This is a genomic window from Acinetobacter sp. Root1280, from assembly GCF_001425285.1.
Lineage (GTDB): Bacteria > Pseudomonadota > Gammaproteobacteria > Pseudomonadales > Moraxellaceae > Acinetobacter > Acinetobacter guillouiae.
On sequence record NZ_LMED01000005.1, the window covers coordinates 1 to 115,343 of the forward strand.

Here is a 115,343-nt window from a genome sequence, read left to right on the forward strand (position 1 = left end):
AAGACTTTCAAAATCCTTGCAGAGCGTTATCGAAATAGAGGGAAAAGACTTGGCTTAAGGTTCAATTTGATTGCAGGTATTTATAATTTAGAACTGAGTAAAAAGTGAGTTATGAAAGAAGTCTATTCAAATATTTATTGGAATAACCACTAAAATTTTACAGCCCCGAGATTGAATTTCATCTTGTACCTATTTAGATTGAAAATGAATAAAAATATGGATCGCTAAAATGACAAACTACAGCGCTGAAAAACTTGAAACAATTGAATCTTATATTGAAAACCCTACACAAGACTTCTACTTTGATGTTTTTGATGGTCGTTATGACATTGTCATGGTGGTGGATTGGAGAGAAGAGGATGATGCAATTATTGGCTATTGTGAAAATATTTTAGAAACTGGACAATTGTCTGCTGAACTTGAAGATGCTGAAAATCAACAAGGTTTTAGCATCACAATTCATTATGGTGAAAAATCATTGTTGATTCCTTATCAAGGAGAAGGTGCTGATCGTGATACCACACTACGGTCACTCAATGAAATTTTACAACCTGAGTATGAAATCCGTTTCTGCAAAGCTTCTGATGGTTCAGACACATTAGAATTTATTCCACTTCCGAAAAAATTATGGCATCAACTGGATATGAAATATACAGGAAAAATGGATGCATTATTTGCTCGGTTTGAGCATGATTCAGTTTTTTTTGGAAGTTAATTGGGTTAATCAATTAGAAGTAAAATTGACTAAAATAAAAACGTGAATTTATTGATTGGATTAATTCATGATTTATTTTGTCGTAATAAAAACACCACAAAGCCCTTAAAGTTTGGATCAGTATCAAATTTAAGTTGCTGATCCCATTTACCATGTTGTACCAAGCCAATTTTATAAGGCAGTTTCAATGTTGAAGCCTTGGTTAAATAAGTCTGATAATTTGGAATAGTCGTAGAGCCTTGATAGGTTTGAATCACCATTTCATCAATATTTTCTCTAAATAGCCTAAGTGTAACTGGATCACGCAGATTGGCCCAATCCATCAAACTGGTGATGCTGAGTTGATAGTGCTGTGGTAACTGCTTTCTAAGCTGTTGTAGAAATAAGCCATACGCTTTTAAATTTTTAGTTGGCGCATCAAAGTCAATTTGAATACCTTGAATGTGATTGCCTGCGCTTTCCCACTGTCGGACGCGTTGTAAAATTTTTTCTATTTCAGTACCTTGCCAATTTAAATGATGATTTCGAAAAACCAACCATACCTTCTGATGTGAAATTTTAACCACAGAAATGCCTTGTTGGATCAAGATAGATTGGTTGGAATTTTTCTCCAGCCTAACTTCACCTTGTAAAATATAGATTTCCTTAGCTTTACTTAAATAAGGCGCAGACTTGATATTTCCCCAAATCCAAAAGGCATCATAGTCATTTGCATTGACCTGATCTGAGGCTGTTGCGGATTGACTCGGTTGACACGCCATTAATCCTAAACAACATTGGATTGTCAGTAGAACCGAGAAAATCTGTTTAAGCATGAATCAGCTACCAATAATATTTTAAAGATTTTGCCCATGTGGTATTTGGATAGTCACGTTTAATTTGTGCGTACCATTGTTTGCGTGTGGATTTTGTGGCCTCTTTTCCACCACAGACATTTATACTACTCGGCGAATAACACATAACAGCGCGATAAAGAGCATAAGCTTGTAATTCACTTTTAGAATTCGATTTAATAATTTCCTTATAGACCTCACCACGACTAAAAGTTTCACCTGTAAAGGCATTTTTCGGCTGGCTAAAACTTGGACCATAGTAATAGTCACCATAAAAATTTTCTAAAGCAGTGCCTTGATTACGCATATATTCGCCTAGGCATAAACGATAAGTTAAATTTTTCGGATTTTTTTCTAAGCCAGCTGTTAAGGTACTTAATTTAGGGCATTTGAGTGTTGGTGTAATTTCATGACCATTCCAAACAAAAACTTCGAAGTGGGGTTCTGACTTATAAGCTTTAATTTTACTGTTGTATGCTTTGTATTCTGAGGCATCTTGAGGTAACCAAGTGGTATAGGCTTTATTGAATACCGCATAGTTTTGATTCATAAAGCTTTTATCTAATAATGTATACAAAGCCAGATTTTTTTTATCAGCTGAACTGTCTTTGGCAGTAATGATACTTTCCAAAGCTTTGACATCGGCAATTTGAGTAATGAATGCTTTCTGTAAGCTTGCTTGTTTGATTTTTGAATGTTTTCCTAAAAAAGCATTTTGGTTATTGGTGTTTTTATAGTGAATCGCTAGGGCGACTTCTGCCAAAGTTTTTTGATAAGGATTAGCAGAAATTGCGAGTAAATGATCCCAATATTGTTCAACCAGATTTTTATCACTACTTTTTTCAAGAATGACCCCTTTAAGCGTATATTGGCTGAGTTCTAAATAATTTTGAATGGAATTGGGTTTTTGTTTTGGTAAATAATTTAACGCATCTTGCGGTTTTTTCTGAATAAAATATAAATGAACGGCTTGTAAATAACGGAACAACTCAGGTTGCTCCTTAAATACAGGTTTTTGTGCATTTAACTCGGACCAGCTAATTGGCCGGTACTGTGTAGAATCACTTTGACGCATATACATCAGATCATAGATGGCTAAAAAGAAAGGATCGTTGAGTGTTTTTGCGTTGAAGTTTTCTAAACCAAATACCTTGCGATCTATTTCGGCCGGCAATGTGGACATATCGAGATTGTAATAATCTGATGTGGGGTGATCCATCTGCCAAATCATCTCTTTGACTAGCGCATCTTGTTGATTGGCAATCCAGTAGCCTCGGCGTAAAAAGCCTCTGGCACTGGCTACGTATTGACCTTTAGGATAAAGCTTAAAATAATCAGTAATGCGATTAAAAAAAGTTTTAAGAAGTACTTGATCAACTTTCTGAGTATCTAAATCACCATAAGTTCCTAATGACTGGCTATACAGCTCATTTAATGTCGTACGGATGAGCATGTATTGAGCTGTTTCTTTTAACCAAGGGTCATCAATTTGGCTTATGGCTGTAAATATTTTAGTTGCTGAGGAATAGTTAGCTTTGTAAAATAAAATGATCCCATTTAAATAAGAAGCATACTGTTGAGCGGACTGTGTCCATTGTGCATTGACTTGAATCAGTGGAATGCTTTGTTGACAATTTTTGATCTGATTTCGTTGTTCTAACAAGCTGCTTTTTTCGTCTTGAGATATTTTCTTGTGATTTGAAACCTGTTGAAGAAAAACTTCAGCACCAGATTTGAGCGTTATACAGCGCTCATCATAGACGTGATCATTTGCATCATAAAAAGCACGTTTGTTTGGAATTTTATTTTCAGATGCTTGAGTTAATTCGGTAGGGTAAAAAGGGACTAAGCCACTAGACGTATCCCATAAACTCATTTTATCAACTTCAAATGCTTTGATACTTGCTAAACCTTTGTCACTTAGCAGTAGCATCATGTTGGTTCTATTGTCATTGGCTGGATAGAGTACGGGGAAGTTTAATATACGATATTGATTGTTGTTTAGGTCAAAAGTTGGTGATGCGATTTCTTCTGCAGCGCCAGCAAAGCTAGAACTAGGATGAACTACCAAAGGTAAACCGATAAGAAGGACATATTGCAGTGTTTTATTTTTAAAAAGCATAAAGTGCCTATCGTTATAATAAAAATTTTAATATTTTAATTTTATTTATGCAGATAAAAAAAAGATAGAGAGAACTCTATCTTTTTTTAAAACAGTGGCAAATGAGGTGCAGGGGAGACATAACTAAAACTAAAGCTCACACTGAGCGCTGTAATTAGAATGACGGAATACAAAAAATATTTTTTTGCCCAGACCTGATCATTTTCAGCTTTAAATCCAATAATCGATAAATATACCCAATAGACACATAAAGCATTAAAGGTAATAAGGAAGAAAATGTTGGTATAGCCAAAACAATACAATCCATTTAAAACTGCAGCAAACAGAATAACGTAAATTAAACTTTCAACTTTCGTGCGAAAAATTGAACGGGCTACAGGTAAAATTGGAATATTTGCATTTTTATAATCATCAAATCGATAGATTGCAATTCCCCAAGAATGTGGCATTTGCCAGAGTGCATAAGCTAAAAAAATCAGCAAAGCGGCAACATCAAATCCGTTGGAAACAGCAGTATATCCAATTACAGGAGGGCTTGCGCCAGAAATACTTCCAATCACAGTTTGGTGAATGGTAGTACGTTTACTCCAAAGACTATAAAAAATCACATACACAACAAAGCCAAGTACAGCAAAGCCAAATGCGTAGGCGTTGACAAAAAACCACAACAAAGCAAAGCCAATTAAACCGAGCACAGCAGAAAAAATTAAAGCAACTGTTGGGCTGATAGTTTTTTTGACGAGCGCACGATTCATTGTGCGTTGCATTTTTTGGTCAATGTCTTGGTCAATGACATTATTCACCACACAGCCAGAGGCAACGACAAGCGTAGTACCGAGTAATGTGATGAGAAGTAAAAGGAAATCTACAGAACCTTGAGCGGCTAAGAAAAAGCCGCCCAAAGTGGTAACGAAGTTACCAAAGAGAATTCCTGGCTTAGTCAGGAATAGATATTTTTTCAACATGACACCCTAGAGCATCATGTTTGAATGTAAGTAGTTCATGATCCATACAGAACCAATTAATAGAACTGCAATCGTCAGAATCGTATAGATGAATGCAATCACATTCCAGCGTTGTTCAGAAGATGAATTCATGTGCAAGAAGAAAACTAATTGTACAAGAACCTGAGCAATCGCAGTGATCGCAATCGTTGCAACAACTGCACCACCAGTCATTCCTTTCATCACCATCCCGAAAGGGATGATGGTCAATACGACAGAAAGAATGAAGCCGATAGAGTATTGTTTGATGTTTCCGTGCGAAGCACCAGCAGCATTATGATCATGACTCATTATAAAGCTCCCAGTAAATAAACTACGCTGAATACACAGATCCAAACGATGTCAAGGAAGTGCCAGAACAAACTTAGGCAAGCAAGACGACGTGTATTTGGAACAGTCAAACCATTTTTCTTGATTTGAACCATTAACACGATCATCCATACCAAACCAGATGTTACGTGGATACCGTGCGTACCTACAAGGGTAAAGAACGCAGACAAAAACGCACTGTGGCTAGGACCATGACCAGCGTGAACTAAATGATTAAATTCATAAAGTTCCATACCGATGAATGTTGCACCAAAGAGCCAAGTGATAATTAACCACATAAGCACTTGGTTGACATTTTTCTTGTAAGAAGCAAGTACCGCAAAACCGAAAGTCACAGAAGAAATCAAGAGAGCAAAGGTTTCAACAAGTACGAAACCTAAAGACTCACCAAATAACTCTTTTGGACTTGGAGTACCAGGCGGAATATGACTGCTTAATACAGCGAACGCGATGAAGAGTGTACCGAATAAAATCAAGTCACTCATCAAGTATGTCCAGAAACCAAAGACGGTGATGTCTGTATCATCGTGATGATGATGTTCATCGTGTCCGTGGTTGTCGTGATGAAGTACTTCAGCCATATCCTTAGTCCTTCTTCAAGTGTTTTTCAAGTAAAGCATAACGCTCGTTTTCGATACGTTCTACTTCAGCAGCTGGTACGTAGTAGTCCACTTTTTTAGTGAATGAACTTACGATGAAGCTGATAACAGCACCAAGGAAAGTTGCAACGACTAACCACCAGATATGCCAGATTAAAGCGAAGCCCATTGCTGTAATGAACAAGGCAATAACAAAACCAGCAGCCCGGTCAGTTGGCATATGAATATCTTCATATTTCTCAGGACGTGCATACGCTACACCATTCTCTTTGTCATTCCAGAAAGTATCAATACCATTGATTTTTGGAATTTCAGCAAAGTTATAGAACGGAGCAGGGGATGAAGTAGACCATTCAAGTACACGACCATCCCATGGATCGCCTGTGTTGTCCATGTTGTCGTGACGTTGTAAGAAACCAACAATAACTTGCATTAAGAAACAAGCAATACCGATTGCTACAAGCACAGCACCAAACAAAGCAATTGCTAAGTATGGGTCCCATTCAGGGTTGTCATATGTATTCAAACGACGTGTCATACCCATGAAACCAAGGATATAAAGTGGCATGAATGCAAAATAGAAACCAAAGAACCAGAACCAGAACGATGCTTTACCCCAAGTTTCATTTAACTTCCAACCAAACATTTTTGGCCAGTAGAAAGTGATACCTGCGAACATACCGAATACAACACCACCAATAATTACGTTATGGAAGTGAGCGATCAAGAATAAAGAGTTGTGTACCAAGAAGTCAGCTGGTGGAACAGCCATCAATACACCCGTTAAACCACCGATACCGAAAGTCACAAGGAAGCCAAGTGTCCAGTACATTGGTGATGTAAAGGTAATACGACCCTTATACATAGTGAATAACCATGAGAAGATTTTCACACCAGTAGGAATCGCAATAATCATGGTCATGATACCGAAGAACGCGTTAACGTTGGCACCAGCACCCATGGTAAAGAAGTGGTGTAACCATACCACGAAAGCAAGTACTGTAATCGCAATCGTTGCATACACCATAGACTTGTAACCGAACAACGTTTTACGAGAGAACGTTGAAACGATTTCAGAGTAAAGACCAAAAGCAGGTAATACTAAGATATATACTTCTGGGTGACCCCATGTCCAAATCAAGTTCACATAAAGCATTGGGCTACCGCCAAGCTCATTGGTGAAGAAGTGGAAACCGAAGTAACGGTCTAGCGTTAACATTGCAATTGTTGCAGTCAATACTGGGAAAGATGCAATGATCAATACTGCTGTACAAAGTGCAGTCCAAGTAAAGATCGGCATGTCCATAAGTTTCATACCAGGCGCACGCATTTTGATGATGGTAACAAAGAAGTTAACACCCGTTAAAAGCGTACCTAGACCAGAAACCTGGAGTGCCCAGATATAGTAGTCAACACCAACACCAGGAGAATATTGAATGCCAGAAAGAGGTGGATAAGCCATCCAACCTGTTGCAGCAAACTCACCTAATACTAATGAAACCATCATCAAACCAGCAGCACCAGCAAATAACCAGAAGCTCACAGAGTTTAATAATGGGAATGCAACGTCACGCGCACCAATTTGAAGAGGTACAGTGATGTTCATCATACCAACAACAAGACCCATTGCTACGAAGAAGATCATGATTACACCATGTGCGGTGAAGATCTGATCGTAATGGTCTGGATGTAAGTAACCTTCACCGCCACCTTTTGCAAGGAACAGTTGAAGACGCATCATGATTGCATCTGCGAAGCCACGAAGTAGCATCACAACAGACACAAGGATATACATAATACCAATTTTTTTATGGTCTACAGATTTAAACCATACATTCCAGAGGTAACCCCATTTTTTGAAATAGGTGATACCGCCGAAAACTGCAATTGCACCAAGAGCCATAATGACCATTGTTACAAGTACAATCGGCTCTTTAGGGATTGCATCCCAATTGAGTTTACCTAATAACAAAGACATGTCTTATTCCCCTACAGAAGCAGTTGCATGTTCAGCACCTGCATGTTCAGCGCCTGCATGGTCTGCACCATGGTAGTTGCTCATGTAAGTGTTGATAATGCTTTTGAACAAGTCAGGCGTAACTGAAGAATAATAAGTCACAGGATGAGGCTTAGTAGGGAATGGACCTTTACGTTCAGCTTCGTGTGCAGCTTTAAGTTCTTCTGGAGTATGCGCATTGTTCAGCATTGCTTCAATTTGGTGTTTAGAACGATCACCATCTTTGAGCGTAGCAAATTCAGTCGCATCAAGCGTGGTTTTTTGGATCGCTTCAGGATTAATTGAAGTACCTTTACCTGCTTTAATAGCGTCTACCCAAGTGTTGAAGTCAGCATCTGAAACAGCATGAGCTCTGAAACGCATTTGCGTAAAGCCATAGCCGCTATAGTTTGCTGAGAATCCACGGTAGCCATCTACTGGACTTGGATGTTCTGCAAGCATATGTAACTTAGTTTGCATACCTGCCATTGCATAAACCTGACCTGCTAACTTAGGAATGAAGAACGAGTTCATTGTAAAGTTAGAAGTGATTTGAAATTCAATTGGTTTATTGACTGGGAAACGAACTTCGTTAATTGTAGCTATTTGTTGTTCAGGATAGATAAATACCCATTTAAATTGTTCAGCGACTGCTTGAATTTTTAAATGTTCTTCCATCTGACCTTGAGTATTCGTTAATGGTCTGTAAGGGTCATATTTGTGTGAACCCCACCATGTTAAATACGCAAGAATAGCAATAATAATACACGGGATACCCCATACTACAATTTCAATCGCAGTAGAGTGTGCCCATGTAGGTTTATAGTCTGCATCTTTATTTGACGCGCGATATTTCCAACCAAACCACAATGCCATCAAGATCGAAGGAATTACGACCAATAGCATTAAGTAGATCGCAGTCATCATCAGGCTACTTTGACCTTCAGCGACTGGACCTTTAGAGTTTAGAAGTACTATATCACCACCACACCCAGTTAAGAGTGCGGCGATCGCAGATAAAGACAATACAGCTAAAGTCGTTTGTCTCATTTTACAACCTCGGTGAAGAGTCCCATTCCCTATATAAATATGGGATAGCGATTAAAGTGCCGCATGATTGAAAATGACTATTATTTCTAAATAGAAAACATTCTCAATGATCTGACACCGCTACGTTGTAGGGCATTATGCCTCATATCGTCAAACTTAGCTATACATAGAGGTTGAATATATTGATGTAAAAATACCTGATATTTTTAGTCGGAATTATAAGGAAAACAAAAACATAAATTATTATTTTGTGCTTGGCGAGCGATAAAAAATGGCGGTATAACCGCCATTTGAATTATTCTGAAAGATCAATAACTTTGGTTTTAGAAATACGATCATGTAATGCATAATTCTCTTTAGAGAAAAACATGAACAAATCAACAATGAAAATGATGGCAATCAGAGGTAATACGCTCATAACTTGAGACAGGATAAGAAATAAAAATGAACGAACAAAAAATCCTCTTAGCGACCCTGGCAATTGATTGGTATTGACATCAACAATTTGCAGTTTGAATATTTTTTTACCAATAGATTGTCCAAATTTGGTAATCATAAAGCATTGAGTGATCAAGAGAATAAGTACAAAGATCATCAGAGCAATATTCAGGTAGGCCGGCATACTTTGACTGATCATTTCCGCAATTTTAACTTGGTTATCTACTGAGAAACCATCTGAAGCAACTTTGATTGCATCTTCAGGCATAAAATAAGCAATAGCGATGAATTGGGGTAAAAACAAAAGGGCGAAGTCGATAAGTTTAGCTGAAATTCGTTTACCTACAGGTGCCGCTTTAATGATTTTTTTTGTACTTTTTTCAATTTTTATATTGGTGATAGCAGGATTTTCTTGACGATCAATTTGTTCGTTGTTTGATGACATTGGTGTGACATAACCAATAGGCTCATAAACAAGTTTACCTTGTGTAAGTTCACCAAGCGCTTTCCATTCCGTTAATCCTTGATGCCAAGCTAAATCTGTTAAAAGCACTTGCTGGCTTGCAAGCATTTGATTCAGTTGTTCAATTGAATACGGACCAGCTTGTTGGTTATTTCTCGCCAAGTAAATTTGCATAAAACTCAATTCTCAAAATAAATCTAAAAGTACAAAATTGGTAGATGAAAATGAACATAACCGCAACTTTGTTCACCTACTTTTTTAAACCACTATGTATACTAGATTTTTGAATGTATTAACATTAAATTTACACGAAATCTTAAAATATCAAGAAAAATTAACCTATTTAGCAGCAGACCGGTGACTGTGAAACTTGGTTTAACATTCAAACACAGATGTGAAAACTTAATATAGAAACTATATAAAATGTTTGTATCTACGTTAAAAACTACCAACCTTAAATCTGATATTTCATAGAATATTAAAATCAAAGTTTTAAAAAATATACATAAAAAAGACCCTGCTAGAGGGTCTTTTTAAACAGCTTTGATTAAGATTGTTTAATCTTTTCTTCTGCAAGGAAGAACCAAGTATCTAAAACTGAGTCTGGGTTTAATGAAACAGATTCAATACCTTGTTCCATTAACCATTTTGCAAGATCAGGGTGATCAGAAGGACCTTGACCACAGATACCTACATATTTACCCGCTTTACGGCAAGCATGAATTGCCATAGAAAGTAATGCTTTTACTGCTGGATCACGTTCGTCAAACAAGTGAGAAACGATACCAGAGTCACGGTCTAAACCAAGTGTTAGCTGAGTTAAGTCATTTGAACCGATAGAGAAACCATCGAAGTGTTCAAGGAATTGTTCAGCAAGTAATGCGTTTGTTGGTAACTCACACATCATGATCACTTTAAGACCGTTTTCACCACGTCTAAGACCGTTCTGAGCCAATAACTCAATAACACGTTTCGCTTCAGATACTGTACGTACAAAAGGAATCATGATTTGAATATTGGTTAAACCCATTTCATCACGTGCTTTTTTCAATGCACGGCATTCGAGTTCGAAGCAGTCACGGAAGTTATCAGATACATAACGGCTCGCACCACGGAAACCAAGCATTGGGTTTTCTTCTTCAGGCTCGTAAAGCTTACCACCAATCAAGTTCGCATATTCATTTGACTTAAAGTCAGACATACGAACAATCACTGGTTTGTCAGCAAATGCAGCTGCAAGGGTAGAAATACCTTCAACCAATTTTTCAACATAGAATTCAATCGGTGATGCATAACCAGCAGTACGTGCCAGAACTGCCGCACGTGTTTCGCGTGGTAGGCTGTCGATGTTTAACAAAGCTTTTGGATGCACACCAATCATACGGTTGATGATGAATTCTAAACGTGCAAGACCGATCCCTTCGTTTGGAATTTGAGCAAAGTCAAATGCACGGTCAGGGTTACCTACGTTCATCATAATTTTGAACGGAAGTTTTGGCATAGATTCGATCGAGTTACGTTGAATTTCGAAATCTAACGCACCTTCATAAATAAAGCCTGTATCACCTTCAGCACAAGAAACAGTGACTTCTTGACCATCAACAAGCACTTCTGTTGCATTACCACAACCTACGATGGCAGGAACACCAAGTTCACGGGCAATAATTGCCGCATGACAAGTACGACCACCACGGTTAGTTACAATTGCAGCAGCACGTTTCATCACTGGTTCCCAATCTGGGTCAGTCATGTCAGATACAAGAACATCACCTTCTTGTACTTTATCCATTTCTTTAATCGAGGTAACGATACGAACTTTACCAGAACCAATACGTTGACCAATTGAACGACCTTCACAAAGAACTGTACCTTTCTGTTTAAGCAGGTAACGTTCCATTGTGCCGACATTCTCACGGCTTTTTACCGTTTCAGGGCGTGCTTGAACGATATAGATTTGATCATCATCACCGTCTTTTGCCCATTCGATATCCATCGGCGCTTGATAATGTTCTTCAATAATCAAGGCTTGTTTAGCAAGTTCTTGAAGCTCTAAATCATTTAAAGCAAATTGTTGACGATCTGCTTTTTCGACATCAACAACGACAACAGATTTACCCGCAGCACCTTCTTCACCATAAATCATTTTTTGGTGTTTAGAACCAAGATTACGGCGAATGACGGCATGTTTGCCATTTCTTAGAAGTGGCTTAGAAACATAGAATTCGTCTGGGTTTACTGCACCTTGTACAACCATTTCCCCCAAACCGTAAGAAGCAGTAATAAATACTGCTTCACGGAAACCAGATTCTGTATCAAGTGTAAACATTACACCAGCAGCACCCGTTTCAGAGCGAACCATACGCTGAATACCAGCAGAAAGCGCAACAATATCATGTGCAAAATTTTGGTGTACACGGTAAGCAATGGCACGGTCATTATAAAGTGAAGCAAAAACTTCTTTAATTGCGATAAGAACGTTGTCGATCCCACGAATGTTTAAGAAAGTTTCTTGTTGACCCGCAAATGAAGCATCTGGTAAGTCTTCAGCAGTTGCAGAAGAACGTACTGCAACAGCAATGTCAGGATTACCGTTTGAAAGGGCAGCAAATGCTTCGCGAACTTCAGTCTCTAGACCTGTAGTAAGTGGAGTTTCTACAATCCATTGACGGATTTTTGCACCAGTTTCTGCAAGTGCGATTACATCATCAACATTTAATGCTGCAAGTTCTGCATTGATTTTAGCATTTAGGCCACTTTGCTCTAGGAATTCGCGATATGCATCAGCAGTCGTTGCAAATCCACCTGGAACCGATACGCCAGCATTTGCTAAATGACTGATCATTTCCCCAAGTGAAGAGTTTTTACCACCCACGATCTCAACGTCGTGTTTACCTAGTTTTTCCAGACCGATTACGCGTGCTTCCAAAGTTGTTACTCCACTTATGCAGTATTAATCACTATCTTGGCATGAAATTATAACAAAAAACTTAGCATTTTGATTCAACTAAGTGATAGTCATGTAAGATGGGCTTACTATAAAGATTATACATCGCTAAGACAAATGTTTGAGGAGATTTTTAATGTCAGAAAGTAACCAAATAAAGCGGAGCGTATTTTTTATTTCTGATGGTACAGCGATTACGGCTGAAACCCTTGGGCATTCATTATTAGCGCAATTTCCTCATGTAAAGTTTGATATCCATATTATTCCCTATATTACCTCTGAAGAAGCTGCAATGAATGTGGTCGAAGAAATCAATAAAAGGGCGGATAAAGATGGTCAACAACCTTTGGTATTCGATACTTTGGTTGACCCTTATGTTCGTGACATTATCAATACTGCAAATGCTGTAAATCTTGATGTTTTTGAAGGGCTTATTAGTAAGTTGTCGGACGTTTTAGGTACACCGCCTACAACTTTAGTCGGACAAACCCATGCTGTGACGGATTCTGAGTCGTATAAAGCACGTATTGATGCTGTTCATTTTGCTTTGGATAACGATGATGGGGCACGTACCCGTCATTATGACAAAGCAGATTTAATCCTGATCGGCGTATCGCGTTCTGGTAAAACCCCAACTTCAATTTATTTATCTTTGCAGTTTGGTATTCGAGTTGCAAACTACCCATTAACCGAAGAAGATTTAGACGATAATCGTTTACCTGCGGTACTGAAAGAACATAAAAATAAACTATTTGGTTTGATGATTGATGCTGAACGTCTCGTTGCCATTCGTTCTGAACGTAAAGCCAATAGTCGTTATGCGAGCTTTTCGCAGTGTCAGATGGAGCTACGTGCTGTTGAAGGGATCTATATTTCTGAAGGGATTAAATATTTAAATGTTTCAGAGATGTCGATTGAAGAAATTTCAACACGTGTTTTACAAATGACAGGGCTTAAACGTCGTATTGGATAATCCATCCTTATAATTTTTGATGTGTGATGTGGTGTAAGACTAGTATTGAGCTGAATCAAGATTTGGCTCTTTTTCTTTTATGTTTATTATTTTTTATAGTGTGATTTGTTATATGAATAAGATATTAAAAGTAAGTTCATTTTTCATGCTTGTAAGTGTACAAGGTATATTTGCACAACAAACCAATGCTGAATCATTGAGCAACTTTGAAAATGGTTTGGTTGAAAAATACTATCAAAAATCCTGTTCAGGGCGTGGTGAATGTGATCAGTACAATGAAAAAATTTCCAGTGAAATTGAAAATAAAATAAAAAATGATTCATCGAGTTTTGCATATTCGTTTGCAAAACTCACTGAAAAAAATATGCTGGATATCCATTACAGTCCTGATCGAAAAATCAAATTTTATACGATGGACGTTTCTGCTGGGGGAACGATGAGAGAACCATATAGTTTAATTCAAGTGAAGCCAAGCAATGGATTGGCGTCCCAAGAGTTAGCTCAAGTGGGATTTATCGATAAAATTGCGCAAGTCAAAATTAAAAATCAGGACGTTTATTTAGTCACCAGTCTATTTATTAATAGTACTTGTTCGAGGGGCTATCGCATTCACTCCTTTGTGTTGAATAACGACAAATTTGTCGCGCAACCCATTTTTGAAACTAAGACTCAAAAACTTGATTCAATTGGTGTTGAAAATGATTGTCAGGAATGGGAACGTTCTGCAGAAGATTTTATCCGTATCTCAAAAGACTTAAAAAATATCGATATATTAGTGGTGAATGCTTCAGGCAAACTGACCAATAACTATTTACGTTATCAAAAGACTCCACAGGGTTATCGTTACAGCGGTGTGGTCAAATAATTCAAAGAATAGTGAATTTAACAAGTTTAAGAGGCCTAGAAGCCTCTTAAACTCGAATCTTCTCAAGCTATTATTCGTAAGTGGTAATAATCACATCCACTAAATGTTCAATTCCTTCCATACTTTGTACAGCATTTTCAGTAATTTTAACGACTGGCCAAGTGATCAATTTACAGTTTTTACGTTGTAGCGCTGTATAGTAGGTGTCGGATTTTAAAAACACTTTACTCTTTAACGCAGAGTTTGGCATTAACTGACGTTTTAACCATTGTTCCTGAACTTGCGATTCTAGATAACGAATCGCTAACATCGATTTAACACGATGATTAAACAAACGACGGTTTTTGATAATCAAAGGGTGCGAGATTAAATTTTGAACCCCTTTTTCAGTTTGCGGTAAAATAAAAGCGGGTGTGATTTGAAACACTTTTACAAATTCAGCACTGTTTAAAACGTGGCCAAGATGGGTGACTGTAAGTTGGTTTGCACCAATAATTGCCACGTTTAAACCAGTAAAATCGGTGAGTTTAATTTCAGTAGATGCAATAATTTTACCTTTATAATGTTTTAAAAATTCAGGCTGATTTTGAAAAAAACCTTCATTTTGACTCTTTTTCCTATCGAGCATATTATTTCCTTTTTATACTAATTTGTCGCAGTGGGTTCTGACGTTAATTGATATATCCAACTTGGGACTTTAGGTAAAGACTTTTCAGGAATCTTGTCAGTCACGCTAACCATGGCATCAATCGGGATATGGAACCATTTTTTATTGCGATCTACTACATTTTTGCCATGAAATTGAATGATTTGGAACCATGGGTTACGGCGTCCTTCCGCTGTTCTTCCGCCAATTTTCGAAAATTTATTCATTGCTGCATATAATTTTTCTTCAGGAAGCCCGAGCTTAATGACGTTGTCACGCATTTTATTGATCAAGGGTAAGTAGGCTAAAATACCCAGCATCAAACGTGGGTCGATTACTCGTGCAGCCATTTGGGCAAGCTCAATGACGCTTTTATTGATCCCTTGTGCTTCCATCACACTGAAACCCACACCTAAATGCCGTGCTTCATCACCATTAATCAGTTCAAAGGCTTGGTGGCAAACAGGATCATCTACAGTATCCAATAAAAAGGTACATAAAGCGCCATCCAAAGCCACTTCAAGCATGGGAATCACTGCGCCTAAAATATAAAAAGGCATTTCATCGGCATAGGTATCTAGCCATTCAATAATCAAGCGTAAATTTTTATTTGGTTTAGGGATATCACCATCTAACATTCCCCAACGTTTCATGAGCGCCATTTCTGCATTGGCATGGCGTTGTTCTTCGGCATGGAAGATGGCGTACATCTCGCGTAAAGTTGCCGTTGGGGCTTTTTTTGACATTGCCGAAAATGCACGGGCACCTACATGCTCAATCCACATCAGATCTGCCATAAAGTCTTTAAGTTTTGGCCATTGTTCGGCTGTAACCAGCTCATGGCCTGGTGCATCCCAATCAATATCAGATAAAGTCCATTGTGTGTTTTTGACTTTATCTAACATTTTTTCTAAGTCAATTGAAGCCATAGCAAATCTATCAAAAATAAGGATTTCATTGCATTTTATTTAATATTTCTGTGAATCAATTGGCAAAGATATTCATTGTGGAATGATGAAAAATATCAACGCAGTAATGGTTTGATTTTGAATGTGAAAATTTAGCTAAGTGATTGAGATAAAAAGAAAGACTTGTCATAAAAGGACAAGTCTTATCATTTGGAGCAATAGATTGTTTAACAATTAAAATTTATCTTCTGGTGTTTCTAATTCTTTAACTTCAACTTGCTGAACAGGGTGGGGCTGAGGTAGTTCAGGCTGTGAATGTGTTCTGAGATATTCCAAGTCTCGAATATTCTTTTGTACAGCAACAGCACCGAAGAGACTAAGTAAAAAAGCCATGATATAAAAGCCTTTCTCACTGAATGCCATCGTCGCATTCCATAAACCCAATGCGAGCAGAACAATACAGATCACCACTGAAGCCCAGCACAGTCCATAATAAATTGCTGTGACTTGCTGACCTTCAAGTTTATCCCGAACAACTTTTTGCAGTGAAACAGCAGAAAATAAACCATAAAGGATCAGGATTAAATAATAGCCTTTTTCATTTAATAGAATTTGTGCATTGAATAAACCCACACAGTAGGCTGCCGCACCAGCAAGTAAAGCCACCCAACTGACTGCAATAAAAGCAGGGGTGGGTTTATTGATATATTGATTCATTGTTGTTCCTTATTACTATTTTACTGATTTTTATATGTTCTATTATGCTGATTTGAAATGAGATGGCAAATCTTTTCAATTTATGAGAGCTAATTCAAATAGAGTTTAATTACGAAGAATAATAAATAGTATTTTAAATCAATTGGATATTTAAGCTATAGAACAGTTAAATCAAAAAAAAACCAAAATGAAATTTGTCATTTCATTTTGGTAAAGAGGAAAACATGATTGATTTGTATTATTTTTTTAAATCCATCAACAAACTAAAGTTGTCTAGGCGCTTCTGTGTATCATAAATATCGCAAGTGAAAATAAATTCATCTACCTGATATTTTTCTAAAAGTTGCTTTAAACCGTTCTTTACTGTCTCTGGTGAGCCAATTTGCGCCATACCTAAGAAGTTTTGTACGGACATTTTCTCTGATGCAGACCATCGGCCTTCCATTGTTGCTACAGGCGGTTTCAGTTTTAAACTTTGTCCTGTCAGTAATGCAAGAATACGTTGATACACACTTGTGGCTAGATACTCCGCTTCCTCATCGGTTTGGGCAACCACAGTAGGCACACCCATAGATACAAACGGTTTATCTAAATAGGCGGATGGTTCAAAATTGTCACGATAGAGCTGAATGGCTTGTCCTAACATTCTCGGTGCAAAATGTGAGGCAAATGAATAAGGAAGTCCTAATTTAGCCGCCAGTTGTGCGCTAAAAAGACTCGACCCTAAAAGCCATACAGGCACATGCGTACCTTGCCCTGGTGTTGCTTTAATTCTTTGCTGAGGCACTGCGTCCGCGAAATAGCTTAAAATTTCTAAAACATCTTGTGGAAATTGCTCTTCAGTTTCTTGACGACCACGTCTTAATGCACGCATGGTGGTTGGATCTGTTCCGGGCGCACGACCTAAGCCGAGTTCAATACGATTTGGAAAGAGTGTTGCCAAGGTACCAAACTGTTCAGCAACCACTAAAGGTGCATGGTTGGGTAACATAATCCCTCCCGAGCCCACTTTAATATTTTTTGTATTGGCTAAGATGTAACCAAGCAATACAGCAGTTGCGGAGCTGGCGATACCGTCCATATTATGATGTTCAGCTAACCAAAGGCGATCAAAGCCCAACTGTTCTGCATGCTGAGCAAGTTGCAATGCATGCTTAAGTGAAAACTCAACTGTTTGATCTTCTCGAACAGGTGCGAGTTCTAGGATAGAGAACTTCGTATTCTTTAATGCGGTATCTGTTAAAGACGACATTTTTAAACTCGAAAATAATATATATCGAAATAATACGATATAAGTGTGCAAATGTATATCGAAAATTGTCGATATTTGGTGGTTTTGATGTTGATTTTATTATCCAAAAAAATTAAGCACCCGGAGGTGCTTGATTTAAATGATTGGATATTAATTTTGCAATGAAATTAATTTTTCCAGTTATTCCAACGGTTTTTGTTTTTGTAGTGACCATAATGATTGCCATTGTCTTTACGATAGCCACGGTCATTATAGCGATAATCAACATTACGATAACCGCTACGATCATAACGATCATTGTAACGTCCATAACGGCTGTCATAGCGGTCATCATAACGACGGTCGTCACTGACTTTTTGACCTAATGCAGAACCACCTGCAGCACCAAGACCTGCGCCAATATAGCCACCAGTTGAAGTACCCGTCACATTACGACCTACGGTATAACCACCAGCACTACCTAAAGCACCACCGATGATCGCACCATTACGGTCACGTTTATTTGATGAAGCGCCTGCGCCAACACCACCACCGATTGCAGAACCAATCATAGCGCCTGTTGAACCACCCATTTGTTGGCCAATCGCAGCACCCACCACACCACCAAGTGCAGATGTTAATGCTGTATTGGTTGAGTTGCCTGCATGTGCAGTCGTCATCATTGTTGCTGCAATTACAGTTGCACCAAGGATTGCTTGTAATTTCATTTTAAACTCCTGATTGAAGCTTCTTCGAATTCTTTAACTTGAGGCTAGAATAACGAAACATTTAGCAATAATTATGGATTTGAATGTAAGCAATTTCTGTGTTTTGTGTGTGGATTGTATTTCTTGCTCTTTAATTTATTCATATTACGTGAATGTTAAACTTAATTTTAAGTAAAACCTTATTTAGTACAATCAATATTAACCTATAAATCATTACTTGTAGTTCTACAGGATAGACAGTTTATCTAAGATGAAACGATACAAAAAAGCACCCGAAGGTGCTTGATATCGTTCAAGGATCAATTAGTGATGACGACGGTGTTTTTTGTAGTACTTTTTATTGTACTTACGTTGATCTGCATGGCGGTCTTGAGAAACTTTTTTACCAAGAACTGAACCACCCGCTGCACCAGCAGCAGCACCAATATAACCACCTGTGGTACCACCCATATTTTTACCTACGGTATAGCCACCAACACCACCTAAACCACCACCAATTGCAGCCGCAGTACGGTCTTTTCTATTGGTTGATGCAGCAGCACCACCTGCACCGCCCACTGCTGAACCAATCATTGCGCCAGTGTTACCACCAATTTGTTTACCTACAGCAGTACCAACGACACTACCTAAAGCAGAGGTTGCTGCGATACGTGTTGAGTTATCAGCATGAGCACTTACTGTAAATATTGAAGTTACTGCCAATACAGTACTAAATATGATCGTATTAAATTTCATGTGTTGCTCCATGTCCTTATCTGGACAGTTCTATCTCTATTCGATGTGGCAAATGTAACAAAAATTTTTCCAAAAAATGTGGAGAGGGATCTGAAAATTGATAGCGTTTGGTATCTGAATGTATGTTTTCTATTAAAAGTGATTTTAAAACACCCATATTAGTCAACAATTAGCATGAATAATGGAGAATAAAAGCATCTAATCAAAAATCATGCGGATCATCTTGTTATAAATTCTACAGCTTATCTTGATGGTGCTTATATAAATGTGTCATTTAAATGGCAGAATCGGTAAACTAGGCACAATTTTAGAATTTTCTTACCAATTTTAAATGGGCTGTTATAAAGCTCGATGTTTTTTGGTAAGGCTTAGCTTGAGAATGTATTTAAAATGAAAGAATCGTTACGTTTACGATTAGACCAACTTTGTGATCGACATGAAGAGTTAGAAGCATTATTGGCAGATGTCGAAGTCATTTCAGACAATAAGCGTTTTCGTAATTTGTCCCGTGAGCATAATGATTTATCAGAAATTACCGATGTTTGGAAAAAGTACAAGCAAGCTGAAGAAGATATTGAAACAGCAGAAGCAATGTTAACTGATCCAGATTTTAAGGATATGGCTGTTGAGGAAATCAAAGAGAACAAAGCTTTAATTGAACAACTTGAAGCTGAGTTAAATATTCTCATGATTCCTAAAGACCCAAATGATGCCAACTCGGCATATTTGGAAATCCGAGCTGGTACTGGTGGTGATGAAGCAGCGATTTTCTCAGGTGACTTATTCCGTATGTATAGTAAATATGCTGAAACTCAAAACTGGCGTATTGAAATCTTATCTGAAAATGAAGGCGAGCATGGCGGATATAAAGAGATTATCTGTCTAGTGAATGGTGAAGGTGTTTACGGTCGCTTGAAGTTTGAAAGTGGGGCGCATCGTGTACAACGTGTTCCAGCCACTGAGTCACAAGGTCGTGTACATACTTCGGCATGTACTGTGGCAATTCTTCCAGAAGTTGATGTAGACACCACAGTAGAGATTAATGCTGCGGATCTACGTATCGATACTTATCGTGCTTCTGGTGCGGGTGGTCAGCACATTAACAAAACTGATTCTGCTGTACGTATTACCCATCTTCCAACAGGTACTGTTGTGGAATGTCAGGATGAACGTTCACAGCATAAAAACAAAGCAAAAGCGATGGCGTTACTGGCTTCACGTTTAGAGAATGCGAAACGTGCTGCAGCCGATGCAGCAACATCTGAAATGCGCCGTGATTTGGTAGGTTCAGGGGATCGTTCGGAACGTATCCGCACATATAACTATCCACAAGGTCGTATGACAGATCACCGTATTAATTTAACTTTATATAAGTTAGATGCAGTAATGGAAGGTGATTTGACTGAGCTACTTGACAGCTTACATCGCGAATATCAAGCAGATCAGTTGGCGATGCTTGCACAACAAAATGGTGGTTAATGAATATTGCACAGGCTTTGGCCTTACGTGGAGAAGCTGAAAGTTATGAGCGTCAAGAAAATGCTTGGTTACTTGAGCATATTTTAAAAATTGATGCTTTTGATTTGTCACTTAAATCTACGCAAGAATTAACTGCTGAGCAAGAACAGCAATATGTTGAGGGTCTAGCGCGGATTGCTGCGGGTGAACCCTTGGCTTATGTAACTGGCTCACAACCATTTTGGACTTTGGATTTAACCGTTACCAGAGACACTTTAGTCCCTCGTCCAGATACTGAGGTATTGGTTGAAACGGTTTTAAATCTTGATTTGCCTGAAGATACTCGTATGGTTGATTTAGGTACGGGTACAGGTGCGATCGCATTATCGCTGGCAAGTGAGCGTCCAAATTGGTCTATTATTGCCACAGATATTTATGAACCGACTTTAGAAGTTGCTTTACATAATGCTGAAAAGCATGACTTGGGGCAGGTCAAGTTTTTTCTAGGAAGTTGGTTTAAAGCTTTGAATCGTCAATTTTTTGATGTGATAGTTTCTAATCCACCTTATATTGATGCTGATGATGAGCATATGCCGCATCTTGCTTCTGAGCCTGAACGAGCTTTGGTTGCTGAGCAGCATGGTTTGGCGGATATTGAACATATTGTTCAGCAAGGTAAAAAATGGTTGGCGACTCAAGGTTGGATCGTACTTGAGCATGGTTATGATCAAGCTGAAGCGGTACAAAACATTTTTAAAGGTGCTGGTTTTAAACAGGTCAGAACTGTTAAAGACTATGGCGGTAATGATCGTGTCACGTTAGGTCAGTGGCCAAATTAGTTTTGCATTGCTATATCTAAAAAGACTTTGTTCGATGGCGGTGGTTGCGCTTATCCAACAAAGTCTTTTTTATTGGCGAATAAATAGTATTAAAAGAATTTGACCTATTCAAAATTTTAAAGATTGGGTTGAAATATAGCCTTTAGAAAAACCAGCTAAGTCAAATTACTTTTCACCAATTGAATCGGCTCTAAGAGTTTTTCACCCAGAGAGCTGTGCATTTCTCTTTCAATTAAACGAGTAATTGAATCTAAAGGTAAATCATTTTCTTGTAGGCCAAATGGTTCTTCAAGCTGAGCACTCAAAGCATCTAGTCCCAAAAATAAATAAGCAATTAAACTGACGATGACGGGTGTCCAAATCCCTAAACTTGCTTCTAAACTAAACGGCAAAATCAAACAAAAGCAATATACTGTGCGATGTAATAAGACTGAATAAGAATAAGGCAATGGGGTGGTTAGAATGCGATCACAGCCAGCCTGAATATTACCCATTGCAACAATATGATGATTTAAACCTTGATAGATAATGTCAGAAATTTCACCTGATTTAAGTGATTGCACTAAAGATTTTTGGATTTCTTCTAAAACAAATTGTGTAGCATTCAGGTGGTTTGCCAGTTGGCTAAAGCTTAATTCATCTAAATCAACTTTATTTTTATAAAATTCAATGGACTGATTTTGATTACGTAAACGATTTCTTAATAAACGGGTAAATAGCATCACACGATACATTAAAACTTTACGCTGGTTTTCTTGCAAAACATGCGTGTCACGAGAAAGATGGCGTGAGGTTGCAATCAAAGCACCCCAGAGTTTACGACCCTCCCACCAACGATCATAACATGCAGTATTTCTAAAGCTTAAGAAAATAGAAAGGATAATCCCGAACACGGTAAACCCAATTGCAGGTACAGCAGGAATTGTAAAATAGTGATGTGATGATAGGTAAACCAGAACTGTCGAGATCAGCACAACAAAAGTTAATGCGGGTAAGACTTTGGGAAGAATGGTGCCGTGCCAAGCAAAGAGAAGTGCGAAGCTGTTACTTTTATCACGAATGATCATACTGTCTACCTTACTATTACTGTGACAGTGTTTCATAGAGAAAAGCAGAAATGCAAGTTGCAAATAAGCAATTTAAAAAATACGGCTGATCAAAAGCCGTATTTTGAGCGGTTTATGTTCTCCAACGTAAAAACCAGTTTTCAATCAATTTCATCAGATTGTCAGTGAGTTTACCAAGGACAGCCAGCAAGATAATCGCAATAATCACAATATCGGGCCGTGAGGTTTCTCGACCATCACTGAGTAGATAACCGATACCTTGTGTTGCTGCAATCAGTTCTGCTGCAATCATAAACATCCACGCTAGGCTTAAACTGTTTCTTAGTCCAACGAGAATTCCAGGAGATGCAGCAGGCAGAACAATTTGGAAGATACTTTGTAGATAGGTCAGACGGTATACTTTTGCCACTTCTAACAACTTTGAATCAACACCATGTATGGCAGATACGCTATTGGTATAGGTGGGAAAGAATGCACCAATCGCGATTAAGGTAATTTTTGAGGCTTCATCAATGCCTAACCACAAAAGCAATAACGGAATCCAAGCAAGGCTTGGAATAGACTTGATCGCTGAAAATGTGGGTTCTAAAAAATCTTCAATGTGTTTGTTTAAACCCACTGCAATTGCAAAAATGAGTCCCAATAGGCTACCAATAAAAAATCCTAAAAATACACGCCAAGTACTGGTATAGATATGGGTAAATAAATCACCTGCGGCAAGCTCCTTGAATGAGTCAACTAAGCTACTTGGGGCAGGGAGCAGATAAGACTCAATCCATCCAAAACGAACTAAATACTCACATAATAAAATGAGCAACAACGGAATCGTAATTCCTTTTATCCATTTTAAAACATTGGCCTTAAAGGCAGGTTTGTTTAAACCCTCCTGCGTTATACGTACATTTGATTCGCTTTGCGTCGATTGAGCATGTGTAGACTTTGTCATTACTTCTCAGCAACCTTGCCAATGACCTTTTGCGCATATTTGCTGTCAAATAGTTGATCCACAACTTGATTTACATTGGTGCCTTTTCGAACCAGTTCCTCTTCAGTCAAAATAGTGCCTGCTTTCTTTAGCGCATTAAGCTGTTTCGCGGTTGGAATGTTTTGATCTAGATTGGTTCGACTCAATTGCAACTTCGCCACTTCAAGTGGCAATTTTGCTTCACGTGCTAATAATTCTGCAAGTTTATCTGGATTGGCTTTTGCCCATCTACGTGCTTGTTCATAAGCTTTAATTACAGCCTCAACTGCTTCTGGGCTTTGGGTGCTAAATTGATCTTTTACACTTAACACACTGTAACTATTAAAAGCGATATTGCGATAGAGCAGTTTTGCACCTGATTGCAATTGTGCAGATGCCATCAGTGGGTCAAGCCCAGCCCAAGCATCTACCTGACCACGTTCTAAAGCTGTTTTTCCATCTGGATGTTGTAGATGTACCAATTGCACATCGCGTTTATTTAAGCCAACGGTTTCAAGTGCTTGAAGTGTAAATAAGAATGGGTCTGTCCCTTTGGTTGCAGCAATTTTTTTCCCTTTGAGATCTTTTAAGGATTTGATTGCTGAGTTTTTTGCAACGACTAATGCAGTCCATTCTGGCTGGCTTTGGATATAAACCGTTTTAATCGGACTGCCATTGGCACGACTTAATACTGCTGCTAAACCTGCGGTAGAGGCGAAATCGATACTGCCACTGTTTAAATATTCAAGTGAACGGTTACTGCCTTGGCTAAACACCCATTTGACCTCTGTTTTGGGTAATGCTTTTTCTAACAGCTTTTGTTCTTTAACCACTAAACTTGTTGGGGCGTAATAGGCATAGTCTAATTTCAATGTTGTTGGGATGGCTGCAAAAGAAGACATTGCGGTTAAGCTTAAGGCTAAGGTGGAAACTAAGCGCGTCTTTTTTTTGCTAAAAACTTTCATACATACCCCATAAAATTCAAAGAGAAACACAGAGCTAGATATGTATATTTTTTAGGGTGAAAGTACAAAAAAGAAAAACAGATATTCACTTCTTAAAATATGAAATGTAAAAAATATTAGTTTAACTATATGAATAAATTTATGTTTTTAAAGTATGCATATTTGCTTGTTGAATAGATGATTATTGAAATGAGTTATAAAAAAATATTCTAATTAAATTTTAGTCATTAGACATAAAAAATGCCTCTATACAGAGGCATTTTTGGATTGGGCAAATTAAACTGGATAATCTTCCAGACTGTCTGCAATTTCAACTTGGTCTAATGCATTGGTTTCAAGTGCCAGACAAAGCGCAACAATTTTTGCAGTATCAGCAATGTTTTCTTTTTTCATTGCTAAGCCTGATTGAATTGCATCTAATCGCTCTTGGTGAATATCAAGCGCTTGTGCGACTTCTGCAGCATCATTGGTTTTGAAAAAATCATTCATGGCATGTTCAAAGTCATGATCTGAAGCTTTTAAAATACCTTCGATAAGCTCATCTAAATGTTCAGTTTGAGCCGAAAGGGAATGGATAAAGTTTTGAACTAGATTTTGCTCTAGTACATCAATCATCTTAATCATGTTAGTGACCTAAAAGTGATTAAAGGGGAGGAGGGTACCACAGGAAATAAGCAGAAAACCTGCTTTAAATTGGGTAATAAATATACCATTATTGATTAATTTGCAACCTTATTCAGATAAGCTGTAAATATCGAGCTTGCATTTATATTGATATGTTTTTTATTATAATTTTGATTTTAAATAAATTTCCCTAAAGACTGAGATTTTGTTTAACGATGTTATCAAGGTTGTTTGGGTTCTCTATAAGCACCTGGACTTACCCCAGTCCACTTTTTAAATGCGCGATGAAATGCACTGGCATCCTGAAAGTTCAACAGCTCACTGATGTCTTGTAAGGTATGTGAGGTTTTGCCAAGCAGTTCAATCGCCATATCTCGCCGTATATCATTTTTGAGTTGTTGGTAACTGCTGCCTTCATTTTTTAAACGGCGTTGTAAGGTGGCTTCTGAAATATTGAGCTGTGCTGATAGTTCACCGAGTTCAAACCATTCAGCAGGAGCAATAGAAAGTAATTGCTTACGAATGATTGAACTTAAAGCCAAAGGATTCTTAAATCTTAATAGTAGATTTTCAGGGGTGTTTTTAATAAAACCATACCAAGACTTTTGATCGCGTTTGATTTGAATGTTTAAGTAGTTTGCATCGAATTGCAGATAATTTTCATCTGTTTGGTAAGTAATATTTTCACAGAATCGCACGCGATAATCGCTGTCATCTTCAGGGGGCGTGCATTTTAATTGTAATTGATTGAGTAAAATTCTTTGATCTGCTAACCAACAGATCAAACTGTGAATCAACATAATATAAGTGGCATAGCAGAACATACGCTTGGTTTGTAATTTGTCTGTAATGACAATGTATGCATAATTTTCATCTATAATTAGCTTGCTGGAGAAGTCATCCAAGACAAAATTAAAATATTGCAAAATTTGTTCAATTGCTGTGTGTAGCGTATCCGATTGCATGACCATTTTAGACAATAATTTATAACAACCGCGTCGCATCTGATGCGAGTCCATGCCAAAGAACTCATCATTCATATGGTCTGCGATTTTAGTCCACAGTTTTGCATAAGCTGAAACAGCAATACGTGATTTGGCTGCATGAAATATTTCCAGTGGTATTTCTGCATCATGCAAAATCTGCTGTATATCATAGCCCTTATCTTGGGCACGGCTCAGCGCTTCATGTACCAGCGCAATTGAAATTGTGCCTTTGCTTTCACTGAATTGTTGATTGTTCACAGTGTATTCCATTATCTTGTGATACGTGTTTTGTGACTAAAGTTTTCCAAAAAGATGTTTAAATTGTCCAAATACATCATACAGGATGCAACTTTTGGAAATTGTACTCAAGCTTGACTATGTTTACTCTGCATCTTAAGTCGAAAGTGGGTTTAATTCATCATTTAAACTGCTCTATTCAAACAATGAACTAGGAAAATAAAATGAAAATTGAAGGAAAAGTTTTTGTTGTGACTGGTGGTGCATCTGGATTAGGTGCCGCGACAGCCACACATTTGATTGGTCAAGGTGCGAAAGTGATCATGGTGGATATGAATCACCAGCTTGGCGAAGAAATGCAGAAGCGCTTAGGTGAAAAGTCCAAATTTGTTCAACTTGATGTGACCGATGAAGTTGCTGTTGAACAATTCTTTAAAAATGTGGAGCAGGATTATGCTCAATTAAATGGCTTAATTAATTGTGCAGGGATTGGCCCATCCGCCAAAGTACTAGGTAAAAATGGCATCCATGCTTTAGACGCATTTCAAAAAGTATTGAATATTAATGTCGCAGGAACATTTAACATGCTACGTTTTGCCGCAGATGTCATTTCTCGTTATGCGTTACCAGCAGGTGAAGAAGATCGTGGTGTGATTATTAACACTGCTTCAGTAGCTGCGTTTGATGGTCAAATTGGTCAATCTGCTTATGCTGCATCTAAAGGTGCTGTCGTTGCAATGACATTACCTTTGGCGAGAGAACTTGCGCAACATGCCATCCGTGTGATGACCATTGCACCTGGGATTATGGAAACCCCAATGTTGAAATCATTACCACAAAATGTTCAAGATGCGCTGGGTGAAATGGTGCCTTTTCCTAAACGCCTTGCGAAGCCTGAAGAGTTTGCACAGCTTGTTGGTCATATTTGTGAAAATAGCTATTTAAATGGTGAAACAATTCGATTAGACGGCGCAATCCGTATGCAGCCAAAGTAACCTGGTCTAATCCATCTGCTTATTTCTAACTTTGCTTTAACACAAGCAATAGCAAACTTTTAAAAAATTGAATACTGCCTGACATGATCTAAACCATCATGTTAGGCAGACTTTAGCCTAAATTTATACAGACAACGAGATTTTGATTGGTCGCTGATCATGATTGCAGTGATTTAAAATTTAAAAGTACTGAGAGGGATGCTCAAATGATTCTCAATGATGAACAAAAAATGGTTCAGGAAATGATGCGAAATTATTCGCAGAATAAACTTAAACCCACAGCTGCTGAACGTGATAAAACTGCAAAATTTCCTCAGCAAGAACTCAAAGAGTTGGGTGAACTGGGTGCATTAGGCATGACTGTGTCTGATCAATGGGGTGGCGCAGGTTTGGACTATATCTCCTTGGTGACGGCAATTGAAGAAATTGCTGCAGGAGATGGTGCAATTTCAACCATTGTCAGCGTACAAAATTCTTTGCCTTGTGGAATTATCCAAAAATATGGGACAGACCGACAAAAACAAGACTACTTAATGCCATTGGCAACAGGTCAATGGCTTGGCTGTTTCTGTTTAACGGAACCACAGGCGGGTTCAGACGCAGGTGCTTTGCTATGTAAAGCAGAACGTGATGGCGATTCGTGGGTGATTAATGGAACCAAACAATTCATAACTTCTGGACAGCACGCACAAGTGGCGATTGTGTTTGCAGTTACGGATAAATCCGTAGCAAAGAAAGGTATTTCTTGTTTTATCGTTCCAACCAATACAGAAGGTTATATCGTTTCTCGGATTGAAGACAAAATGGGACAACATTGCTCAGATACCGCAACAATTGTTTTTGAGAATTGTCGGATTCCTGCTGAGAACATATTAGGAAATGAGGGTGAAGGATATAAAATCGCCTTGTCGAATTTAGAGTCAGGTCGTATTGGTATTGCCGCTCAATGTGTGGGAATGGCACGAGCAGCATTGGATGCTGCGGTTGAATATGCCAATCAGCGTAAAGCTTTTGGAGTGGAGTTGGTACAACATCAGGCTGTGGCATTTCGCTTAGCCGATATGGCCACTCAAATCGAAGCAGCACGGCAGTTGATTTACCATGCCGCAAGTTTAAAGGATGCAGGTTTAGCTTGTCTAAAAGAAGCATCAATGGCGAAGTTATTTGCATCTGAAATTGCTGAAAAAGTCTGTTCAGATGCGATACAAATTCATGGTGGTTATGGCTATGTTGCTGATTTTCCAGTAGAGCGAATCTATCGAGACGTTCGCGTCAGTCAGATTTATGAAGGCGCTTCCGATATTCAACGTTTAGTTATCGCAAGAGCGGTGATTCAGTAAGTTCAATTGTAGATTTGCGCATCAAAATTCTATCTCAAGACCAGCTTCGCACTGGTCTTTTTTATTTTAAAGCCTTCCATCATGACAGGAAAAGCAGATGTTCAAAAACCGCAATACAATTGAGGTATTTGGAAATTGTGTGTGATTTCTAATCATGGTTATCTATAAGCATAGGAACACATGTTGAATGATTCAACATTTTTAGAAAAGCTAGAAAGCAAAATATGGAACCGCACATCGAGATGATTTGTGCTGAAAATACAAGGATATTGCCATGAAAACATTGGAACAAGCCTATCAAGAATTCGATTATGAAAAACTCATCAATGAGCAACTGGTTGGCAACCCACAGTCAATCAATGCCTATATCGAGTGCTGCGAGCGTTTTGTCGGTTTAAATAAAGTGGCTTTGATCTGGGAAGGCAAAAACGGTGAGTCTTCACAATGGACCTTTGAACAACTGGCACAAGCATCAGGAAAATTAGCCAATTATTTACAATCGCTAGGCATAAAAACAGGCGATTGTATTGCTGGCTTATTACCACGGACTCCAGAACTATTGATCACCATATTGGGAACTTGGCGTATCGGAGCAATTTATCAGCCCTTATTTACCGCCTTTGAATCAAAAGCGATTGAGCATCGCGTAGCAACAGCCAATACCCAACTGATCATCACCAACAGTGAACAACGTCCCAAACTAAACGGGATTGAACTTCCAAATATTCTGACTGTTCATCCACAAGATTTTGCAGCAACAAAAGTTGCAGATTTTTGGCAAGAACTAGCAGGTCAATCAGCTGAATGTGCACCCGTCATGTTGAGTTTTGCTGATGATTTTTTAATGATGTTTACCTCTGGAACAACAGGTTTGGCAAAATCGGTTCCAGTGCCATTAAAAGCGATTTTGGCCTTTAAGGAATATATGCGTCACGCTGTTGATTTACGTGAAGAAGATTCATTTTGGAACCTTGCGGATCCAGGTTGGGCATATGGTCTATATTATGGTATTGCTGGCCCATTGGGATTGGGACACAGTATTATCATGGATGAACGCGCATTTAGTGTCGACCATGCTTTGGAAATTATTCAAAAATACCAAATCAGTAATCTTACAGGTTCACCTACAGCATTTCGTATGTTCTTTGGCTTTAAAGAAAAATTTAGTACTTCGATCAAAGCTCATTTACGTGCAGTCAGCAGTGCTGGTGAACCTTTAACACCTGAAGTAATTCATTGGTTTAATCATGACTTGAATGTCAATATTTATGACCAATATGGGCAAACAGAATTAGGTATGGTGATTGGTAACCATCATGCTTTAGCACATGCAATAAAAGTCGGCTCAGCAGGTTTTGCTAATCCTGGTCATCGTTTTGCAGTGTTAAATCAAGACAACCAAGAAGTTGAACGAGGTGAGATTGGAACGCTAGCAATTGACTTCTCTCAATCGCCACTCACATGGTTTAAAGGTTATGGTGGAAATAATCGTAAATCCTTTGTTGGTCATTATTACTTAACTGGGGATACGGTTCGTTTGAATGAATTAGGTGGGGTTGATTTTATTGGTCGTGCAGACGATGTCATTACAACTTCAGGTTATCGTGTTGGGCCATTTGATGTAGAAAGTACACTTTTGGAGTGTGTTGAAGTTTTAGAATCTGCCGTTATTGGTAAACCTGATCCAGAAAGAACAGAGATCGTAAAAGCTTTTGTTGTGCTCAAGCCTCAGTTCACGGGTTGTCACCAATTGAATGCTAAATTACAAGAATATGTACGTTCACGATTATCTAAGCATTCTTACCCACGTGAAATTGAGTTTGTTGAAAGCTTACCCAAAACATCGAGTGGCAAAATTCAACGTAATTTATTGAAGCAACAAGAAGTGGCTAAATTACAGCAAATGCAATTGCAGGCTTAATATCTTTTAAAGTTCCATGTTTTGCACCCGAAAGGGTGCTTTTTTATGATCAGCATAAGATCTCGTATTTCTAAGGTCTTTATAACAATTTTAGTCCACTTTACCTGTGATATTTTTGTCTAAATAATAAATGGCTCAAATAGAATGATTCAAATTCACGATATTGTCATTAATAAAAATTAATCTGCTTTAAATTTCAACAAACGTTAAAAATTATGCAAAATTTAAAACCACATACACTTTGTTTAAGCCTTGCATTATTGGGCTGTTCATTTCCAAGCTATGCACAATTGATGTTTAGCCAGTACATCGATGGCACAGTAAATAGAAAAGGATTAGAAATTTATAATCCAGATGGCAGCACTGTAAATCTTGCAGATTATCAAATTGAACAATATACCAATGGGGCAACGAGTAAAACAGCAACTTACACCTTAGAGGGAAATTTAGCCAGTAAGGCAAAATTTATTATAGGTCGTACCGAATTACAGGCAGAACTTGGCACTAAAGTGAATCAGGTTGCTGGTTTGTCATTTAATGGCGATGATGCCTTGGTCCTTGTGTATAAAGGCACACCTGTAGACCGTTTTGGACGGATTGGGGACAAACCAGCAAATGGTGGCTGGGGAACAATAATCACCAGCTATCAAAATAGCCTAAGCAGAATAAAAAATAAAAATGATGTCAGCGCTGTAGATCCCAATAGTGCCTTTGATTTGGACAGTGAGTGGAGCAAATGGTCAGATCGTAATGCATTCAGTAGCTATTTAGGTACTGGTACAACGACACCGCCAATCACTGCAATCAGTTGTAGTACTGCTGATACTGCAATTGCAGATTTACAATCTGCGGCACAAAACCAGCAATATGTGGTTCGAGGTGTTATCACAGCGGATTATCGCTATCAAAATGGATTTTCAGGTTTCTATATTCAAACCCCTGACAGTAAAGCGAAAGCAAATTTAAGCAATGCGATCTTTGTCTATCTCCCTGCTGCAAGCACAATTACTGGCGGTAAAGTGGGTGAAGAAGTGATTCTGAAAGGGCGTTTAACCAATTATGAAAATCAATTGCAAATTGATCAACTGAGCAGCAATATTCAGACCTGTAATAATCAAGCCGCAAGTCTGGTAAGTTCTACACCGATTCAACTACCATTTTCAAGTTTAACCGATGCTACAGGCAATGCACCTAAGCGCTATCAAGGTATGTTGGTGAAAATTCCTCAAACCTTAACGGTTAGCGAGAATTATGATTATGGTCGATATGGTCAATTGTCTTTAAGTTTGGGACGCTTATATATCCCAACCAATTTATATCCTGCGAAATCCAATGAAGCGGTTGCTTTAGCAAAACAAAATTTATTGTCTAAGATTATCTTGGATGATGGTTATAACAATCAAAACAGAACACCATGGTTGCCACAAACATTTAATGCGGCAAACACTTTACGTACAGGCTATCAGCTTAAAAATGTTGAAGGGATTTTGGAATACCGTTTTAATGCTTGGCGTATTCAACCGATCCAAAACAAAGCTTTGCCTGAGGTTGTCAAAGACAGTAATCTGCGGAATTCAGCCGTCTTGGCAAAAGAGAGTAAACAGGTTCGTGTTGCCGCATTTAACGTCTTAAATTATGACAATTCGCCGCTAATTGGTGTTAAACCAGATCGTGGTGCAAACACCGAGACAGAATTTAATCGTCAACATGCCAAAATAGTCAGTGCGATTAAAACCATTGATGCAGATGTTTATGGCTTAATGGAAATTGCCAACAATGGTTATGGCGAAAAAAGTGCTGTGAATTACTTAACCAAAGCTTTGGGTGCAGATTGGAAATATGTCATCCCACCGAATATGGATAAGTTGGGTACTGATGTGATTGCAGTTGCGATTATTTATAATAGCAAACGTGTAAAAGCTGTTGGTAATCCTGTGGTATATGATGATTTAACACAGAAAAACCGGGTCACAATGGCACAAAGCTTCCAAGCGGTAACTGGAGGAAAAACCTTTACTGTTGTACCAAATCACTTAAAGTCTAAAGGTAGTTGTCCTGAGGATAAAACCTCACCAGAAGCTAACCAAGGTGATGGTCAAGGCTGTTGGAATCCGACTCGTGTCAATGCAGTACAAAAATTGATTCAGTGGATTGCAACCAACCCAACCAAAGCTGAAAAGCCAAATTATTTATTGGTCGGGGATATGAACAGTTATGCCAAAGAAGATCCAATCTTGGCATTTGAAAAAGCCAACTACAAAATATTGCTAAATGATGAAAAAGTAGGGCAAGGTAAATCTGCATATAGCTATGTGTTTGGTGTGGCCAGTGATGCAACCGGGAATGGTGGTGCGGGTAATTTAGATCATGCAATTGCAGATGCTAACTTATACCCAATGGTTAAACGTACTTTTGCATGGCATATCAATGCTGATGAACCAACAGCATTAGACTACAATGAAGAATATAAGACTGAGGAACAAATTGCTTCTTTCTATGCGCCAGATGCTTTCCGTTCTTCTGATCACGATCCGGTTATTGTTGATCTAGATTTAAATGAATCAAGTGCTACTACAGGCGGGGATAAGAGCAGTGGGGGCAGTACAGGACTGTGGTCTTTGTTTGGACTGATGTTGCTTACAGCGACCTCAGTATTAGCGCGTTCTAGAAAGAAATCGTAATACGCTGATATCCTTTTAAAGAGAAACTAGTGATCTAGTTTCTCTTTTTTATGCTTTCATAAAATTAAATCTGTATAACATAACCGTTTGTATAATATAGTAATTTTCACCAACTGATTTAAGACTGAATCTCTTCATAAATGAAGCGAATGATATTGGTCGAAATACTATTTCATTCATCTCAATTATTCAGTTTTATCTTTCAACGGTACTATGGCTCGGATCACGGTAAAACCCTGCTGAGAATGGATTTCAAAACTACCTCCAATTCTTTTTACTCGCACTTGCATACTCTGCAAACCCACATGCAATCCAGCTTGAACCTGATCTACTTCAAAGCCAATGCCATTGTCTTGAATGGTTAAAACGAGTTGTTGTCGTTCATCTTCAACCAACGAAACTTCGACATCAGTTGCATGACTATGTTTTACAATATTGGTTAAGGCTTCTTCTGCGACACGAGAAAAGGTTAAACAAATCAATGCAAGGGGTTTATGTTTCCATTTTTCTGCAAAAATCCAAGTCGATTCAATTTCCATTTCTTCGAAAATTTGTATAAAACGATGACGCAATGGCGCAACCCACATCACTGGGCTTTCTGGTATTTTTGCCCCAGCACTGCTTCCTGAGTCAATCACTTGGCGTAAGTCATTTCTTAACAGTTTAAACATAGAGATCACTTGCTGTTTTTCAATATGCTCACTGTGATCCAGTATAATCATCGAGCGAACAATTGAACCACCCAGTCCATCATGTAATTCATGAGACAGGTTTAGACGCTCTTGCAACCGCATATTATCAATTTCGAGTTGGTACTTTTTATCTAAAGATTGCTCTAAGTCAAACGTGACTTTTTCAATAGTTTCTTCAAGTGTCTGATTAAATTTTTCAATACGTCCGACATTCTGTGAAATACGATAAGCTAAGATAAACGAGATTGCTAAGCTGGTAATTGGTGCGGCCAATGGCGTCCAATAGAGCGTCTGATCCAGATGATGGATCATGCTATAAAAATCATGAACAATAATAAGTAAATAGATGAGGAAAATAAACGCAAGCAGGAGAATGTCTATCTTTCTACGTTTAAAAGCAATCCATTGAAAAAACAAGCAATTAAAAATAAATACCATGCCAGAATAGAAAAAGACAGAGGATAAGCTACGTTCTAGATAATTGATCGGTGTCAACAGTAATGCAGCAATCGCGATTGTAGACGTCAATAAAAGTAAACGTTCTAAATACGGATAATGGCGATTGGCAAAACGCCAAGCAAATAAACAGAGGCAATAGGTATATCCAACTAAAAATACCAGATTTAGACGTGCTGTTAAGATACTGTCGGTAAAAGGAATAGGGATGGTCGAAATAATATTATAGGCAAACAATGCCCATAAAAATGAAGTTAAACCAAACCAACCAAAGGCTTTTTCTTGGCGTCGAAATAGCCAAATGGTAAAACCTGTAGTTCCCACCACAAATGTAATAATAATATTGATAAAAAATAAAGTTCGCCGTTCAAAAACCAGCTGATCTTGTTGAATGGCGATATCTTCGGCCTGACCAAATTTAATTTTTCCTAGACCTGAATGTTGTGATGCAACCCCTACAACACGGACTAAAATTTCATTTTGCTGGTTTTGAATAGATGTAGCCGGAAGCACCCAATACCTTGGCATATTCCAGCTTCTAGACAATGGCTCTACTAAGGATTTGTCTTTCCATAACAGTTCATTATTGCTATAGACAGCTCCTGCAATATTGATTCGTTCAATCAGTAAGGCGACAGGTTGATTTTCCTGGTCACACTGATATTGCCATTTGATTTTATACCAAGCAGTGCCTGTGTAGTTTTTCCAGCGCGTTTCCCAGTCATCTGGCAAGGTGACTGTTTTCCATCCCTGTTGGGGAACCTGTTCAAGATTTGCAAGCGCTTGAGCAACTTGTATGCTTTGGATTTGAAAATGACAGGCTGCATCTGTTGTATTGGACTGAGCTGTTAAGGCAGCACCAGCAAAAGCAAAATGCTGGGTCAAACTTAGCATAAGACCGAACAACCCGATTAATTTTAGAATTAGTCGAGTAATCCTAAGTTGCGTGCTGTATCGATGGCTTTGGCTCTGTTGCATACCGCAAGTTTCCGATAAATATGTTTAATATGAGATTCAACGGTATAACGGGATAAATTGAGTTGATCTGCAATTTCCTTATTGCTTAAGCCTTGAGAAACCAGTTCTAAAATTCCCAATTCTCTTTTGGATAATACACTGTCCTGATCAGTGACTCTCTGACAGGGTGCAGTTTTATTTGAATTATTTTTTTCATTAAAATGTAGTTGTTTTAAAATTTTTTGGGCAATAAATGGATCAATCGGCGCTCCACCGCGTAAGACACTTTTGATCGAAAGAGAAACTTCTAAGTCATCTCTTTCTTTGAGCACATAGCCTGTTGCACCTGCACTTAATGCATTGAGGATCGCATCTTCAGTGCTCCATGCTGAGATCACTAAAATCATGATGGTTGGATCATAGTTTTTTAAAATTTCAATAAACTCAATTCCATTTCCATCAGGCAAGCCTAAATCAACCAATGCAAAAGAGGCTGAGTGTATACTGAGTTGTTCTTTGGCTTGAGCTAAACTTTGGGCAAAACGTAAATCTGCAATTGAGTATCCTAGATTAATTAATATGTCAGTCAGTCTTTTTTGTATAAGCGGCTCATCTTCTACGATGATGACTGGAACAGGTAAACTTAACTCATTGTTCATGATGTAAAAAACTCGCCCATGTCTATTGGACTTAGTTTTTCAGATATTGATGGCTTAATCTATACCTGATAATAGGTATTTTTAGTATTTAATAAGGGTCTGTTGATATTTCATAAATGGCTTGCGTTGTAGGTTAAAATTGAGCAGGCAAGGCATGAAACGAAGAGAATAGCGAGACTATTTTCAAGTTTCATAACGTAGGCTGAGATAATTTTAACCACAACCCTGAGCAAGAACAAAGCACTGCTTTGTTTGCAGCGCAAGGCGCAGCGGGGGACTAGAGTGTTTTTTGCCGCTACGTTGTTACCTTGTGAAACGATGTTTCTCATCATTTAGAATGACTAAATTTCGTATTTCGCGCCTAGTATCGCCTAAAAAACATTCGTAGTCGCAAACATAGACGAATTGTCAACAGACCCAAAGTGATTAGGAGTGAATATTCAGTTTATTACAATCGAGTTTTAACGCACTTACTGAGTATCAAATAATGCCTAAAGTCAATTTATTGAGACCAAGTTAACTTTTTAAGATAAGGTTATTGAGACAAGTTAAGTAAATATTCAAATTTTAGTAGATAAAAATCACAATTTAACAGCAAAATATCGGTTATATTCGCTGAATAATGGATTATTTTTATAATGGATGTAGCTTACGATGATTAAATTCCTTAGAAATTTGGCAGTGATACAATGTATTGCGATTACCATTTTAGCTATTGCTCTTTACCTGTATTAAACGCTGATCATCACTGCCTTAAGAAAAATAATGCTGTTTATTTTACCGCACTATATTGATCAACTAAGCTACGACTTGCTTCATTCATCCCTATAATTTCAACCTGAATGTTATTTTGCAGAAACTTGTTTTGTACCTGATTGAGCATACTGACAGAGGTAATATCCCAAATATGGGCATGGTTTAAATCGATAATGACATGATCAACAGATTCATTAAAATCAAAAAACTGAAAGAATTTTTCTGAACTGCTAAAGAAAATTTGCCCATAAATTTCATATTTTCGGGTCGTGCTGTTCAAAAAATGAGATTGGACACGTACTGCATTTTCTAATTTATTGACCAAGAAAAGTGCAGATAAAAGTACACCAATCAACACGCCTAAAGCTAAGTTATGCGTCATCAGTACAATGACCACCACCGCAAGCATCACGCTATTGCTTTGTTTGGGATGTTTTGAAAAGTTTTTGACTGAGTCCCAGTTGAATGTAGTAAAAGCCACCATAATCATAATTGCCACAAGTGCAGCCATTGGAATATAAGACAGCCATTCTTTTAAAAAGACCACTAAACACAGTAAAAAAACACCAGCAACTAAGGTCGATAAGCGAGTTCGTGCACCAGAAGACACATTGATAATCGATTGCCCAATCATGGCACAACCTGCCATACCCCCCATAAACCCACTGACCATATTGGCGATGCCTTGTCCACGACATTCTTTGTGACGATCGCCTTCTGTTTGCGTCACTTCATTAACAATCGTGGTTGTCATCATGGTTTCGAGTAAACCTACGGTGGCCAAGGTGATGGCATAAGGAAAAATAATTTTTAAGGTATCCAAGTTAAGTGGAATGTCTGGAATTAAAAACAGTGGTAAAGTGTCTGGAAATTTTCCTAAATCACTAACAGTACGCATATCCGCACCCAAAAATAAGGCACCTAAACTCAATACAATAATGCACACCAAAGGTGAGGGAATGAGTTGACCAATTTTGGGAATATAGGGGAAAAGATAAACCACCCCTAAGCCAAAGGCGACAAATAGATAAGCCGTCAGATCCATACGTTGTAATTCAGGAATCTGTGCCACAAAGATGAGAATAGCCAATGCATTGACAAAACCATAGACGACAGACTGTGAAACAAAGCGCATCAGTTTTGCAACTTTAAAATAGCCAGCAACAATCTGAAGAATTCCAGTCAAAATTGTGGTGGCAAATAAATACTGTAAACCATGATCTTTGACGAGAGTAACCATCAGCAACGCCATTGCGCCTGTGGCTGCGGAAATCATTGCGGTACGTCCACCGAAGAAAGCAATGCTCACTGCAATACAAAATGATGCATACAGGCCGACTTGTGGATCTACGCCTGCAATTGCAGAAAAAGCGATTGATTCAGGAATAAGTGCCAAGCCTACGACCATTCCAGCAAGTACATCTGTACGAATATTGGAAAACCATTCCGCTTTTTTTAGACTAATCACTACAAACCTTTCATCATTCTTTAAAGATGCGTATGTTAAAACATCTTTTAGTGAAAAAGCAGTTAACTTTGACTTGAAAAAGTCTTCATTTTGTTGAATATTCAAGTTATAGCTGATTTTATAAATTTATGCTTTTTGCAATTTTATGTTTTACGACTTGAAATTGTGATCTGAGCCATTTACAACTTAAACAGTCATATAACAAGGATTAGATATGAAATTATATTATTCACCAGGTGCATGTTCTTTAGCTGCCCATATTTTACTCAACGAAATTAATGTTGATTTTGATTTAGAACGTGTTGATTTAAAAACGCATAAAACAGAAAAGGGCGCAGATTATTACGAAATCAATCCAAAAGGCTATGTACCCGCATTAGAAATCAATCCAGGTTTGCTTTTAACTGAAAATGTTGCAGTACTGCCTTTTATTGCGCAACACGATCCTAAACAGGATTTGATCCCACCATCAGGTTTGGGACGTGCTAAAGTTTTAGAATGGTTGGGTTATTTAAACTCAGAGTTGCATGATGAATATGCCGTCTTCTTTGACCCAGCGATCACTGAAGATGAAAAAGTACGTGGCTATGCAACCATAGATAAGATGTTGAAATATATAGATGACTATCTTGCCGAGTCAGAATACGATTATTTGGTCAATGACCGCTTTGGTCCTGCTGATGCGTATTTGTTTGTACTGACAAATTGGTCGAATTCGATTCATCATGATTTAACCCCATTTACCAATATTGTGGCATTACGCAATAAAGTCGCTGAACGTCAATCTGTACAGATTGCAATGCGTGATGAAGGTTTAATTCCTTAAATATGCTTGAATCGATATACAAAGCACCTACGGGTGCTTTTTTATTGAATTGATTAAAGTGAAATGGACAGAAAGAGGCAAAGATATTTATTATTGATTTTTAGTCAATAATGTTTTGCTTATTTTTGCGTTTTTTGCGATAAAAATAAGCTCTATAGTTGCGCCATAAATCAAGCGTATTGGCAAAACATAGGTAAACAATGAGTAATATCTTAATCGTAAATGGTGCTAAACAGTTTGCACATTCAAATGGTGAATTAAACGATACCCTAACTGCTTTGGGTGAAGACGTGCTTAGCGATTTGGGACACAGTGTAAAAGTGACACGTACCGATGCAAATTACGATGCTCAAGAAGAAGTAGAGAAATATCTCTGGGCGGATGTTGTGATCTATCAAATGCCAGGTTGGTGGATGGGTGCACCGTGGACCATGAAAAAATATATTGATGATGTTTTTACCACTGGTCATGGCAGTTTATATGCCAACGATGGTCGTAGTCGTTCTGATGCTGCCAAGAAATATGGCTCAGGTGGTTTGATTCAGGGGAAAAAGTATATGTTGTCGTTAACTTGGAATGCACCCTTGCAAGCTTTTGATGATCCTGAGCAATTTTTCCATGGTGTAGGTGTAGATGGTGTGTATTTACCTTTTCATAAAGCCAATCAATTCTTAGGAATGCAAAGTTTAGAAACGTTTATTGTCAATGATGTGATTAAAGCACCACAAATTGCGCAATATGAACAGGCATATCGCCAGCATTTACAGCAGCTTTTTGCTTAAGCAAATTGGAATTTTGAATATCTCGTTTAAAAAATTTAAGGAGTCTAATATGTTGACTATTGTGGCTGAAATCCGTGCATATCCAAATGGATTACACAAAGATAAAATTATCCAAGCATTTAAGAAAATTACCCCGACAGTATTACAAGAGCAAGGCTGTCATGGTTATCAGCTATTGGTCGACGCTGGTGTTGATGTAAGTTATCAAAGCAAGGATTCTGATTTGATCGTGATGCTTGAAAAATGGGAAAGTATTGAGCATCTCAATGCACACTTACAAACTGAGCATATGCAAGCGTATCAACTTGAAGTAAAAGAGCATGTTGCTGATGTTAAAATCCGTATTTTAGAACAAGGATTTTAAAGTTAATTCACCATTAAGAGGTTCATTCTCGCTTTGGGAGAAGGCTAGGGTGAGGGATTCTTTTATGTTGAATTATTGTTTTTAAAAAATAATTTATAAAAGACATCCATTATTGAACATAACGCTCAAAGTTGATTTGCTCAAGTTTGGGCAAAGGTACTTTCTTTAATTTTGACCAGGATATTTTTGGTGTATTTTTGCGATCAAGTTCTTGCGTACTGGTGACATTTTTGATTTTCCCTGTTAAAAAATTAGTACTTTCAGTTCGACTGTCACCTGATGGTATATCGAAATAATGTAAATCATAGCCGATCAGATCGAATGATGGGTTTTGATAGCGGAAAGTATAAATATTATTAAAGACCTCCCATGAATCACAACGAAACGAGTAATTTAATGTGATCTTAAGTTGTCCATTCTGGATGATTGGTGAATTGTCCACAATCAATGGATCGATAAGGCAAGGGCGTTCATTGTTGCTTTCTCTAGGGAGTGAAGAATTACTTGCGATAAGGCGGTAAGTTTGAGCGTCTTTAAATAGAACTAATAATTTTCGCTCATTTTGGTTAAGTAGAAGATTTGCTGGCTTTTTATGATTGAATTTATTTTTAACAATATTTATGGGATCCGTATTTTCAATAATCAGCACCATATCGGCTTGTTGATCACCATTTAAGTCACCTTGAACTTTGCTAAGTATTTTCCAATCTTTAGGAATGAAAGCTTGAACATCAGCTTCAGTATTGGTTTCTGCCCACACTAAACTTGAGCAGACTGTTAATGTAAAAAATAGAAGTAATAGATTGTTATTTTTCATGGTTTTCTTCCAATTCACTGAATCGTAAATTTGTTTTTAAATTTATGCCTATTTTTAGGCATCTCTCCAAGCTATCATTTTTGATTACCTTGTCTTAGCTAATTTTTTATGGCAAATATCGAGTCCTCTTCGACACCTTTATTCTCAGAAGAATATGGCATATTTATGAATCGTTGGTAGATACGAAACGTGCTTTATTCAAACTCGCCGTAGTCTTTAAAATTGATTTGCTCAAGTTTAAGTGAATAACTGTTCTTTAATTTGGACCAAGAAACTTGCTTAGCTTGATCCTGATTTTCAAACGCACTACCACCTGTAGTATTTTTAATTTTACCTGTTAGAAAATTGATACTTTTCGCACTGGTTTCACCAGATGCACGATGGAAGTAATCTGTATCGTAACCAATCAGCTTAAAAGACTGGTTTTGATAACGGAAAGTAAAAGCGTTGTTATAGACAGACCATGAACCGCAACTGAGCCAATAATGTAAATTAATTTTAACTAATCCATTTTTGATGGTGAGTGGGTCTCCTTCGCCTAGAGGATCGGTAAGGCAAGGGGATTCTTGATCACCTTCAGTGGGAAGCTTGGAATTACTTGCAACAAGATGATAGCCCTGAGGGGCTTTAAATAAAATTAATAACTTTCGATTGTTTAAATTCAGCTGAGGATTACCTAAGCTTTCATTTGTCACAATATTTTTTGGATCCGTATTTTCAATAATCAAAACAAGATCTGCTTGTTGATCACCATTTAAGTCACCTTGTACTTTACTCAGCACTTTCCAGTTTTTAGGGATAAATGATTGATAGTCAGCTTTGGTATTGGTGCCTGCCCAACCCAAAGTTGAGCATGTTGTTAATGCACAAAATAAAAGTAATTCAGTTTTGTTTTTCATTATTTTTCTCCAATAAATTGAACGCTAAAGTTATGAATAAATTCTTCACTATTCCAAGGAATATTCTCCAAAGTGGAGCTTGTCGTAGTTCTCAGTGTTTTCCAAACAATTTTGGCTGGTGTTTCAACTTCTGCAAAGATATTTGGCGTTGTGGTCACTTTGGCTTTGTTGCTTAGAAAGTTAAGGCTGGTTTCTTTTTGTTTACCACTAATTTTATCTAAATCATAAGCATCAAATCCAATCAGGTGGAATTGATTGTTTTTTAGTTTAAACCCATAGGTATACATCAAGCCATAGGTATTGCTACAGGATGACATGGTATTGAATAACACATCTAAGCGTTGATTTTCGATCGTCAATGTAGAGTCATCTAGAGCATCTTCGATACAGAGTTCTTCTGAACGATAGGTCCAGTTAGGAATTTTTCGACTTAGTTTGAGTTGTAATTGTTGGCCTTTTTGAAAAAGCACTAAAAGCTTTCGATTGTGTTGATTTTTATTTTTAGGTTGGATGATGAGGGCAATATCTTTTTTACCATCTTGATTCAAATCACCTTCTGCTTGAGCAAGAATTTCCCAATTATTTGGTACAAATTTTTGTAAGGATGAGGTGGCTGGGTTTGCTAAACACATGGATGAACATGTTGCCAATAAAAGGGTGGAAAATATTGTTTTAATCATCATATATCCTGATCAAGTTTTTATCACTTTAACCTATAACGAGATTTTGAAGAATCTTTTAAGCAAGTTAAAACTTTTAAAATGAATCATTTAATAATTGGTGACAACAATTAAATCTTATTGTAAATTGTGAATTAATTATTATTAATCTATTATATTGATAATTAAATCACATATAAGAATACTTGGTTCATGAAAACCGAACTGATATGAATTAAAGCAAAGTTATGGACTAAATGCTCAAAATAGAGTGTCACGATAAAAAAGGAGAACAGATGAACATAAAGATTTATTTGATCATAGGTGTGGTTGCTGGTGTATTTATCATTTATATGCTTTTCTTGCACACCATGATGAAAAAAAGAAAACAGAAACAATTGGATGGCTTTAATCATCATAATTCAGGGACGCCTTTGACTAGGCAACAAGAGAGATTACTAACCTTTGGTGCAATTCTTTTTTATCACAGAGGTGAAAAAATTTTAGGTATTTATCCGGAAGATGATTTAAATCAATACATTTATGGATTGAAACAGCAATGGGAGATATCCAATGCTAAGGAAGCAAAAGAAGTATTGGGTGATTTACTCGAATTACAGCGGAGTAGTGAATTTGAACCCTTTGTGCAGCTTCCTTCTTCAGACTTAGCGAAAATTCAAAAAAGTATAGCAAAAGGCCTAGGGATTGATATTTCTCTTGTGGAGCAAACCAAATCAGCTTATGCCTGGGATGTCGGACGCGCAGTTTCTTTAGCTAAATGGTGTTATTGGTGTGGTTATTTATCTGAAAGTGAGACTTGGAGTATTATGGAACAAGCCGCAAAACAAGCCACGCAACATGGAAAAAGCTGGACAGACTATACTGTATCTTTTTTACTTGGAAGAGCAATTAATGGCTTTGATTTAGATGATATTATCATTGAAGCTAAACAAATATTGCACAGTCAGAATCCTGCACTACGTAAAATACAAGATGTGGATGTTTATCAGCGTTATCAATTTCAGTAAATTTGTATAGTTGTTCAGGAATAATCGACATCATTTTGAGTTAAAAACAGGTTGTTTAAAACAGCCTGTTATTGCTATTGTAATTCTTCTAATTGCAGTTACTAAGTATCGTGATGGTGTTGTTAGCATTGAATAGCTCGGTAAGTAAAAATGAATAAAAAATAGAATTTTATCTGTTATTACCTGTTGCAATAGATGTAATTGTTCCTTGTTTGGAAAATAGCAGGGTTATTTTGTGCTCGTTAAGCAATAAACCATTCAGATCAACTTGTTCAAATACACAGTTTTTGAACCTCACATCGGATAGATCAGATGTGTCAAATTTTACGTTTAAGAAAGAGCAAGAATCAAATAATGATTCATTAAAACCTCCTTTTATAAAATGTAAATTCAAAAAGGTACAGTCCCTAAAAGTACGTTTTAGAAACTCTACTTTCTTCATTAAGGTCGAATCAAAAATGCAATTGCTTATTGTGTTTTCGATCCAAAGGCATTTATATAGATTTTGATTAGAAGAAATTGATAAATCAAGAAATTTTAAAAAGGTGATAACTTTTCCAGTAAGATCAATATATTTAAATAACATTGTTATTAAATTAATAGATTAAATTTAAAAATTAAACCCTTAGCTTATAAATATGCTAAGGGTTTTTTATTGTATAAACAATTACATTTTCACGAGGCAAAGTTTATCGTCTTCATTTATCGCATTGAAAACTTAGCTTAAAGTAGGTGCATTTGAAATGGCTTATTTAAAGAAATAACCTGTTTCTGGTGAACTCGCATTTGCCATTCGTTTACGTGGCATACGACCCGCCAAATAGGCTTCACGTCCAGCTTCAACCGCTTTTTTCATTGCTGATGCCATTAAAATTGGATGATGTGCAGCGGCAATCGCAGTATTCATCAATACGCCATCGCAACCTAATTCCATTGCAATTGCGGCATCGCTTGCAGTACCTACACCAGCATCAACCAAAACTGGCACTTTGGCATTTTCTTTAATAATTGAAATAGTATGCGGATTTAAAATGCCTAGGCCAGAACCAATTAAGCTACCTAAAGGCATGATCGCAACACACCCCATACTTTCAAGTTCTTGAGCCACAATAGGGTCATCCGATGTATATACCATCACTTCAAAACCATCTTCAATCAATGTGCGAGCTGCATCAAGTGTCGCGGTTACATTTGGATATAGGGTTTTCTCATCACCTAATACTTCCAATTTGACCAAGTTATGCCCATCTAAAAGTTCACGTGCAAGCATACAGGTGCGTACTGCGCTATTGGCGTCAAAACAACCCGCTGTGTTCGGTAAGATGGTGTATTTTTCAGGTGGAAGGATTGACAGTAAGTTGGGTTGATCTGGATTTTGCCCAATGTTTACTCGGCGAATCGCCACTGTCACAATTTCAGCACCACTGGCTTGAATTGCTAAATCAGTTTCTTGCATGTCTTTGTATTTACCCGTACCCACGAGAAGACGTGATTGAAAAGTACGAGAACCGATAATAAGAGGGGAGTTTTCAGTAGGAAAATCTAGCATGGGAGAGCTCCAAATTAGCCGCCACCGACAGCGTGAATGATTTCAATACGGTCTTTTTCAGCAATAGGGGTAAGTTCAAGTTTACTTTTGGAAATGATCATTTCATTCATTTCTACGGCAAAGCGTTTACCTTCGAGTGAAAGTTCCTGAACCAGTTGTAAAAGATTTTGGCAAGCGGTCTCTTGAGGCTCACCATTTAAGAAAATTTGCATATACATTCCATTCGATTGCGCAAATTGTGATATCTAAATTCAAAATAATTTTATTTAGCGTATTTCAATGCATTCCATGCGAGGACTAACCAACCTACAATCATCAGTGCTCCACCAATGGGTGTAATTGCACCTAAACCTCGTGGTAAACCCAGCACCATGACATAAAGCGAACCGCAGAAAAATAAAATACCGATTTGGATGAGTAAGAAGCTGGCTTTGATTGGAAGTTGTGGGATGACTTTACTGAGAATTGACAGTGCCAACAGGCCCAGTGCGTGGTAGAAAAAATAATCGGTTGCTGTTTGCCACCATGCCAACTGTGCTTCAGTTGCATGAGCTTTTAAACCATGTGCGCCAAATGCACCTAAGATTACTGCAAGCGCTAAATTCAGTGCTGAAATTGCAATCCACATAAGCCAGTCATCTGCATAAATTTGCGCATAACATTAACACAATTTTGAAGCGGGATTAAAGGCAAAATCTATTAAGAATAAAGATTTGACAAAAATATCAGGCAAAATAAAAGGGCATGTCGCCCTTTTATTGAAAATATAAATATTGGTCTGGTATGCAGACAGTTTTGAAGATTTAGTTGGATGACATGGCAACTTTGATTTTGTCCATGGCATTTTTTTCTAACTGACGAATACGCTCAGCAGAGACATTGTACTCTGCAGCCAGTTCATGCAAGGTCGATTTATCATCATCTAACCAACGGCGCTGTAAGATGTTGCGTGAGCGATCATCTAACTGTTCCATAGCATTATGCAAAGCTGAAGTACTTTGTTCTTCGTAATCTTCTTCTTCGACTAAACGAGCAGGATCATAGCGGTTATCTTCGAGATAAAGCGCTGGAGCAACATGAGTTGAACCTTCGTCATCGTCATCACCTTGAGCTTCAAAAGCAGCATCATAAGCAGTTAAACGACCTTCCATTTCCAAGACTTGTTCTGCTGTTACATTTAAGTCATTGGCAATTGATTGTGCTTCTTCAAGTGTAAGTTTTTTACTTGATTTTTTTAGGCTACGTAAATTAAAAAACAATTTACGTTGCGCTTTAGTGGTCGCAATTTTGACAATACGCCAATTGCGAATCACATATTCATGAATTTCAGCCTTAATCCAGTGCACAGCAAAAGACACCAAACGCACGCCCATATTTGGGTCAAAGCGTTTAACTGCTTTCATTAAACCGAGATTACCTTCTTGAATTAAATCACCTTGTGGCAAACCATAGCCCGCATAACTGCGCGCAATATGCACCACAAAACGTAAGTGAGACATCACTAACATTTTCGCAGCATCTAAATCTTGATCGTAAAAATAGCGATCAGCTAACTCTTTTTCTTGTTCAGCTGTCAAGATTGGAATCTGATTTACGGTGCTGATATAAGCACCTAAGTTAACACCTGGTGCAGATAAGGACAGGGGCATCAACTGATTGCTGCTGTCACTCATGGGTTCTCCTTATAGGAATTTCGTTGTATAGCTAATGCATTCATCTTAATTCGAATATTGTACATAAGTAAGGAAATTTGGGTATCGAAATGTAAAAATATATGCAAATTTGCAAAAAATAATTTGAATTGAAAATAATTAAGATTCAATTAAGTAATGAAATTCATGCTCTGATCGTTTAGTCAATTGGCAAGAAATCTTGTTGATCTCGCAATAACGCGTAATATCAATTTCACTGTGCGGATCAGAGGACATTAAAAGAAATATTTGATGAGGCAATGCTCTTTTTAATTCACGCTTTAACATTAATAGAGGCATTGGACAGGGTTTACCCATACAATTTATTTCAATTGCTGTCTGACCTAAAGGTTCATTCATTTTTTGGCAAGGTAACAACAGGGTTGTGGAACGCATATTTTACCAAGTTTATTGAAACACCCCAACAAAAATTGGAAGATTCTTCAACAAATAAAAAATAATCGTGAAGCTGTTTAAAAAACACGCTTGATATCGAAAATAATTATCAAAAAAAATTCTATTAATTGTCATAAACCCATGTTAAGCTCGTTGCGTATTTAGGATTTATCAGAAACAATTCTTGTTTTGAAACCCTATTACAAGATGGATGTAACCGGGATTTTGTTAATAGTTTTACAGAATGATTACAAGCTTTGAAATTAGAAAATATTTTAAAACTTTGTTTGCTCTGCTGTTTGCAACACCGGGTGGTCCCTTTTTCTTAATAACTGAGGATTAACTTATGACAGCTCGTGAACAAGGCGTAGTTAAATGGTTCAACGACACTAAAGGCTTCGGCTTTATCCAACGCGCAGGCGGTGATGACGTATTCGTTCATTTCCGTGCTATTCAAGGTGACGGTCATCGTTCACTTCGTGACGGTCAACGCGTTGAATTCAGTGTTGTGCAAGGTCAAAAAGGTTTTCAAGCTGAAGAAGTTCAGCCTTTAGACTAATCTTAAATTTTTAAAATTTAAGTGGCGCTCCAATTTCTTATAAATTGGGGCGTTTTTTGTTTATAATGGGCGCAATTAAAAGTGTCTACAGTTAGAGCTCGTATTTATGTCATCAGGTTTCGAAACCCTTAATTTACATCCGCAACTTAAACAAGCGATTGATGCTTTAGGGTTTAAAGAAATGACCCCAATTCAGCAAAAAGTATTGAAATATACTTTAGCAGGTCATGATGCAATTGGTCGTGCTCAAACCGGCACAGGTAAAACGGCGGCATTTTTAGTCAGTATTATTAATGATTTGCTCACAAACCCAATTAAAGAACAACGTTTCCGTGGTGAACCACGTGCATTGATTCTTGCGCCAACACGTGAACTTGCAATTCAAATTGAAAATGATGCAAAAGATTTGGTCAAATATACCAATTTAAATGTCGTGACTTTGGTTGGCGGCGTAGATTTTGATAAGCAAAGAAAACAACTGGATCAAGGTTTTGTTGATATTTTAGTGGCAACCCCTGGTCGTTTAATTGATTTCACAGAACAAAAAGAAGTTTGGTTAGATCAAATTGAATTTTTAGTGATTGATGAAGCTGACCGTTTATTAGACATGGGCTTTATCCCATCAGTTAAACGGATTGTGCGTTTTTCGCCACGTAAAGAGCAACGTCAAACCTTAATGTTCTCGGCAACATTTAGCTATGATGTTCTCAATCTTGCCCAACAATGGTTATGTGAGCCAGTTACAGTAGAAATCGAGCCTGAAAAGAAAACCAATGCTGATGTTGAACAGCGTGTATATGTAGTCGAAAAGAAAGATAAATATCGCTTATTGCGCGAAATTTTGGCAGATGAACCCATTGAAAAAGTGATGATCTTTGCCAATCGCCGTGATCAAGTGCGTAAACTTTATGATCATTTAAAAGCAGATGGTTATAAAGTGGTGATGCTATCAGGTGAAATAGCGCAAGATAAACGTTTGAAAATGTTGGATCAATTTAAAAATGGTCAACATAATATTATGATTGCAACAGATGTTGCAGGTCGTGGTATTCATGTTGATGGCGTATCTCATGTGGTGAATTTCACTTTACCTGAACAGTCAGATGATTATGTACATCGTATTGGTCGTACAGGTCGTGCAGGTACACAGGGTGTAAGTATTAGTTTCTTGTCTGAAGATGATGCATTTAATTTACCGACTATTGAGAAAGCGATTGGGCAAAAATTGCCTTTAACGCGATTAGATGGTTATTGCTAAGTTTTTTGTTTCTTTATCAAATTGTGTTTAAAAAACCCACTTATTTAAAGTGGGTTTTTTAATGACTATTTTTAGTTTAGAAGGCTAAACGGATTAACTTGCTTTACAGCTAAAGGTCAGTGTTGTTTGATAGTCCGTATCTTTTTCAATACCGTAGTTTTTGCCCATTACTGAACCTAATACACCGGCTGCTGCAGTGATCATTTTTCCAGTCTGTTCATCGACCACACCTTTTAAACTGCCATGATATTCAGTTTTTTCATCCACTAAGACTGGTGCACCTTTTTTTCCGCAAGTTTTGTTTGCTGCAGTAATGGCATTATTTTTTGCGGTAATTTGGTCTTTACCTAAGCCAGTGACTTCATACTGGTTATCTGCTTTTTGAATCGCTAAAGTTTGTGTTGGATTTGATGCACACGCAGTGAAGAGTAACGCTGAACTAGCAAGTAAAGTGATCGTTGTTAATTTATTCATATTGATTCTCAAATTCCTGTACTAAAAATTAAAAAGATACTGCTTTTAAATTAGTTATAATTTGAGCATAGAATGTGGGCTAAATATTGAGAAACATGTATAAATTTTGCAGTTTTTTTTTAAGTTTATTGATGATTTGGCTTTATTTTCGAAGCCAAAGGGTATCGAAGGCATTTTTTGTGAGCAATCATGCGCATTGATAACCTAACAATAAGTTGTATGTAATATTGACAGATGCCAAGTAAATTTTGTCGGAGATAGCTTAATGATTTTAGATTATGCTAATCTTGAAACAAGTGAAATTAACCAGATAATAGATAGGTCAATGTCAGATTTAAACTTCAAAGCAGTACATGACAATATTCATCAACGTCAATCGATTGGTCATTTGGTTGAACCTGCACCTTCACACGCACAACTGAATATTGCATTTAAAGCCGCTTTAACAGCACCCGATCATCATCGTTTAAAACCCACACAATTTATTGTCGTGGATGTTGAGCAACGTGAAGCATTTGGTGCATTACTGGCACAATCTATTGCTGACTTAGGTGAATTAGATCCAGCCCAAGTTGAACGGGTAAAACTTCATCCTTTTAGAGCGCCTATTTTGGTGCTTGCCGTGACTAAATTTCAGGATCATCCTAAAGTGCCTTTTTTTGAACAAACGCTGAGTTCAGGGGCTGCAATTGAAAACTTTTTATTGTCGATGCAGGCACAAGGTTTCGCAACCATGTGGCGGAGTGGGGCGGTTGTTGAATCTAAATTATTAAAATCAGCACTGGGTTTAGCTGAACGAGATTTAATTTCAGGCATTATTTATGTCGGCACGGCGGCAAAAGCGATTGCCCCGCGTGCAGAGATTGAAACAACACAATATGTTCATTTTTGGCAAGCTTGAGTCAAAAAGTTATTGATATTTTCAGATTGAAAAATCATTGGGTTATTAGGACAAGCATTTTAGGATAACAATAAATGTCGGATTTACAATTTAAAGATTTAGTTGAACCTATTGTATTGGGTCAGAAAACAGCGTTGCGTGTGACTGTGCTGGGTGGTGGTAGTTTCGGTACAGCAATGGCAAATACAGCAGTACGTAATGGTTGTGACACCATGATTTGGATTCGCGATGAAAGTATCGCAGCTGAAATTAATGCGACTCATGTCAATAAACGCTATTTACCTGATTTTCAATTGGAGGCGGGTTTACGTGCTGAGTCAAATCTAGAAGAGGCAGTGCGTGATCGCGATATTATTTTGGTGGCAATCCCAAGCCATTCTTTTCGTGATGTTTTACGTCAAATTAAACCCTTTATTAGTGCACAAGCCGTTGTTTCATTAACCAAAGGCATCGAAGCAAAAACCTTTAGCTTTATGAGTGACATTATTCGTGAAGAGCTTCCTGAAGTTCCTTATGGTGTTCTTTCAGGGCCCAATTTAGCCAAAGAAATTGTTGCAGGACAACCAGCAGGTACAGTGATTGCCAGTGATAGTGAATTAGTACGTTATGCCGTACAACAAGCACTGCACAGTGCCTTGTTTCGAGTATTTGGCAGTGATGATGTACATGGTGTTGAGCTGGGTGGAGCGCTTAAAAATATTTATGCTGTTGCAATGGGAATGGCCGCTGCTTATAAAGTTGGTGAAAATACCAAGAGTATGATTTTAACCCGTGCTTTGGCTGAAATGAGTCGCTTTGCAGTTAAGTTGGGGGCAAATCCTTTAACATTCTTAGGTTTGTCTGGTGTGGGTGATCTTTTCGCAACCTGTAACAGCCCGTTGAGCCGAAATTATCAAGTTGGTTTTGCCTTAGGTTCTGGAAAGACACTGGAACAAGCAACCTCTGAATTGGGGCAAACTGCTGAAGGGATCAACACTATTGTACAAGTCAATGCACGTGCAAAGGAGTTGGATGTCTATATGCCAATTACCACTGCATTGTATGAAGTTATTTTTGAAGGGGCGCCACCACTGAATATTGCCGTTTCTTTGATGAAGAATGGGCATCGTAGTGATGTAGAGTTTGTGCTTCCACATAACGAAGTCTGATTGAGCATTTGCTGGGACAATATTCAAAACTTTAGAGATGGATTTGTAACAAAGCCTCGTTATAATCAGTGCAGTATTAAAAAGGAAATCTTATGCAACTGACTTTGGTACGTCATGGTGAAGCAGCTCCACCCGTCAATGGGGTGGACAGTAAAAGGCCTTTAACACAACGTGGGCATTTACAAGCAGAACAAACGGCTAATTTTTTAAAAGAAATCGTGCAGCCGGATGTATTTGTTGTCAGCACTTTATTGAGAGCACAAGAAACATTGGCGCACATACAGACTTACTTCCCGAATGTATCTGTATTGGTCTGTGACAAAATAAAGCCAGATGATGATGCAAAATTAGCAATCGAATGGTTGTCACAATTGCCATTTGAACGTATTGTGGTGGTATGTCATATGAATGTTGTGGCACATATTGCAGAACAACTGACACATGAGCATTTTAATCCTTTTGCCTTGGCAGAGGCTCGTATTTATGAGCAAACTGTGATTGCAAATGGTCTATCTACACAAGATAAAGCCTTTATTCCAACTGTATAAAAGCATTGTTAAAAGAACTTAACGGCAGAAAACGATAAATGTTGTACTTATGGATGCCTGAAGCCAATGGGGTTTGGCAGTGGTCTCGAGGAAGTGATTGGACTAAATCTTCGAGCCTAGAACAATTAATACAAGATATTAAACTTTACCAAGGTGAAGAAGCTGTGGTCTTCTTCCCAAGTCGTGAAGTGCAAATTCTTCAACAGAAATTCAGTAAAACTCAATATAAACAATTGGGTGTAGATGGTGTCAAATATTTATTAGAAGAATATGTGATTTTGCCGATTGATCAGATGAAAGTGTTTTCACACTTTCAACAACCCGATCAGGTTTCAATATTGGGGATTCATCAATATGCTGTTACCACAATGCAGCATTCCTTGTCATTGATTCCGTTAAAAATTGTCTCTTTATTACCTGACTTTTTGATGCTGCCTGTACCAGAAGTCGGACAGACGATTTTGGCCAATGTCAACGGGCAATTATTGGTTCGAGAAAGTGAGTTTCTGGGTAATTCGATTGATGATCTGAATGTATATTTGGATTTCGCTGATCGAGAGAAAAGCTATTTATATAGCGGATTGACAGATGAGCAAGCGGTCAGTTTATTTGCCATTGCAGCAGCGGATCAGCGTGAGCCTTTTGATTATCAATTTAGTGAAATCAAAAAACCGAAACTACATCCTTATAATGTATTGCCAAAAGCCAAGCAAGCCAATCAAGGTGTTTCCCGTTATTGGCAAGCCTGTGCAGTTTTGGTGGTTGTTTTGATCATTGCGCAATTGAGTTACGATGCTTTGCGTTGGATTAAGCTGAAGAAAGTTGCGGATCAAACTGCTTTGATTGCAGTTGATCAGTACAAAAAATGGTTTCCAAATGAGCAACGGATTACAGAAGAGTCTGTAGAACGTCAGTTTAAAAATAAATTGGCTTTAAGTCAGAGTGCAAATACCCAAGCTTTACAATTACTCAGTCGTGTTGGGCCAATTTTAATGCAGCATCAGATTATTGCCAGTCGTGTAAATTATGATACAGCAGTGTTAAATATGGATCTGGTGGCGAAAAATGCTGAAGGCTTACAAACCTTGGTGACGCAACTGAATCAACAAGGCTTTAAAGCAGAATTAGGCAATGTTCAGACGCAAGGTGCATCTGTCGTTGGTTTGGTGAAGATACAATAATGAAAACAATGGAAAATGTGCAAAATCGACTGGATGTATGGTCTGAGAAAATCGCAGAGAATTTAGAAAAAATATCTCCACGTGAACGTGTCATGGTTGTTTTCACCACGATTTTTGTCATTGTGGCAATTGTGGGTGCGGCGTTGTGGTACACCCATAAAGCTGCCGAAAAACAGCAAGCACATTTAAATCAGATGAAAGATCTTGTGGTGTGGATGCAGAGTAATGTAGTGACCATGAAGCCCGCAGATGATTTGGCCTTAACCACTGCAGATAAAATTCAGCGTGTGGCACAACAACAAGGGCTTTCGGTTGCCTCGCAGCAAGTGGGTGAGCAATTTCAGATTATTGCACAACATCAAAACTATGCCGTTTTAGCTAACTTTTTAACCCAAATTGCCCAAATGGGTGTGAGTTTGGAAAAGATGGAGTTAGCCAAAGAAGGTGGGCAGATTAAATTAACAGCGACGGTACAGTAGTAGTGAAAATAAACACAGTTCAAGCATAGCCTTTTCAACATACTGTGCCTATAATATGGCAACTTAAAAAGCAGTAGACTTTTGTAGCTATGATGTATTCACTTGCTCGCCCTTTGTTGTTTTCTTTAGCACCAGAGCGTGCACATGAACTCACATTATCCATGCTTAAATCTGCCCATAAAATGGGGGCGATTCGTCAAACTGTTGCTGCCAAACCAGTCACTTGCATGGGAATTGAGTTTCCAAATCCAGTTGGTTTAGCAGCGGGACTGGATAAAAATGGCGCTTATATCGATGCCTTAGCGGGTTTAGGATTTGGTTTTATTGAAATTGGAACCATTACGCCTAAGCCACAAGAGGGCAATCCCAAGCCACGTCTTTTTCGTATTCCTCAAGCCAAAGCAATTATTAACCGTATGGGGTTTAATAATGATGGTGTGGATCAATTGGTTGAGAATGTTAAAGCCGCAAAATTTAAAGGCATTCTTGGTATCAATATTGGTAAAAATGCCACAACACCAGTTGAAGATGCAGTTTCCGATTATTTAGTTTGTCTTGAAAAAGTTTATAACTACGCATCTTATATTACTGTTAATATCTCATCACCAAACACCAAGAATTTACGTTCTTTACAAAGTGGCCATGCGCTCACTGAACTTTTGGAAACACTCAAAAAACGTCAGTTAGAGTTGGCAGAAGAATTGCAGCACTATGTTCCTTTAGTGTTGAAAGTTGCACCAGATCTAGAAGCTTCAGATATCGAATTTATTGCATCACAATTGTTGCAGTTTAAAATTGATGGATTGATTGTGACCAATACAACATTATCCCGTGAGGGTGTTGAAGGTTTACCATTTGGTGATGAAGCGGGTGGTTTGTCAGGTGCGCCCGTATTTGAAAAGAGCACGGCATGTTTGGCGGCTTTTTCAAAAATTTTACAAGGTAAAATTCCTTTAATAGGTGTTGGTGGCATTTTATCTGGTGAACAAGCTGTTGCAAAACAACAAGCTGGTGCAAGCTTAGTCCAAATTTATAGTGGTATGATCTATACAGGTCCTACACTCATTAAAGACTGTGTTGACGCTATGATTTAAAATATGAATACCTTAGACATTATTATTCTGATTCTATTGCTCATTGGAGGGCTAAACGGTTTGCGACAAGGATTCGTGAAAGCCTTTGCGAACTTGATAGGATGGATTTTTGCACTGATTGTCGGTGCTAAATATGCCAATATCATCGCACCTTCAATGTCTGCACTCAGTCAGGATCCTGTGGTGCAGAAAATTGCTGCATTTGCTTTTATTGTCTTGGTCATTATTGTTTTAACATGGATTGTCACCGCCTTACTCAATCAGATTTTAAAAACTTTAAAACTCGGGCCGTTAAATCGTTTAGCTGGAAGTGCTTTAGGGACCTTGAAAGGTTTGTTCATCGTCCTCATTACTATGCAAGGTTTGGGACCGTGGGTTGAAAGTTCTCCAACGTGGAAACAATCCAAATTCATTCAGACGCTGTTACCATTTGCACCTTTGGCATCTGAAATCTCTAAAGATGCTGCAAATGAAGCATTACATCATATACATTCAGAAGATCGTTCCGATGATACTTCTGTAACTAAGGCTGATCGATCATCGGATACTCAAAGCGATGAAAAATCAGCACATTCGACAAAGAATCCGTTTTATTAGTCCTAGCTGGTCTGCGAGGTAGTTATGTGTGGAGTCGTTGGTATAGCAGGTAAAGCACCTGTAAACCAAATGTTATTTGATGCGTTGACGATGTTACAACATCGTGGGCAAGATGCGGCTGGGATTGTGACTTGTCATAATGGACGTCTTTTTCTAAGAAAAGATAATGGTATGGTACGTGATGTATTTCATACTCGCCACATGCGCGCATTACTCGGTAACTATGGTATTGGTCACGTGCGTTATCCAACTGCTGGTTCTTCAAGTAGTGCAGAAGCGCAGCCTTTCTATGTAAACTCACCTTATGGGATTACATTGGCGCATAATGGTAACTTAACCAATGCGGCTGATATTCACGATGACTTATTCAAAACTGACTTACGTCATATGAATACGGACTCAGACTCAGAAGTATTGCTAAACGTTTTTGCTCATGAATTGCAAAAATGTGCATCATTAACGCCAATGCCTGAAGATATTTTTCATACAGTTAAACGTGTGCATGAGCGTTGTAAAGGTGCTTATGGTGTCGTTGCAATGATCACAGGGCATGGTATCGTAGGTTTCCGTGATCCCAATGGTATTCGTCCACTGATCTATGGTTCACGTTTAACTGAAAATGGTGAAACAGAATATATTATCGCTTCTGAATCTGTTGCGATTACCGCGTTAGGTTTTAAAGTAGAACGTGATATTGAGCCTGGTGAAGCGATCTTTATCAATTCAAAAGGTGAGTTCTTTTCACAACAGTGTGCGGCAAATTCGCGTTACCGCCCATGTATTTTTGAATATGTCTATTTTGCGCGTCCTGATGCAACCATCGATGGTATTTCGGTATATAAAGCACGCTTGAAAATGGGTGAAACCCTTGCGAAGAAAATTCTTCGTGAATGGGGGGATATGCACGACATCGACGTGGTGATTCCAATTCCAGATACGAGCCGTACTTCTGCTTTAGAATTGGCGAATATGTTGGGCGTGAAATTCCGTGAAGGTTTCATGAAAAACCGTTATATCGGTCGTACCTTTATTATGCCGGGTCAGCAACAACGTACCAAATCTGTTCGTCAAAAACTCAACCCTGTAGAGCTTGAGTTTAAAGGCAAGAACGTTTTGTTGGTTGATGATTCGATTGTACGTGGTACCACTTGTAATGAAATCATTCAAATGGCACGTGATGCGGGTGCGAAAAAAGTCTATTTTGCTTCTGCTGCACCAATGGTGAAATATCCAAATGTGTACGGTATTGATATGCCAGCAAAAGCAGAGTTGATTGCTTCACATCGTAGTGTTGAGGAAATTCAGGACATTATTGGTGCTGATCGTTTAATCTTCCAAGACTTGGATGATTTAAAAGCGGCAGTAAGAACCAGTAAAGTACCTGTCATTCAAGATTTTGATTGTTCAGTATTCGACGGTGTTTATGTTACAGGCGATATTGATGAGCAATATTTAACTGATCTTGAGCAAAGTCGTAGTGATACTGCGAAAAAAGAAAAAGATGGTTATATTGATGTCAATATCGATGCAGCATCTGTGGATTTAAGCGGTATCAAAGAAGAAATGTAAGCAACTTTGATTTACATTGAGAAAAAGCGGGAAGTTCCCGCTTTTTTCATTTATAGTATTTTGCAATGTAATGAGGAATTTTACATTGAAAGATGTCAGTCATTATTTGATAAAAAACAAGAATATGTTGTGGTCTGCAAGTATTTGCTTACTTGCGGTCATTTTGACCATTTTTATTCTAAATACTGTTTTAGGATTGCTGGTTCACTATGTGGATCCAGATCAAGAGATCTGGTGGAATATCCTCAGCCCTTACTGTGTCGGTTTGATCATCGTCATCATTGGTTGGTCAATTGCATATGAATTTTATGTGTTCCGTACAGGTGGTCACTCACTTGCAAAGCAATTAAAAGCCCGTCGTTTAAGTCAAATTGAAAGCACTCCGGAAGAAAGTGTGGCCTTAAAACTCGCAGATAAATTTGCAGAGACTTTTGAGATTGATGCTCCTACATTATATGTATTGCCAGATGAAGTTGGGGTTAATGCTTTAACTGCTGGGTTTCATCCAAGAGATACGGTGATTATCTTGACCTGGGGCGCATTACAGAATCTGGATGAATTAGAACTTTATGGTTTATTAGGGCATGAGTTTAATCAAATTCTATCCGGTGAAGCACGAGAAAATACCCGACTTAAAATTTTATATAGTGGTTTAATTACCTTTAGTCAGTTGGGAAGCAAAATCGCAAAGCAGGGCTTTAATCGTTATAACGCCAAGGGAAATCAGCATAAATTTGAAACCAGTTTTGTCGCAGTGGGTGGGGTGATTTGGCTACTCGGCAGTATGGGGATTTTAATTAATCGTTTGATTAAATATTTCACTTTGGGTGGGCGTACTTTTTATAACGATTATAAAACTAAAAAATTATTGCTCAATAATGCCAATGTACAAACCTTATTGCGTATCTATGTCCATCATGCAGGTTCTCAAATTCATAGTGAGTTTTCTGAAGCCATTGCGCATATGTGTTTTGCCAATTCCTTAAGTCCGCAAAGTTGGTTAAATATCCATCCAAGTATTGAAGACCGTATTTATGAGTTAAATCCGACACTGTTACAGGATCTACAGCTGGAAAATTTAAAAAAATTACGTAGTCAGCCTTTATTTAGTTTGTTACGCCCTTTGGAAGAATCAACAGGGGATGTTTATAACCCATGGGTATCTCCACAGCCTTTACCTTTATTACGCTTATCCCCAATTAGTTTTGCCTTAAACGATGCAATTAAACCTTTAAATCCAGAAGTACGCCGTCAAATTGAGCGTTCAGACTTGATTCAGCGTGCTATGCAAACGGCAACGGGTTCTCGTGAGGTAATGGTCGCCATCTTAATGATTCGACAGTATCGCGAGTTTATTCCGTCTGATGCGGAGGTAAGTCGTGCCATTATTGACTCACTTTTAAATTTAGATGGTCGGGTACATATTCAAATTTTCCATGATGCCTGTGAAAACCTTGGTAATATGCCTGCGACCAGTGCACGTCAATTTGTCACCAAGCTTGCGAAAATTATTCAAGAAGATGGTGAGATTGGTTTGTTGGATGCATTGCTGATTGAGCGTGTAAAAGCTGAATTGCATTTGTTGCCGATGCATACACCGTCATCCTTGGAAACGGTGAAGCCACAAATTGTGCGCTTGATTGATGCCTTGCTGCATGTACAGCAAATTAACAGTGCCAATCAGCTTGATGTGCGCTATGAGATTTTAGAACGGGTTTTGTCTAAGGATGAGTTAGAACTGTTTGAAGAAATCTCAGATGAACCTATTGATTTGGGTGAAATCTTAAATGATATCGCAGGGTTATTATTACGTGATCGCCTGAGTATTTTGGGTGTGGCTGAAATTTGTTTGTGGAATGATCGAATTATTACCCAAGATGAATTAGATGTACTGCAATTGCTGTATTGGCGACTTGGCTTTGCCACAGATGATATCGTAGACCAAATGCAGAAAAAGAACAGTGTAATGATTATTTAATAAGACTAAGTATGTTGTAGATAAAGCCATCATAGCAATGATAATAAAAAGAATTAGCTGGGAAATCCTAACACCACTTGATCTCAAGCGGTGTTAGAAATAACTTTGAATTAACTCGCCATCGCATCTACAGAAAGCTCAGCCACTGTTGGTTTGGCTTTTTCTGCTTTTAGACCTAGCTTATTAAACAATTGTTTGTCTTTGCCTTCACCAGCATTTGGTGTGGTTAATAATTTTTCACCACTAAATAGCGAGTTTGCACCTGCCATAAAGGCTAAAGCTTGATCTGAGTCTGTGAGAGATTCACGGCCAGCAGAAAGACGGATATAGCTGTGTGGCATAATAATACGTGCAACCGCAATCGTGCGAATCCATTCTGTGACATCAAGTTTTTCAACATCAGCAAGTGGCGTGCCTTCAATTGGAACAAGCATATTGATAGGTACAGATTCAGGATGAACAGGCAGGGTTGCTAATTCATGTAATAAACCAATACGATCATTACGATTTTCACCCAATCCAACAATACCGCCACTACAGACTTTCATCCCCGCATTACGGACATGATCCAAGGTGTCTAAGCGATCATCAAAAGTACGGGTGCTGATGATATGTGAATAGTATTCACGCGATGTATCTAAGTTATGATTGTAATAATCTAGGCCTGCTGCATGTAAACGTTCAGCTTGTGATTGATTGAGCATACCCAGTGTCATACAGGTTTCTAAACCTAATGCTTTAACTTCACGCACCATTTCGAGGACATAAGGCATATCACGCTCATGTGGGTTTCGCCATGCTGCACCCATACAAAAACGTGAAGAACCTGATTCAATGGCTTCTTTTGCTTCGCTGATCACTTTATCGACCGCAATACGTTTTTCAGCTTCTAATTTTGAATCATAGCGTGCAGATTGCGAACAATATTTGCAATCTTCAGGGCACTTACCAGTTTTAATTGAAAGTAAAGTACTGACTTGGATGGTATTGGCATCAAAGTGTTCACGATGAGTTTGCTGTGCTTTGAAAACTAAGTCTAAAAAAGGCTGTTCATATAAAGCTTGAATTTCTTCACGAGCCCAGTCATTACGTACTGTCATTAATTAAATCCATGATAATCATTATCTATCCCTGTATATAATACATAATTCATGCCAATTCCATAGGGCAAAAAAGTCCAAATACGATGGTATCTTACGATTAAAAAGATCAAGAGTATAGAAAACTAAAATTATAAATATAGTTGCAAAGTTAACCACATTCCTTGTGATTTACTCACAAAATTTTAACTTTAATTTTTATTAACTTCAGTGTATTGGTGATTAAAATATTCAAAAATTACGAACTTTGCAACGATCTGAAAATTATCACTCGGCACAATTTAAGGGCATCAATGGGCTGAAATTTGGTGTTGTTTAGCATTTTGCTCGGTAATAGCCCAATCAATATGGACTTGCACAACTTCATCATGTAAGGCTCTATTTTGGGTCAATGCTGCAATAATTTGAGCTGAATACGGTGCATTACCTAAGCCAATTGCAATATTGCGCATAAAGCTTTGAAAGCCTGTACGTCGGATGGGGCTACCTTCAGTACAATTGAGGAAGGTTTGTTCATCCCATTGCCATAAATCCAATAAGTTAATATGGTCTAAGCTATGACGTGGGTTAAAGTCTTCAATCGAAGCTTTTTTGGCAAAACTGTTCCAAGGACAAATCAGTTGACAGTCATCACAGCCAAAAACACGGTTACCAATACCACGTCTTAACTCTTCAGGAATGATTCCCTTATATTCGATGGTTAAATAGGCGATACATCTGCGCGCATCCAGCATATACGGCTCAACAATCGCTTGAGTTGGGCAAATATCGATACAGGCTGAGCATGAACCACAATGATGCGTTGCTGGTTCATCAAAGGGCAAATCAAGTGAAGTAAATAATTCACCTAAAACAAAAAAAGAACCCGATTTTTTATGAATCAATAAAGTATGTTTACCGGTCCATCCCATCCCCGCACTTTCTGCCAGTGATTTTTCAAACACCGGCGCTGAGTCCGCAAAGGGACGGGATTCAAACGGACCAACTTTTTCTTTAATGAGGGTTGCCAAGGTTTTTAGCCGACCACGCATGATTTTATGATAGTCACGTCCACGTGCATAACGGGCAATAATTGCTGCATTGGGCTCATCTGGTACATAACGCGGTTTTGGTGTTTCCACCAAATAATTCATTCGTACACAGATAATACTTTTTGTGCCTGGAACCAGTAATGTAGGGTCCGCTCTTTTTTCTAAATTTTCTTCTAAAAACTTCATATCGCCATGGTATCCGCGTTTTAAATATTCTTTAAATCGTGGTAATTCAGCTTGAGCATCAGGACGAGCAATGACACAATCAGCAAAGCCTAGTTGCATAGCCTGTTGTTTGATCCAAGATTTTAGTTCTTGAAGATCAAGCTGTTGCAAGGGAATGGATTGCGAAGTTAAAGTTGCCGACATAATGAATCAATGCGCTATAAAATAGTGAGAAGAAAAGGACAGAATGATGCATCAGCAAGTTTATCACAGCCGTGAAATACAAGCATGGGAAGCGCGTTGGTTTGCTCAGCAAAATAGCGTTTTTGGTTTAATGCAACAGGTGGCTTGGTCGATTGCGCAACGCTTAAATATTTTGTTTCAACAAGCTTCTCCCCAAATTACCACTGTTGCGCTGTGGTGCGGTGCAGGAAATAACGCAGGTGATGGATATTGTGTTGCCCATTATTTGCATCAATACGGTTATCAAGTCGAAATATTTGCAACTGAAGCAGGGCATTCTCAGCAGTTAAAGGCGGCAATTGAGTTAGTACAGAAAGATAAAATCAAAATCCACCCACATTTTAATATCGAAAAGCGCTTTGATTGTCATATTGATGCATTGTTTGGTATTGGTTTAAACCGTGATTTGGATGATGCATTGCAAGCAATTATTCAACACTATAATGCTCAATCAGGTTTAAAAGTAGCCATTGATATTCCGAGCGGTTTAAATGCTAATACAGGACAACCTTTACCTGTGGCGGTAAAAGTAGATCAAACATTGACTGTTTTAGGCCTGAAAGCGGGCTTGTTTACAGGACAAGGTCGAGAATATGCGGGTCAAATTGAGCTCATTTCAATTGTTCCTATAGACCCACAATTAAAATCGGTCGCACAGTTGTCACCCACCCAGATTCAATTACCACAACGCCAAGCGTTCGGTCATAAAGGCAGTTATGGGCATGTTTTGGTGGTCGGTGGGCATGCAGAGATGGGCGGTGCAGTCATGTTAGCTGCTGAATCTGCATTTAGTGCGGGTGCTGGAAAAGTTACGGTAGTGTGTCATGCCAAACATCACACTGCAATTCTGGCACGCTCTCCTAACATCATGCTGAGAGATATCAACGCTTTAACTGATGTGGATATTCAAAATTTATTAAGCCATGTGGATGCTGTCAGTTTTGGAATGGGTTTAGGGCGTGATGCTTGGGCAAAACAACAATTTTCAAAATGGTTTTCACCCATTCATTTAACCCCACAGCTGCAAGTGGTTTTAGATGCTGATGCTTTGTGGTTTTTAGCTGAACAAGCTGTTCAACTCAATCAACGAACTTACCTGACGCCTCATCCAGGTGAGGCTGCTAAATTATTAAATTGCTCAGTGGCAGAGATTGAAAATGATCGTATTGCTGCGATTCAAAAACTTCAGCAAAAATATTCAGGACAATGGGTACTTAAAGGTTCTGGAAGTTTGATTTTAGAAAAGCATCTATGGATCTGTACTGCGGGGAATGCAGGCATGGGCACTGGTGGGATGGGAGATGTTCTTGCAGGAATGATTGCCAGTTTAAAAGCACAATTTGATGAAAATATTCACTTACATGAAATTGTCACCTTACATGCTTTGGCAGGTGATAGGCTCGCAAAAAACGGTATGCGTGGTTTACAGGCCCAGCAAATGCGTGATGCTGTGTATTATGTGGTCAATCATTCATTGTCAGGAGTGAGTATGTGATGAAAGCGGTAAAATTGTTAATTCGTGGTAAAGTTCAAGCTGTAGGCTATCGTCGTTGGTTTGAAAAAGAAGCCTTACAATTGAATTTAAAAGGCTATGTGAAAAATCTAACTACAGGCGAGGTTGAAGCTGTTGTGGTCGGAGATGAACAAGCGATTTTAAGTTTGATTCGTCATTGCTATGTTGGGCCTTTACGTGCTGATGTGACTAGTATTGAACAACAAAACCTGAATCATGATTTAGACTATACTGATTTTAAGATGATCCGTTAAAGAGATCATTTAGAATAGCAACCACATACTGATATAAATCAATATTACCTATGATGATCAACAAAATTTTATTAAGCTGTATTTTGATGTGCGGTATTCATACTGAGCTTGTCGCACAACCAGTAGACGCTGTGACGAATAAGAATAAGATTGCTTTAAAAGATTTGGACTTTAAAACTGTGATGAAATCTTTTTATCAAAAACAGATCCAATATGTCAAAATCCCTCAATTAGATCAGAGCAATATACAGTATGTCGGGATTAAAAATGCCGAATATACCCATGTCTTTGATCGTGATGATGCTGTGATTGTATTTAGTCCTGCGAGTGCTTATCAAAATGCTCAAAATGAGTTGCGCTATCTTATAAGTACAACAGAAGTTTCGATAGATAAAAATAATGAATTACTAAACTTTTGTGGTGTATGCGCAACATTTACTAAAATCTACCTATTTAAGAAAAATGCTTTAGGTCAATTTGAGTTAGTGAGCCAGAGTCAGGATGAAAATAGTTGGATGAATGCAGATTTTAATTATTTGCCTTATCCGACTGAAAATATAGTTAAAAATATTCGAAAAATTGGTCCGCGAATAAAAGGCTATGTCGAAGAACAAGCGTATAGTCGACAAGGCTATTCAACTAGCACGCTTTATATCGTCCCATTTGATGAAAACCCTGTAATGGTCAAATTGGAAGTTGCAGAAATTGGGAATGACAATGAAGTGACAGGAAGTGATAAAATCTACAATACACAAGCTGATTATCGTTTTTTAAGCACTGAGCATGATGGTTTGTATGATATTGAAATTCACTATTCTGGTACGCAACAAATCTATGTTGTTGATATTGCTAAAATTGTGCCTATAAATGAAACCCATGTTTATCAGTATAATGAAAAACAGCAGAAGTATATTCGAGTGAAATTACATGATTGATAAATATTTAGTTGTTGGAATTGTATTTGCTGCGTGTTTGGTATTGATTATTTATACCCAACTAGATAGTGGGAAAAAAGAAGATAAGTCTTTGTCATTCAAAGCAAAGTTACAAAAGGAATTTCCAAACTATACCATTCTTGAACGGAATCAAAATTTCATAATTTGTCGAGAAGGGAGTAATCCACGTATCCCTGAAGAGTTGGTGTTGATTCGTGTTGATTCAGAACAGAAGAAAAATCTAAGAACTTCTGGAAAAATGTTAATTGCAACCTATACGAAGCAGCCCAGTATTCGTGAGATTCGAAAAGATACTTTGCCTTATTTAACTTGAGATGGGCTCTACCATCTCAATAAATAAAAACCCTTTCAGATCACCTTGGTGATTGCGATAGCTTTTTTATGATTGCAATAGCTTGGACTTTGACATGGGTAGAGCGAGGCGTTTTGGTGGTGTATATAAATTAACGTCGACGACTACTATTGCGACTCCGCCCACGAGCCATACCGCCTAAAGCATTCAGTACAGCTAATTTGCTCATACTGCCAGAAGCATGGGCATGGCAAATTGCTGCAGCGAGTGCATCGGCAGCATCTTGTTGGGGTTGGATTGATAAGTTAAGTAACTTCATCACCATCATCTGAACTTGTTCTTTGTCTGCAGCACCATAGCCCACAACAGATTGTTTAATTTGACGAGCCGTATATTCTGCAACTTGTAAGTCTAAATTGACCAACGCTGCAATTGCCGCGCCACGCGCTTGTCCAAGTTTTAAAGCAGAATCAGGGTTTTGTGCCATAAATACTTGCTCTACAGCAGCTTCTGTAGGGCCATGAAACTGAACAATACGTTCAATTCCAGCAAAAATTCGTTTGAGTCGCTCAGGCATTTCTGTTGTTTCAGTGCGAATTGTACCAGCATCAACAAAAGTAAGTTTTTGACCATCTTTTTCAATGATGCCATAACCTGTTAAGCGTGAACCGGGGTCAATTCCAATAATTAAAGGCATAATACTGCTTATCGTAAGTCTTGCTTCAATTATATGATTCTAAAAATGAATTGTAAGTAAAATTTTAACTTAGTTGTATAATCAAAGTACACAACAGTATTATTTCCCTTAAGCACAGCGCTAGGGTGCTCATTATTTATAAAACCTCAGTCAATAAATCGCACAAATAAATAAAATCGCTGTCAGAACACAAAATTACCCTTTAAAAATTTTTAACTGCCCATATAAATGATAGAAGCAACGAAATTCATTGTTTTTATATGTGAATTTTCAAGCTCACTTTTAATTTATCTTTGAGATGCCTTGTTTCGATGAAACTTTTTCCTATTATTTTAATTGGTACGATTGTTGAAATTGCTGTATGGATTGGTGTAGCCCAGTTCATTAGCGGTTGGTACGTATTTTTCTGGTTTATCATTGCTTTTGTAATTGGTTTAAACTTGTTGCGTTCAAGTACCGCAACAATTATGCCGCAATTACAACAAATGCAAATGACAGGAATGATGGGGAATGATCCTGCAATTGCCAAAAAAATGGCGACAGCATTTGCGGGTATTTTGTTGATGATTCCAGGTTTAATCACCGATGTCTTGGCGCTACTGGTTATTCTTCCACCTGTACAGAATGCAATTAAAAATGCAGGTATGAAATATATGGCGAAAAAGCAACAAGCCATGATGAACAATATGATGGGTGGAATGGGGGACATGGGTGGTGCTCAAGGTCAAAACCCATTTGCAGATTTGATGCGTCAAATGCAGGATATGCAAAACCAGCAATCTGGTGGGCAACATCGTGATTCAACCATTATTGATGGTGAAGCGCATGAAGTTGAACCGCAGCATAAACAAATTGAATTGAAAGATGTAAATCAAAAGTAAAATACAGTCTACGATGTTGAATAGAACGCCGAATCAATGATTCGGCTTTTTTATACCTGAAATCATAGGGTCTGTTGACAATTCGTCTACGTTTGCGACTACGAGTGTTTTTTAGGCGATACTAGGCACGAAATACGAAATTTAGTCATTCTAAATAAGTAGTTCGTAACAAAGTAGCGGCAAAAAACACGCTAGTCCCCGCTGCGCCTTGCGCTGCAAACAAAGCAGTGGTTTGTTCTTGCTCAGGGTTGTGGCTAAAATTATCTCAGCCTTCGTTATGAAACTCGAAAATAGTTAAACATATTTTTGATCAAACGATATAATCACTGAGTCACAATTTCTAAGATTTTATTATGTCGATGTTATTGACCATTTGTGCACTACACTTTGTTGCACAGTTGAGTCCTGGTCCAGATGTATTACTTGTCGCTAAAAGCTCAGCATCGACAACACGTGCCAATACTTTAAAAATCATTCTAGGCATCTCTGCCGGTGTGGTGGTATGGGTTGCTTTAACTTTGCTTGGTTTTACGGTTTTACTGGAACAATGGCCATGGATTCAACAAGTCTTGATGCTGATCGGAGGCTTGTTCCTTGCCAAAATGGGCTATGCAATGTTGAGAGGCGGCATTGCAACACTTAAACAAAATACCAATTTAGATGGTGTGATCGAGCAGCCCCCTAAAAACTATTTTCTATTGGGGCTTTATACCAATTTAGCCAACCCTAAGATTGTGATTTATTTTAGTAGTGTTTTTTCATTGGCATTGAGTTCAACAGCAGGTGCAAATTTAAAGCCGCAATTGGCAGTGATTATTCCCATTCAAACATTTTTAGTTTTCAGCTTGTTGATGATGATCATGTCAATTCCTAAAATTAAGCGCATTTATCAAAAATCAGGAAGTTATATCGATATTGTTTCAGGAAGCTTTTTCTTATTATTTGCCATTTTCCTTTGGGTCGATGTCTTGAAGATGTTTTAGTGGTCAGGATGTTGTTGAGGAATTAAAGGCTGTTCTTGTGACTGTTGATCATTGCGACTGTGGTTTTGATCTTGAGTGGTATAGCGATGTGGATCTAAGGTTTTAATATTATTTTCAGATTGCGTGTATTTACGACTGCGATTTGCACGTTCTCTTAAACCGCCTTTTTTAATCAGCTGTACCAAAATAATCTCCAAAACAATATCTTTCACTTTACAGATTATAGCTTGAATCAATGTAATACAGAATATTGAATGAATGATCCACAATTTGATAGGTGTTGATTTATAATCAATTATTTTTAGTATATAAAGTTAAGTTATTGAATTTATATGAGAATATATTGAAACAAATTTGTCTTGTCAAAAGATACGAATCATGTACACTAAAAAAAGAAACAGATTTTTTGCATTACATATATGGATATAATTGTAGTGTAATAATTAAAAACAATAATAGCGCCATAAAAGGAGATCTGAATATGATTCTACAATATCATTGTGCTTGTTGTGATGAAGCGGTCAGTTCAACACAAAAAGTTTGTCCAAAATGTGGCTCTCAACATATTAAAAGCCCATATGGATTATGGACGTTTTGTCTGGCTGCTTGTTTGATTGCAGCAGTAACGTTTAAAGTGGGACATATTTATTTGCAAAATCACAATACAGAAACGCCAGCGCAAGTTTCTTTATTGAGTGTGTTACAGCCAGATGCTAAATCAGGTGGTCAATAAGTGCTGTAAATGATTGGTTGAATTGTGTAAAGGTTTGATGGGCTTTGAAGAACAATAAAATTAGATCATGCTAATGATTAAAATAAACAAACCATTAGATGTGTTTTAAAGCTATAAATATCGATAAGATATTTAAGATATAGATATTCAGTGGAGTAGAGGAGGAAAAATTTTGAGGTATTCATCCCGATAACATTAATTCAATAAAAAAGCTCGCATATGCGAGCTTTTTTTCAAATTTAGATCTTAGGCTAGAATTACAAATTTGCAGAAGCTTTAAGCGCTTCAACTTTATCTGTTTTTTCCCAAGTAAATGCAGTATCTGAACCTTCACGACCAAAATGACCATAAGCAGCAGTTTGCTTATACATTGGTTGAATTAGGTCAAGCATACGAGTGATACCGTATGGACGTAAGTCAAAATGCTCACGAACCAATTGGATAATCAATTCATCAGATACTTTGCCTGTATTAAATGTGTTGATCGAAATCGAAGTCGGCTCAGCAACACCAATTGCATAAGACACTTGAATTTCACATTTATCCGCCAAACCTGCCGCAACAATATTTTTTGCAACATAACGGCCTGCATAAGCAGCAGAACGGTCAACTTTTGATGGGTCTTTACCCGAGAAAGCACCGCCACCATGACGCGCCATACCACCGTAAGTATCTACAATGATTTTACGACCGGTTAAACCACAGTCACCCACTGGACCACCAATCACAAATAACCCAGTTGGGTTGATGTGAAATTTAGTACCCGCATGGAACATTTCAGCAGGGATGATTTTTTTTACGATTTCTTCAATCACAGCTTCTTTCAGATTGGCTTGTGAAATTTCAGGATCGTGCTGAGTTGAAAGAACAACTGCATCTAGGCGAACAGGTTTACCATTTTCATAGGCAAATGTTACTTGGCTTTTTGCATCTGGGCGTAACCACGGTAGTGCGCCGTTACGACGTAATTCAGCTTGTTTTTCCATTAAGCGATGCGCATATGAAATCGGTGCTGGCATCAACACATCAGTTTCACGGCTTGCATAACCAAACATTAAACCTTGGTCACCTGCACCTTGGTCTTCTGGTTTTTGACGGTCTACACCTTGTGCAATTTCAGGTGATTGTTTACCCACCATGTTAATCACAGCACAAGTTGAACCATCAAAACCTAAATCGGTATGGTGATAGCCAATTCCATTTACGGTATTGCGGACAATAGTTTCAAAATCGACATTTGCAGTCGTTGTAATTTCACCTGCAAGAACGACTGCACCAGTTTTTACTAATGTTTCGCATGCAACCCTAGCGTATGGGTCTTCTTTTAAGATTGCATCCAAGATAGCGTCACTGATTTGGTCAGCCATTTTATCTGGATGGCCTTCGCTCACAGATTCCGAAGTAAAAACAGCATACTCGCGCATGAAAGTCCTATCACAGTAATTTATAAAGACGCAATATGTTACATCGACTTCAGCCTGAGGACTAGCATTACCTGACTAAAATGCATGAATTAAATTCATTTTCATGTGTTTTTAATTGATATGCTCATTAGAAAAATTGATAAAAGATTACGATTGAGTCCTGTTTCTTGGAAAATTTGCAAAAGCAGGGCGATTTGCATTCAAGTTATCATGACTTTTTATCGCGTGAAACGCTTTAGCAAGATCTTGTTCTATTGAATATTGATCAGCATGAAATTTTCAATATTTAGACTTAATAGGATGGTGAAAGAATATCCGAATGTAAATGCATCGCTTAAACATAATCAAATTTGTTTTGCTGATGTTGAGATGTTCGATGTGAATAAGAAAAAAGACCGTTTTTAACGTTGATTTAAGACTATTCAGTATATTTTTTAATTAATTTGCAACCTAAGCGGATAAATATAGACTTAAGTCTTTACCCTGATCGCTTTTTTTAAGACAATACATCCCAGTTTTTGAATTTTCTATTCATCTTCCTATATTTTAATTTATTGGACTCTGATTTATGACAACCCCGCTGAATGAACGTCGTATAGCTAACGCAATTCGTGTATTGGCTATGGATGCTGTGCAAAAAGCTAATTCTGGACATCCAGGTGCTCCAATGGGGATGGCAGATATCGCTGATGTCGTATGGCGTGAATTTTTAAACCATAATCCAAGCAACCCACAATGGGCAAACCGTGACCGTTTTGTATTGTCAAATGGCCATGGTTCAATGTTGCAATATGCTTTGCTTCATTTAACTGGTTATGATCTTTCTATTGAAGATATTAAACAATTCCGCCAATTACATTCTAAAACTCCTGGTCACCCAGAATTAGGTTATGCACCAGGGATTGAAACGACAACAGGTCCACTTGGTCAAGGTGTTGCCAATGCTGTAGGTTTTGCACTTGCTGAGAAAACTTTAGCGGCACAATTTAATAAAGAAGATATTCAAGTTGTAGATCATTTCACTTACTGTTTCTTGGGTGATGGTTGCTTAATGGAAGGTATTTCCCATGAAGCATGTTCACTTGCTGGAACATTAGGTCTTGGAAAACTCGTTGTTTATTATGATGACAACGGTATTTCTATTGATGGTGAAGTAGAAGGCTGGTTCTCTGACGATACAGAAGAACGCTTTAAAGCTTATGGTTGGCAAGTACTTCGTGCAGACGGTCATGATGCAGATGCAATTCGTGCTGCAACAGTTGCTGCGCGTGCAGAAAGCTCGAAACCTACTTTGATTATCTGTAAAACGATTATTGGTTTAGGTTCGCCAAACAAACAAGGTAAAGAAGATTGCCACGGTGCGCCACTAGGTAATGATGAAATTACATTAACTCGTGAAGCATTGGGTTGGAAAGAAGAGCCGTTTGTTATTCCTGCTGATGTTTATACAGCTTGGGATGCAAAAGCAAAAGGTTCAGCTTCTGAAGCTGCTTGGAATGACATTTTTGCAACCTATGCTGCAAAATACCCAACAGAAGCGGCTGAGTTAAAACGCCGTGTGAATGGTGACTTGCCTGCAGAATTTTTGGCACAAGCAGATGCTTATATTGCTGAAGTGAATGCCAAAGGTGAAACCATTGCAACACGTAAAGCAAGCCAAAATGCGATTCAAGCATTTGCACCTTTACTACCTGAAATTTTAGGTGGTTCTGCTGACTTGGCGGGTTCTAACCTTACACTTTGGAAAGGCGCGAAAGGGGTTGAGTCTGATCCTGCGGGTAACTACGTACATTATGGTGTACGTGAGTTTGGTATGACTGCAATTGCTAATGGTGTAGCATTGCATGGTGGTTTCATTCCTTATGTAGCAACCTTCCTTATGTTTATGGAATATGCTCGTAATGCAGTTCGTATGTCTGCATTGATGAAACAACGTGTGATCCATGTTTATACTCATGACTCAATTGGTCTAGGTGAAGATGGTCCAACGCATCAACCTGTTGAGCAAATTGCTTCTTTACGCGGTACGCCAAATTTAAATACATGGCGTCCATGTGACACAGTTGAAGCGTCTATTTCTTGGAAATCTGCTTTAACACGTAAAGAAGGTCCTACAGCGTTAATTTTCTCTCGTCAAAACTTACCATTCCAAACACGTACTCAAGCTCAGATTGAGAATGTTGTGAAAGGTGGTTATGTATTGGCTGAAGAAAAAGGCGAATTAAAAGCGATCATCATCGCGACTGGTTCAGAAGTTTCATTGGCGATGGAAGCATATGCACAACTTGATGGTGTACGTGTAGTGTCTATGCCATGTGCGGAAGAATTTGTGAAGCAAGATGCTGCATATCGTGAAGCGGTATTACCATCAAATATCCGTGCACGTGTTGCAGTTGAAGCTGGACATGTAGATTACTGGTGGAAATTTGTAGGTTTAGACGGCAAAGTTATTGGTATGTCGACTTATGGTGAGTCTGCACCAGCCAAAGATTTATTCCAATTCTTTGGTATTACTACTGAAGCTGTTGTTGGCGCTGTAAAAGAATTAACTGCTTAATTCTTGCATCGTTTTAAATATGGAAACGCTCCGCTAGGGGCGTTTTTATTTTGTGAGATTTGTTTGTAAATTAATTAAATTTTAGTAGCAGTTTTTAGCAATAGGTATATAGTTGTGCCATTCATTGGGTATTCATGAAACATGGTGATACATATCCCAGAAGTGAGGAAAATATGAGCCTTTATGAACAAATTAGTGATGAAATTACCTTGATGGACGCAGGTGAGCAAAAGTGGATTGGGCAGGATTTGCCGCTTGAATCTATGGTTGCAGTTGAGTTGCTGTTACAGGATTTTCAAGAAGATAAGTTGATTAAGATCCGCCGTAAAAACCATGAAAAACAATCTGGTTTAAAACAGGTCGATCGCGTCTTGGTTGAAAAGTTATAAGTTTAAAAGCCCCGAAAGGGGCTTTGATTTTTATAGCTTGTAATTTTAAGAATTAATCTTCATCTAAATTAAAAGCTGAAAAAAATTATAATAATACAATCTATGATCAAGGAAATGCTAACTGGGTCAGAAAATGGATAGAGGGCATTGAGCGGGGTATTTATTAAGAAGCATACCTGATCCTCTTGTTATAAAACGGGGGAATTCTTATTCAATACCCAACTCTGTCTGAATTTGAATATTTGAAGTCAATAATTTATGAACAGGGCAGCTTTCTGCAACTTTTAGCAGTCGCTTATGTTGCTCCTCGGTGAAATCACCTTTAAGAACAATTTTTCTTGAAATATTATTTTGACCTGCTTCAGGATCACCCTCAGGATTTAAAACTAAATCTAATTGTACATGTTCAATTTTAAGCCCTTTATGATTTGCATACATTTCTAGGGTGACCACAGTACAAGCACCTAATGCAGATAATAAAATTTGAATTGGATTCGGTGCAGTATCTTGACCACCTTTATTGCTAGGTTCATCGGCATACCATGTATGTCCTTGGGGGTTGGTGAGTGTTACACGATAAGGTGTTTGTGTACTTTGTGCTTGAGCAATATTTGCCATAAAATGTTCATCAGATAAAAAAGACCAGTACCATAAATATAAAATTTCCCTAAAATGGTCTAGTGTAATTTATTGCTTTATAAATTTTAGCTTTGAATTTAGCCTATGGTCTATGCTTTGCTTAATTAGATTGTAAAAAATTAAATAATTATGAAACAATGCCTTGTATTGATTTTTAAGGTTTTGATCAAGTTTTAAAAATGGTCATTATAGAATCGTTGCATATATGCAACATATCGTATTATCAATAACAATGAATTTATACGGGAAGTGTATAAACTAATATCCATTCGATAGCGAGAATATAAAGATGAACTTTAAAGCATTAACATTGGGTTTAGCTGTAGCATCAGTTGCAACTTTCAGCATGGCAAAGCCTGTAGATTACAAAATTGATCCAACACATACCGCAACAGTATTTACTTGGAATCATTTCGGTTTTTCAACACCTTCAGCAAACTTCAGTGACATCCAAGGTACGATCTCTGTTGATAATGCAAAACCAGCAGACTCATCTGTCAATGTAACTATTCCATTGTCTAGTTTAAATACCAATGTTGCAGCATTAGATGAACATTTAAAAAATGCAGATTTCTTTGATGCTGCAAAGTATCCAAACATCACTTTTAAAAGTACGAAAGTTCAAGCTTTAGGTAAAAACAAATACAAAATCACAGGTAACTTAACTGTGAAAGATGTGACTAAACCTGTTGTTTTAGATGCTGTTTTAAACAAACAAGGTGAGCATCCAATGACTAAAGCACAGTCAATTGGTTTCAATGCAACGACATCATTTAATCGTTCAGCATTTGGTGTTGGAGCATATGTCCCGAATGTAGGTGATAAAATCACTGTAAATATTACAACAGAAGCTTCTGTAGCGAAGTAATATTGAAATAGATCAAAGGCCTATAAAGTTAGTTTAACTTGCTTTATAGGCCTTTTTTATCGTCTATTCCTTATCCAATTTAAGATATTTAAATAATCATTACTCACTATGATTTGCTCTATAGGCAAAATCAGCTATTTTTCAGTCGTTGCAATTCTTTCATATTTTTAAATTTTTTCTAACATTATCATGATACTGCTTATATAAAATGCTAGACAATACTGCTGGGAGACTAGCGACTATTTCGAACTGCTCTAGAAAAACTACCGTCGTCTGTGTAGTTAATGGTCGGTGCAAAAAAACCAGTCTTAAAGTTGACTTTCCATGCCTTATATTTGTAGCCTATAGGTTTCCATGGGGATAATGAACTTGACCAATATTTACCATTAGATGGGGTATTAGGGAAAATATGAGTATCTAATGTAGGGCTAGTTGAATCATCAGCACAGTTAGTCGGAGCTTTTTGCCCATAAGGTAGTTTTTTCATTTCAAGTTCATGATCTTGTCCATATTGTCTCCGCTCTTGTTCTGGTAATTGTATTTGTCCTATTTTCCTCCAGCCAGTACTACATTTACGAATTGTTATTAATTCTTTTATTTTGGGAACACGCCAGTTATTTTTACCTTCAAATCCACCATTTTTATTCATTTGATCAAGATAATCTTGTGCGTCTTCCCAGTTTTTAAATTCCAAAGGATCACCCTTACAAGTTGAGCCTGTCCATGATTGCCCAATTGAACAACGCATCCAGATTAGACCTGTTGCAGGGTCACGCCATTGCCCAGATTTGCTTAATTGCTCATCCGTTTCTGCGTAAACACTCATAGCGCTTGTTGAAAATATCAGTAGCAAGTATGCTGGAATTAAGCTTTTACGCTGCTCAATACAAAGTTTAAATTGGTTAAAGATATTCATTTTGTCTTAGTAATTAAGGAATAGTTCTCTTTAATTTACTTTTACTTCCCTCCAAAGTAAATGTAGAAAAACCTGAATACCGTATTATCGTTGCCTTGATATATTTCCAAACTACATTGGTGAATATCGAGCAATGGTGAAGTGGATGATTTATATATCTGTTTTAACTAGGCTTTTTATCACCTAGTTAAAAGTTCAATCGATCTAATCAGTACGGATATCTAGATATTCAATATAACCAGTACCTTCAACCGCACGACCCTTGAATGTACCTTTGTACTGATAGCTCCCTGCATAGCCTCCCGCCATGCCATATTGAAAATCAGCATTTGTTAGACCATCAATATGTATTAACGGATTTCCATTATCATCATTCACGCTCCAGGAGAAGGTACGAGGTAAACGCATTGATAAACCATTCGGGGTTATAACGCGCTGAGCTTCAAATGCATGGACATTAAAATTAAATCCATTTGAATGAATACTGCCATGATCATCTGTAGAACGAATATATACTCGACGTTGCAATACCAGATTTAATGGACCAAGAACTTCTACAAGTAGGACTTGAGTTTTCTCATCGATATTTAAAATATGATAAGTAAAATAATTGATATATAAGTTTACATCTACTGCACGAGCATACTCATAAGTACAAAGACCCTGAACCTTGGTTTTTTTACCTTGATATTCAAGAAATCCTTCATATGTACATAATAATGCCCAGTGATCATATAAACCCAATGACATTTGCGCAAAATGGGCAATTTTATCAGTCGCACGAATCTTTAAATCAAAATTGAAATCATGACCTTCACGATGCGCATGAAAATTTGGATATGCGCCTTCGAGTAACACGTCACGACCAAAGCTTAAAGATGAACCATTGCTTTCCAATACACAGTCATTTTCTACACTATAGCCATTAAAATGTTCTTTTGTACCTACTGCGGTACCGATTAACACATTTGCAGTATCAAGCGCAGTAGTTTGGATCAAATGTTGATTCCGAAAAATTTTTACACGAGGTTGGCCAACCACAATTAATAGATTCAAAAAATTAAATGGTGCTTCAAGATTCGGAATCATAACCCCATAATGAACGCAAGAATACTTTCCTTTTGGTGTATGCGTTGGCGTATTCACATCAAAAGGTCTTCCGTTGATTGTCTCTGAACGATCGATAAAATGATGTAAAAACTTTGGCGCAGCAATGTGTTTGGGCAATAATCGTTTCATCTAAATGATCCTTAATACTTTATTTGTTAAAATTTACAGTTCTAATGAGATGCCTTGACGAGCACTTTTTATATCCAATGCACTCTTAGAGGTAATTTTAAGATATGATTTTGCAAATATTTTCTGTGATGTCTTGTTTAGGATTATTTCAAAATTTTTAGGTAGTTTTATTCCTAAGGGATTGCTTTCTTTAATCGAAAGCTCAGTAAAAACACGTGTTCCCATAATATAATCAAACCACGGACGTGTAACACACCAATTGGCATTTTGATTACTAGCCATATGATGATCATAGTGCCAAGGGATCCGTTTACGCGCATATTCTGGGTCTAGGTGAGATTTTGCATGTACTCGCCAATAATTCCAAATCCCATAATATAAGCCGGCAGTAAAAAATGGTGCAATGGGTAAAAATACAGTTGAAACCGCGGCTAAACCTAACAATGCGGTTTTTTCATTATAAATTTCTGCATTTTTAAACATAGATTCACGATATCCTTCATCATGAAATACATCTGTTCTGGCACGTTTATGATGTGCTATATGTGTGAAGAAAGGGCTATTACGGTGTTTACTTGGAAACTCATGCAACCATACCTTATGTGCATACCATTCAAATCCATTCGCAACTAAAAGGCCAATTGGAAAACCTAACATCTCTGATCCTTTTCAATTAAGAAATAACCATCAGTGTAGAAAAAAACAGCTCATTTCTTTTGACCGAAAAGCTAACTCGTTAAATGTCATTAGAATCAAGTTATAGCTAAAACTTATTTTTGCTTGCGCTGGCGGTAATGGGATGGTGTTTCATTTGTCCAACGTTTAAAGGCACGTGAAAAGGCGGAAGGCTCAGAAAAACCAAGTAAATATACAACTTGATCTATGCTTATATTGGGATTCATCAACAGCTTTTTGGCCATTTTTTCACGATAAGTTGCCAAAACTTTTTCAAAAGTCGTATTAACTTCTTTAAGATCTGCACGAAGTTTTCGGGGCTGTAGCCCTAAATGTTGGGCAATTAGTTTTAAGTCTAATTGCCCTGATTCTAATAAACCAGAGCTGAGTAAGTTTTCTATATCATTAATCAAATAATATTTATCGACAACTTTCACCTGCTGTTTAGCTACATGCTCATGTATTTTTAATAGCATTGGTTCAGCCGATGCTGAAGCTAAACTCAATATTTCCGCATCAAAAATTATACAGCCGTACTGCATACCTAAACGAGCCGGGCATTTCCAGATACGTTGATATTCATCTAAACTCGCGCCTTCTTGGTAAGGCAACCATATTTCTTTGGGATGAAAATGATTGTTACTGATATAGTTTAAAAAATTAAGCATAACGCTTATGGCGCATTCTAGATAATGACGAACCGGGTGCTGAAGATTCGTGATCATTGCATTTTGATTTTCAATGTGTAAATGAGCCACAAAAGCATCAGTAAAAATTTTCTGATAACGCAAAGCTCTTTGTAAGCCGTCCCCAAATGTAGGACTACTCATAAAAATGTATTCTAATATTTCGCCTCTAAAAATGGGGAAATGTTCACCTACATGAAGTCCGATATCCTGATCAGCACTGATTTCTTCAGCTATTTCCCAAAAGCGTTGTTGGGTCGAATTATCTCGCCGAATGGTTCTGTCAGGTGGTTGTTCAGATAATCTTATTTGTGAAAATATCCGATTTGCGTCCAAATTCATTTTATTAAGCGTGTGATATGTTAACCAGAGGAAAACACCAGAATCACTAGATTTGCTTTGATCCATAAATCAAAAATACCGATTTCAACAGATACAATTTATATTCGTAGATCAGGCTACAAACGTATAAAAGTCATCAAAATTTAAGCTTGTTTTATCATCTTAGAGAAAGCCATTTGACTGTTCAATGTCATTGCGTGCTAATTTTAATTATTGTTCTACAATCTAATTTAGCTATTCAGCAAATACTCATCAAAAATCTTTTAAAAATTTCTTTTATTTCTGAGCTGCCTTTTCAACTAGTCGCTTAAAACTAGGACATTGCAAATGCGATGGTGCAGGGCAGTCACCTACGTGACGAAGTATGTCACGGAGTGCGATCAATTTATGAATTTGAAGATCGATCTCATCAGCTTTTTGGTGAATAACACTTGGGGAAAGATCAAGTGCGCCATGACTATCGAACATTGCTGCGATCTCTTTAAGCGAAAAGCCCGCCGACTTCCCCATTGAAATCAAAGTGAGTCGTAACAGAACTTCCGAAGAGAATTGTCTACGTAATCCATGACGAGAAATTGAGAAAATCAAACCGATTTCTTCGTAATAGCGTAGTGCCGAAGGTTTAATTCCACTTTTTGCTGAAACTTCACCAATATCAAGAAATTTCATACTTGACCTCAAGTTAACTTGAATTAGTAGTATGTGATTAAACACCACTGCTGACAAGAGCGCAACATGACAGAGCAGACAGAATCATTAACATTGACAAACAAGACCCAAACTGGAATCACTATCACTTTGGGGTTATCCATCTTATTGGCATCGTTGGGAACAAGCATTGTCAATATCGCATTACCCACACTTGCTGAGGTATTTCTACTGCCATTTATTCAAGTACAGGCAGTTGTAATTGGATATCTTATCTCGTTGACGATCACGGTTGTGATTGCTGGACGCTTAGGTGATCGATATGGATGTAAGTCTATGCTGATCGTTGGACTGGTTATATTCAGTTTGGCTTCATTGCTATGTAGTGTTGCACCTAGCTTATGGATATTGGTTGCTGCACGATCATTTCAAGGAATAGGTGCAGCATTCTTAATGACACTTGCAATGGCACTTACACGTCAGACCGTCAATAAATCACAGTTGGGAAGAGCAATGGGAATGCTTGGAACGATATCTGCTTTAGGTACAGCACTTGGACCTGTGTTGGGTGGGGTTCTGATTGCCTTGAGCGGTTGGCAAAGCATTTTTGGATTACAGTTTATACTTGCGAGTATCGCAATTATTCTGGCTTGGGTATTGTTACCTAATGATTGCATTAGAAAACAAATTCCTACGTTAAGTTCATGGCAACCAGACCAGAACATAACGCCAAACCTAATGGTTAATTTGTTGGTTGCCGCCGTTATGATGACCACGCTCGTCATTGGACCTTTTTATCTGAGCCTAGGTCTAAGCTTGAATCAAATACAAGTGGGTTTGATTATGGGAATTGGACCAGTGGTTGCTATCTTAAGTGGGATTCCATCGGGTCGACTTGTCGATCGTTGGGGCAGTCGCTATATCGTCGCTATAGGGTTGATTTTTCTGATTATCGGTAGCTTTATGCTCGCTATCGTACCGAAATTGATGGGTCTAAGTGGCTATATTTTCCCTATCATTATTTTGACTTTAGGTTATCAACTGTTTCAGGCGGCCAACAATACTATGACTTTGGCGGATGTTCCCAAAGCTCGACAAGGGATGGTATCAGGACTTCTTAGCTTATCTCGTAATATGGGCTTAATTATCGGGGCTTCTGTGATGGGAGCTATTTTTTCATTCGGTGTCGGCACAATTCAGTTCAATCAGGCAACGGCTTTAGCAATCATTGATGGGATGCAATTTACCTTTTTGTGTGCTGGAGCATTGATGATTGTGGGCTTGCTCATCAGTTGTGTCTCATTTCGTAGACAATATTGATAAGAAGGATTTGTAGCGTAATCGTATAAAATGAGCTAAATCCAACAAGCCCTCAAAAAGAGGGCTTTTAAGTTTTTATTTTTGTTTGGTTTCAATTAAATCACTTAAATCATAGCCTAAGCTTTTAGCATAATTTAAATATTCTTCAGTCGTGGCTGGATCAAGCTGTTGAGATCGACTGAGTAACCATAAATATTTTTTATTAGGAGTACCGATCAATGCAACTTGATAATTTTCATCCAGCTTTAAAATCCAATAATCACCACGTCCTACAGGCAGCCAACGAAGTACTTTTGGTAAAAAACTCACTTTTAATTTGGAGTTCGTAGGCGCGTTTTGTACAGATGCTTCGCCAATCGATTGTTGAAGCTTGCCATTTTTATCATAACAACGATTATCCACTTTGATTGAGCCATTTTCATTTAAGGAATAATCAGCAGTAACGTTGTAATCACATTTCTTTTGAAAATACATTGGTTTGCGCGCAATTTCATGCCAAGTACCCAGATATCTCTTTAAATCTACATTTTTAACGGTTTGAATCTTTTCATTTCCTGCATAAGCAAATGCCGCAACACTAAGTAATGCTATTCCACCGACGAGCGTTAATATTTTAAACTTGTTGTTCATGACATAGCCCTATATTTAAGTATTTAATATATATATTCATTATGTCGCGCCTGATGCGGGGGTATTGTAATTTTGCTTACAAGTCATGTAGTTTTTTCATGTAAAAATCTCTTCTAAGCAGTCCAAGTTGTCTTTTTCTTGCGATAATTTCATCATGCTGGTAAGGCAGTATTTCAACCAATTGATCAACAGTTAAATGGTTGTTTTCAATGAGAAAGCAATCTTGATCTGTTGACCAAGCAGAGGATAACAATTGTTTTGTGTTTGGCTTATTTCTAGGGGGCATGGATTAAATTCTTTACACCTTCAGGGCTGACAATCTATAAAACTGCGAGTGATTGAATTTTAACACTCAGCACTTTTAGTTAATTAGATTTGATCTGTTTATATCAAATCTTGATTTTGTTACTTAATCAAAATTTTAATACGTACTTTAGAAAAACTCAAATTTTAATTGTTATCGATAAATTGAGAGGGTGATATAAGATATAAATAGTTTATGGTCAGCTTAACCTAAGAACGATGAAGCAAGTTTATGAAAAAAATAACAATGATATTGTTGCTTATGCTTATAGGTTGCATTACTCCAAATCCGCATAGTTTGGTATTGATGAAAAAAGAAAAATCCATTGAAGTCATGCATGAGCAACTGGATGATGAAAATACCAGTACTTGAGGTAAATAGAGCATTATTCTGTGGTGAATATGAGCGTGTCTATAAAACAGAATACCTGCCTACTTTAATGAAATTAGACTAATCCTTGGGACAAGAAAAACCCAAACAGTATTATTTGGACGAATTAAATAACACCATTACTCAATACTTAGATCTGAAAAAGATAACCTGTTAAGGCTATTTAGTTTGTTCAGTATTTATGTTGAGTTTCTTCCATTTTCTGATTTGAACTCTAAAATTGGTAAAAGGGGCGACAGTGTTGATATGAATCCATTTATACAGTGGCCAGTTGGCAGGTGTGGTTGCCCATTTACGTTGATTTATTTCAAATAGTTCTTCATCTGTTAGATTTTCAATCCAGTCTGTGACTTCTTTGACCCGTTTAGACAATAACTGAGTATTTTCTTTTAATGAATGCTGGGCATGGGTTTGATAAAAATTTTGATATAGACTTGCTAAGTTATTCCATTTATAGCCTTCTTTCGGCATTGAAATGGGGAAACCTGCAAGTTCTTTGCTTTCCCATTCTAATAATAGATTTACCCATCCCAATTGATAGGCTAAATTTTGGGCAGGGGTTTTATCTACAGCTGCAACTTTATGATCTTTTAAGTCTTCGGATATTTCTACAAATTCTGTTAAATATTGATTTAATGAATTATTGATTGCAACAATCAGTTCCTGTTTAGATTGATAGGTTTTCATCTATTCAATATTCCCAAAATAAATACAATACTGTTTATATTTAGTGCAAGTTTAGATCTAATTTATTTTAACTATGAAAAGGGTAGAGCAACTCATTACCGTAGTGAATATACAGTAATGAGTCTGAAATTTCTGCCAATAGAGAATCAGTCATTCCAGAAGGCTTGTCTATTGTTTATATTCCGCAGCGATTATTCAAAATTATTTAGCAGCAGCTTGCTCATCGCCTTGTGCACTTCTAAACAACTTCCATTCATCAACCACTGTTCCATTTGGAAGCTTACAATATCCAGCTTCATTTCCTAATGCATCTTTTTTAATCTGAGACTCGCCTCCCATTTTTTGACAATACACACTTGCAGGATTGGCCATGCCAAGCGGTTTAGCATTTTGAGTATTTACTTCAGGGGTAGAACATGCAGAAAGAAGTGTTGTCATGAGCACAGATGCGCCAATATATATTTTATTCATTGCAAACAAAGTCTTGGTTTTAAAGTATGCAGTATAAATAAATCAGCAAGTTTTAATGTATCTACTCTGTATAATCCTGTAGCTCAAAAATAATGATGAGTACGGCTTAGTATAAAATATTAAGTGTGATTAAGTAATGTTACATGTAAATAAAGAAAATCTTTTTAATGTAAATGGTATAGTCAGTTAAATATAGGCAATGCAGTATTGATATTATATTTCGAGCAACGCTGTATTTATGGGGGAAGAGTAAATAAGATATAAAAAGCACGAAACAGAAAAGTCTATTTCATGCTGATATAGATAAACAGATTATACATTTAAGTGTTTGATAAAATGCTCTAAAACCAGTGGTGATTTTAATTCAAGATTTGGTGCATATTTTTCATTTTCAGCTCGTAAATGAGGAATATTTAAGCCAGCTTTGCGTAATTCACAAGTATGACCAATCAGCCATTTTTCCATATCATCTGCCGCAACTTCGACATGGAATTGTAACGCCAAGATATTTTGCCCGACTCTAAACGCCTGATTTGTATAAATTGCTGAACTGGCAAGTAATTCAGCCTGTACAGGCAAGTCAAAGGTATCACCATGCCAATGTAAAACTTCGGTATTAACGAGTGGCAATAACGGATTATTTTGAGCCAGATTTAGCTTCAATTGACTCCAGCCAATTTCTTTTTGATGGCCTGCATAAACCTTTGCGCCTAAAGCATGTGCAATCAATTGTGCACCTAAGCAAATGCCAATCGTTGGTAAATTCTTGGCTAAACGTTGTTTAAGATAAGCAATTTCATCATTTAAAAAGGGATAATCTTCAGTTTCATAAACACCAATTGGGCCACCTAGAATGATAACTAGACCTTCAAATTCAAATGCTTGCTTTAAATCATCCATACCCGCTTCAAAATAACGTATGCGATAGCCCAAATCATAAAAAGTGTCTTCAAGAATACCTAAATCTTCAAATGCTAAATGTTGAATGGCATAGATTGTCTTCGGCAAAGCGTGTGTGGAGGAAGTCATGGTTTTATAATGATTTAACGAGAATATTGCTAATTTATACTAGATTGTATTGGGTTGAAAACTAAATTTATGCTGTGATTTGCAACATAGAATAAATACAGTGTTTGCTTGATTCCAAAATGGTCAATTTAACCGAATCATCAGAAACACTTCTTGCTATCAGTATAGCACCCACCAGTTGACATAAGACGCCCCAAGCTTTTTCTTCACTTCCGAGGCGTTGAGTAAATAGGGCATGACCGCGTTGTAATTCTTGCTGATAGCGTTGTTTAACCTCCTCATCAGAACGTGCGACTTCTGTAGCGAGTGTTGGCAATACACAACCATAATCTGGATGTTCAACATGCGAGAGGGTTAAGTAACGATTAAGTTCAAATTCAATCCATAACTCAGCCTGATCATGAGGGTTGTTTTGCCACATCTGAATGCTATTTTTGAGTTCGTTTTCAACCAATGCTTTAAACAAATCCTGCTTGGAAGAAAAATGTGAATAGAATGCACCACTGGTCACACCAGCAGCTTTCATAAAGCCATCTACACCGGTTGCAGCAAAACCATCTTTTTTGGCAAGCTGTCCACTGATTTTTAATAGCTCTTTTCTTTTTTCTTGTTTATAGCCAGATTTGTATCGCATATTTTCCTCGATCAAATTTTTCCTTGACGCTCTAGTAAAACTATAACATAGTAATCGTTATAATAACGATCGTTATGCAAAAAGGGAAGCATGATATGCAAGATGAAATAACAACATCAAATCAGAAAGTTGCATTGATTATTGGAGCAGGTGATGCAACAGGTGGCGCAATTGCGAAACGTTTTGCCAAAGGGGGATATATTAGTTGTATGACCCGTCGCAATGCTGACAAGTTACAACCACTGATTGATGAGATTGAACAGGCAGGTGGAACAGCATATGGTTTTGCATCTGATGCTCGAAAAGAACAGCAAGTTATACAATTGATCGAAGAAATTGAAAGCAACATTGGCGAAATAGAGGTACTGGTTTTTAATATCGGTGCGAATGTTCCCTGTAGCATTCTTGAAGAAACAGCGCGTAAATATTTTAAAATATGGGAAATGGCGTGTTTTTCTGCTTTTTTAACTGGTCGTGAAGTGGCGAAACGAATGGTAAGCCGACAACGCGGGACATTGATCTTTACTGGCGCGACTGCTGGTCTACGTGGTGCTGCTTATTTTTCAGCATTTGCAGGGGCAAAGCATGCACTTAGAGCTTTGGCGCAGAGTATGGCGCGTGAACTTGGTCCACAGAATATTCATGTGGCTCATGTGGTAGTTGATGGTGCAATTGATACAGATTTTATTAAAAATAGTTTTCCTCATCTTTATGAGAAAAAAGACCAAGATGGTATTTTAAATCCTGAACATATTGCTGAAAATTATTGGCATCTTGCCCAGCAACCACGTGATGCATGGACGCATGAGCTAGATTTACGCCCTTGGATGGAAAAATGGTAAGTCACTTTATATTAGTAAGTTTTTTTGTATGAGTAGGTTAATATAGCTAGATGACTTATCTCGATATAGCGAGAGTAATAAGTGATGATTTAAGTTTTTTCTAGAATCATTTTTACAGTAGTACGATAAAAATATGATCAGTACAGTTAAGGAATAACACTGAATGAAACAGGTAGACTTTTATTTTGATTTGGGTAGTCCATATAGTTATTTAGGCTTTTATCAGATTCAAAAAATTGCAAAACAAAATCAAGCACAAGTGATTTGGAAGCCCGTATTGCTTGGTGGTATTTTTAAAGCCACGGGAAACAGTAGTCCAATGGCTGTGCCAGCAAAAGCCAGCTATTCGATGATTGATATGGGGCGCTGGTCAAAACTCTGGAATATTCCAATACAAATGAATCCCTATTTTCCTATTAATACTTTAAATCTGATGCGGGTGATTACAGCGGTTCAGCTTTATCAAGCTGAAAAATTCTTAACAGTGTTAAACGCTTTATTTGATGCAATGTTTGGGCATCCGCGTAATTTAAATGATATCAATGAACTTATTAGCTTACTTCAATCATTGGGTTTTAGTACAGAGCAGATTCAAACTTGGCTTTCAGATGAACAGGTTAAAGCCCAACTAAAAAATATGACAGAAGAAGCCATTGGGCGTGGTGTTTTTGGCGCACCGACATGGTTTATTGGCGATGAAATGTTTTGGGGCGTTGATCATCTTCACTTTGTTGAGATGGAATTGGCTAAATCTTGATAAATAAACTTATAAATTCTGATTCTATGATTTAGACTGCTAGCATGAGAGAATTGCGTTGTATTGTGCTGCAGCTTCCCATGCAGCACAGCTATTCTATAGAAAGCCAAACCACATCGAATCAGCAAAATATTTGATGAATAAACGCTAATCGCAAATATAGAGGATCAAACATAATAATGCTGTAATAGCGCAAGGATCAGTGCCAAAGTGAATACGGATAAAAGTGTTTGCATGCTGATGCTTGCTGCCATTAATTGATGATCGCCGTTTAATAGTTTGGTTAAGATATATGCGGAAGATGCGGTTGGGATAGAAAAGAAAATCATGATAGCAATCACCGCGGCATGACTTAGCTCAAAAAACTGCAAACAGATAAAGGCAATAAGCGGGATCAGCAATAATCTGAGTAGGCTAATGAGCAAAGACTTTTTCAGATAAACTTTGAGCGTCGAAAACTGAATTGCTGTTCCTACACATAATAAGCCCAACATCAGGCTACTACTTGAAAAAGCATTTAACAGATTTGCAAAGCCAGGCCAAATAGGAATGTTTAAAACATTAAATGTAATTCCCAATATACAAGAGCTGATCAGTGGATTTTTGATTAAAGACCAGAAAATATTTTTAAGGTTTAGTTGATCTTTATCTGTTAGAGAAAGGATCGAAATAACATTAACCAAGGGAATTGCTATAGCAAGGATATTTACCAAGATACTTTTGATTTCAGCATGATTGAGTGTCGTGGCAATCGAGAGTCCGAGATAGGTATTAAAACGAATCAAGCTTTGGACATATACACCGATCTGGGCAATAGGTGTGCGGTTTAACTTTGCAAACAGATAAACGCCAGCAATGATCATGGCCATAATTAAAAAAATGACTGTAAGAATGCTGTTGAGATGCCCCATATTCATATCTGCATTTGCAAGAGAACTAAACAATAAGGCTGGAAATAAAATATAGTAATTGAGCTTTTCTGCGCCATTCCAGAATTTTTCATCAAGTATACGTGACTGGAACAGATAAAAACCTAAACCAATCAGGGCGATGGATGGAAAAAGGATAGTAATCATTTGTAGCATGCTGAACGCTCTATGCAGAAACTAATTCGACCAAGTCCCAGCCACTGATTTTTTCATCTGTAAGCTAAACCCAAGTAAACTTTAACCAAGAATATGACTTATGACTATTCATGGTAAAATGAGTCTTTACTCATGGATGGAGTGGCGATGACATTTACTCAACTGACTATTTTTGCCATGTTGGCTGAACAGAAAAGCTTTACTGTTACAGCACAGCGTTTGCAAATTTCTCAATCTGCGATTTCTCATGCAATTAAAGGCTTAGAACAAGATTGGTCGGTCACATTGTTTTATCGCAATCATAATGAAGTTGAGTTAACTGAATCGGGTATACGGCTTTTAGTGCATGTGAAAGAAATTTTGAATATTTCCAATGTCCTAAAGCAAGAAATCTCCGATATACAAGGATTTCATTCTGGCACTTTAAGAATTGGATCTTTTGGTGCTTCATCTTCTAATGTACTGATTCCCTTAATTCTAGAAAAATTTAGTTTAAAATATCCAAATATTGAAGTGTTTATTAAAGAAGGAACGGACAAAGATATTACTCAATGGATTCATGATCGTACTATTGATGTTGGATTTGTGGTTTTACCTGAAGAACGCTTTGATACTTTTCCTGTGATTGAGGATATCTTTGTAGCACTTATTCCTAAGTCCTATACACGATCACAACAAAGTGCAGTTCGATTGGATGAATTGGTAGAACATCCTTTTTTAATGACCTCAGCAGGCAGTCAAAACCATGTGACAGAGATGTTTAGAAAAGCCAATTTGAGTCCAAAAATTAAATGTTATTTTTCTCAAATTTTGACCATTATTAATATGGTGAACAATGGTGCTGGTGTTTCAATTGTCGCAGATATGGCCTTGAATAAAGAGTTGATGACACTGTTTCCCAATGTTCAAAAATTACCTTTATCACCGAATATTAAGCGGTCTATTAGTCTGGCAGTGAAGAATAAAAAACAGATGAGTCCAATTACACAGGCATTTATTGATATTGCACAAATGGTTTAGCATTTTATCGTGAGCGTTTCGCAGAAGAATAAAAGATGAGTATAAGCACAGCATGAATGATTTGATTTATAAACTCATAGGACGTCCTAAAACAGCATTTATACTATGTGGCTGTATTGCTAACCTATCCTTATGGGCAATCAGCCATATCAAAAGCTTTAGTATTTTATGGGTACTCGGCTTCTTCGTTTTTACCGCACTTTCTGCATTATCTTTGTCTGTATATTTGATGGAAATTGTTGAGAAAAAGCCAAGATACAAAATCTACTTTCAACTGTTGTTTTACACACTTTTGATCATTTTATATTTAGCATTGAATACTTACAAATCTGTTTTAGATCAGAAATTTTTTCCACGAAGTTTGGTGATGTCTGTGATTGTATTTTTCACAATGTTATTGATGATGAATTTAAGAGTCGTGGTTGGATATAGTTTCGAAAATATTAAAATGTTATGGAAAAGACCGAAATAATTTTACTGCTGATCTCAGTATATCTGATTTGAACGTATTAGTTTATTCAACTAAACAAACAATACTAAACAGGCAATAAAGGAATGTGTTGATGGATTTAGAAACATTACAACGGCAAATCTGCAAAAAATATGAGTCAAAATATATCGAATTTAATCCGTCGGATAGGGTTGCAATTGCATTACAGAGTCTAGGTCAACAACCGATTTATGCAGTTCGAGTTGCGCTACAAAAACAAGACAATGTTTCTTGGTTTATTCACTGTGGAGAATATTCTTCAGCTGATGATTTTTATCAACCGCTGCATGCCTCGCATTTACAGCAATATTTACATGAAATTTTACCTTATTTGGCGCTTGAGCACGGTCATCATGTCATTATTGATAAGTATGGCTATGAAGATGTTTGGATGAATCCAACAAACGACTAAATTTAGCGAATCATCGCAATCTGTATAAAATAATGAATGAATTGACAGTTATAAGGATTAAAAAGCATCTTAATCATGACCAAAAAAAGCGAACCGAAGTTCGCTTTTTTAAAGTGTAAATCAACTATAGAACTTAGAAGAAGCCCATTGCTTTGGTTGAATAGCTAACCAATAAATTCTTGGTTTGTTGATAATGATCGAGCATCATCTTGTGGTTTTCACGGCCAATACCTGATTTCTTATAACCACCGAATGCAGCATGTGCAGGGTAGATATGGTAGCAGTTGGTCCATACACGACCAGCTTCAATCGCACGACCCGCACGATAAGAGGTATGCGCAGAACGCGACCATACACCAGCACCTAAGCCATACATCGTATCATTGGCAATTCGGATCGCATCGTCATAATCTTTAAATGTTGCGACAGAGAGCACTGGTCCAAAAATTTCTTCTTGGAAAATCTTCATACTGTTGTCGCCTTTGAAAATGGTAGGTTCAATATAGAAACCTTGACCGACTTCCTGACGATCACCACCGCCTGTAAGCAGTTGAGCACCTTCAGCACGACCTGTTGCAATACAACCCAAGATTTTGTCTTGTTGCTCTTGAGATGCCTGAGCACCAATCATGGTGTCAGTGTCTAGAGGATGTCCCGTTTTAATGCGTTTTACACGTTCAACTGCCATTTCTAGGAATTTATCTGCAATACTTTCTTGAACCAAGGCACGTGATGGGCAAGTACATACTTCACCTTGGTTTAAAGCGAACATGGCAAAGCCTTCAAGTGCTTTGTCTAAATAATCATCATCTTTATCCATGACATCTTCAAAGAAAATGTTTGGTGATTTACCACCAAGCTCAAGTGTCACAGGAATAATATTTTCAGTTGCATATTGCATGATCATTTGACCAACAGCAGTAGAGCCTGTAAATGCAATTTTAGCAATGCGTGGATTGGTTGCCAGTGGGCGACCCACTTCAACGCCGTAACCATTGACAATATTTAAAACGCCTGGCGGTAAAATATCTTGAATGAGTTCAGCAACAACTAAAATACTTGATGGAGTTTGTTCAGCAGGTTTAAGCACAATACAGTTACCCGCTGCAAGTGCCGGTGCAAGTTTCCATGCTGCCATAAGAATAGGGAAATTCCATGGAATGATCTGACCAACTACACCTAAAGGCTCATGGAAGTGGTAAGCAATGGTATCTTCATCAATTTCAGAAATACCACCTTCTTGTGCACGTAAACAACCTGCAAAATAACGGAAATGGTCAATTGCTAAAGGAATATCGGCTGCCAATGTTTCACGAATTGGCTTACCGTTTTCCCATGTTTCTGCAACTGCGAGTAATTCTAAATTTTCTTCTAAACGATCTGCAATTTTCAGCAGTACATTTGAACGTGTTGTTGGAGAAGCTTTGTTCCATGAAGCTTTGGCTTTATGTGCTGCATCTAATGCAAGTTCGATATCTTCCGCAGAAGAACGTGGAATTTTGGTAAAGGCTTTACCATCTACAGGAGAGACATTATCAAAATATTGCCCTTTAACCGGTGCTACCCATTTGCCATCAATAAAGTTTTCATATTGGGCTTTGAACTGTACTTTTGAACCAGGCTGATTTGGATCTACATAACGCATAAGAGTATCCCTTTACTTATATTCATGATCATTCATGATGTGTTTAATATGGCATGTATGAACAATGATTGTTTACATGATGGTTTGAGCATAGAGAGTCAAAGGTAGGGAAAAGGTTGGATGAAATCCAAGACATATTTGCGCTATGCTTTAATCTTTGGCAATATTTTCTTGTTTATTGGAAAATTGCTAAATATTGGAAAAAATTGGTTTTATTCTACAGCTTTGGTATGAGTTGTGTTGACTGAGGTTAAGCTCACTATGTTAATGTGGTAGAGTAATTTATAAGCAGGTCCGCTGGATAAAAACAACAGAGAAAGGATAGGATATTTTTTAACGAATTACAGAGGAAGTAGCGTATGTTAAGCCAACAAGAGTTATCAAATAAACGGAGTTTAATTGAGCAATTTCGCCAAAGCAGTAGTTTGTCTTTAAAACATGCTGATCAACTCGGGCAGAGTATTGCAAGTTCATGGCAACGTTCCAACTCAGCTGCGATTCCCAAAGATCGTGATGCTGCACCCATGATGAATGTAAAACAAGAAAGAAAAACACTGTTAGAAAAAGCAATCGAACATTGTCGTGATGAATTAACCCATATCGCAGAACAGTCGGCAATGGTTGCTGCAGTAGGGGATATTGGCAGTACCATTATCTGGTCAGCCGCAAGTGGGCAAATGCGCAATGCTGCAGAACGTGTTCATTTTATTGCTGGTGGACAATGGCGAGAAGATTTGGTGGGAACCAATGCTTTGGCACTGTCATTAAAAACCCAACAATCCAGTTGTGTGTTTTCTAATGAACATTTTATGTCTTCGGTGCATGACTGGGTTTGTTATGCCTCTCCAATTATAGATCCATATTCCAAACAAGTTTTAGGGGTAATTGATCTTTCAACCACATGGAATCATCACAATAGTTTGGGATTACTGGCTGCTGAACGCTGTGCCTCAATTATTCAATCGGCATTGCTAGAGTTTCAGCAACAACATTTATTTATCCGGGCTTTTGCTGTGCCACAAGTGTTGTTTAATGGCAAGATCGTGGTACTGACACCACGACAAATTGAAATTTTGACTATTCTTGCGTTGTGTCCACAAGGGATGAATCTGGAAAATTTACATCAAGCGCTGTATGGTGAACGAAAAGTGAGTGTCGGCACATTAAAAGCTGAAATGTCGCAGTTGCGTGATATTTTGGGCGGCATGCTGGGTTCACGGCCTTATCGTTTATTGGCACATGTTGAAGCAGACTTCTTGCAAGCAGAGAATGCTTTAGATGCGGGCTATACCGAATCCGCTTTAAAATTATGCAAAGGTGTATTTTTAGCTAAAACCGAAAGTCCTTTTTTATCTGCATGGCGAGACTGCCTCGAATCACGCCTGAGTGAAGCGATTTTTAAAGCCAATGAAACAGATGCTTTATTAAAACATCTTGCACATTTTCCAGAAGCGATTGATGCCGTTGAACGTCTGATTGAACTTACACCAGTCGGGCATCCTGCTCATCAAATTCTAATGAAATATAAAGATGAACATTGATTTTGCAGGATACTTTTAACTGATCATTCACTTGTAAAGAAGAATGAATTGGCGCTTTTAAAGCTGTTTTTGGGCTAACCAGGAAAAAAGTTGATGATAAACTTCTTTTCTGACTTCTGGTGCCGATAAAACCAAGTCATGCAGTCCATTTTGAATGGTCATGACATTAACGTCGCCCTGTATTTTACCTGCATCCCTGATGATGTCTTTGACCTCTAAAATAACATCAGTGCTTTGAGCATCTCGGTTAAATTTCTTAGGATAGGTTGTTTTGTGAGAATGCATCACCAAGGTTGGTACATTGATCTGTACGCCTGCATGAATTTCTTTTTGCGCTTCAAAAATTGCATGCACAAAGCTTAAATATACTTTGGGGTAAGTTGGTTTTTTCCACTCTAAGCTGAAATCCCATTCGCCTTGCAAATCTTTATGCAGACTGGTGACATACCATTTATTTAATTCACTTGGAAACTTTAAATTAGGTAAGCGTTTACCCAATGCGCTGAGTTTGGGTAGGGCTAATTTTTTCTTCCAAGCAGGCATATTAAAGTCATAAAAAGGACTATTGCACCATAAGGCTTGAAGAAGGGAGTGTTGTGGATAATGTGCTGCATATAATGTTGCGATCAATCCACCTGTAGAATGTCCTGCCAGTAACACCTCAGTGTGGCCTTCCTGACCAATAATCTTTAATGCTTGCATGATTTCTTCATCATATTCATTCAAATTTAAAACATAATAATATTTTTGATGTGGTAGGTAAGAACGACCATATTTTCTTAAATCAAGTGCATAAAAATCATAATCATGTTGATTAAATTGTTCAGCCATTTCTGTTTGAAAGAAATAATCGATAAAACCATGGATATAGAGCACCGCTTTCTTGGTCGCTTGAGCTGCTTGTTTGCGTACCAAAGTCGCAATGACTTTACCATCATAGTCATTTGGTAAGTTTAAGGTTAGTTTTTCATAACCCGTACCAAGGATATCAGGTTGATATTCAGTAGATTGAGTGGTCATAGCGTATTCCTGAATTTTATAGAAAAATGAAATCCGAAAAATTACAGATAGTCTTTTACCAGCGCATAGGATTCATCATATAGTTTTTGTGCCAACTGTATATCTTTGGCTTTGCCTGATTTAAACGCAGGGGTTTGTAAACTCACATAATCACCATTGCGCTTTTCCCATGACGGATCAAAAGCAATTTTTTTAATTAATTCGGCAGGCTTAGATGGTGGAATAAGACCAAGTTTAATTATTGCATATTGCCATTTGGGTAATTCACGATAAATCTCAGAATCTACGCCACCTGGATGTAATGCATTGCTGGTGACATGACTTCCATGTAGTTGTTTGGCGAGGATATTACTAAACAGCAGATTGGCTAATTTACTATTGCCATAGCTCAAAACACCATTGTATTTTTTCACTTGATCCGCGTTAAAGTTTTCAGGTTGGATACGACCTAAAAGATGCATCATTGAAGCCAAATGAATTACACGACCTTGTTGGGCTTTTTGAACCAATGGAAGAAGTTTCAATGTCCAAAGAAAAGGCCCAAGATAATTTACCCCAAACTGTTTTTCAAAACCATCAGCTGTGGCCTCAAGATCAGGTGTCATCATGCCAGCATTGTTGACTAATACATCAATTTTTTCATATTTGGCAATAATTTCATTGGCTGCTTGGTTAATTTGTTCAAGACTATTTAAATCAAGGCGAATCACGTCTACTTGACCTGTACCGAATGATTCTAAGTGCTGTTGTGCTGTTTTTGCTTTCTCTGGATTACGACAAGCAATGATCACATGGTGACCATCCTTAATAAAAGTTTCTGCAGTTGCAAGCCCGATTCCAGTGTTTGCACCCGTGATGATGATGGTTTTACTTGTTGTTGTCATTGCTGAAATAATCCGCTGATGTTTTAAGCATCATAGTCATAGATTTTGACTTTATCAATATATCTGACAATAATGATTGTCATTTTTTGATAAGCGTATAAAAAAGGAATATTACCAAAGTAATATTCCTGAGTATCAAGCACACTTCATTGTATTTGGCCTAAAACACTTGTCAGGCTGACGTAGAACGAAAGGGTATCGTTTTACATTGCTGATTCAAAAATTTTAATGACTTGAGCATCAGTTGCTTTACGTGGATTGGTCAACATACAGGCATCTTTTTGTGCATTTGAGGTCATTACTGCATGATCTTCCGCTTTGACACCCAGTTCAGCTAAGCCAGAAGGGATACCAATAGATGATGATAACTCACGGATTGCTTCAATCGCAGCAAAGGCAGCCTCAGTAACGGTTAAACCCTCTGTATTGACACCCATTAATTGGGCAATTTTTGCATAACGGTCAGGACAAGCAATTAAGTTAAACTCACACACATGCGGTAACAGAATTGCATTACATACGCCGTGTGGAAGGTTATAGAAGCCACCTAATTGATGAGCCATTGCATGTACATAACCTAAAGACGCATTGTTAAATGCCATACCTGCTAAATATTGTGCATATGCCATTGCATCACGTGCTTCAAGATTTTCGCCATTGGCAACAGCAGGGCTTAACCATTCGCTAATCATTGAAATGGCTTTTTCTGCACATGCATCGGTAATTGGGTTTGCAGCAGTTGAAACATAAGCTTCTACAGCATGAGTTAAAGCATCCATACCCGTTGCAGCAGTTAAAGCAGCAGGTTTTGCAATCATGAGTTTAGGATCATCAATTGCAACAAGCGGTGTACAACGCCAGTCAACAATCGCCATTTTTACATGGGTATCTGTATTGGTGATAATACAGAAACGAGTCATTTCAGAAGCAGTTCCCGCTGTCGTATTGATTGCGACAAGCGGTGTCATTGGGACTTTACTTTGATCAATCCCTTCATAATCACGAATATGACCGCCACCTGCGGTAACTAAGCCGATTCCTTTTGCACAGTCATGAGAAGATCCACCACCTAATGACACAATAAAGTCACAGCCATTATTGTTATATTCGTTTACGCCATTGTGTACATTAATATCTGTCGGGTTTGGTTCTGCACCAGGAAAAACATGACTGTCTACACCAGCTTCTTTGAGATAGTCAACAATAATGTCTGCAACACCAAATTTGAATAATCCAGCATCAGTGACGATGAGGGCTTTTTTTGCCCCTAAATTTTGTGCTTTAGCACCGACTTCTTTGGCACAACCTGGACCAAAAAGTGAGACGCATGGGATGTAAAAACCGTTTGTTTGATCTGCTATATTTTTAAAAGCCATGGTGCGATTCCTTCTACCATTGTTATTTCATCATTCCAGAAAGGTGATGATCACCTTGAGGTTGAGTATCAGTTTTGAGGGCTGGATTGAATACCTACTAAACACCTACCAAATTTTAATAATGAAAACTTTAAATTAAGTGTTTGATATTTTTATTTAAAATAAAGTGATGAAGTTTTTCTTTATAATTTTTAAGGTGAAAAGCATACTTGAACGTGAGTTTTGATTAAAAACTACAAAACATATTTTATTTGGTATTTTTTGTTTTGACAGATCATTTTATTTTTAAAAAGTGACGCGTTGAGTTAAATTTTGAGCATAAATTTTAAAATCTATCAAAATAGAATGAATTATCAATTTATGAGAATGTGTATTAATAATAAAAAAGTGAAAAATATGTGAAAAATTTGATATTTCTATACTAGGTCAGCATGGGCTTAAATAGACTTTTTAAATATACCTGTACTGTTAATTTATGCTAAATGATAAAAATAAAATAATGATATATATCATTAATAAGTATTATAGAAAAATTAAAAATAAAAGTGCCAATATTTTTTTTGGATGAGTGTAAATGCTATTGATCAGAATTTTATACATAAATATTGTTTTTTATGTATGTTTTTTAAACAGGTTGCCACGGTTCGGTAATCTCATATTTTAAGGATAAAAAATGAAAAAAATATTAACGTTAAAAAATATTGCTATAGCAACTTCATTATTCGCGATTACCAGCACGAGTTTTGCGGGGGAGTATAAACGCTTTTCAGTATCTGCAGGTTGGTTACATGTCATGCCTCAAGGAAAAGCCAATCCCTTTAATATTAATACCAGTGTTAAAAATGGTACCAATGCAACAGTCGGAAGTATCTCTACAACCAGTTTTTTAAACTCAGTTGATCCTAATGCGATGGGAGAAGACCTAGGCGGAGTGCCATTTAATCAGAAAGAGGTATTAACTGAATTTCTCAATGATGCCTTTATGCAAACCTTATTGACTGATGGTAAGGGGAATATTTTGCCGGAGGTCGCAGGAACCGCAAATATTCATGGCTTGGAAAATTGGCAAGCAAAGGGTACAGGGCTTGAAGTCGATGATGTGGATACACTTGGCTTGATGTTAAATTATTACATCAACGACAATGTTTCTTTGCAACTCATTGGTGGGATTCCTCCAAAAGTTGATATTAAAGGTAAAGGGGAAATCTTGGCACCCCTCACAGGATTAGCCACCTCGCCAAGTGACCTAGTCGGAATTTTATTTCCAGATGGCATTGATTTAAACCAAGCAATTCCAATCACCAATTTAGGCAACAAATCTAAAGCAGCATCAGTGCGTGCATGGACACCAGCGCTTGAAGCGCAATATCAATTTGGTCAATCTGGTGTCAACAAATTACGTCCATATATTGGGGTAGGAGTGATGTACTCTCATTTCACTGATATCAAGTTGAACTCACAAATCAAAAGTGATCTGGTTGCAGCGGGTCATATGATCCAAAATGTTTTAGATGGAAAAGCAGGGGCTGCGTTGGATGGCAAACCTTCTAGTGCAAATCCTTATGTTAGAGTTAAAACGACAGATGCAATTGCACCTATTGTAAGTCTGGGTGCAACCTATGATATTAATGAAAACTGGTTTGGTGTGGCTTCCGTTTCTTATGCCAAGCTCAACAATCAGGCTAAGATAGATGTCGTTGATGCGAATACTGGTAAGCGACTGATTAATTCAACGACAAAAGTTGATATAGATCCTTTGATTACTTATGTTGGTGTGGGGTATCGCTTCTAAAATCAACACTATTTTCCCTAAGAATAGTGAAGATTTTAAATGGTTAGCTTCGGCTAACCATTTTTTGTGTTGAGTAGAGGTCTATGTAAAATTTTGTTAGCGACATGTAGATTGACGAGCAATAAAAAAGCATCCATGAAGGATGCTTTTTTGAAAGTATCGTGCAAAATCCGAGAACTTATTTCTCTACGATTGCAGTTACACCTTGACCACCAGCAGCACAAATCGAAATTAGTACACGACCTGAACCTTTTTGGTTAATCAATTTTGCAGCAGTTGCCAAAATACGACCACCTGTTGCTGCAAATGGATGACCAGCAGCTAAAGAAGAACCTTTAACATTGAGTTTGCTACGGTCAATTGAGCCCAATGGTGCATCTAGACCTAAGCGTTCTTTACAGAACTTAGGATCTTCCCATGCTTTTAAGGTCGAAAGTACTTGTGATGCAAAAGCTTCATGAATTTCATAGTAGTCGAAGTCTTGAAGTTTAATACCCGCACGAGCCAACATACGTGGAACAGCATAAGCAGGTGCCATCAATAAACCTTCTTTCTTATTGACAAAATCTACAGCAGCAGTTTCAGTGAATGTTAAGTACGCGAGTACTTCATGACCATTTGCTTTCGCCCATTCTTCAGAGGCTAAAAGTACAACTGAAGCGCCGTCTGTAAGTGGAGTAGAGTTACCTGCAGTCATTGTTGCAGTATCACCTTTACCAAATGCAGGTTTAAGCTTAGCCAATTTTTCGACTGAAGAATCAGGACGTAAGTTATTGTCTTTGTCTAGACCCATAAATGGTGTGATCAAATCATCGAAGAATCCTTCTTCATATGCTTTGGCCATTTTTTGATGTGAAGATGCAGCAAGTTCATCTTGAGCTTCGCGAGGAATACCCCATTCTAAAGCAGTAATCGCTTGGTGATCACCCATAGATAAACCTGTACGAGGTTCACCATTTTTTGGCGCATCCATCAAGTCCTTAACATTGATTTTAGCTAAGGCTTTTAAACGATCTTTACCTGTTTTTGCAATGTTTAATTCAAGCAATGCTTTACGTAAGCCGTCACCAAATGCGATCGGTGCATCAGAGGTGGTATCTACACCACCAGCAATACCCACTTCAATTTGGCCTAATGCAATTTTGTTTGCAACAAGGAAAGCTGCTTGTAAGCCAGTACCACATGCTTGTTGAATATCATAAGCAGGGGTTTCAGGGGCAAGTTGAGTATTTAAAACACATTCACGTGTCATGTTGAAATCACGGCTATGTTTTAGAACTGCACCAGCAACAACTTCACCTAAACGTTGACCTTGAAGGTTAAAACGTTCAATTAAACCGTTTAAAGACGCAGTAAGCATGTCAATGTTTGACGCTCGGAAATAAGGGCCATTTGAACGTGCAAAAGGAATACGGTTACCGCCAATAATTGCTACGCGACGTACAGTGTTTTGACTCATAATTTTATCCTGCTGACCAGAAGTTTGAGTTTTAGAAGATGAAGCTGTTGTAACTTTTTTTGCCGTCGATGCTGTTGCTTTGCTACGTGAAGCAGCTGCTGGTGCACGAGTCGGTTTTTTAGTCGTGTTGGCTGCATTGGCATTTGTAGAATTTGTGTTGCTACTTTTACTCGTACGAGTACGAGGTTTTGATGTATTTGACACAGTTTCTTGTACAGTGCTTTCAGCGTTTGAATTTTCTTGAGTTGTTTTGCTCATAAGGCTTTTCCAAGCATGTTCGCAATATTCTTAGTGCTTACATTAACATAATTGGCTATGACTCGAATTGACTATAATGACATTTGCATATTCTTTCAGGTCAAGTCATCATTTTGGCAACTCAAGTATGATTTAACTGAAACTTATGGGTCATAGAGATGATAGTGTTGTTGACGATTCCTCTAAGCCTTGCGCGAAGAACAACGCAAGCCATTTAAGAAAGCGCAACACAGCTAAATATCTGAGATTATACTGCAGTTAAAAGATAGCTTAAGCCCCATACAAAATTAATTTGATGAGAGATAAGAAACATGTCTGACCAATACCAAGCATTTGCTAAATCTCCAATTGGTAAATTTGTCATAAAAAATTTAGGTTTACCATCACCAATCCAGCTAGACCGCTTTGAGTCAGCCACTCCTGTCGTTAAAGGTGCTGTATTATTCGGTGCGGCTCCAAAGAGTCATTTTACTGGTGAAGTTGCGCAGGTTCTTAGTAATATTCATGCCAACACTTATGCAGGGAATAACGCAGAGTTACAACAAGCTGCGGCAAAATCTGGTTTGAATGTTGGTGCTTTTAATGAAGGCGATAAAGAATCAAAATTCAAAGCAGTGATATTTGATGCATCAGGGATTCAAAATTCAGAACAATTACATGAACTACACAAGTTTTTTAATCCTGTTGCTCGTCAAATTGCAACATCAGGTCGTGTAATTATTATTGGTTTAACACCTGAAACTGCACCAACGATTAAGCAAGCGATTGCACAACGTGCATTAGAAGGGTTTGTTAAATCGGTTGGTAAAGAGTTTAAGAAAGGAATTGCTGCTGATCTTATTCTGGTTGATGCAGATGCTGCACAAAACTTGGAATCAAGTTTACGTTTTGCAATTTCTCCACGTTCAGCATACGTATCGGGTCAAGTGATTCGCGTATCTAAAGGTGATGTGATTGATATCGATTGGGCAAAACCGCTTGCAGGAAAAACTGCATTAGTAACAGGTGCAAGCCGTGGTATTGGTGAAGCGATTGCACATGTATTGGCACGTGATGGTGCACATGTAATTTGTTTAGATGTTCCACCACAGCAAGCAGACCTTGACCGTGTTGCAAGTGAAATCGGTGGTTCTACACTCGCAATTGATATCACTGCTGCTGATGCTGGTGAAAAAATCAAAGCTGCGGCAGCTCAACAAGGTGGTTTAGATATCATCGTACATAATGCGGGTATTACACGTGATAAAACTTTGGCAAATATGAAGCCAGAGATGTGGGATCTGGTGATTAATATCAACTTATCTGCTGCTGAACGTATTAACGATTATTTATTGTCAAATGATGGTTTAAATGCAAATGGTCGTATCGTTTGCGTATCTTCAATTTCAGGTATTGCTGGTAACTTAGGTCAAACCAACTATGCTGCATCAAAAGCAGGTGTCATTGGTTTGGTGAAATTTACTGCGCCTGTGTTAAAAAATGGTATTACCATTAATGCTGTAGCGCCGGGTTTCATTGAAACTCAAATGACAGCGGCAATTCCATTTGCAATCCGTGAAGCGGGTCGTCGTATGAACTCAATGAGTCAAGGTGGTTTACCTGTTGATGTTGCTGAAACAATTGCTTTATTTGCATCTTCAGCATCTACAGGATTAAATGGTAATGTTGTGCGTGTTTGTGGTCAAAGCTTATTGGGTGCATAATCACGCATAAGTGAAGTCCTGTTTCGTTTAGGGGATTATGGCGAAGAGATTATTTGTTTATTTAAATAACACTCTCACTGGCTTTCTCTTGAACGAAATCAGGATGTTTAAGCTGTATCATCCGTTAATTTCCAACTGAAATGTTGGATTTTTTAAATGTTGAATAAGAATTAATTTTTCAAAGGTCCAGTATGAATACTCGCCATTTTAGTCAACTTCCTAAGCCATATTTAGCTTATCCAAAAGTGATTCAGGGTTTAATTTTTAAAAAGCCAAAAGGTGAAAAAGTTCTGCCGCAAGTTGAATATGTGGTTGATTCATTCAAAATTGATCCCAATCATTTAAAAGCATATAACGAAGTGTGTGGCTTTAAAAATAATGGGTATATTCCCGCAATTTATTTAGCTGTTTTATCGCAAAGTTTACAAATGCATATGATGACCTCTGAAGCATTTCCTTTTGCAATTTTAGGCTTGGTGCATATTCGTAATCAAATTAAGCAAACACGTAAAATTGGTGTTAATGAACAGCTAACTTTATCTTGTCAATTTGGTGAGTTAAAACCACATGACAAAGGGGTTCAATTCGATTTCATCACGACTGCTAAAGTTGGCGGTGAAGTGGTCATGCAAGGATTAACCACTTATTTAGCGCGTCAAAAGACTGATGGTTCAGTTGCAGAAAAACCAAAAGATAAAAAAGAACCAAATTATCAAGTTCAGGCGGTTTGGGAAGTTCCTGAAAATACTGGTCGTCGTTATGCTATGACATCAGGCGACTTTAACTTGATTCATATCCATGCATTGACGGCAAAAGCATTTGGCTTTAAACAAGCGATTGCTCATGGGATGTGGAGTAAGGCACGTGTTCTTGCTGGGCTAAACTTACCAGAAGCTTATGAAGCAGATGTATTGTTTAAATTGCCGATGTATTTACCTTCAACAGTAGAGCTTTTAACTGCGCAAGAAGGTAAAACAACTGACTTTTTGATTCGTAATCAAAAATCACAAAAACCTCATGTTTCTGGTGTGGTTAACGCTTTATAAGATAAAATATAAAGCCTGAGTCGAGATGATTCAGGCTTTTTTAATTAAAAAAGTTATGATTAAAAAAATAGGATAGAGCGATGAGCAGTTTAACGGACATTATTTTTGCGAATACGAAAAATTATCAGGGCTATGTGGATGAGCGTTTTCAAGATCTCGCTGTTCAATTTAGCCGTTTGCAGGATGGTCGTAGCGAAAATGGTGGTGCTGCTTTAACTGTTTATTTTCAAAATGAAAAAGTTGTCGATATATATACGGGTAAAAAATCAAAAACTGAGCAATGGAATGAGCAAACCTTGTCGGTTTGTTATTCCACGGGGAAAGGTGTACTGGCAACACTCGCGCACATTTTGGTGAGCGAAGGTTTCTTAGACTACGATACACCTATTGTTAATTTTTGGCCTGAATTTGCTCAAAATGGTAAAGAGAATATGACTTTACGTCATATTTTGAGCCATCAAAGTGGCTTATACGATATTCGAAATATCATTGCTAGTGCAGTTGAAATGGCCGATTGGCAGCATATGCTCAAGGTGATGGAGCAGGCCACACCTCGTTTTGCTGTAGCAACCGATATTGCATATCAGGCATTAACATTTGGCTGGTTGGTGGGTGGTGTTTTAGAGAAAGCAACGCAACAATCTTTAACACAGTTAATGCAGAAGTATTTGGTTGAACCACTACAACTTGATGGTGCATATTTTGGTGTGCCTGAAGCTGAGTTAAATCGTGTGGCTCGTTTAATTCAAAAAGCAGCACCTGTACAAAAAACAGAAACAAAATCCAGTAAAAGCAAAACTAAGTACCATAAAACGTCATTTTCAGATAAATTAGTTGAATTAACTGGACAAAATCCGCAAGACTTTTTAGATGCCATGGTACCAAAAGGGATGCGTGATTTTAGTTTTTTTAGTGACCAAGGGCTTCAAGCGATTATTCCAGCGGCCAATGGTGTATTTAGCGCCAATAGTCTTGCAAAAGTTTATGCCATGATGGCAAATAAAGGGGTTTGGGAAGGAAAAGTTTTAATTCGCCCTGAAATATTTGCAGAGTTAAGTCAAATCCAATCGATTAAACGAGATCGCGTGATGCCAATTCCTATGAAATGGCGTTTAGGCTACCACCGTGTGATTAGTATGGGTAAACGTGCCAAGCAAGGCTTTGGTCATATTGGATATAACGGTTCTGGGGCGTGGTGTGATCCGCAACGAGGGCTTAGTTTTGCCTATACTCATAATTTTGCCATTGGTTCAATCACAGGCGATTATCGTCTTTGGGGACTGACCCAAGAAACATTACGTTGCGCTGATGGTTTACTTAAGGGAAGTAAAGGCTGGTTCTAAATATTAAGGTCAAAGCGATTGAAATTTTATAGAAGGTTAGATGGCTGAGTCTTATAGTGCAAAAGAGTTAAAAATAAGGACTTTAAACAGCGGCATATAGATTCATCTATATTTTCTTAGGCAAATAACTCCATTTTCAAGATGGTTTCGACATGATGTTTAAACGAGTGTTGGTCTAGACCTTTTAAGCCAAGTTGATAGATTCCTTCTAAACCACAAACAAAAGCAATCAGCCGCCAAGCAATGTCTTGGCTACTGCTGGCTGTAGCAATTTTAAATTCTTGTTGGGCGATGCCGTGTTCAATCGCTGTAACCAAGGCAACATGCCATTGTTCCATCGTAATATTATAAGCTTTTTTAATTTCAGGATCTTGGTCGATTAAAATCTCAGCTTCATTCCAGAGTCGTAAATAGGGTTGAGTTTGTTCAATATTTTCAAAACCCAGTAAAAGAGATAAACGTTCAAAACTACTGTCGGTTTTAATTTGATCTTCTACTTCATTGAGTTGATCCATCAATTCAATAAAAACTTCGGCCTTTAAATGCGAACTTGATTCAAAGTGATGATGTACTTGTCCTGTTGAAACTTGTGCTTCTGCGGCAATACGGCGCACTGTTAATCCATTCAATCCATCTTGTAATGCAACACGCTTTGCTGCATCCAAAATCATAGTACGACGTTGTTCTCGGTTTAAATAGTTCATCACTTTCAATACAACAAAATTTACAAAACAAATATTAAACAAAGTTGGACGTTTGTTCAAGTCTGGTTATAATGATTAAACTTGAACAAGTGTCCAACTTTAATTAGGTGTGTTATGTACCGCAATTGGGTGATTTTGGCAATCATCGTTTTAATTTATTTACCAGTTTCAATTGATGCAACGGTTTTGCATGTTGCCATCCCAACATTGAGTGCTGCGTTATCACTATCCAGTAATGAAATGCTCTGGGTGATAGATATCTATTCACTGATCATGGCAGGCTTGATTTTACCCATGGGGGCATTGGGGGATCGTATTGGTTTTAAACGGCTGATGCTGATTGGTGCTGGTATTTTTGGTGTGGCTTCTCTCATGGCTGCTTTTGCAAGTTCAGCCTATATGTTGATCGCTGCCAGAGCATTTCTTGGTGTAGGCGCTGCCATGATTTTACCTGCAACCTTGGCAGGTGTTCGAAATACCTTTTTAGATGAAAAACAACGTAATTATGCTTTAGGTATTTGGGGAACTGTTGGCGGTGGTGGAGCCGCTTTTGGTCCACTTTTGGGTGGTTTTATTCTGGAACATTTTTCATGGGGAACTGTGTTTCTGATTAATGTGCCAATTATTATTTTGGTCTTGGTGTTGACGACATGGCTGGTGCCAAAGCAAGCAGTACAAACCAAACAACCTTTAAATCTATTACAAGCGCTCATTTTGGTCACTGCAATCTTAATGCTGATTTATTCGATTAAGACCTCTATCTATGCGTTTAGTGTAGGGATGATTTTGATTTTTGTACTTGGATTGGGATTGTTGGTGGGATTTATCCGCCATCAATTGAAAACAACCCAACCGATGATCGATTTTAGTCTATTTAAGAATCCTGTGATTTCAACCAGTATTGTGATGGCAATGGTGGCTATGATTGCATTAGTTGGTTTTGAGCTACTCCTTTCACAAGAATTACAGTTTGTGTATGGATATAGCCCATTGGAAGCAGGTTTGTTTATTTTACCCTTTATGATTGCAATCAGTATCGGTGGACCTTTTACTAGTATTTTAATGAATCACTATGGTTTAAGACCTGTTGCAACTGTTGGGATGCTGATGTGTGCCTTATGTTTCTTTGGTTTGGCCATGACCAATTTTGACATTGATTATATTCAAGCTTGGGTGTGGATGGTGCTGATGGGGATCAGTGTTGAAATCGCGTTATTATCCTCTACAGCAGCTATTATGTCTGCTGTACCTCCACAAAAAGCAACGGCTGCTGGTGCAATTGAAGGCATGGCATATGAGTTAGGTGCAGGTCTTGGGATTGCGATTTTTGGACTATTGTTGTCTATATTTTATGCGCATTCGATTATCTTACCTGATCATTTACCGCTGAATATCGTAGCTCAAGCAAGTTCTTCTATTGGTGAGGCATTATTGCTGAGCAAACAATTAGAACCTGCATTGATGCAACAGGTAAAACAAGCTGCTTTTGAAGCATTTATTCATTCGCATAGTAAAGTCTTGGGTATTTCGGGTCTGATGTTCCTAGTTTTATCTGTATTTGTTTGGCGTGCTTTACCTGTAAAGAAACAGCTAGCAGTCTAAAATATTGCGCATAATTAAAATTATGCGCTTATTTTTTACATTTAGATTTTACAGTATGAAAAAATGAGTTTGGTGAAGCGATTGAAAAACTTTAGCAAGCTTAAATTGTGATTTGTTTAACAGTGCCACGGCAGTGTTTTTTAAAGTAAAATAGCTACTGTGTGTTTTTAAATCTATTTAAGAGATAGATAAACTTTATGTTGTAAAGCACAGTGTCAAATTAGAAGAAATTGATCGAATTATCTCTAATAAAAAATAACTCTACAGTTCTTCATTCACTAATCAGTAAAAAAACAGTATCCTTAGACCTGTAACTAGGAGCTTCCATGTATCAGGTACTTGCACGTAAATATCGCCCACGTAACTTTAATGAATTGGTCGGACAGAATCACGTTTCACGTGCACTGACCAGTGCTTTAGATCGTGGACGTTTACACCATGCCTATTTATTTACTGGAACACGTGGGGTGGGGAAAACCACAATTGCTCGAATTTTAGCGAAATGTTTAAATTGTGAAACAGGGGTAACCTCTACACCTTGTGAAGTTTGTGCAACCTGTAAGGCGGTAAATGAAGGGCGCTTTATTGACCTTATTGAAATCGATGCGGCATCACGGACTAAAGTCGAAGACACACGCGAGTTGCTCGACAATGTACCTTATGCACCGACCCAAGGGCGATTTAAGGTATATTTGATCGATGAGGTACATATGCTTTCGACGCATTCATTTAATGCGTTATTGAAAACATTGGAAGAACCGCCTGAACATGTAAAATTTTTATTTGCGACAACAGATCCACAAAAATTACCAATTACGGTGATTTCACGTTGCTTGCAATTTACATTACGTCCATTGGCTGTAGATGAAATTACCCATCACCTTACAGATATTTTAAATAAAGAAGAAATTTCATCAGAGCAAGATGCGATTTGGCAAATTGCTGAATCTGCCCAAGGTTCATTACGTGATGCATTGTCTTTAACTGACCAAGCAATTGCCTATGGTCAAGGTGCAATTCATCATCAAGATGTCAAAGAAATGCTGGGTTTGATTGATAGAACCATTATTTATGATTTGATCTTGGCAATTCATCAAAACCAAAATGCACGTGTCAGCCAATTATTACTACAATTTAGGCAACAGGCTTTAGATGTTTCATTGGTTTTAGATCAGTTTATTTCGACTTTGCATGAGTTGGCAATGTTGCAATATTTGCCTGATTTAAGTCTAAAATACAGTGCTGAAATTAATCAAAAAATTATGCAGTTATCAAAAATTGTCTCTGCACAAGATTTACAGCTTTATTATCAAATTGCCAGTAAAGGTAGAGCGGAGCTACAACTTGCAGTAACACAAGAGCAAGGCTTTGAAATGACAGTATTGCGTTTACTGGCATTTAGACCGATGCAAATCAATGAAATTGTAGTCTCTCAAGCTCAACAACCACAAAACAATCATAATATCGATCAAGTTGCTATTTCACAGCAACCGCATCAAGCATCTGTTCAAACGGGGCTTGTGCAACAAGCACAGATTCAGCAAGAGCAAATTCAACAAGAGCCAGCTCATCAACAGCAGGCTCAGCAAGTACCTGTTGAAAAAAACAGTGAACAACAAAATGTAGCTTTGGATGTGAGTTCTCAATCAGAAACTTACGCACCATTAGCGGAAGCTGAGGTACAGCAAGCGAAGGTTGAGATCAATTCACAGAATGTAGTGAGTGATTTAGACCCTGCTTTTGACGAAGTTGAAGATCAGCAAGCTCAACAGCAAAGTGTTGACCATGAACCGAGTAGTGATGACTATTTAGATGACTTGGCTGAGGAAGTACAACAAAGCACTGTGGTTGAAGCAACGGCTCATAATAGTCAAGGTGTTGAAGCGCAGCCGCCAATTATTCAAGAGAAAATTGACGTAGAAAATGCAGAACCAAGTTTAACCTTGTTTGGTGCTGAGTTGAGTCAACCGAAAAATACCACGTCTCCGTCTAGTCCAAATCAAGATGTATTCTTTTTAGCACCTGAAAATCAGGATCAAAATGTTGAAATTGAATTGATTGAGCCTATTCATTCTCAAACAGATACTCCAGCTCAAGTTTCTAATATTACCCCTGAAATAGAACACGGATCTTGTTCTGAGGAACAAACGCCGCAACAGATACTTGCCTTAAAATTACAGATCTTAGAAGGTGAGTGGACGGTTGAAAAATGGGAGTATTGGTTTAGAAATAGCTCACTTTCTCCAGCTGTTCAAGAACTTGCACAGCATGGGTTAATGACAGGGGATGTGAATGGTCAATCTATTTTTCAAATTTCACAAAAATATGAAAAATTACTGAACCAAGCACAACATGACCTTGAGGCAAAATTAAAACAGCAATGGCCGAGTACTTTGTTTACAGTGCAATATGGTGAAGTTGAGTCGACTACACCTTATATGATGCAAAACGAACGTAAGCTTCGAGCTTATGATCGTGCCAGTGAAATGCTTCAAAAAGAGCCTTTGGTTAAAAGCTTAATTGAAGCATTGGATGGAAAGTTGGAAAATATTCAGCTCAAAGCCTAATTTTTAAAAAACATTTAGATTAAATATCGTTTTAAACAAGCTCAATTTAACTGGAATTGGGCTTGTTTTTATTCCACTGTATTTTGCCGAAATTTAGGCAATATTCACAATCCTTTTCTGCCTGTGCCAAGGTAAATCATTTTAAAATCTCATCAGGTTCTCAATTTATATAAGAATTTTAATTCAAATTATGATGATCAATCTGGCATTTATAGACGTTGTTATGCTGAAAATCACTTGTTTTAAATATTTTTATGGTTATAATTGCGGCAACTTTAATTAGCGGAGACCCTAAGTGGCAAATTGTTCATCGAGGCGCTGTAGTTTATATACAGCCATTATTCGTATCTGAGCAAGAGAGCACTGCCTTTAGGAAAGCTGTCTTGCAATGAGACAGTTATAATCTGATTTTAAACTACATCCCCATTTTGACGTGAAGCAGCTCAATTTTGACTTTAATTAGTTCAATTTTGGCTTGTTTTTGTGCGCACTTAGATTCATGCCGCCTCAGCAATGAGGATTACGGATGGTAATCAATCAACTTTGTATGATAGAAACGGCACTGATTACAGGCTGCTTTTTATTACTTATTATTCATAAATCAGCATATGCAGATCCTGTATTAATCACAGATGATGCAACTGTTGCTGATCTGTATACTTGCCATTTTGAAAGTAATATAAACTTTTATAAACATCAGGAGGTTAATTCCAGTTTTTCTCCAGTATGTGGTATCGCCAAAAATTTGGAATTAAGTTTTCAGCTGGATGATCATGTTCAAAATAAGAATCGCCATGATGTGATATCAGGTCAATTCAAACGTAATTTGAAAGCAGTGGATTCGAATAGTTGGGGCGCTGCCGCATCCTTAACAATAAGCCGAAATATGTATGGTGATGACCACTCTAGTTGGAAAGTGAATCTCCCCGTAACTTATTTATTACTGGATGATCGGTTATTTTTAAATGGTAACATCTCCTATGAACATCAGGGCAATACTCAGTATGTTTTAGCTGCAATTTCAAGCAATTATTGGATCAATGCTAAAACTTCGCTCAGTGCAGAAATCTTTAATCAAGATCATCAGTCTGTATTTTTTCAAACCGCATTTGGTTATGAGTTGATTCAAGATTTTGTCAGGGTCCAAGTGGCTTATGCAGATCGATTTGACCACCATCATGATCGCTGGTTTGGGCTGGGAGCTGAGTTTCTCACCAATTTTAAGCTCATAAAAAAATCATCTAATTCAATTCCTGTTCAATAGGAAGAAGTCTTTATTGCCAAAAAAGGAGAACATTATGCTTCATAATCTATGGCAACGTTTATTTTCTAATTTCATCAAAAAATATCATATTCAACACTTATTTGAACGTCATCGCTCATTTAAAGAATTACATCAAGCCAGTTATGCCAGTGAAATTAGTAAAAAGCTTTCACAAAGTTTGATCAATGCTTCCTATGTAGCTTCAGAGCAATTGCTCAATCATTTAAATACAACAGAGCAAGGCTTGTCAGCAAAGCAGGTTGAACAACGACAAGAACAATTTGGATTAAATGAGCTTGCGCATGAAAAACCACTGCCGTGGTGGAAGCATCTTTGGTATGCCTATCGCAATCCATTTAATATTTTACTTACCATTTTGGCTTTGGTGGCTTTCTTTACCGACGATATAGAAGGCACAATTATTATTACAACCATGGTTGTACTTTCTACGGTGTTGCGCTATTGGCAAGAGTTTAAGTCAAATAAAGCAGCCGCTGCATTAAAAGCAATGGTAAGTAATACGGCTACAGTGATTCGTCAAGTAGATTGGGATGCCCCAGACCTTGAAACCCTGCAATACGACCTAGATCAAGGATCTCAACAGGTTGAACTTGCGATCCAAGATTTGGTCCCTGGTGACATCATTTTATTGTCTGCTGGAGATATGATCCCTGCGGATTGTCGAATTATCTTTGCAAAAGATCTGTTTGTTTCACAAGCGTCGATGACAGGTGAATCTATTCCTGTAGAAAAGTTTGCTGATCAAAAAGATCACACCCTGCAAAATGCATTGGAACTGGAAAATATTGTTTTTATGGGAACCAATATTGTGTCTGGTTCTGCAAAAGCGGTGGTGGTAAATACTGGGACACAAACCTATTTTGGGGCATTGGCACACCGAGTATCCCATGCAGATCGTGCAACGACTTCATTTCAAATGGGGGTAAATAAAGTCAGTTGGTTATTGATTCGATTTATGTTGATCATGGCGCCAGTTGTATTATTTATCAATGGCTTTACCAAAGGTGATTGGAGTGAAGCATTGCTATTTGCTTTATCTGTAGCTGTGGGTTTAACACCTGAAATGTTGCCGATGATCGTGACCTCAACATTGGCCAAAGGTGCAGTATTTTTATCTCGTAAAAAAGTTATCGTTAAACGTTTAGATGCGATTCAAAATTTTGGCGCAATGGATGTTTTATGCACAGATAAAACAGGTACCTTGACTGAGGATAAAATTTGTTTATCACAACATGTCGATGTAAATGGCAAGACATCACAACGTGTATTGGTACAGGCTTACTTAAATAGCTATTACCAAAGAGGGCTGAAAAATTTACTGGATGCTGCAATTTTGGACCATGCTGCACAAGACTTACAGGATCTAAATTTTAAATTTAAGAAGCTTGATGAAGTACCATTTGATTTTGTGCGTCGACGTATGTCAGTAGTGGTCAGAACCTTACAAGGTAACGCACGTATCATCACTAAAGGTGCGGCAGAGGAAATGCTGAAAGTCTGTTCGCATATAGAGATAAATGACAAGATTGAGCTATTAACACCAGCCCATCTTGAGGCGATTCAAGAAAAAATACGCCAATTTAATCTTGAAGGTTTACGTGTTATTGCCATCGCGTATCGAGATTTTAGTGGTAAATCAGATGACTTTTCTGTCGCAGATGAAAGTAATTTGATTTTAACTGGGTATCTAACTTTCTTGGATCCTCCTAAAAAATCCGCTGCACCTGCTTTAGCTCAATTGGCAGCGCATGGCGTCAATGTCAAAGTGCTTACAGGTGATAATGAGTTTGTTACTCAAAAGGTCTGCAAAGAACTTGGTCTGGACTGTGAACATGTTCTTTTAGGTGGGCATGTTGAGAACATGACTGATGAAGAACTAAAATTTGCCGTTGAATATACACAGGTATTTGCCAAATTAAGTCCAGTTCACAAAGAACGTATTGTGATGCAGCTGAAAGAGAATGGACATGTGGTTGGATTTCTAGGCGATGGAATCAATGATGCGGCTGCGATACGTAGTGCTGATATTGGAATTTCGGTTGATACAGCAGTGGATATAGCCAAAGAGTCAGCAGATTTAATTTTACTTGAAAAAAGTTTAATGGTGCTTGAAGAAGGCGTGCTAGAGGGACGACGTACATTTGCCAATATGCTGAAATATATCAAAATGACGGCAAGTTCAAATTTTGGTAATGTTTTTTCGGTATTAGTAGCAAGTGCTTTTATTCCGTTTTTACCCATGCTACCGATTCATTTGCTGGTACAGAACTTACTTTATGATGTATCACAAATCGCCATTCCATTTGACAATGTTGATGATGAGTTGATCGAAAAACCGCAAAGCTGGAAACCAAATGAAATTGGCCGTTTTATGATTTTCTTTGGGCCACTTAGTTCGATCTTTGACATTTTGACCTTTGCTCTCATGTGGTTTGTATTTCATGCAAATTCGCCAGAAAAGCAAACATTATTTCAATCCGGTTGGTTTGTCGTGGGGCTACTAACACAAACGATTATTGTGCATATGATTCGTACAGAAAAAATACCATTTATTCAAAGTCGTGCGGCAATGCCTTTGATAGTCATGACCTTGGTCATTGTGGCTGTTGGTATTTTCTTACCAATGGGGCCTTTTGCTGAGTACTTAAAATTACAAGCTTTACCATTAACTTATTTCTTATTTTTACCTTTCATCTTGCTTGGCTACATGCTGGTTGTGCAACTGATGAAAAAAATTTACATCCGTCGTTACGGCTGGTAATGGAGAACTCCAATGCAACTCCAATTCATTCAACATCTAGAATTAGCGAATATGCTAGATACCTTGATTAGTTTACTTGGCGCTTTTATTTTAGGGGGATTGATCGGGTTTGAGCGACAGTATAGGCAGCGTACAGCAGGCTTAAGAACCAATGTATTAGTCGCCCTTGGCGCTGCTATATTTGTTGATATTGCCAATAACTTAACAGGTGCTGATGGTTCAGTACGGGTGATTGCTTATGTGGTTTCTGGCATTGGATTTCTTGGCGCAGGGGTAATCATGCGCCAAGAAGGGAATATTCAAGGACTCAATACTGCTGCGACCTTGTGGTGTTCTGCTGCTGTCGGTGCTGCGGCAGGTTGTGACCGCTTGGTGGAGGCTATATTAGCGACGATATTTATTTTGGCAGCCAATACTTTATTACGTCCTATTGGGCATATTATCGACCGTAAACCTTTAAATGTTGATTCGGAAATGCAACATGAAATTTATGTGGTTTGTCAAAAAGAGCACAGTAAATATGTCATGGATGAGCTGAATAAAGCTTTAAAGCGTTATCATTTTCCTGCTAAAGATTTTGATGTAGAACCTTTTGGTGAGCAAGATGTAGAGATTAGGGCGATTTTGATTGCGAATTCTGTTGAGGAAAAAGAAATTCAGCCGATTATTGAAATGTTAAATCAAATGCCTGAAGTGAGTCAGGCTTTTTGGGATCAAAATACCTTGGCTTAAAATGATGTTTATTTTTAGGGTGTCGGAGCTAAATAGTCTTAAGTGTCAATTTTTTAGGCTTAAACTATATAACGTGAGTTCGACTTAACTATATCTTTAACTTATTGAAAAGCAATGATCTTGACGGAGTCTTGCTGAACTGTCATTCAATTTCAGGATCAGCCTGCGGCTCGCCCTACTTTTGTTTCGGGATGAGGAGCGAAGCTCCGCAAGGGTAAGCATCTTGCGCAGCTTCGCTGCTCACCGCAAAACTCGTCGACGACCAGAAGCGCATTCAATGAATCGCAGAAACAATACTTTATGAATGAAGTCCTGCCTCAGACAGTTGCGGATGACGTTTCCGCGTATCATATTTCATCAAAAACTTATATCGAACTCAGGTTGTATAGTCTTGCAAAGCATCTCGCATTTTTTGTGGAATCGGGGTGCTTTTCTTTGTCTCACGCTCTACGAATACATGTACAAATTGACCTTGTGCTGAAGCTTCAGTTTTACCCTGTTTGAAAATAGCCAGATCATAGCTCAGTGATGAATTACCAATTTTTGCAATGGCGACCCCAACCTCAATAATTTCTGGATAGGTGAGTTCTTCGAGAAAATGACACGAAGAATTTACCACCAAACCAATGATGGGTGAGTGATGTATATCAAAGTCGGTTTTTTGGATCAAGAGTGCATTCGCTGCAGTATCAAAATAACTATAATAAGTCACATTATTCACATGACCATAAATATCGTTGTCTGCCCAACGTGTTTGGATGGGGAAGATAAAGGAGTATTGGGTACGTAATTTTATTTCTGGTTTCATTTGGATTATTCATTCGAATAGATAAAAAATTAACAGTGCTTTTGTGATCAATCACCAAGCCAAGGCTTTGCAAAGCTTTATAAACAAGTAACTTTATAGATGAATTTTGCATTTGTTTACAAGTGTTTTAACACAGTGCAACTATATTCAAGTGAAAAAAATAAAAAAGCTCATTAAGTCTAACCTAATGAGCTTTTACAATTTAGAACTGATTCAGTCCAAATTGATTAGAAACGATAACCAAGACCTAAATAAGTCACGATTGGTTTAATCTCAATGCTGCTTTGGCCTGAAATTAAAGTGGTTTGCCCAGCTGGCGTTGTACCATTTACATTTAATTTTGCTTTTGTTGACAAATGTGCATATGAAACAGAAGCAGTTGCATACCAATTTTTGTTGATATTGAAATCTGCACCAAGGATTGCAACAGGTGCAAAAGCGTCATCAACTTTAACCTTACCTAGTTCTGGATTATATCGACCAAGTAAAGGATTGGCTTTTAATGCATCATTGATTGCTGAATCAGTCTCAACATTTGAGAAATGAGCATACATCAAGCCTGCACCTACATAAGGACGGATCTTGTTGTTGATTGAACCAAAGTGATAACGAGCAGAAAGCGTTGGCGTATAAGCATCTGTTGTTGCAGCTTTATCAAATTTATTTAGATCAACGACAGTAACACCGTGAACTTTAATGCTACCTTGGCCAGCAAGTTCCATTTCAGGAGGAGCGCCTAAAGTTAATTCAAGTGAAACATTGTCATTGACAAAATAATCAAGCATTAAGCCTGCTGTATCCGCATTTTGTACTTCAAAACCTGCATCTGGGTTATTGGCTTGTATATTCGCCAAAGGACCTAAGTAAGGACTATTACCAGTTTTACCATTTACGCCTTGTCCTTTACTTTGAGGCATAACATGTAACCAACCAGCAGAAACACCAAAAGTTTTACCATCTGAAGTTGCTGCGTGAGAAACGTTGCTTAATCCAAATGCTGCTAATGGCAGAATTGCTAATGTAAGTTTTTTCATAGAATCATTTTCCAATACTAGTTGTCTTAATTTTCCGATTAAGATCTGGCGCGATTTTAGAGTAATTATTTTAAAAATTAAATAAAAATTAAATAAAAACTAATTACTAGCTAGTCATAAAATAAACATTTAATGGGTTAATGGTTTGATAATTAATCATTTTTAAATAAAATCTTTAAAAAAACTTTAAGTGCGATTGATTAAAAAATATAACAAAACGACGCAATAGGATGGTTTTTTTCATATTTTGAGAATAATCAAGTTTAATTTTAATGCTGTATTTTTACAAGATTATAAATTTTGTTCAAAATTTAGGTCGATTTGATCGGATGCGGTCCGCATATTTCAAACACAAATTATAGGTCATATGATAGATATTTTGATACTTTTAAATAAAACACTCAGCGAGTATGTCTCAATTGTACTTCATGTTTATTCAAGATTTTTCATAAATCAAAAAATGATCATGTTGAGGGAGTCATATTGGTATTGAAAGAGCCTTCTCCCACTGGAAGAAGGCTAGGATGAGGGCGCTTTTATATTGATTTATGCTTTTAAAAAGGACCTATGAAAGAAGTCTATTTAAAAGTGCATTCAATAAATCAATGCATGATCAATGTTGATAAATTTTAATAAATCGCCTGATAAATTTTTAATGCATCTGCGTGGAGTAGAGGCCTTGGATTATTTTGTAAAAGACGGGTTTGTAGCATTGCATCGGATGCCAATCTATCCAGTTGCTGCTCGTGTACATTTAAATCGCGCAATTTCAAAGTCAAACCACTGTGATCCAAGTGTCTCTGCATATGATCAATAAATAAGTCACATAAGCCTTCTGTACTGCCTTTACTATAAGGATCAAGCCATTGCATTAACTCTGCATAAAGTGCTTTTGCATCAGGCGCATTGAATTTTAACACTTCCAATAAAACCAAAGCGTTAGTATGTCCATGTGATAAATGAAAATGACCACCTAAGGGATATGCTAAAGCGTGTACGGCACCTACAGGAGCGTTGGCAAAAGCCTGCCCTGCAAGCATAGAACCAACCAGCATATTTTGACGAGCTGCTAAATTTGTACCATCCGCCAGGACCAATTTTAAATTTTTATTTAAAAGTTTAAGGGCTTGTTTAGCAAGCATGTCTGCATAAAAATTCTTTTTAATTTTAGAGGTATAGGCTTCAATGGCATGCACCATCGCATCTATGCCTGTTGCTGCTGTGATAGGTGCAGGTAGGCCTGAGGTAAATGTTGCATCTAGAATTGCCACATCGGCATATAAAATGGGGGAAACGATACCTGTTTTGGTGGTTTCACCTGT

At 37.7% G+C, this 115,343-nt stretch carries 110 protein-coding genes and 1 pseudogene (1 of these 111 running past the window's edge); 51 read left to right on the forward strand and 60 right to left on the reverse strand.

Annotated elements, in window-relative coordinates; all coding sequences use genetic code 11:
• Positions 1-108: pseudogene (locus ASC84_RS06095) on the forward strand (IS5/IS1182 family transposase); the annotation flags it as partial.
• 121 nt (positions 109-229) lie between these two features.
• A complete protein-coding gene (locus ASC84_RS06100) occupies positions 230-715 on the forward strand; it encodes a hypothetical protein (protein ID WP_056512621.1) in 486 nt (161 codons plus the stop codon).
• A 65-nt stretch (positions 716-780) separates the two neighbouring features.
• Here ASC84_RS06100 and ASC84_RS06105 read toward each other — a convergent pair whose 3' ends face one another.
• From ASC84_RS06105 to ppsA, 9 genes are all read right to left on the reverse strand, one after another.
• A complete protein-coding gene (locus ASC84_RS06105; protein WP_056512623.1) occupies positions 781-1,530 on the reverse strand; it encodes a DUF3142 domain-containing protein in 750 nt (249 codons plus the stop codon).
• Positions 1,531-1,537: 7 nt separating this feature from the next.
• On the reverse strand, positions 1,538-3,670 hold the full coding sequence (locus tag ASC84_RS06110; RefSeq protein ID WP_056512625.1) for a hypothetical protein: 2,133 nt from the start codon (positions 3,668-3,670) through the stop codon (positions 1,538-1,540).
• An 86-nt stretch (positions 3,671-3,756) separates the two neighbouring features.
• On the reverse strand, positions 3,757-4,635 hold the full coding sequence (gene cyoE, locus ASC84_RS06115) for a heme o synthase (RefSeq protein ID WP_056512628.1): 879 nt from the start codon (positions 4,633-4,635) through the stop codon (positions 3,757-3,759).
• A 6-nt stretch (positions 4,636-4,641) separates the two neighbouring features.
• Positions 4,642-4,968, reverse strand: a complete 327-nt coding sequence (gene cyoD / locus ASC84_RS06120; RefSeq protein WP_171066910.1) for a cytochrome o ubiquinol oxidase subunit IV — start codon at positions 4,966-4,968, stop codon at positions 4,642-4,644.
• Positions 4,965-5,585, reverse strand: coding sequence for a cytochrome o ubiquinol oxidase subunit III (gene cyoC, locus ASC84_RS06125; protein ID WP_056512630.1), 621 nt, complete (start codon positions 5,583-5,585; stop codon positions 4,965-4,967). Before cyoC ends, cyoD begins: the two co-directional genes overlap by 4 nt.
• A 4-nt stretch (positions 5,586-5,589) precedes the next feature.
• On the reverse strand, positions 5,590-7,581 hold the full coding sequence (gene cyoB, locus ASC84_RS06130) for a cytochrome o ubiquinol oxidase subunit I (protein WP_004719352.1): 1,992 nt from the start codon (positions 7,579-7,581) through the stop codon (positions 5,590-5,592).
• Between the two features lie 3 nt (positions 7,582-7,584).
• Entirely contained in the window at positions 7,585-8,649 is a 1,065-nt protein-coding gene (gene cyoA, locus ASC84_RS06135; RefSeq protein ID WP_004719354.1) for a ubiquinol oxidase subunit II, read from the reverse strand.
• A gap of 295 nt (positions 8,650-8,944) precedes the next feature.
• Positions 8,945-9,724 carry an RDD family protein gene (locus ASC84_RS06140; protein ID WP_056512633.1) on the reverse strand — a complete coding sequence of 260 codons (780 nt, stop codon included), beginning with the start codon at positions 9,722-9,724 and terminating at the stop codon, positions 8,945-8,947.
• 373 nt (positions 9,725-10,097) lie between these two features.
• Positions 10,098-12,476 (reverse strand): phosphoenolpyruvate synthase, encoded by a 2,379-nt coding sequence (ppsA, locus tag ASC84_RS06145; RefSeq protein WP_056512635.1) that lies wholly within the window; start codon positions 12,474-12,476, stop codon positions 10,098-10,100.
• Between the two features lie 154 nt (positions 12,477-12,630).
• On the opposite strand from ppsA, the gene ASC84_RS06150 reads away from it, so the two are divergent.
• Both ASC84_RS06150 and ASC84_RS06155 read left to right on the forward strand, forming a co-directional pair.
• A complete protein-coding gene (locus ASC84_RS06150; RefSeq protein ID WP_004719361.1) occupies positions 12,631-13,467 on the forward strand; it encodes a pyruvate, water dikinase regulatory protein in 837 nt (278 codons plus the stop codon).
• A 112-nt stretch (positions 13,468-13,579) separates the two neighbouring features.
• Positions 13,580-14,332 (forward strand): hypothetical protein, encoded by a 753-nt coding sequence (locus ASC84_RS06155; RefSeq protein ID WP_227515100.1) that lies wholly within the window; start codon positions 13,580-13,582, stop codon positions 14,330-14,332.
• Positions 14,333-14,402: 70 nt separating this feature from the next.
• On the opposite strand, the gene ASC84_RS06160 is transcribed toward ASC84_RS06155, so the two are convergent.
• The 6 genes from ASC84_RS06160 to ASC84_RS06185 all read right to left on the reverse strand — a co-directional run bounded on the left by ASC84_RS06160 (position 14,403) and on the right by ASC84_RS06185 (position 19,297).
• Entirely contained in the window at positions 14,403-14,960 is a 558-nt protein-coding gene (locus ASC84_RS06160; protein WP_056512640.1) for a hypothetical protein, read from the reverse strand.
• A 17-nt stretch (positions 14,961-14,977) separates the two neighbouring features.
• Positions 14,978-15,907, reverse strand: coding sequence for a hypothetical protein (locus ASC84_RS06165; protein WP_056512644.1), 930 nt, complete (start codon positions 15,905-15,907; stop codon positions 14,978-14,980).
• A 213-nt stretch (positions 15,908-16,120) separates the two neighbouring features.
• The gene (gene yiaA / locus ASC84_RS06170; RefSeq protein WP_056512647.1) at positions 16,121-16,603 is read right to left on the reverse strand and encodes an inner membrane protein YiaA; all 483 of its coding nucleotides are present in this window, start codon (positions 16,601-16,603) and stop codon (positions 16,121-16,123) included.
• Between the two features lie 238 nt (positions 16,604-16,841).
• Entirely contained in the window at positions 16,842-17,855 is a 1,014-nt protein-coding gene (locus tag ASC84_RS06175; RefSeq protein WP_056512648.1) for an LLM class flavin-dependent oxidoreductase, read from the reverse strand.
• Between the two features lie 167 nt (positions 17,856-18,022).
• Entirely contained in the window at positions 18,023-18,562 is a 540-nt protein-coding gene (locus tag ASC84_RS06180; RefSeq protein ID WP_056512651.1) for a glycine zipper domain-containing protein, read from the reverse strand.
• 303 nt (positions 18,563-18,865) lie between these two features.
• Entirely contained in the window at positions 18,866-19,297 is a 432-nt protein-coding gene (locus ASC84_RS06185) for a hypothetical protein (RefSeq protein ID WP_004822418.1), read from the reverse strand.
• A 390-nt stretch (positions 19,298-19,687) separates the two neighbouring features.
• Between ASC84_RS06185 and prfA the strand changes: the two genes are divergently transcribed.
• Together prfA and prmC are read left to right on the forward strand one after the other, a co-directional pair.
• On the forward strand, positions 19,688-20,776 hold the full coding sequence (prfA, locus tag ASC84_RS06190; RefSeq protein WP_004719378.1) for a peptide chain release factor 1: 1,089 nt from the start codon (positions 19,688-19,690) through the stop codon (positions 20,774-20,776).
• On the forward strand, positions 20,776-21,594 hold the full coding sequence (gene prmC / locus ASC84_RS06195) for a peptide chain release factor N(5)-glutamine methyltransferase (protein ID WP_056512654.1): 819 nt from the start codon (positions 20,776-20,778) through the stop codon (positions 21,592-21,594). Before prfA ends, prmC begins: the two co-directional genes overlap by 1 nt.
• Positions 21,595-21,749: 155 nt before the next feature.
• On the opposite strand, the gene ASC84_RS06200 is transcribed toward prmC, so the two are convergent.
• The 5 genes from ASC84_RS06200 to ASC84_RS06220 all read right to left on the reverse strand — a co-directional run bounded on the left by ASC84_RS06200 (position 21,750) and on the right by ASC84_RS06220 (position 26,470).
• Positions 21,750-22,661: a bestrophin family protein gene (locus ASC84_RS06200; protein ID WP_056512656.1), complete on the reverse strand. Its 912-nt coding sequence runs from the start codon at positions 22,659-22,661 to the stop codon at positions 21,750-21,752.
• A gap of 112 nt (positions 22,662-22,773) precedes the next feature.
• Entirely contained in the window at positions 22,774-23,607 is an 834-nt protein-coding gene (locus ASC84_RS06205) for an ABC transporter permease (RefSeq protein ID WP_056512660.1), read from the reverse strand.
• Positions 23,607-24,590 (reverse strand): aliphatic sulfonate ABC transporter substrate-binding protein, encoded by a 984-nt coding sequence (locus ASC84_RS06210; RefSeq protein WP_056512663.1) that lies wholly within the window; start codon positions 24,588-24,590, stop codon positions 23,607-23,609. The genes ASC84_RS06205 and ASC84_RS06210 overlap by 1 nt, the downstream gene beginning before the upstream one ends.
• Before the next feature lie 276 nt (positions 24,591-24,866).
• On the reverse strand, positions 24,867-25,214 hold the full coding sequence (locus ASC84_RS06215; protein WP_004719389.1) for a hypothetical protein: 348 nt from the start codon (positions 25,212-25,214) through the stop codon (positions 24,867-24,869).
• Between the two features lie 221 nt (positions 25,215-25,435).
• Positions 25,436-26,470 (reverse strand): AraC family transcriptional regulator, encoded by a 1,035-nt coding sequence (locus tag ASC84_RS06220; protein ID WP_056512666.1) that lies wholly within the window; start codon positions 26,468-26,470, stop codon positions 25,436-25,438.
• Between the two features lie 191 nt (positions 26,471-26,661).
• Here ASC84_RS06220 and ASC84_RS06225 point away from each other — a divergent pair, with 191 nt between their 5' ends.
• The 4 genes from ASC84_RS06225 to ASC84_RS06240 all read left to right on the forward strand — a co-directional run bounded on the left by ASC84_RS06225 (position 26,662) and on the right by ASC84_RS06240 (position 33,374).
• Complete coding sequence (locus tag ASC84_RS06225; protein WP_004719394.1) at positions 26,662-27,432, forward strand: 3-hydroxyacyl-CoA dehydrogenase; 771 nt, start codon at positions 26,662-26,664, stop codon at positions 27,430-27,432.
• Positions 27,433-27,638: 206 nt separating this feature from the next.
• Complete coding sequence (locus ASC84_RS06230; protein WP_056512669.1) at positions 27,639-28,772, forward strand: acyl-CoA dehydrogenase family protein; 1,134 nt, start codon at positions 27,639-27,641, stop codon at positions 28,770-28,772.
• 274 nt (positions 28,773-29,046) lie between these two features.
• Positions 29,047-30,693, forward strand: a complete 1,647-nt coding sequence (locus tag ASC84_RS06235) for an AMP-binding protein (protein WP_056512673.1) — start codon at positions 29,047-29,049, stop codon at positions 30,691-30,693.
• 215 nt (positions 30,694-30,908) lie between these two features.
• The gene (locus ASC84_RS06240; protein ID WP_056512675.1) at positions 30,909-33,374 is read left to right on the forward strand and encodes an ExeM/NucH family extracellular endonuclease; all 2,466 of its coding nucleotides are present in this window, start codon (positions 30,909-30,911) and stop codon (positions 33,372-33,374) included.
• Positions 33,375-33,559: 185 nt separating this feature from the next.
• On the opposite strand, the gene ASC84_RS06245 is transcribed toward ASC84_RS06240, so the two are convergent.
• From ASC84_RS06245 to ASC84_RS06255, 3 genes are all read right to left on the reverse strand, one after another.
• On the reverse strand, positions 33,560-35,500 hold the full coding sequence (locus tag ASC84_RS06245) for an ATP-binding protein (RefSeq protein ID WP_056512678.1): 1,941 nt from the start codon (positions 35,498-35,500) through the stop codon (positions 33,560-33,562).
• Entirely contained in the window at positions 35,446-36,138 is a 693-nt protein-coding gene (locus ASC84_RS06250) for a response regulator transcription factor (RefSeq protein WP_056512681.1), read from the reverse strand. Before ASC84_RS06250 ends, ASC84_RS06245 begins: the two co-directional genes overlap by 55 nt.
• Before the next feature lie 772 nt (positions 36,139-36,910).
• Positions 36,911-38,362, reverse strand: a complete 1,452-nt coding sequence (locus ASC84_RS06255) for a SulP family inorganic anion transporter (RefSeq protein ID WP_056512840.1) — start codon at positions 38,360-38,362, stop codon at positions 36,911-36,913.
• Between the two features lie 214 nt (positions 38,363-38,576).
• Here ASC84_RS06255 and ASC84_RS06260 point away from each other — a divergent pair, with 214 nt between their 5' ends.
• The 3 genes from ASC84_RS06260 to ASC84_RS06270 all read left to right on the forward strand — a co-directional run bounded on the left by ASC84_RS06260 (position 38,577) and on the right by ASC84_RS06270 (position 40,334).
• Complete coding sequence (locus ASC84_RS06260) at positions 38,577-39,188, forward strand: glutathione binding-like protein (RefSeq protein ID WP_004719407.1); 612 nt, start codon at positions 38,577-38,579, stop codon at positions 39,186-39,188.
• 200 nt (positions 39,189-39,388) lie between these two features.
• A complete protein-coding gene (locus tag ASC84_RS06265) occupies positions 39,389-39,970 on the forward strand; it encodes an NAD(P)H-dependent oxidoreductase (RefSeq protein WP_004719408.1) in 582 nt (193 codons plus the stop codon).
• A gap of 49 nt (positions 39,971-40,019) precedes the next feature.
• Entirely contained in the window at positions 40,020-40,334 is a 315-nt protein-coding gene (locus ASC84_RS06270) for a putative quinol monooxygenase (RefSeq protein ID WP_056512684.1), read from the forward strand.
• Between the two features lie 109 nt (positions 40,335-40,443).
• On the opposite strand, the gene ASC84_RS06275 is transcribed toward ASC84_RS06270, so the two are convergent.
• From ASC84_RS06275 to ASC84_RS06285, 3 genes are all read right to left on the reverse strand, one after another.
• Positions 40,444-41,151 carry a hypothetical protein gene (locus ASC84_RS06275; protein WP_056512686.1) on the reverse strand — a complete coding sequence of 236 codons (708 nt, stop codon included), beginning with the start codon at positions 41,149-41,151 and terminating at the stop codon, positions 40,444-40,446.
• A 194-nt stretch (positions 41,152-41,345) separates the two neighbouring features.
• Positions 41,346-42,050 (reverse strand): hypothetical protein, encoded by a 705-nt coding sequence (locus ASC84_RS06280; RefSeq protein ID WP_056512689.1) that lies wholly within the window; start codon positions 42,048-42,050, stop codon positions 41,346-41,348.
• The gene (locus ASC84_RS06285) at positions 42,050-42,730 is read right to left on the reverse strand and encodes a hypothetical protein (RefSeq protein WP_056512692.1); all 681 of its coding nucleotides are present in this window, start codon (positions 42,728-42,730) and stop codon (positions 42,050-42,052) included. Before ASC84_RS06285 ends, ASC84_RS06280 begins: the two co-directional genes overlap by 1 nt.
• Positions 42,731-43,005: 275 nt before the next feature.
• Here ASC84_RS06285 and ASC84_RS06290 point away from each other — a divergent pair, with 275 nt between their 5' ends.
• Positions 43,006-43,737, forward strand: coding sequence for a DUF1266 domain-containing protein (locus tag ASC84_RS06290; RefSeq protein WP_056512695.1), 732 nt, complete (start codon positions 43,006-43,008; stop codon positions 43,735-43,737).
• Positions 43,738-43,906: 169 nt separating this feature from the next.
• Here the strand turns inward: ASC84_RS06290 and ASC84_RS23600 are convergent, their stop codons facing one another.
• The 6 genes from ASC84_RS23600 to ASC84_RS22175 form a co-directional block, all read right to left on the reverse strand.
• The gene (locus ASC84_RS23600; protein ID WP_081409326.1) at positions 43,907-44,323 is read right to left on the reverse strand and encodes a pentapeptide repeat-containing protein; all 417 of its coding nucleotides are present in this window, start codon (positions 44,321-44,323) and stop codon (positions 43,907-43,909) included.
• Positions 44,324-44,485: 162 nt separating this feature from the next.
• Positions 44,486-45,286 carry a thiazole synthase gene (locus ASC84_RS06300; RefSeq protein ID WP_004719418.1) on the reverse strand — a complete coding sequence of 267 codons (801 nt, stop codon included), beginning with the start codon at positions 45,284-45,286 and terminating at the stop codon, positions 44,486-44,488.
• Between the two features lie 14 nt (positions 45,287-45,300).
• Positions 45,301-45,498, reverse strand: a complete 198-nt coding sequence (gene thiS / locus ASC84_RS06305) for a sulfur carrier protein ThiS (protein WP_004719420.1) — start codon at positions 45,496-45,498, stop codon at positions 45,301-45,303.
• Positions 45,499-45,548: 50 nt separating this feature from the next.
• Entirely contained in the window at positions 45,549-45,914 is a 366-nt protein-coding gene (locus tag ASC84_RS06310; RefSeq protein WP_056512701.1) for a DUF423 domain-containing protein, read from the reverse strand.
• A 175-nt stretch (positions 45,915-46,089) separates the two neighbouring features.
• Positions 46,090-46,959 (reverse strand): RNA polymerase sigma factor RpoH, encoded by an 870-nt coding sequence (gene rpoH, locus ASC84_RS06315; RefSeq protein ID WP_004719424.1) that lies wholly within the window; start codon positions 46,957-46,959, stop codon positions 46,090-46,092.
• 138 nt (positions 46,960-47,097) lie between these two features.
• Positions 47,098-47,337, reverse strand: a complete 240-nt coding sequence (locus ASC84_RS22175) for a sulfurtransferase TusA family protein (RefSeq protein WP_004822372.1) — start codon at positions 47,335-47,337, stop codon at positions 47,098-47,100.
• Between the two features lie 382 nt (positions 47,338-47,719).
• Here ASC84_RS22175 and ASC84_RS06325 point away from each other — a divergent pair, with 382 nt between their 5' ends.
• Positions 47,720-47,932, forward strand: coding sequence for a cold-shock protein (locus ASC84_RS06325; protein WP_004822370.1), 213 nt, complete (start codon positions 47,720-47,722; stop codon positions 47,930-47,932).
• Between the two features lie 106 nt (positions 47,933-48,038).
• Positions 48,039-49,190 (forward strand): ATP-dependent RNA helicase RhlB, encoded by a 1,152-nt coding sequence (gene rhlB, locus ASC84_RS06330; protein WP_004719428.1) that lies wholly within the window; start codon positions 48,039-48,041, stop codon positions 49,188-49,190.
• Between the two features lie 93 nt (positions 49,191-49,283).
• Here the strand turns inward: rhlB and ASC84_RS06335 are convergent, their stop codons facing one another.
• A complete protein-coding gene (locus ASC84_RS06335; protein WP_056512707.1) occupies positions 49,284-49,664 on the reverse strand; it encodes a hypothetical protein in 381 nt (126 codons plus the stop codon).
• Positions 49,665-49,989: 325 nt separating this feature from the next.
• Between ASC84_RS06335 and ASC84_RS06340 the strand changes: the two genes are divergently transcribed.
• From ASC84_RS06340 to ASC84_RS06380, 9 genes are all read left to right on the forward strand, one after another.
• Positions 49,990-50,565: a nitroreductase family protein gene (locus tag ASC84_RS06340; RefSeq protein WP_035371016.1), complete on the forward strand. Its 576-nt coding sequence runs from the start codon at positions 49,990-49,992 to the stop codon at positions 50,563-50,565.
• Positions 50,566-50,639: 74 nt separating this feature from the next.
• Positions 50,640-51,713, forward strand: a complete 1,074-nt coding sequence (locus tag ASC84_RS06345; protein ID WP_056512712.1) for an NAD(P)H-dependent glycerol-3-phosphate dehydrogenase — start codon at positions 50,640-50,642, stop codon at positions 51,711-51,713.
• A gap of 92 nt (positions 51,714-51,805) precedes the next feature.
• A complete protein-coding gene (locus tag ASC84_RS06350) occupies positions 51,806-52,261 on the forward strand; it encodes a histidine phosphatase family protein (RefSeq protein WP_056512714.1) in 456 nt (151 codons plus the stop codon).
• A 38-nt stretch (positions 52,262-52,299) separates the two neighbouring features.
• Positions 52,300-53,442 carry a type II secretion system protein GspL gene (gene gspL, locus ASC84_RS06355; RefSeq protein WP_056512716.1) on the forward strand — a complete coding sequence of 381 codons (1,143 nt, stop codon included), beginning with the start codon at positions 52,300-52,302 and terminating at the stop codon, positions 53,440-53,442.
• On the forward strand, positions 53,442-53,921 hold the full coding sequence (gene gspM, locus ASC84_RS06360) for a type II secretion system protein GspM (protein ID WP_056512719.1): 480 nt from the start codon (positions 53,442-53,444) through the stop codon (positions 53,919-53,921). Before gspL ends, gspM begins: the two co-directional genes overlap by 1 nt.
• An 89-nt stretch (positions 53,922-54,010) precedes the next feature.
• On the forward strand, positions 54,011-55,015 hold the full coding sequence (locus ASC84_RS06365; RefSeq protein ID WP_004719442.1) for a quinone-dependent dihydroorotate dehydrogenase: 1,005 nt from the start codon (positions 54,011-54,013) through the stop codon (positions 55,013-55,015).
• Positions 55,016-55,018: 3 nt separating this feature from the next.
• Positions 55,019-55,612, forward strand: coding sequence for a CvpA family protein (locus ASC84_RS06370; RefSeq protein ID WP_004719444.1), 594 nt, complete (start codon positions 55,019-55,021; stop codon positions 55,610-55,612).
• A gap of 24 nt (positions 55,613-55,636) precedes the next feature.
• On the forward strand, positions 55,637-57,181 hold the full coding sequence (gene purF, locus ASC84_RS06375; protein WP_056512722.1) for an amidophosphoribosyltransferase: 1,545 nt from the start codon (positions 55,637-55,639) through the stop codon (positions 57,179-57,181).
• An 85-nt stretch (positions 57,182-57,266) separates the two neighbouring features.
• A complete protein-coding gene (locus tag ASC84_RS06380; RefSeq protein WP_004822360.1) occupies positions 57,267-59,159 on the forward strand; it encodes a M48 family metalloprotease in 1,893 nt (630 codons plus the stop codon).
• A 110-nt stretch (positions 59,160-59,269) separates the two neighbouring features.
• Here ASC84_RS06380 and bioB read toward each other — a convergent pair whose 3' ends face one another.
• Complete coding sequence (gene bioB / locus ASC84_RS06385) at positions 59,270-60,259, reverse strand: biotin synthase BioB (protein WP_004719449.1); 990 nt, start codon at positions 60,257-60,259, stop codon at positions 59,270-59,272.
• A 290-nt stretch (positions 60,260-60,549) separates the two neighbouring features.
• The gene (queG, locus tag ASC84_RS06390) at positions 60,550-61,659 is read right to left on the reverse strand and encodes a tRNA epoxyqueuosine(34) reductase QueG (RefSeq protein WP_056512725.1); all 1,110 of its coding nucleotides are present in this window, start codon (positions 61,657-61,659) and stop codon (positions 60,550-60,552) included.
• A 46-nt stretch (positions 61,660-61,705) separates the two neighbouring features.
• Between queG and ASC84_RS06395 the strand changes: the two genes are divergently transcribed.
• From ASC84_RS06395 to ASC84_RS06410, 4 genes are read left to right on the forward strand one after another with little or no spacing between them, the layout of a single operon-like run.
• Positions 61,706-63,193 (forward strand): bifunctional ADP-dependent NAD(P)H-hydrate dehydratase/NAD(P)H-hydrate epimerase, encoded by a 1,488-nt coding sequence (locus ASC84_RS06395; RefSeq protein WP_056512727.1) that lies wholly within the window; start codon positions 61,706-61,708, stop codon positions 63,191-63,193.
• Complete coding sequence (locus ASC84_RS06400; protein WP_004719454.1) at positions 63,193-63,465, forward strand: acylphosphatase; 273 nt, start codon at positions 63,193-63,195, stop codon at positions 63,463-63,465. Before ASC84_RS06395 ends, ASC84_RS06400 begins: the two co-directional genes overlap by 1 nt.
• A 50-nt stretch (positions 63,466-63,515) precedes the next feature.
• Positions 63,516-64,400 (forward strand): hypothetical protein, encoded by an 885-nt coding sequence (locus ASC84_RS06405; RefSeq protein ID WP_081409327.1) that lies wholly within the window; start codon positions 63,516-63,518, stop codon positions 64,398-64,400.
• A complete protein-coding gene (locus tag ASC84_RS06410) occupies positions 64,393-64,734 on the forward strand; it encodes a hypothetical protein (protein WP_004719458.1) in 342 nt (113 codons plus the stop codon). Before ASC84_RS06405 ends, ASC84_RS06410 begins: the two co-directional genes overlap by 8 nt.
• Before the next feature lie 130 nt (positions 64,735-64,864).
• Here ASC84_RS06410 and ruvC read toward each other — a convergent pair whose 3' ends face one another.
• Complete coding sequence (gene ruvC / locus ASC84_RS06415; RefSeq protein ID WP_056512731.1) at positions 64,865-65,410, reverse strand: crossover junction endodeoxyribonuclease RuvC; 546 nt, start codon at positions 65,408-65,410, stop codon at positions 64,865-64,867.
• Positions 65,411-65,721: 311 nt separating this feature from the next.
• Here ruvC and ASC84_RS06420 point away from each other — a divergent pair, with 311 nt between their 5' ends.
• Entirely contained in the window at positions 65,722-66,291 is a 570-nt protein-coding gene (locus ASC84_RS06420) for an FxsA family protein (RefSeq protein WP_056512734.1), read from the forward strand.
• A 353-nt stretch (positions 66,292-66,644) separates the two neighbouring features.
• Complete coding sequence (locus ASC84_RS06425) at positions 66,645-67,274, forward strand: LysE family transporter (protein WP_056512737.1); 630 nt, start codon at positions 66,645-66,647, stop codon at positions 67,272-67,274.
• Here the strand turns inward: ASC84_RS06425 and ASC84_RS06430 are convergent.
• A complete protein-coding gene (locus tag ASC84_RS06430; RefSeq protein ID WP_056512843.1) occupies positions 67,271-67,459 on the reverse strand; it encodes a hypothetical protein in 189 nt (62 codons plus the stop codon). The two genes, ASC84_RS06425 and ASC84_RS06430, sit on opposite strands and share 4 nt — an antisense overlap.
• Before the next feature lie 296 nt (positions 67,460-67,755).
• Here ASC84_RS06430 and ASC84_RS06435 point away from each other — a divergent pair, with 296 nt between their 5' ends.
• Positions 67,756-68,007 carry a hypothetical protein gene (locus tag ASC84_RS06435; RefSeq protein WP_004719463.1) on the forward strand — a complete coding sequence of 84 codons (252 nt, stop codon included), beginning with the start codon at positions 67,756-67,758 and terminating at the stop codon, positions 68,005-68,007.
• 257 nt (positions 68,008-68,264) lie between these two features.
• Here ASC84_RS06435 and metK read toward each other — a convergent pair whose 3' ends face one another.
• The gene (metK, locus tag ASC84_RS06440) at positions 68,265-69,431 is read right to left on the reverse strand and encodes a methionine adenosyltransferase (RefSeq protein ID WP_004719464.1); all 1,167 of its coding nucleotides are present in this window, start codon (positions 69,429-69,431) and stop codon (positions 68,265-68,267) included.
• A 568-nt stretch (positions 69,432-69,999) separates the two neighbouring features.
• On the opposite strand from metK, the gene tkt reads away from it, so the two are divergent.
• Together tkt and ASC84_RS06450 are read left to right on the forward strand one after the other, a co-directional pair.
• On the forward strand, positions 70,000-71,988 hold the full coding sequence (tkt, locus tag ASC84_RS06445; RefSeq protein ID WP_056512741.1) for a transketolase: 1,989 nt from the start codon (positions 70,000-70,002) through the stop codon (positions 71,986-71,988).
• 173 nt (positions 71,989-72,161) lie between these two features.
• Positions 72,162-72,377 (forward strand): hypothetical protein, encoded by a 216-nt coding sequence (locus ASC84_RS06450; RefSeq protein WP_004719469.1) that lies wholly within the window; start codon positions 72,162-72,164, stop codon positions 72,375-72,377.
• Between the two features lie 207 nt (positions 72,378-72,584).
• Here the strand turns inward: ASC84_RS06450 and ASC84_RS06455 are convergent, their stop codons facing one another.
• On the reverse strand, positions 72,585-72,995 hold the full coding sequence (locus ASC84_RS06455) for an OsmC family protein (protein ID WP_056512744.1): 411 nt from the start codon (positions 72,993-72,995) through the stop codon (positions 72,585-72,587).
• Positions 72,996-73,305: 310 nt separating this feature from the next.
• On the opposite strand from ASC84_RS06455, the gene ASC84_RS06460 reads away from it, so the two are divergent.
• The gene (locus ASC84_RS06460; protein ID WP_004719471.1) at positions 73,306-73,884 is read left to right on the forward strand and encodes a YceI family protein; all 579 of its coding nucleotides are present in this window, start codon (positions 73,306-73,308) and stop codon (positions 73,882-73,884) included.
• A gap of 232 nt (positions 73,885-74,116) precedes the next feature.
• Here the strand turns inward: ASC84_RS06460 and ASC84_RS06465 are convergent, their stop codons facing one another.
• From ASC84_RS06465 to ASC84_RS06485, 5 genes are all read right to left on the reverse strand, one after another.
• The gene (locus tag ASC84_RS06465) at positions 74,117-74,800 is read right to left on the reverse strand and encodes a DUF1566 domain-containing protein (protein WP_056512746.1); all 684 of its coding nucleotides are present in this window, start codon (positions 74,798-74,800) and stop codon (positions 74,117-74,119) included.
• A gap of 204 nt (positions 74,801-75,004) precedes the next feature.
• Positions 75,005-76,039, reverse strand: coding sequence for a DUF6670 family protein (locus ASC84_RS06470; protein WP_056512749.1), 1,035 nt, complete (start codon positions 76,037-76,039; stop codon positions 75,005-75,007).
• Positions 76,040-76,072: 33 nt separating this feature from the next.
• Positions 76,073-76,696, reverse strand: a complete 624-nt coding sequence (locus ASC84_RS06475; RefSeq protein WP_004719477.1) for a sterol desaturase family protein — start codon at positions 76,694-76,696, stop codon at positions 76,073-76,075.
• Positions 76,697-76,809: 113 nt separating this feature from the next.
• Complete coding sequence (locus ASC84_RS06480) at positions 76,810-77,808, reverse strand: AraC family transcriptional regulator (RefSeq protein WP_056512752.1); 999 nt, start codon at positions 77,806-77,808, stop codon at positions 76,810-76,812.
• Positions 77,809-78,018: 210 nt separating this feature from the next.
• Entirely contained in the window at positions 78,019-78,411 is a 393-nt protein-coding gene (locus ASC84_RS06485) for a helix-turn-helix domain-containing protein (protein WP_004719481.1), read from the reverse strand.
• A 66-nt stretch (positions 78,412-78,477) separates the two neighbouring features.
• Here ASC84_RS06485 and ASC84_RS06490 point away from each other — a divergent pair, with 66 nt between their 5' ends.
• Positions 78,478-79,710 (forward strand): MFS transporter, encoded by a 1,233-nt coding sequence (locus tag ASC84_RS06490; RefSeq protein WP_056512753.1) that lies wholly within the window; start codon positions 78,478-78,480, stop codon positions 79,708-79,710.
• A gap of 75 nt (positions 79,711-79,785) precedes the next feature.
• Here the strand turns inward: ASC84_RS06490 and ASC84_RS06495 are convergent, their stop codons facing one another.
• The 6 genes from ASC84_RS06495 to ASC84_RS06525 form a co-directional block, all read right to left on the reverse strand.
• On the reverse strand, positions 79,786-80,340 hold the full coding sequence (locus ASC84_RS06495) for a lipocalin family protein (RefSeq protein ID WP_056512757.1): 555 nt from the start codon (positions 80,338-80,340) through the stop codon (positions 79,786-79,788).
• A gap of 76 nt (positions 80,341-80,416) precedes the next feature.
• On the reverse strand, positions 80,417-80,626 hold the full coding sequence (locus ASC84_RS06500; protein ID WP_056512760.1) for a hypothetical protein: 210 nt from the start codon (positions 80,624-80,626) through the stop codon (positions 80,417-80,419).
• Between the two features lie 567 nt (positions 80,627-81,193).
• Complete coding sequence (locus ASC84_RS06510; protein WP_056512763.1) at positions 81,194-81,721, reverse strand: ClbS/DfsB family four-helix bundle protein; 528 nt, start codon at positions 81,719-81,721, stop codon at positions 81,194-81,196.
• Positions 81,722-81,922: 201 nt separating this feature from the next.
• Positions 81,923-82,192: a DUF333 domain-containing protein gene (locus tag ASC84_RS06515; RefSeq protein WP_004719494.1), complete on the reverse strand. Its 270-nt coding sequence runs from the start codon at positions 82,190-82,192 to the stop codon at positions 81,923-81,925.
• Between the two features lie 312 nt (positions 82,193-82,504).
• A complete protein-coding gene (locus ASC84_RS06520; RefSeq protein ID WP_056512768.1) occupies positions 82,505-83,221 on the reverse strand; it encodes a glutamine amidotransferase in 717 nt (238 codons plus the stop codon).
• Between the two features lie 67 nt (positions 83,222-83,288).
• Positions 83,289-83,855 (reverse strand): TetR/AcrR family transcriptional regulator, encoded by a 567-nt coding sequence (locus ASC84_RS06525; RefSeq protein WP_056512770.1) that lies wholly within the window; start codon positions 83,853-83,855, stop codon positions 83,289-83,291.
• 95 nt (positions 83,856-83,950) lie between these two features.
• On the opposite strand from ASC84_RS06525, the gene ASC84_RS06530 reads away from it, so the two are divergent.
• Together ASC84_RS06530 and ASC84_RS06535 are read left to right on the forward strand one after the other, a co-directional pair.
• Positions 83,951-84,697 carry an SDR family oxidoreductase gene (locus ASC84_RS06530; protein WP_004719501.1) on the forward strand — a complete coding sequence of 249 codons (747 nt, stop codon included), beginning with the start codon at positions 83,951-83,953 and terminating at the stop codon, positions 84,695-84,697.
• Positions 84,698-84,860: 163 nt separating this feature from the next.
• Complete coding sequence (locus ASC84_RS06535) at positions 84,861-85,454, forward strand: 2-hydroxychromene-2-carboxylate isomerase (RefSeq protein ID WP_056512773.1); 594 nt, start codon at positions 84,861-84,863, stop codon at positions 85,452-85,454.
• A gap of 167 nt (positions 85,455-85,621) precedes the next feature.
• Here ASC84_RS06535 and ASC84_RS06540 read toward each other — a convergent pair whose 3' ends face one another.
• On the reverse strand, positions 85,622-86,539 hold the full coding sequence (locus ASC84_RS06540) for an AEC family transporter (protein WP_056512776.1): 918 nt from the start codon (positions 86,537-86,539) through the stop codon (positions 85,622-85,624).
• 147 nt (positions 86,540-86,686) lie between these two features.
• Here ASC84_RS06540 and ASC84_RS06545 point away from each other — a divergent pair, with 147 nt between their 5' ends.
• The 3 genes from ASC84_RS06545 (at position 86,687) to ASC84_RS06555 (ending at position 88,461) form a co-directional block, all read left to right on the forward strand.
• Positions 86,687-87,559, forward strand: a complete 873-nt coding sequence (locus ASC84_RS06545) for a LysR family transcriptional regulator (protein WP_056512845.1) — start codon at positions 86,687-86,689, stop codon at positions 87,557-87,559.
• A gap of 52 nt (positions 87,560-87,611) precedes the next feature.
• Entirely contained in the window at positions 87,612-88,031 is a 420-nt protein-coding gene (locus ASC84_RS06550; RefSeq protein WP_004719511.1) for a hypothetical protein, read from the forward strand.
• A gap of 91 nt (positions 88,032-88,122) precedes the next feature.
• On the forward strand, positions 88,123-88,461 hold the full coding sequence (locus ASC84_RS06555; protein ID WP_056512779.1) for a hypothetical protein: 339 nt from the start codon (positions 88,123-88,125) through the stop codon (positions 88,459-88,461).
• A 133-nt stretch (positions 88,462-88,594) separates the two neighbouring features.
• Here ASC84_RS06555 and ASC84_RS06560 read toward each other — a convergent pair whose 3' ends face one another.
• The gene (locus ASC84_RS06560; protein ID WP_004719517.1) at positions 88,595-90,106 is read right to left on the reverse strand and encodes an aldehyde dehydrogenase family protein; all 1,512 of its coding nucleotides are present in this window, start codon (positions 90,104-90,106) and stop codon (positions 88,595-88,597) included.
• 359 nt (positions 90,107-90,465) lie between these two features.
• Between ASC84_RS06560 and ASC84_RS06565 the strand changes: the two genes are divergently transcribed.
• On the forward strand, positions 90,466-91,647 hold the full coding sequence (locus tag ASC84_RS06565; RefSeq protein WP_056512780.1) for a hypothetical protein: 1,182 nt from the start codon (positions 90,466-90,468) through the stop codon (positions 91,645-91,647).
• A gap of 57 nt (positions 91,648-91,704) precedes the next feature.
• Here the strand turns inward: ASC84_RS06565 and ASC84_RS06570 are convergent, their stop codons facing one another.
• The 3 genes from ASC84_RS06570 to ASC84_RS06580 all read right to left on the reverse strand — a co-directional run bounded on the left by ASC84_RS06570 (position 91,705) and on the right by ASC84_RS06580 (position 94,927).
• Positions 91,705-92,667: an alpha/beta hydrolase gene (locus ASC84_RS06570; protein ID WP_056512783.1), complete on the reverse strand. Its 963-nt coding sequence runs from the start codon at positions 92,665-92,667 to the stop codon at positions 91,705-91,707.
• 41 nt (positions 92,668-92,708) lie between these two features.
• Positions 92,709-93,551, reverse strand: coding sequence for an SDR family oxidoreductase (locus ASC84_RS06575; RefSeq protein WP_056512785.1), 843 nt, complete (start codon positions 93,549-93,551; stop codon positions 92,709-92,711).
• A gap of 203 nt (positions 93,552-93,754) precedes the next feature.
• Positions 93,755-94,927 carry an iron-containing alcohol dehydrogenase gene (locus ASC84_RS06580; RefSeq protein WP_056512789.1) on the reverse strand — a complete coding sequence of 391 codons (1,173 nt, stop codon included), beginning with the start codon at positions 94,925-94,927 and terminating at the stop codon, positions 93,755-93,757.
• A gap of 673 nt (positions 94,928-95,600) precedes the next feature.
• Here ASC84_RS06580 and ASC84_RS06585 point away from each other — a divergent pair.
• Positions 95,601-96,719, forward strand: coding sequence for an OmpW family protein (locus tag ASC84_RS06585; protein WP_056512793.1), 1,119 nt, complete (start codon positions 95,601-95,603; stop codon positions 96,717-96,719).
• 178 nt (positions 96,720-96,897) lie between these two features.
• Here the strand turns inward: ASC84_RS06585 and ASC84_RS06590 are convergent, their stop codons facing one another.
• A complete protein-coding gene (locus tag ASC84_RS06590) occupies positions 96,898-98,436 on the reverse strand; it encodes an acetyl-CoA C-acetyltransferase (RefSeq protein ID WP_056512794.1) in 1,539 nt (512 codons plus the stop codon).
• Between the two features lie 311 nt (positions 98,437-98,747).
• On the opposite strand from ASC84_RS06590, the gene ASC84_RS06595 reads away from it, so the two are divergent.
• From ASC84_RS06595 to ASC84_RS06605, 3 genes are all read left to right on the forward strand, one after another.
• On the forward strand, positions 98,748-100,139 hold the full coding sequence (locus ASC84_RS06595; protein ID WP_004822281.1) for a 3-oxoacyl-ACP reductase: 1,392 nt from the start codon (positions 98,748-98,750) through the stop codon (positions 100,137-100,139).
• 191 nt (positions 100,140-100,330) lie between these two features.
• Positions 100,331-101,185 carry a MaoC/PaaZ C-terminal domain-containing protein gene (locus tag ASC84_RS06600; protein WP_056512797.1) on the forward strand — a complete coding sequence of 285 codons (855 nt, stop codon included), beginning with the start codon at positions 100,331-100,333 and terminating at the stop codon, positions 101,183-101,185.
• A gap of 80 nt (positions 101,186-101,265) precedes the next feature.
• Positions 101,266-102,528, forward strand: coding sequence for a serine hydrolase (locus ASC84_RS06605; RefSeq protein WP_056512800.1), 1,263 nt, complete (start codon positions 101,266-101,268; stop codon positions 102,526-102,528).
• Positions 102,529-102,644: 116 nt separating this feature from the next.
• Here ASC84_RS06605 and ASC84_RS06610 read toward each other — a convergent pair whose 3' ends face one another.
• Positions 102,645-103,232 carry a TetR family transcriptional regulator gene (locus tag ASC84_RS06610; protein ID WP_056512803.1) on the reverse strand — a complete coding sequence of 196 codons (588 nt, stop codon included), beginning with the start codon at positions 103,230-103,232 and terminating at the stop codon, positions 102,645-102,647.
• Between the two features lie 114 nt (positions 103,233-103,346).
• Here ASC84_RS06610 and ASC84_RS06615 point away from each other — a divergent pair, with 114 nt between their 5' ends.
• From ASC84_RS06615 to ASC84_RS06635, 5 genes are all read left to right on the forward strand, one after another.
• Positions 103,347-104,834, forward strand: coding sequence for an MFS transporter (locus tag ASC84_RS06615; protein WP_056512805.1), 1,488 nt, complete (start codon positions 103,347-103,349; stop codon positions 104,832-104,834).
• Between the two features lie 326 nt (positions 104,835-105,160).
• The gene (gene dnaX, locus ASC84_RS06620; protein ID WP_056512815.1) at positions 105,161-107,401 is read left to right on the forward strand and encodes a DNA polymerase III subunit gamma/tau; all 2,241 of its coding nucleotides are present in this window, start codon (positions 105,161-105,163) and stop codon (positions 107,399-107,401) included.
• A gap of 526 nt (positions 107,402-107,927) precedes the next feature.
• Positions 107,928-108,665: a hypothetical protein gene (locus ASC84_RS06625; protein WP_056512817.1), complete on the forward strand. Its 738-nt coding sequence runs from the start codon at positions 107,928-107,930 to the stop codon at positions 108,663-108,665.
• 34 nt (positions 108,666-108,699) lie between these two features.
• Positions 108,700-111,447 (forward strand): magnesium-translocating P-type ATPase, encoded by a 2,748-nt coding sequence (mgtA, locus tag ASC84_RS06630; protein WP_056512821.1) that lies wholly within the window; start codon positions 108,700-108,702, stop codon positions 111,445-111,447.
• A gap of 12 nt (positions 111,448-111,459) precedes the next feature.
• Complete coding sequence (locus ASC84_RS06635; protein WP_056512824.1) at positions 111,460-112,179, forward strand: MgtC/SapB family protein; 720 nt, start codon at positions 111,460-111,462, stop codon at positions 112,177-112,179.
• A 376-nt stretch (positions 112,180-112,555) separates the two neighbouring features.
• Here the strand turns inward: ASC84_RS06635 and ASC84_RS06640 are convergent, their stop codons facing one another.
• The 3 genes from ASC84_RS06640 to ASC84_RS06650 all read right to left on the reverse strand — a co-directional run.
• On the reverse strand, positions 112,556-112,987 hold the full coding sequence (locus ASC84_RS06640; protein ID WP_056512827.1) for a thioesterase family protein: 432 nt from the start codon (positions 112,985-112,987) through the stop codon (positions 112,556-112,558).
• A 227-nt stretch (positions 112,988-113,214) separates the two neighbouring features.
• Positions 113,215-114,021 carry an OmpW family protein gene (locus ASC84_RS06645; RefSeq protein WP_056512831.1) on the reverse strand — a complete coding sequence of 269 codons (807 nt, stop codon included), beginning with the start codon at positions 114,019-114,021 and terminating at the stop codon, positions 113,215-113,217.
• 629 nt (positions 114,022-114,650) lie between these two features.
• Positions 114,651-115,343: the 3' portion of an iron-containing alcohol dehydrogenase gene (locus tag ASC84_RS06650; protein WP_056512833.1), read on the reverse strand. Its footprint extends 462 nt past the window's final position; 693 of the gene's 1,155 nt are visible here — the last part of the coding sequence; its start codon lies beyond the right edge, outside the window; the stop codon is at positions 114,651-114,653.

Coding starts and splice junctions, on each gene's coding strand:
- ASC84_RS23600 (WP_081409326.1), bottom strand. CDS start 44,323: ATGTTATTTAAATATATTGATCTTACTGGAAAAGTTATCACCTTTTTA.
- ASC84_RS06240 (WP_056512675.1), top strand. CDS start 30,909: ATGCAAAATTTAAAACCACATACACTTTGTTTAAGCCTTGCATTATTG.
- ASC84_RS06625 (WP_056512817.1), top strand. CDS start 107,928: ATGGTAATCAATCAACTTTGTATGATAGAAACGGCACTGATTACAGGC.
- ASC84_RS06210 (WP_056512663.1), bottom strand. CDS start 24,590: ATGAAAGTTTTTAGCAAAAAAAAGACGCGCTTAGTTTCCACCTTAGCC.
- ASC84_RS06610 (WP_056512803.1), bottom strand. CDS start 103,232: ATGAACTATTTAAACCGAGAACAACGTCGTACTATGATTTTGGATGCA.
- ASC84_RS06285 (WP_056512692.1), bottom strand. CDS start 42,730: ATGATTAAAACAATATTTTCCACCCTTTTATTGGCAACATGTTCATCC.
- ASC84_RS06100 (WP_056512621.1), top strand. CDS start 230: ATGACAAACTACAGCGCTGAAAAACTTGAAACAATTGAATCTTATATT.
- ASC84_RS06265 (WP_004719408.1), top strand. CDS start 39,389: ATGAGTAATATCTTAATCGTAAATGGTGCTAAACAGTTTGCACATTCA.
- ASC84_RS06225 (WP_004719394.1), top strand. CDS start 26,662: ATGAAAATTGAAGGAAAAGTTTTTGTTGTGACTGGTGGTGCATCTGGA.
- ASC84_RS06425 (WP_056512737.1), top strand. CDS start 66,645: ATGTCGATGTTATTGACCATTTGTGCACTACACTTTGTTGCACAGTTG.
- ASC84_RS06245 (WP_056512678.1), bottom strand. CDS start 35,500: ATGCAACAGAGCCAAAGCCATCGATACAGCACGCAACTTAGGATTACT.
- ASC84_RS06350 (WP_056512714.1), top strand. CDS start 51,806: ATGCAACTGACTTTGGTACGTCATGGTGAAGCAGCTCCACCCGTCAAT.
- ASC84_RS06560 (WP_004719517.1), bottom strand. CDS start 90,106: ATGCGTTATGTAGATCCAAATCAGCCTGGTTCAAAAGTACAGTTCAAA.
- ASC84_RS06600 (WP_056512797.1), top strand. CDS start 100,331: ATGAATACTCGCCATTTTAGTCAACTTCCTAAGCCATATTTAGCTTAT.
- ASC84_RS06485 (WP_004719481.1), bottom strand. CDS start 78,411: ATGAAATTTCTTGATATTGGTGAAGTTTCAGCAAAAAGTGGAATTAAA.
- ASC84_RS06110 (WP_056512625.1), bottom strand. CDS start 3,670: ATGCTTTTTAAAAATAAAACACTGCAATATGTCCTTCTTATCGGTTTA.
- ASC84_RS06530 (WP_004719501.1), top strand. CDS start 83,951: ATGCAAGATGAAATAACAACATCAAATCAGAAAGTTGCATTGATTATT.
- ASC84_RS06590 (WP_056512794.1), bottom strand. CDS start 98,436: ATGAGCAAAACAACTCAAGAAAATTCAAACGCTGAAAGCACTGTACAA.
- ASC84_RS06575 (WP_056512785.1), bottom strand. CDS start 93,551: ATGACAACAACAAGTAAAACCATCATCATCACGGGTGCAAACACTGGA.
- ASC84_RS06640 (WP_056512827.1), bottom strand. CDS start 112,987: ATGAAACCAGAAATAAAATTACGTACCCAATACTCCTTTATCTTCCCC.
- queG (WP_056512725.1), bottom strand. CDS start 61,659: ATGTCGGCAACTTTAACTTCGCAATCCATTCCCTTGCAACAGCTTGAT.
- ASC84_RS06310 (WP_056512701.1), bottom strand. CDS start 45,914: ATGTGGATTGCAATTTCAGCACTGAATTTAGCGCTTGCAGTAATCTTA.
- ASC84_RS06335 (WP_056512707.1), bottom strand. CDS start 49,664: ATGAATAAATTAACAACGATCACTTTACTTGCTAGTTCAGCGTTACTC.
- ASC84_RS06605 (WP_056512800.1), top strand. CDS start 101,266: ATGAGCAGTTTAACGGACATTATTTTTGCGAATACGAAAAATTATCAG.
- ASC84_RS06250 (WP_056512681.1), bottom strand. CDS start 36,138: ATGAACAATGAGTTAAGTTTACCTGTTCCAGTCATCATCGTAGAAGAT.
- ASC84_RS06205 (WP_056512660.1), bottom strand. CDS start 23,607: ATGACAAAGTCTACACATGCTCAATCGACGCAAAGCGAATCAAATGTA.
- ASC84_RS06550 (WP_004719511.1), top strand. CDS start 87,612: ATGAATGATTTGATTTATAAACTCATAGGACGTCCTAAAACAGCATTT.
- yiaA (WP_056512647.1), bottom strand. CDS start 16,603: ATGAATCAATATATCAATAAACCCACCCCTGCTTTTATTGCAGTCAGT.
- ASC84_RS06405 (WP_081409327.1), top strand. CDS start 63,516: ATGATGATCAACAAAATTTTATTAAGCTGTATTTTGATGTGCGGTATT.
- tkt (WP_056512741.1), top strand. CDS start 70,000: ATGACAACCCCGCTGAATGAACGTCGTATAGCTAACGCAATTCGTGTA.
- ASC84_RS06545 (WP_056512845.1), top strand. CDS start 86,687: ATGACATTTACTCAACTGACTATTTTTGCCATGTTGGCTGAACAGAAA.
- prmC (WP_056512654.1), top strand. CDS start 20,776: ATGAATATTGCACAGGCTTTGGCCTTACGTGGAGAAGCTGAAAGTTAT.
- ASC84_RS06280 (WP_056512689.1), bottom strand. CDS start 42,050: ATGAAAAACAAAACTGAATTACTTTTATTTTGTGCATTAACAACATGC.
- ASC84_RS06165 (WP_056512644.1), bottom strand. CDS start 15,907: ATGGCTTCAATTGACTTAGAAAAAATGTTAGATAAAGTCAAAAACACA.
- ASC84_RS06565 (WP_056512780.1), top strand. CDS start 90,466: ATGTTAAGCCAACAAGAGTTATCAAATAAACGGAGTTTAATTGAGCAA.
- ASC84_RS06400 (WP_004719454.1), top strand. CDS start 63,193: ATGAAAGCGGTAAAATTGTTAATTCGTGGTAAAGTTCAAGCTGTAGGC.
- ASC84_RS06635 (WP_056512824.1), top strand. CDS start 111,460: ATGCAACTCCAATTCATTCAACATCTAGAATTAGCGAATATGCTAGAT.
- ASC84_RS06585 (WP_056512793.1), top strand. CDS start 95,601: ATGAAAAAAATATTAACGTTAAAAAATATTGCTATAGCAACTTCATTA.
- ASC84_RS22175 (WP_004822372.1), bottom strand. CDS start 47,337: ATGAATGAACCTTTAGGTCAGACAGCAATTGAAATAAATTGTATGGGT.
- ASC84_RS06420 (WP_056512734.1), top strand. CDS start 65,722: ATGAAACTTTTTCCTATTATTTTAATTGGTACGATTGTTGAAATTGCT.
- ASC84_RS06300 (WP_004719418.1), bottom strand. CDS start 45,286: ATGCTAGATTTTCCTACTGAAAACTCCCCTCTTATTATCGGTTCTCGT.
- ASC84_RS06470 (WP_056512749.1), bottom strand. CDS start 76,039: ATGAAACGATTATTGCCCAAACACATTGCTGCGCCAAAGTTTTTACAT.
- ASC84_RS06180 (WP_056512651.1), bottom strand. CDS start 18,562: ATGAAATTACAAGCAATCCTTGGTGCAACTGTAATTGCAGCAACAATG.
- ASC84_RS06615 (WP_056512805.1), top strand. CDS start 103,347: ATGTACCGCAATTGGGTGATTTTGGCAATCATCGTTTTAATTTATTTA.
- thiS (WP_004719420.1), bottom strand. CDS start 45,498: ATGCAAATTTTCTTAAATGGTGAGCCTCAAGAGACCGCTTGCCAAAAT.
- ASC84_RS06525 (WP_056512770.1), bottom strand. CDS start 83,855: ATGCGATACAAATCTGGCTATAAACAAGAAAAAAGAAAAGAGCTATTA.
- ASC84_RS06480 (WP_056512752.1), bottom strand. CDS start 77,808: ATGGATCAAAGCAAATCTAGTGATTCTGGTGTTTTCCTCTGGTTAACA.
- ASC84_RS06510 (WP_056512763.1), bottom strand. CDS start 81,721: ATGAAAACCTATCAATCTAAACAGGAACTGATTGTTGCAATCAATAAT.
- ASC84_RS06535 (WP_056512773.1), top strand. CDS start 84,861: ATGAAACAGGTAGACTTTTATTTTGATTTGGGTAGTCCATATAGTTAT.
- ASC84_RS06140 (WP_056512633.1), bottom strand. CDS start 9,724: ATGCAAATTTACTTGGCGAGAAATAACCAACAAGCTGGTCCGTATTCA.
- ASC84_RS06595 (WP_004822281.1), top strand. CDS start 98,748: ATGTCTGACCAATACCAAGCATTTGCTAAATCTCCAATTGGTAAATTT.
- ASC84_RS06515 (WP_004719494.1), bottom strand. CDS start 82,192: ATGAATAAAATATATATTGGCGCATCTGTGCTCATGACAACACTTCTT.
- ASC84_RS06395 (WP_056512727.1), top strand. CDS start 61,706: ATGCATCAGCAAGTTTATCACAGCCGTGAAATACAAGCATGGGAAGCG.
- ASC84_RS06230 (WP_056512669.1), top strand. CDS start 27,639: ATGATTCTCAATGATGAACAAAAAATGGTTCAGGAAATGATGCGAAAT.
- ASC84_RS06570 (WP_056512783.1), bottom strand. CDS start 92,667: ATGACCACTCAATCTACTGAATATCAACCTGATATCCTTGGTACGGGT.
- ASC84_RS06645 (WP_056512831.1), bottom strand. CDS start 114,021: ATGAAAAAACTTACATTAGCAATTCTGCCATTAGCAGCATTTGGATTA.
- ASC84_RS06220 (WP_056512666.1), bottom strand. CDS start 26,470: ATGGAATACACTGTGAACAATCAACAATTCAGTGAAAGCAAAGGCACA.
- cyoC (WP_056512630.1), bottom strand. CDS start 5,585: ATGGCTGAAGTACTTCATCACGACAACCACGGACACGATGAACATCAT.
- purF (WP_056512722.1), top strand. CDS start 55,637: ATGTGTGGAGTCGTTGGTATAGCAGGTAAAGCACCTGTAAACCAAATG.
- ASC84_RS06160 (WP_056512640.1), bottom strand. CDS start 14,960: ATGCTCGATAGGAAAAAGAGTCAAAATGAAGGTTTTTTTCAAAATCAG.
- rhlB (WP_004719428.1), top strand. CDS start 48,039: ATGTCATCAGGTTTCGAAACCCTTAATTTACATCCGCAACTTAAACAA.
- gspM (WP_056512719.1), top strand. CDS start 53,442: ATGAAAACAATGGAAAATGTGCAAAATCGACTGGATGTATGGTCTGAG.
- ASC84_RS06450 (WP_004719469.1), top strand. CDS start 72,162: ATGAGCCTTTATGAACAAATTAGTGATGAAATTACCTTGATGGACGCA.
- rpoH (WP_004719424.1), bottom strand. CDS start 46,959: ATGAGTGACAGCAGCAATCAGTTGATGCCCCTGTCCTTATCTGCACCA.
- bioB (WP_004719449.1), bottom strand. CDS start 60,259: ATGACAGTACGTAATGACTGGGCTCGTGAAGAAATTCAAGCTTTATAT.
- ASC84_RS06270 (WP_056512684.1), top strand. CDS start 40,020: ATGTTGACTATTGTGGCTGAAATCCGTGCATATCCAAATGGATTACAC.
- ASC84_RS06465 (WP_056512746.1), bottom strand. CDS start 74,800: ATGAATATCTTTAACCAATTTAAACTTTGTATTGAGCAGCGTAAAAGC.
- cyoB (WP_004719352.1), bottom strand. CDS start 7,581: ATGTCTTTGTTATTAGGTAAACTCAATTGGGATGCAATCCCTAAAGAG.
- ruvC (WP_056512731.1), bottom strand. CDS start 65,410: ATGCCTTTAATTATTGGAATTGACCCCGGTTCACGCTTAACAGGTTAT.
- mgtA (WP_056512821.1), top strand. CDS start 108,700: ATGCTTCATAATCTATGGCAACGTTTATTTTCTAATTTCATCAAAAAA.
- ASC84_RS06275 (WP_056512686.1), bottom strand. CDS start 41,151: ATGAAAAATAACAATCTATTACTTCTATTTTTTACATTAACAGTCTGC.
- ASC84_RS06290 (WP_056512695.1), top strand. CDS start 43,006: ATGAACATAAAGATTTATTTGATCATAGGTGTGGTTGCTGGTGTATTT.
- ASC84_RS06185 (WP_004822418.1), bottom strand. CDS start 19,297: ATGAAATTTAATACGATCATATTTAGTACTGTATTGGCAGTAACTTCA.
- ASC84_RS06260 (WP_004719407.1), top strand. CDS start 38,577: ATGAAATTATATTATTCACCAGGTGCATGTTCTTTAGCTGCCCATATT.
- ASC84_RS06150 (WP_004719361.1), top strand. CDS start 12,631: ATGTCAGAAAGTAACCAAATAAAGCGGAGCGTATTTTTTATTTCTGAT.
- ASC84_RS06475 (WP_004719477.1), bottom strand. CDS start 76,696: ATGTTAGGTTTTCCAATTGGCCTTTTAGTTGCGAATGGATTTGAATGG.
- ASC84_RS06580 (WP_056512789.1), bottom strand. CDS start 94,927: ATGGCTTTTAAAAATATAGCAGATCAAACAAACGGTTTTTACATCCCA.
- ASC84_RS06105 (WP_056512623.1), bottom strand. CDS start 1,530: ATGCTTAAACAGATTTTCTCGGTTCTACTGACAATCCAATGTTGTTTA.
- ASC84_RS06460 (WP_004719471.1), top strand. CDS start 73,306: ATGAACTTTAAAGCATTAACATTGGGTTTAGCTGTAGCATCAGTTGCA.
- ASC84_RS06555 (WP_056512779.1), top strand. CDS start 88,123: ATGGATTTAGAAACATTACAACGGCAAATCTGCAAAAAATATGAGTCA.
- ASC84_RS06155 (WP_227515100.1), top strand. CDS start 13,580: ATGAATAAGATATTAAAAGTAAGTTCATTTTTCATGCTTGTAAGTGTA.
- ASC84_RS06235 (WP_056512673.1), top strand. CDS start 29,047: ATGAAAACATTGGAACAAGCCTATCAAGAATTCGATTATGAAAAACTC.
- ASC84_RS06345 (WP_056512712.1), top strand. CDS start 50,640: ATGTCGGATTTACAATTTAAAGATTTAGTTGAACCTATTGTATTGGGT.
- metK (WP_004719464.1), bottom strand. CDS start 69,431: ATGCGCGAGTATGCTGTTTTTACTTCGGAATCTGTGAGCGAAGGCCAT.
- ASC84_RS06540 (WP_056512776.1), bottom strand. CDS start 86,539: ATGCTACAAATGATTACTATCCTTTTTCCATCCATCGCCCTGATTGGT.
- ASC84_RS06490 (WP_056512753.1), top strand. CDS start 78,478: ATGACAGAGCAGACAGAATCATTAACATTGACAAACAAGACCCAAACT.
- cyoE (WP_056512628.1), bottom strand. CDS start 4,635: ATGTTGAAAAAATATCTATTCCTGACTAAGCCAGGAATTCTCTTTGGT.
- ASC84_RS06520 (WP_056512768.1), bottom strand. CDS start 83,221: ATGACTTCCTCCACACACGCTTTGCCGAAGACAATCTATGCCATTCAA.
- ASC84_RS06410 (WP_004719458.1), top strand. CDS start 64,393: ATGATTGATAAATATTTAGTTGTTGGAATTGTATTTGCTGCGTGTTTG.
- gspL (WP_056512716.1), top strand. CDS start 52,300: ATGTTGTACTTATGGATGCCTGAAGCCAATGGGGTTTGGCAGTGGTCT.
- ASC84_RS06200 (WP_056512656.1), bottom strand. CDS start 22,661: ATGATCATTCGTGATAAAAGTAACAGCTTCGCACTTCTCTTTGCTTGG.
- ASC84_RS06455 (WP_056512744.1), bottom strand. CDS start 72,995: ATGGCAAATATTGCTCAAGCACAAAGTACACAAACACCTTATCGTGTA.
- ASC84_RS06500 (WP_056512760.1), bottom strand. CDS start 80,626: ATGCCCCCTAGAAATAAGCCAAACACAAAACAATTGTTATCCTCTGCT.
- ASC84_RS06325 (WP_004822370.1), top strand. CDS start 47,720: ATGACAGCTCGTGAACAAGGCGTAGTTAAATGGTTCAACGACACTAAA.
- cyoA (WP_004719354.1), bottom strand. CDS start 8,649: ATGAGACAAACGACTTTAGCTGTATTGTCTTTATCTGCGATCGCCGCA.
- ASC84_RS06175 (WP_056512648.1), bottom strand. CDS start 17,855: ATGTCGTCTTTAACAGATACCGCATTAAAGAATACGAAGTTCTCTATC.
- ASC84_RS06370 (WP_004719444.1), top strand. CDS start 55,019: ATGAATACCTTAGACATTATTATTCTGATTCTATTGCTCATTGGAGGG.
- ASC84_RS06495 (WP_056512757.1), bottom strand. CDS start 80,340: ATGAACAACAAGTTTAAAATATTAACGCTCGTCGGTGGAATAGCATTA.
- prfA (WP_004719378.1), top strand. CDS start 19,688: ATGAAAGAATCGTTACGTTTACGATTAGACCAACTTTGTGATCGACAT.
- ASC84_RS06340 (WP_035371016.1), top strand. CDS start 49,990: ATGTCAGATTTAAACTTCAAAGCAGTACATGACAATATTCATCAACGT.
- ASC84_RS06435 (WP_004719463.1), top strand. CDS start 67,756: ATGATTCTACAATATCATTGTGCTTGTTGTGATGAAGCGGTCAGTTCA.
- ASC84_RS06215 (WP_004719389.1), bottom strand. CDS start 25,214: ATGATTAAGATGATTGATGTACTAGAGCAAAATCTAGTTCAAAACTTT.
- dnaX (WP_056512815.1), top strand. CDS start 105,161: ATGTATCAGGTACTTGCACGTAAATATCGCCCACGTAACTTTAATGAA.
- ASC84_RS06365 (WP_004719442.1), top strand. CDS start 54,011: ATGATGTATTCACTTGCTCGCCCTTTGTTGTTTTCTTTAGCACCAGAG.